The following is a 113136-nucleotide window of genomic DNA, read 5'->3' as shown; positions in this document are numbered from 1 at the left end:
TCGGTTGAATTGATCACCGGGACAAGATCATGCGCGAGGATCTGGGCAAAGGAGTCCTCAAAGACGCCATTGAGCACATGGATTCGCACGTCAGGAAGATGCGGTCGCAGGCTGGCGCCTTCATTGGCGTCGGCGACAAAGAAATCGCGGCAGCCCTCGCGGGCCAGACGGGACGCCGCCTCGATGGCGCCAATGCCGTAGCCGTCGGCCTTGACCGCCGCGCCGCAGCGGGCGCTCCCCGAGAGCTCGCGCAGCGATAGCCAATTGGCCGCCAGCGCAGTCAGGTCAACGCTCATGCGCGTGGTGGCGGCGCCCGGATCGGGCGGGGCTTGTGACGGCGACACTCAGCCAGACCTACTCATCATGGATAAATTGGGCGTAGGACGAATCGGCAAGATCCGCAAAGCGGGTGAATTCCGCCTGGAAGCCCAGCTGCACTGTGCCGGTGGGGCCGTGACGCTGCTTGGCGATGATGACGTCGGCGGTGCCCTTGACCTTGAGCATCTTCTCTTCCCAGGCGAGATATTCCGGCGTCTTGATGTCAGCGGTGATTTCTTCCGCCGTGCGGCGCGGCTCACCGTTCTTGACGTAGTATTCCTCGCGATACACGAACAGCACCACGTCGGCGTCCTGCTCGATCGAGCCCGATTCACGAAGGTCGGAGAGCTGTGGCCGCTTGTCCTCGCGGCTTTCCACCTGACGCGAGAGCTGTGAGAGCGCGATGATGGGAACATTGAGTTCCTTGCCCAGCGCCTTCAGGCCGGTGGTGATCTGGGTGATTTCCTGCACCCGGTTGTCGCTGGATTTGCCCGAGCCGGTCATCAGCTGAATATAGTCGATCACCAGCACATCCAGCCCGCGCTGGCGCTTGAGACGCCGGGCGCGCGCCGAGAGCTGGGCGATCGAAATACCACCGGTCTGGTCGATGAACAGCGGGATCTTCTGCATCATCTGCGAGCAGCCGACCAGCTTTTCGAAATCGGCTTCGTTGATCTCGCCGCGGCGGATCTGGACGAGGAGATCTCGGTCTGCTCGGAGATGGATACGGGTGGCGAGCTGTTCGGACGACATTTCGAGTGAGTAGAAGCCGACAACGCCGCCGTTCTTGGCCTTCATCGAGCCATCTGCCTGGACTTCGCCTTCATAGGCTTGGGCGATGTTGAAGGCGATGTTGGTGGCAAGCGAGGTCTTGCCCATGCCCGGACGTCCGGCAAGCACGATCAAGTCGGAATGCTGCAAGCCGCCCATACGCGCATCGAGCGAGGAAATGCCCGTGGAAATGCCCGACAGGCCGCCATCGCGCTGATAGGCGGCACCGGCCATGTCGATGGCCAGGGAGACCGCATCGTTGAAAGACTGGAAGCCGCCATCGTAGCGGCCGGTCTCGGCCAGTTCGAAGAGCCGCCGCTCGGCATCCTCGATCTGGGTGCTGGGCGGCATGTCGAGCGGCGCGTCAAAAGCGATGTTGACCATGTCCTCGCCAATCGAGATCAGCGCGCGGCGCTGGGCCAGATCATAGATGGCGCGGCCATAGTCCTCTGCATTGATGATGGTCACGGCTTCGGTGGCAAGGCGGGCGAGATATTGCGCCACGGTCATGTCGCCAACCTTGGAATCGGCGGGCAGGAAGGTCTTGATCGTCACCGGGTTGGCGGTCTTGCCCATGCGGATGATGTCGCCGCCAACATCATAGATCTTGCGGTGCAGGGGTTCCTGGAAATGTTCGGGCTTGAGAAAGTCCGAGACGCGATAGAAGGCGTCATTGTTGACCAGTATCGCACCCAGAAGCGCCTGTTCGGCCTCGATGTTGGACGGCGCCTCGCGAAACAGCGGGCTTTTCTCCGCCCGGGCCGGAATCGTCTCTATCTTTCGTGCGGCGTCATTCATTTTCAGTTTCGTCCTTCGCGCAACCGGCCCCGATTGATCCTGCGACCGGTTTAACCGGCGTTGTTCCCTGAGTCCTAGGACACAGGCAAAAAAGTCCGGCTGTGCACGTTGTTCACATTGTCCACAGGACGGCAAATTCAAACCAGCGAAATCGCACCTTGAGACATTGACTCAGCGGGCAGGATCGAATCGGCGATGCAGGAGACTATTGTAGGAGAGTTGCCACGATATCGCGAGTGGGCTCGCCGGACGCCAATGGCGCCGGTATCATATCGAACGGACGGTGATTGTATGGAACGGACGGGGCCGGGCCTTAGTGGTGGGCGTGCGACCCATGAATGCCGGCGGCTTCGGGATCGTCCTCAAAGGCGGCCTCGCGCAACAGATGCTCGCTTTCAAACGCGATGTGGCGGCGCATGGCTTCGAAAAAACCGCGCAGCATATATCCGGTCGCCTCGATATTGATCTCTTCCCTGCCGGTGCCCAGCGCGTGCAGGGCCTCGGTCAGCTCTTCGGCAAAGCACTCATCTTCGCAATGCTCAAACCGGAGCCGGGTCAGTGTTGTCTCGATGTCCTCGAGCCCGCACAGCCGTTTGGATATCATCGGAAAGATGACGCTTTCCTCGAAACGGTGAACACCGCGTATCATCGGGCCAAGTGCGCGCGCGGCATAGATGCATTTTTGCCGGTTGACGCTGTCGGGAAGGGAATCGGCGATCTCTTCAAGCCTGTCGCACAGCAGCAATTGCTCCTTGTGCGCCTTTCGCAGGGCGGCGATCGGGTTTTCCCCATGCGCCAGCCGAATTGTTGCCTCATTGGTCATCAGCCGATCATCCCAGTGGTGAAGCGTACCTTCCGGAAGGCACACTTGTGCTCATTGTTCTTCCCTCTGCATCCAAGACTAAGGTCGGGATCAGACAGCGTCCTTGACTTGGATCAAGGCGGCGGCGGCCAAGCTCTGCGATTTGTGCCGCAGCCTGGTGGATCCGGGCGGCTTGTCTGAAGGGGACAGGTGCGGCGCGGTCCATCCCGGTTTGTCTAATACCCCTGGGGGATACCAACCATGAAATACGCTTTCGAAACAATCGCCGTGGGCATAGGTGCCTTTCTGGCATTGCTCGGCGTGGCTTTCGCCAAGGACGATCTGTTCGCGGCCCATATGTGGGTCTTGTTCTTCGTCCTTCTGGTGAGCACAGTGCTGTTGCTGCGGCGAATCCAATTCTCACCCGCCTCGGGCGAAACGGCCGATGACAAATCCGGCTACTTCGACGAGGTTGTCCGTTACGGCATCATTGCCACCACCTTCTGGGGTATTGTCGGCTTTCTGGTGGGCGTCGTTGTCGCCTTTCAGCTCGCCTATCCGGATCTCAACATCGAACCCTGGTTCAATTTCGGCCGGACCCGTCCACTGCACACATCGGCGGTGATTTTCGCCTTTGGCGGAAACGCGCTGCTGGCCACGTCATTCTATGTTGTCCAGCGCACCTCCCGTGCGCGGCTGTTCGGCGGCGATCTGGCCTGGTTCGTGTTCTGGGGCTATCAGCTGTTCATCGTGATGGCCGCGACCGGCTATCTTCTGGGGATCACCCAGGGCCGCGAATATGCCGAGCCCGAATGGTATGTGGACCTTTGGCTGACCGTCGTATGGGTGGCCTATCTGATCACCTTCCTGGGCACGATCGTGAAGCGCAAGGAGCCGCATATCTATGTGGCGAACTGGTTCTATCTCGCCTTCATCGTCACCATCGCGATGCTGCACATCGTCAACAATCTGGCCATTCCGGTGTCGTTCCTCGGGGTCAAGAGTTATTCGGCCTTTGCGGGCGTGCAGGATGCACTCACACAATGGTGGTACGGCCACAATGCCGTCGGCTTCTTCCTGACTGCGGGCTTCCTGGGCATGATGTACTACTTCATTCCCAAGCAGGCCGGCCGTCCGGTCTATTCCTACCGGCTGTCGATCATCCACTTCTGGGCGCTGATCTTCCTCTATATCTGGGCCGGTCCGCACCATCTGCACTACACGGCTCTGCCGGACTGGGCGCAGACACTTGGTATGGTCTTCTCTATCATGCTGTGGATGCCTTCATGGGGCGGCATGATCAACGGCCTGATGACGCTCTCGGGCGCATGGGACAAGATCCGCACCGATCCGATCATCCGCATGATGGTGATTGCGGTGGCCTTCTACGGCATGTCAACCTTCGAAGGTCCGATGATGTCGATCAAGGCGGTCAATTCACTGAGCCACTACACCGACTGGACCATCGGTCATGTCCACTCCGGCGCTCTGGGCTGGGTCGGCATGATCTCGTTCGGCGCGATCTACTACCTGGTGCCGAAACTGTGGGGTCGCCCGCGGCTCTACTCGCTGCGCCTGGTCAACTGGCACTTCTGGCTGGCCACGCTCGGCATCGTTGTCTACGCGGCGGTTCTGTGGGTCGCCGGCATTCAGCAGGGCCTGATGTGGCGCGAATACAATGATCAGGGCTTCCTGGTCTATTCCTTCGCTGAATCGGTGGCAGCCATGCACCCCTATTACGTGCTGCGCTCGATCGGTGGCCTGATGTATCTCGCCGGTGCACTGATCATGGGCTGGAACGTGCTGATGACCATCCTTGGACATGAGCGCGACGAGGTCCCGATTCCGGGCAGCGAACCCGTCCTGCAGCCGGCTGAGTAAGGAGACAACACCATGTCACTAATGGATAAACACGGCATCATCGAGCGCAATGCGTCGTTGCTTCTGGTTGGCTCCCTTGTGGTCGTCAGCATCGGCGGTATCGTCGAGATCGCACCGCTCTTCTATCTCGAGAACACCATCGAGAAAGTCGAAGGCATGCGGCCCTACGCACCGCTCGAACTCGCCGGTCGCAACATCTACATCCGCGAAGGGTGCTATGTGTGCCACAGCCAGATGATCCGCCCCTTCCGCGACGAGGTCGAGCGCTACGGCCATTACAGCCTGGCTGCGGAATCGATGTATGATCATCCGTTCCAGTGGGGCTCGAAGCGGACGGGGCCTGACCTCGCCCGCGTCGGCGACCGCTACTCCAACGAATGGCATGTCCAGCATCTCATCGAGCCCCGCTCGGTGGTGCCGGAATCGATCATGCCAAGCTATTCGTTCCTGGCGAACACCCCCTTGAAGTTGGCCAATATCACCGTCGACCTCAAGTCGAACGCGCTCGTTGGTGTGCCTTACACCGAGGAGATGATCGAAAACGCCGAGGCCGACCTGCTGGCGCAGGCTGACGCCGATGCGGATTGGTCGGGGATCGAGGAGCGCTACCCCAAGGCCAAGCTTGGTGATTTCGACGGAGATCCGGCGACACTGACCGAGATGGATGCGCTTGTCGCCTATCTTCAGATGCTGGGCACATTGGTCGACTTCTCGACCTATGACGAAGCCGCCGGCTACCGCTAAGGAGAACACGAGATGGAAACCTACACAGCAATGCGCCAATTCGCCGACAGCTGGGGGCTTGTCTTCCTGTTTGTCGTGTTTGTCGGCGTGGTCCTCTTCCTCTTCCGCCCAGGCGCCAAGGCCGCCGCTGAACGGGCGGCGCAAATCCCATTGAAGGAGGACTGAGACATGTCCGGAAAACACATTGACGACGTGTCGGGCGTTGAGACGACTGGCCATGAATGGGATGGGATCCGGGAGTTGAACAATCCCTTGCCGCGCTGGTGGCTCTGGACGTTCTACCTGACCATCATCTGGGCCATCGGCTATATGTTCCTGTATCCGGCCATTCCGTTGATCAACGGAGCGACCAAGGGGTATCTGGGCTATTCGAGCCGGGCCGATGTGGTGGCGGAACTGGCTGATGCCAAGGCCGCACAGGGTGTGCTGCTCGAAAAGATTGCCGCGACTCCGGTCGAGGAAATTGCCAGCGATCAGGAACTGCTGCAGTTCGCCATCGCCGGCGGCTCTTCGGCCTTCAAGGTCAATTGCGCCCAGTGCCACGGTTCGGGAGCTGCGGGCTCTGCCGGCTATCCCAACCTCAATGATGACGACTGGGTCTGGGGCGGCACCATCGACCAGATCTATCTCACCATTGCCCATGGCATCCGGTATGATGAGGACCCCGATACACGGTTTTCGGAAATGCCGGCCTTTGGCGACATTCTCGAAGCCGAGCAGATCAGTGAGGTCACATCCTATGTGGTCAGCCTGAGCGGCACGCCGTCGGATCCCTCCCTGGTTGACGCAGGCCGCGAGGTCTATGTAGAGAACTGTGCCGCCTGTCACGGCGACAATGCCGAGGGCCTGGCTGATTTCGGCGCGCCGCGGCTGTCGGACGGCATCTGGCTCAAAGGCTCGACCGAGGCGCAGATTGCCTCCCAGATCCGCAATCCCAAGCATGGCGTGATGCCATCCTGGGTGGGACGCCTGGGCGAACCGACGATCAAGCAGCTGGCTGTCTACGTGCACACGCTGGGCGGCGGGCAGTAGCCGCCTCTGGCCCGGACCGGGGCCGGACCCGGGGCCTCGCCCCAATGAAACGACAAGACCCCGCCGGATGGCTGTCCGGCGGGGTCTTTTGTTTGCGGCACGGAAGTGCCGTGGATGGATGGTGTCTGGTCAGGGCGATTGGTTCAGTGCGAACACCTCGATTGGTGCATCGACCCCGCGAATGGAATGGTGTCCCTGGCTGGTGAATGCTGTGATGGCATGTTGGGCAACCTGTTTGGTCGCCAGAACCGGCTTCTCCAGTGTCTTGCACAGGTCCTGGACCCTGCTCGCAACGTTCACGGCTGAGCCGAGAACGGTGAAATCGAGCCGGCCCGGACTGCCGATATTGCCGTAGGTGACCGGACCGACATTGATGCCGATGCCCATCGACAAGCTGTCTTCATTTTCCGTTGCCCGCCGTTCATTGAGCTCACGCAGCCCCCTTATTGCCGCGCGCGCCGCCTCTATCGCCATTTTGCATTGATTGTCGGGCGCCGTTGCGTCCTCGACCTTGAAGATTGAAAGAACCCCGTCTCCCATGAATTTCAGGACATCGCCGCCGTTCTCTTCGACGGCCTGAACCACCACATCGAAATAGCCGTTGAGTGCGTTGAGCAGTCTCTGCTCGCTCCACTGTTCCGACTTCGAGGTAAAGCCGCGCAAATCCGTGAACATGACAACCGCCTCAAGCACCTGGTGTCCGCCCCTTCGAATGGTCCCGTTCGACACCGCCGAGGCCGGATCATTGCCGATATAGGTCCGCAACAGGCTTTCGGTGGAGCGCCGCATGGTGACGGGTTCTATCGCGGCTGACAGGCCGAACCTCGTTGCGTGAATGATGTCGATCTGGGCCTGCGTGAAACCTTCCGGCACGTTGGTGACATAGGTACAGCCATGCCGTGACCCGTCGCCATACTTCAGCACGTTGGCAAAGATGTCCGTCCCGCCGCCGTCGGCGAGTTCGAGATAGGAGATATGCTCGCTGTCACGGTCCAGGTTCACGAGGCTCTTGTGCAGTGGCCTGTCGTTGGTAAGGACATATTCGAACGGGCTGCCGATATAGGAGATCGTGTCCAGGGTGGCGTGGGTCACGTCGTATTCGGTTGAGCCTTCCGGTGTCCAGATCACCCCCCAGGCCACCAGCAACGGATTGGCAAAGCGCTGGGCAATATTGGCGCGGGCGATTGGTACGCCTGCTGCCTTCAAGCGGGATACATAGCTCTCGACGATCTGGGCGCCATCTCCAAGCTCGCGGCCTTCGGACATCATCCAGCGGTTGATTTCATCTATGTCGGTCATGCCGATGGACGCTGTCCTTTCATGCGGGAGTGGTATGGCCCGATGCCGATCCGCTGCGCGATGGGAATTCCGTGCATGTTCCCGGCTGAACTGTGCAGCATCGCTACTCCACCCCAAAGGTCAGCGACGCCCAATAACTCTGCCAGTCGGTTTTGCTGTCCGCTGCCGGTTCGATCATGTGGACGGCTGAGACCAGATAGGCTCCCCCGGTGGGAACCGTGAAGCTGGCATAGCCGTCAGCGTCGGTGCGGGTGAGGGTTCGGGCTGCCTCGGCGCCTTCGCTGCCCTTGGCGAACAACGCGACCTGGGTGTCGGGCTGCGGTGCGCCTTGCCAGAGCAGGCGGAAGCGCATGTCTTCGCCCGGGGTGAGCGTGCCGGGGTTCTGTTCGGCCACCAGTTCGAGCGGCAGGCCTGTGGCGCGGTCCTGGCCGGTCACGTCTGGTCCGACATTGACCAGGGTCTTGGCGCAGCGGATGTAGATCTCGCGGATTCTGTCGCGTGGCAGGCCACGGGCATCGTGGCGGGCGGCAACGGCGTTCAGGCCTTCATAGGCGAGATAGCTGGTGAATTTCTCCCAGTCGACAAAAGTTATCCGGTTTTCGTTTGAGTGATAGGTGAACAGCGTCAGCCCTTCAATGCGCGGTGTCTGGGAGAGGGCAGGCAGGTCGCCCGCCGTGCCTTCGACATCGCTGACGCCGAGCTTGTCATGGCGCTGGAAGGCGACGAAGCGGGAGGCGATGTAGGGAAAAATATCGCCCTTGAAATCCTGCCCGACCTTGATGTCGGCGCGGATCCGGTCGCCTTGCGCGATTGAATAGTCTTCCGGTTCGATCCAGAATTCGTGGCTCAGGGCTGGACTCGCCGCCATCATCGCGACAATTAATGCTGAAATTGCTGTGCGCCCCAAGGGTCCTGCCATTTTCCATGTCTCCAATGTGGTCTTGATGATGCATCTGTTCCTTAAAAAGATAAATCAAGTCCTTGCCTTGATTATGATTGCGGTTGCCATGCTTGCCGCGGGCCCCGGCGCAGCGCGTGCGCATGAGATCCGGCCTGCGATTGTCGATCTGGTTTTTGCGGGCGATGGCACCGTGCGGCTCGGTATGTCGCTGATCCTTGAAGCCGCGATTGCGGAAGTCGGCGCCGGGCATGCCGACACGGATGAGAGCCCCAATGCGGCGGTCTATGATGATCTGCGGCTCCTGGATGAGACGGCGCTGGCGGCCGAGTTTGAAAGGTCAAAGGAGCGTTTTCTCGATGGCATCAGGCTGACGACGGGCGAACAGCGGATTGCGCTTGACGTGACGTCCATTGAGCTTGATCCAGTCGGCGACACGGATTTTGCCCGGTTGAGCCGTCTGGTGTTGACCGGCAGCCTGCCGCCGGGTGCGCGCGAGGTTGCCTTCTCCTTCGATCCGGCCTTTGGCCCAAGTGTCATTCGTGTGCCCGATAATCAGGGCGGCCACAGCTATTCGGCCTATCTCGGGGATGGCAGTCCCAGTGCGCCGATCCCGGTGGAGGGTGGCCTGAGCATGAGCGCGGGGCAGGTGTTCCTCGATTACATCGGCATCGGCTTTACCCATATCGTTCCCAAGGGGCTCGATCATATCCTGTTTGTCGTCGGGCTGTTCCTGCTGTCGCCACGGCTCAAGCCGCTCTTGATCCAGATCACCGCCTTTACCGTGGCCCACTCGGTCACGCTGGCGATGGCGATGCTGGGCGTGATCAGTCTGCCTGCCTCGATTGTCGAACCGCTGATTGCCGCCTCGATCCTGTTCATCGCCGTTGAAAATCTCGGCACCGACAGGCTCAGCCGCTGGCGGCCCTACGTGGTGTTTGCCTTCGGTCTGCTGCATGGTCTGGGCTTTGCCGGGGTGCTGACCGAATTCGGGCTGTCGCCGGCGCATTTCGCCAGTGGTCTCATCGGGTTCAATATCGGTGTGGAAGTCGGGCAGCTGGCGGTGGTCGCGGCCTGTTATGCGCTGTTTGGCGCCTGGTTTTCCGACAGGTCTTGGTACCGCACGCGCGTGACCATGCCGATGTCGCTGGCCATCGGTGTGATTGCGCTCTGGTGGGTTGTCGAGCGCACGGGTCTTGTTGCCTGAACGGGTCACATATCTGTGTAATGCCGCTTGATCTTGATCAAGGCGGCGGGCAGGGCGTAGGAGCATGGTGCGCACCAAACCAATGGTGCCCCAATGAACACGCGTACTGCCCCCGACCCGTCGCAAGACCCTGACGACATCGAGAGACTTGAAGCCGAGGCGGTCAATGCCGCCTGGAAGCGCAAGCCGCTTTATGAAGCGCGCAAGAAGATCTTCCCCAAGCGCGCAGAGGGCACCTATCGGCGGTTCAAGTGGCTGGTGATGCTGGTCACGCTTGGCATCTACTACATCACCCCCTGGATCAGGTGGGACCGCGGGCCCTATGCGCCGGATCAGGCGGTGCTGCTCGATATTGCCAACCGGCGGTTCTATTTCTTTTTCATCGAGATCTGGCCGCAGGAATTCTTCTTTGTCGCCGGCCTTCTGGTGATGGCGGGTTTCGGGTTGTTCCTGATCACCTCGGCGGTGGGCCGGGCCTGGTGCGGCTACACCTGTCCGCAAACCGTGTGGGTTGATTTGTTTCTGGTGGTTGAGCGCGCCATCGAGGGAGACCGAAACCAGCGTATGAAGCTCGACATGGCGCCCTGGAGCGCATCCAAGCTGGGCAAGCGGGTGCTCAAGCACGCAATCTGGATCATGATCGGCGTCGCCACCGGTGGTGCATGGATCTTCTATTTTGCCGATGCTCCGACGCTGTTGATGAGTTTCATCGAAGGCAATGCCGCGCCGGTGGCCTACATCACCGTGGCGATCCTGACCGCGACAACCTACACTTTCGGCGGGCTGATGCGCGAGCAGGTCTGCATCTATATGTGCCCCTGGCCGCGGATTCAGGCGGCAATGCTCGACGAGAACTCTTTGGTCGTCACCTACAATGACTGGCGGGGCGAGCCGCGCGGCCGGCATGCCAAGAAGGCCGCCGCGGAGGGGTTGGTGCAGGGCGATTGCGTCGATTGCAATGCCTGTGTGGCCGTCTGTCCCATGGGCATCGACATTCGTGACGGCCAACAGCTCGAGTGCATCACCTGCGCGCTTTGTATCGATGCCTGTGACGCAATCATGGACAAGCTCGACCGGTCGCGTGGCCTGATCTCCTATGCGACCCTGGCCGATTATGCCGACAATATGGCGCTTGCGCAGAGCCCTGAAACCGGCGGGCTCGATCCGTCCCGCGTTCGAACCGCGGATGGCGGTTTCATTGACAAGGTCAAGCATTTCGACTGGCGCATCATCTTCCGCCCGCGCTCGCTGCTCTATATGGGTGTGTGGTCAGCGGTCGGTGTCGGGCTGCTGGTCGCGCTGCTGTCGCGGGATCGTCTCGAGGTCAATGTGCTGCATGACCGCAATCCACAATTCGTGATGGAATCCAATGGCGACATTCGCAACGGTTATTCGATCAAGATTCTCAACATGATTGCCGAACCGCGGGTGATCGAGCTGTCGCTTGACGGCCTTCCAGGCGCTACCATGCATGTTATCGGCATTGATGAAGCGCCCGGTGTCTCGTTCGCGATCCCGGTCGAGCCGGACAGGCTGCGCGAACTCAAGGTGCATGTGCTCCAGCCCAAGGAGTTCATCACATCAACCAATGCCAGCTTCCGTTTTATCGTTGAAGAGACTGCCAGCGACGAACGGGACGTCTATATCGCCAACTTCCATGCACCGGAGATGAACCAATGACCCTGATCCGCTCGATCTTCCAGCCCAAGGAATTCACCGGCAAGCACATGCTGTTTTCCATGGTGGCGTTCTTCGCTGTCATCTTCACGGTCAACATGATCATGGCCCGGTTCGCGGTGACCACCTGGAGCGGGCTGGTGGTTCCCAACACCTATGTTGCAAGCCAGCAATTCAACACCCAGGCGGCGCAATCCCGTGCGATTGCGGCCAAGGGGTTCGATGTTGCATTTGATCCCGGTTCCGATGGTGTTTCGATCCTGCTGACCGACAGCAACGGCTTGCCTGCGGTGGCTGACAGTGTGAGTGCGTCGCTGCGGCGTCCGGTCGGCACGGAGGATGACCGCGAACTGGTGTTTCTGGCCGATGGGCCGGGCAAGTTCACCGCTGAGGGTGCGTTGGCCGAGGGTGAATGGATCGCCCATGTGACCGCGCTCCGCGGTGGCGAGATCATCTACAAGAAGGGACGTCGGTTCCATGTCGGCGCGGATGGGGGCATGCGCCCATGAGCTGCTGCGCGGCGGGAACAGAAAGCGCTGCGGAACTTGAGGCGCTGAAATCCGACGGTCCGTCGGCTGAGGAAATGTGGCTGTCGAGCCGCGCGCTCGGCAACGGAATGCGTCAGGTCGATCTGATCGTGCCCGGGGTTCACTGCGGCGCCTGCATCGCCCTTTTGGAAAAAGAGCTGCCCAAGACCAGCGGTGTCGACCATGCAAGGGTCAACCTTTCGACCCGGCGGGTGTCGGTGGTGTTCGAAGACCCCAAGGGCGGCGGTGAGGCCGAGGCGGTGCTTAGCGCGCTTGGCGAGCGCTTTACGGCGCTGGGGTATCCCGCGCATCTGCCCGGAGGGGCTGACGAGGCCGGGGATCCGGCCTTTCGCGAGTTGCTCAAGGCCTTGGCAGTCGCGGGCTTTGCCTCGATGAACGTGATGCTTTTGTCTGTCTCGGTCTGGTCCGGGGCGGAAGCTGCGACACGGGATCTGTTTCACTGGATCTCGGCGATGATCGCAGCACCTGCGCTGGCCTATTCGGGACGTATCTTCTTCCGCTCTGCCTGGGGCGCGCTCAAGCATGGTCGCGCCAATATGGATGTGCCAATCACTCTGGGAGTCCTGCTTGCCTATGCGATTTCGCTGCATGAGACCATCACCCATGGCGAGCATGCCTATTTCGATGCCTCGGTCACGCTTCTGTTCTTCCTGCTGGCCGGCCGGACCCTCGATCACATGATGCGCGAGCGGGCGCGGTCTGCGGTTCGCAATCTGGTGCGGTTGTCGCCGCGCGGGGCGATGGTGATCAGGCCTGACGGCAGCCGTGAGTATCTTGCGCTGGATGAGATCGAACCGGGCATGCATCTGGCAATCGCACCAGGCGACCGAATCCCGGTGGATGGCCGCGTGATCTCGGGCCGTTCGGACATGGATTTTGCCGTGGTCAACGGCGAAAGCGCGCCGCAGCTTGTCGAGGCCGGATCGCTGACGCCGGCCGGAACCCTCAATCTGACCGGCGGGCTGGTTCTCGAAGCCACCCGCAGCGCCAGCAATTCGTTCCTTGCAGAGATGGTGTCGATGATGGAGGCGGCCGAAAGCGGGCGTGCAGGCTATCGCCGTCTTGCCGACCGGGCCTCGTCGATCTACGCGCCTGTGGTGCATTTGCTGGCGCTTGGAACCTTTGTCGGCTGGATGGTGGTTTCGGGCGACTGGCGTGTTGCGATGATGACTTCGGTGGCCGTATTGATCATCACCTGTCCCTGCGCGCTCGGACTTGCCGTGCCCGTGGTTCAGGTTGTCGCCGCTGGCCGGCTTTTCGAAAACGGCATCATGGTCAAGGACGGTTCCGCCATGGAGCGTCTGGCCGAGACCGACCGTGTGGTGTTCGACAAGACCGGAACCCTGACCCAGGGCCGGCCGCAGCTGATCAATGCCGCCGCTGTCAATGAGAACCATCTGGCACTGGCCGCACGGATCGCATCGGCCTCAAGGCATCCGCTCAGCCAGACGCTGGCTGCACATGACGCGCCTGACACGGAATTGCCGGACTTCAGCATCACCGAAACGCCCGGCGAGGGCATTGCGGCGTCCACACCGGACGGTGATGTCTACCGGCTTGGCCGCGCCGGTTTCGCACTGGATGGCGATGGAGACTTACCGGATCAGGCCGAGGCTGCGAGCCAGGTGATCCTGTCGAAAAATGGCCGGTTCCTCGATGTGTTCCTGTTCTCAGATCAGCTGCGGCGGGGCGCGACCCAGGCCGTGGCGCGGCTTTCGGCTCTTGGAATTGATGCAGAGATTTTGTCAGGCGACCGCGAAGCACCGGTCAGTGCCCTGGCGCGCGATCTCGGGGTTGAGGATTTTGTCGCCGGTGTGAGGCCGCGTGGCAAGGTCGACAGGGTCAAGGCTCTGGCAGCGGCCGGAGGCAAGCCGCTGATGGTCGGGGACGGGCTCAATGACGCCCCGGCGCTTTCGGCCGCACATGTTTCCATGGCGCCGGCAAGTGCCGCCGATGTCGGGCGGATGGCTGCGGATTTCGTGTTCCTGCACGATTCTCTCGAAGCGGTGCCGCTGGCCATTGAAGTGTCGCGCAAGGCTGGGCAGTTGATCAGGCAGAACTTTGCCCTGGCGATTCTCTACAATTGCATTGCCGTGCCGGCAGCGGTTCTTGGCCATGCGACACCGCTGATTGCGGCGCTGGCGATGTCCTCCTCCTCGGTGATTGTGGTGCTCAACTCACTGCGATTGAGACGCAAGGCGCGGGTGGAGGCTTTCGCCCGGCCGGATGAGGGCCGGAGCAGTGCTGACGCCTCCAGGCTCGCCGGCCAGCATTCTGGGCTTGGGGCTTCGGTATGAACAACTTGATCTTCCTCATACCGATCGCGCTCTTTCTCGGCGCTCTGGGTCTGGCTGCCTTTTTGTGGTCGATGAAAAGCGGGCAGTATGAGGACCTGGATGGCGCTGCCTGGCGCGTTCTTGACGATGGCGAAGACAAGCCCAAGACGGATTGATCCAGACAGACTGCCCTTGCATTCCGGTTAAACATGAACAGCGTTTTTGTGCTGCTATGCCCAACTGCGCTTGCTGCATTCCAATGCTTGCGTCAAAACTGTCGCATACGAAGAATCGGGCAGAGCAGGAGCGGGCATGGCGCAGGCAGACATAGGTTTGATCGGATTGGGTGTGATGGGTGCAAATCTTGCACTCAATATCGCGGACAAAGGCTACCACGTTGCTGTCTACAATCGCACGCAGTCCCGCACCGAAGCTTTTGCCGCTGCTGCAGGGCCCTTGTCGGACCGGATCACCGCGACTGCCACGCTTGAAGATTTCGTTGCCGCGATCAAACCGCCCCGGCCGGTCATCATCATGGTTCAGGCCGGTGATCCGGTGGATGAGCAGATCGCAGCCCTCAAGCCGCTGCTGCAGGACTCAGACATCATCATCGATGCCGGAAACGCCAATTTCCGTGACACGATGCGGCGTTTCGAAAACCTCAAGGGCAACGGGCCCGGTTTCGTAGGCATGGGTGTGTCGGGTGGCGCCGAGGGCGCGCGGCATGGGCCGTCGATCATGGTTGGCGGTGCAGAGGCTGACTGGCGGCGGATCGAACCGGTGCTGACGGCGATATCGGCCAAGTACAAGGGCGAGCCGTGTGCAGCCTGGCTCGGTGACAATGGCGCCGGCCATTTCGTCAAGACCATCCATAACGGCATCGAGTATGCCGATATGCAGATGATCGCCGAGGTCTATGGCGTGATGCGTGATCATCTCAACATGGATGCAGTCTCGATCGCCAGCGTGTTTTCGGTCTGGGCCTCGGGGCCGCTTGATTCCTATCTCATCGATATCACTGCCGAAGTGCTCAAGACCCACGATCTGGCATCCGGGAAACCGCTGGTCGACGTGATTGTGGATGCGGCGGGCCAGAAGGGCACTGGCCGCTGGTCGGTGATCGAAAGCCAGATGATGGGCGTGCCGGCGACAGCAATCGAGGCGGCGGTCGCGGCGCGCAGCCTGTCTGCGATGCGTGGCGAGCGGGCGGCAGCAGAGCATCGCTTCGGACTGCCGGCAATCGTCGACCGGCGTGAAGGGCAGGCGGTCATTGATGATCTGGAGCAGGCTTTGCTTGCAGGCAAGATCGCAGCCTATGCGCAAGGGTTCGCGGTGATGGCGGCGGCGTCGAAGGAATTTGATTGGAACTTGCCGATGGCGACGATTGCCAGGATCTGGCGCGCCGGCTGCATCATCCGCTCGCGGTTTCTCGACGAGATTGCCGCCGCCTTCAGCGAGACGCCCGATGTCGACAATCTGGCGATGACACCGGCATTTTCCGCCATGCTTGAAGCCACCGACCGGCCGCTTCGCCGGGTGGTCTCCGATGCCGTGATCAACGGACTTCCGGCGCCGGCGCTGTCAAATGCGGTCAGCTATTTCGACACCTATCGCCGCGCGCGCGGCACGGCCAACCTGATCCAGGCGCAGCGCGACTTTTTCGGCTCGCACGGGTTTGAGAGATTTGATGCGGATGGAGAGCAGCACGGCCCCTGGGGCGGCTGAGCCTTTGTCTGTTACCAGCCGGAAAGCCGGCTTTCGACGGCGGTCAGGCCGTCCTCGAGTTTGCCTGCTCCGGAGCTGCCGAGTGTCTGCAGCAGCTGCACCTCGTAGTCGCGGGCGAGCCGGACCAGATCGCGATAATGGCGGCTGCCTTCGCGGGTGAGGCTGATGTGTTCAATGCGGCGATCCTGGGTGTCAGGCTCCCGGTTGATCCAGTTTCGCTGTTCCAAAGCGCGAATGGCGCGGCTGACCTTGGTCTTGTGCATGGAAGAGTGGGCGCAGATCTCGGTGGCAGTCACCTGTTCATACTGGCCGATGGTTGCGAGCGTGCGCCATTCCGGCCGGCTCAAACCGTATCGCTGACGGTAATTGGCCGCGAATTGGCGGCTGACCATTTCGGCGGCGCGCGCCAGCCGGTAGGGCAGGAAACTCTCAAGGGCCAGTGTGTTCTCATTGGCGTTGTACGCCTGGTTATTGGGTCGTGGCGTCATTGTCTGTCCTGCCTTAACGAACATGCATTCATTCATGATGTTGCTGCGTCTCTTGCGCAACCCATCGGACGCGCGGCGCTGCAAGATCGTTGCGCATGTAACGGTTACTTCTTTCCGCTTAGCGCTAAAGTCAAGACAGCGCAATTGCCATAAGTGGTGCAAGCGGTTACATCCGGCCTTGTCTTGGTCATGGCTGGGAGAGGCTTATGGAACGCACACAGATCAATGAGATTTTGGAAGAGAGCGACCGGTTTATCCGCTCATTTGGCTATGTGCTTCCGCCCTTCGCCTACTGGAGCCCTGAGGAAATGCGAACCCGCACGGCCGGTGATGCCGCGCTTGTCCTGGCCAACCGGCTTGGCTGGGACATCACCGATTATGGTCAGGGCCGGTTTGATGAGCTGGGCCTTTTCCTGTTCACCGTCCGCAACGGATCGGCTGATGATCTGGCCCGGGGCCAGGGCATGCTCTATGCCGAGAAGATCATGATCTCGCGGCAAGACCAGCTCTCGCCGATGCATCGTCACAACATCAAGGCGGAAGACATCATCAATCGCGGCGGCGGGAAACTGGTGCTCGAACTGTTCGCCAGCGCTGTGGACGGATCGGTTGATCCCGATGCCACGGTTTCCGTCCTCACCGATGGCGTTGTCCGGACGTTCGAAGCTGGCGGAAGGCTTGCTCTCGATCCGGGCGAGAGCGTCACGCTGATGCCGGGGGTTTGGCATGCGTTCTGGGGTGAGGGCGGCGATCTGCTTATCGGGGAAGTCTCAACCGTCAATGATGATTTGACCGACAATGTCTTCCGCGAACCGATAGGCCGGTTCTCCAGCATTATCGAGGACACCGCGCCCAGGCACCTGCTGGTGTCGGATTACGACAACTGGCTTTGAGGCCGTTCCTGACGATAGGACCGGAAAGCCAACCGGATTTGCAGATCATAGCCGAGCGCAGCGCGGCCATACCATAACAGGACGGTGGATGGCCCAGCAAAGGCAGCGCGGTTTGTAAGGAAAACAATGTCAGCCAGGGTGCCGCCGCTCACCCTGGCTGACGTGTCGGGAATCCATGCATCCAGTTCGCCCCCGCCCCGAGGTGGATAGCCATGTTTCCCGAAAACTGCTGTTTGTCTTATACAAGCGGTTTGGACTTTGACCCAAGAGTGCCAGGCCTCCCTCTCCTATTTGTGGGTGAGGGTGTCGCCGTTCTGGCCGGCTCGCAGCTCGTCGGTCAAAAGTCCAAGTCTTGAAGCCTTCGCCAATCCAGCGAGCCGGTTTGGCGCGCGCAGTTTCAGCATCACCACCGAGAGAACCGAAGCAACCTCACTTGCTGTCAGCTCAAGATGAAGTCCGATCTTTTGATCGGACCATCCGATGGCGCAGAGGCGCAGACATTTCATTTCTGTTCGGGTCATAGGTATAAGCCCTCGATCATTGCCGAGATCCATCTCGTGGTCCTTTCGAAAATCAACAAAGGTATGCAGGTGCTGACCTGAATGCTTCAGTCCGACTTCGGCTCGTATTGATCCTGATCGCCGGCTGCGTTAACCAAGTTGGAGGGGCTTATGAACCAGTTGGTCAAAATGCGCATTGACCCATTGCGCCAATTTTTGCGCGATAAGTGAAGCATGCCAATTTAATCGTTTGAATTATGTGAAACGGTTGGTTTGCCGGGTTCAATCCGGACTTGAAGGCTGTTTTCGATAGGCGCTCGGCGTCTTGCCGAACCAGCGGATTGCGGACCGGGTGAACGCTGCGGGCGCGGAAAAACCAAGCTGGAAACTGATTTCCGAAAGGCTCAACGTGGTTTCCGTGAGTAGGTTTTGCGCCATTTCCTTGCGGCTGTCGTCTATGATTTCCTGCATGGATGTTCCGGCTTCCGTCAACCTGCGTTGGAGTGTTCGCGCACTCATCCCCAGCCTCTCGGCTTCGTCCTTCAAGGAGGGGATACCTGAGGCGAGCCTTTCGATCACATGCAGCCGGATAGAGGTCACTGTGTCTGTCGTGTCGACCGGGGAGAAGGGAATCGCCTCTATCTGTTGAACGAGGATTTTGTGGAGCCGTATGTCGGCGTTCGGGTTGGTCCTGCTCAGGTAGCTGGCCGGTATGATCAGCCGGTTGATTGTGGCTCCGAACCTCGTCTTGGGGCCAAGTAACTGTTTGTGTAAATTGATGTTTCCTGGTTTCTTGCGTTCCAGTTCGAGTCGGCAGCTTTTTATGTCCTGCCCCAGGAACGGCTCAAAATGGGCAAGGGTTTGGGCCAGTGTCATGTCAACATACTGATCGCGATGAATGATCAGTGGTGAGTAGGTCCATTCAAAAATGGCATCCTTGGCACCGATCTCGAGAGTGCAAATTTTCAGATTGCTGATCTTGCGCATGTTGCGGCCAAGAAACACAAGGACATCGCGGAGAGTTGGGGCATTGAGCAGTGCATAACCGAAGGTGCCTGATGCCCCCTTGGTGAACATGCTGGCCGACTTGAGGCCGAAAAGGTCATCGCCTGAGATGAGCGCAAGCGCTTCCATGTATCGGCAAAGACGGTCGAGCTTGACCCGTTCGCCGATTTGATCAAAACGGTCTGGGTCCAAACCGGAGGCACGCGCTATCGGGTCAGCGTCAATGCCCAGGCTTGCTGCATAAGTGCTGATCGCGGAGGCCAAACCCGCTGCTGCCTCATATCGGTCTGCCAACCGAAGTGTCATGTGGTGGCGCCCTCGGTTAAAAAATAGGCGGGCCAAGTTAAGCCTGTCTGGGCCCGCATGTCGAGTTCAAAGCTATTATTGAAACCCATGGAAAACAAAGCAATCTTGAATGGATCTGAAACCCTGAACAGTGCGGAGCTGTCCGGTTTCGAATTGCCTGACTTTGCGCCGGCGCAGATCCGGACATTTTATGATCTCTGGAAATGTCGGCAGGATGCTGGGCTGGCTGATGCCGCAGCGTTCGATGTTTCTGCCTTGGGCAAGGATTTTCCGCTGCTTGTCCGCGTCGCTCGCAACCAGAAGGATAAATCGCTCTTCTGGCGTGATGTTTCTCCAAACAGGCGCTGGCCATTCAATGCTCCGGTTTTGAACCGACCTGTTTCCGACCTGCAGCCCAAGGCTATCCGGACACGCGTCTTGCTGACATTCAACAAGGTTCTGGAGACCGGCGTGCCTGAGTGCGCTGAGATAACCTCCTGGATGGATTACGGGCAGACGGTTTCTCTGGTTCGCCTTGTGGTGCCCGTGCAGGGAGCATCGGGCAGGGAGCTGCTGGCTCTGTGGGAAGTCGTTCAACCCGATAACCAGTGAGACGATCCGGTTCGCTCGACCGGACGTGGACCTTGTGCTGGAAAACAGGCGTTCTATTATTTTAAGCCTATAGTATCTCTCTTGTTCCATGCTACAAACCGTTCACTGTGATGGTATGGTCATGAAACTGGCCCGTGCGCATCCAGACTGGAACCAACCGGAGTAGCAAGATGTCCGTTTCCCCCGCCGTTTCGATCAAGTCCACCAAATCCGCGTTTCAGTGGGAGGACCCGTTTTTGCTGGCTGACCAGCTCAGCGAAGAAGAGCGGATGATTGCTGACGCGGCGGCTGCTTTCGCGGCCGACAAGCTCGCCCCCCGGGTGACCAATGCCTATTTGAATGAAGAGACCGACCGGGCGATTTTCTCGGAAATGGGGCAGGCGGGTCTGCTGGGCGTCACCATTCCGGAAGCCTATGGCGGATCCGAGGCTGGCTATGTCTCCTACGGTCTTGTTGCACGCGAGGTGGAGCGGATTGATTCAGGCTACCGTTCGATGATGAGCGTTCAGTCCTCGCTGGTGATGTATCCTATCCACGCCTATGGCACCGAAGAGCAGCGGATGAAGTATCTACCGAAACTCGCCAGCGGTGAATGGGTCGGCTGTTTTGGCCTGACCGAACCCGATGCCGGCTCCGATCCCGGTGGCATGAAGACGCGGGCGCGCAAGAGCGATGGCGGTTATGTGCTTCACGGCTCCAAAATGTGGATTTCCAATGCGCCGATCGCGGATGTGTTCGTGGTGTGGGCCAAGTCCGAAGCCCATGGTGGCGAGATCCGGGGCTTTGTTCTTGAAAAGGGCATGAAGGGTCTCTCCGCGCCCAAGATCGGTGGCAAGCTGAGCCTGCGGGCCTCGATCACCGGCGAGATCGTGATGGACAATGTTGAGGTCGGTGAAGACGCGTTGCTGCCCAATGTGTCGGGTCTGAAGGGACCGTTCGGCTGTCTCAACCGGGCACGCTACGGGATTTCCTGGGGCGTCATGGGCGCTGCCGAGGATTGTTGGTACCGCGCCCGCCAATACGGCCTCGATCGCCATCAGTTCGGCAAGCCTTTGGCCGGCACCCAATTGTACCAGAAGAAGCTGGCCGACATGCAGACGGAAATCGCACTGGGCCTGCAAGGCTCGTTGCGGGTTGGCCGGCTGATGGACGAGCACCGCTTCGCGCCTGAAATGATCTCCATCGTCAAACGCAACAATTGCGGCAAGGCGCTCGACATCGCCCGGATGGCGCGCGACATGCATGGCGGCAACGGCATTCAGGCCGAGTACCACGTCATGCGCCATGCACAGAATTTGGAGACGGTGAACACCTATGAGGGAACGCATGATGTGCATGCGTTGATCCTGGGACGTGCCCAGACCGGTCTTCAGGCGTTTTTCTGAGCGGTTCGCTTGGTGTCAACCTGGCAAGGACGTCTCCACCGCGGTTCGGTTTGCAAGGGATTTTCCAGCACAGCAAACCCGGCATGGAATTCGCTGTAACTGCTTGCTCATCATGAGGAATGCGAGGGAACTATTATACAACTCGTTAACTGCTTGTTGCTAGATTTGAGGGATCGCTGTGCCGCTTCTCATCAGGTCTATATATGCTTACGCGAATTCCAAAGACTGAACTTGAAAAAGGCATGTATGTCGAAGCGGTCGAATGTTCCCAGACTGTTTTTGGAAAACGCCGGTTTGTGCTAAAGTCTGACAGCGATTTCAATGCGATTCTGAACAGCCCTGCTGATTTTGTGTTGATCAATACGGCGATTGGCAGCACAGGTGGCGCTGCCGCTGGTGTGACTTCTGGTGCGGGAAAGCCGCTTACGCCCGCTGAGGCGAAATCCGCGTTTGGGCGCAGCACCGGCATTGTCAAGGCCGAACTTGTCACCATGTTGAGCGACGGCGTGCTCGACATGGAAAAATTTTCGCCCGTAATCGAAGAGATCACGGAGGCGGATGATGCGCAGTTTGCGCTGATGCATGAGGTTTCCCGGCTCCGGACCAAGGACGAGAGTACGTTCCAGCATTCGCTGTCGGTCGGTATGCTGATGGGTCGGCTCGGAGATGCTGTAGGGCTGGACAAGGAAACCGTTGAGCTTCTGGTGCTGTCCGGATTGCTGCATGATGTGGGAAAATTGGCGATCCCGAGCAAAATCCTGCTCAAGGACGGCCCCCTTTCGCCCGCGGAACGCAAGGTGATCCGAACTCACCCGAGGCGCGGTCACACCATTCTCAAGACTTACGACAATATACCGGATCTGGCGCTCGAGATTTGCCTGCATCACCATGAACTGCTTGATGGCACCGGGTATCCGATGCAGCTCTCCGGCTCCGAGATCAGCTTGCTGGTTCGGATTTCGACAGTCTGTGACGTGTTCGATGCGCTCACCTCCAGCCGGGTCTACAAACGCGGCTGGGCAACGGTTGACGCTTTGAACTGGTTGTTCGAGCGGGATAGTCAATTCGACCGTAAGCTGGTGTTGCGGCTGGGCGGCCTGGTTGACGCTTGATGAGCGCTGCCATCGGCGCTGACGCGCCTGTCGGGTTAAGGTTAAGCTTGGTTGTTTGTATAAAATTGAGATCCGGACCTGTATAAGCCCTCTAGAAACTGAGTTTCTAAAAGGGGTGAGTTATGGCTTCGAGCGGAGAGCAGGCTCTTGCGGGCGGATATGCCGGTGACTTCTTGCGCGGGTTGCTGGGATTGCGGCAGCAATGGCTTGATGTCGACCAGAACCCGAAGGCCATCGCCACTGTGTCGACCCTCCTGGGGCGTATGGTGCTCAACGTGGTTTTCGTCGGTGCACTGTCTGTAACCGGGTATTTCTCGGCAAGCCTGCTTGTTTTGATTGCGATCACCCTGGTTGGCTGCTCCTTGTTTCCTGAGCGGCGGCTGTTGATCATGTCGCTTGCTGGACTGTTCTACGTGTTGGCGCGCCCGTTCCGTTCCGACCAGCAACGTGACCTTGTGCTTGGTTTGAAGGACAGCACTCCCGCTGTCGCGGAGCTGCCCGCGATCGCGGTCTATGCGCCCGTTGTGGCGTCATTTCTGCTTGTCTGCGGCATCTGTCTGCACCTTCAGAAGCGTTTCTCCCAGTATCTCCTGGCCCAGAGGCCGGTGCTGATGCAGTTCCTGGTGCTGGCTGGCTTGACGATCCTGGCGGTCCAGCTTCCCGACCATTCGCTCGCCAAATTGCTGGTCTGGAGCTTCGTGACGGTCTACAGCGCCTCTTTCTTTTTCCTGGCCTATGCCTTCGCTGATCAGCGCGCCAAGGATCAGACCCCGGTGGGTCTCAGGCTGGGCTTCATGCGTCCCTTCTGGGGCGGCTCCTCGATCCCGTTGAAGGGGCTGCATTTCTTCAAACGGTTCGAGGCGAAGACCCCGGAAGAGCTGTCAAAGGTGCAGTTGCGTGCACTCAAGCTCGCGGTCTGGGCCGTGATCCTGTCGCTGGTCTATCTGGTGTGCGATTTCATTCTTCACGATTGGCTCAAACTGCCAAGAATGCTGGAGGCGATCGGCCTGGTGTCCACCGGGGAGGGCTTGAGCCGTGGTGCAGCCTGGGGCGTTGTCGGAGCCAATTTCATCCTTGATGTCATTGGACTGGCCGCAGGTACCCATGCCCTGGTGGCGATTGTGCGGATGGCGGGGTATGGAATTCCCCGCAATGTGTCGCGGCCGCTCACGTCGCGCAGCGTTGCCGAGTTCTGGAACCGGTACTTCTACTATTTCAAGGAGTTGCTGGTCGACTTCTTCTTCTATCCGGCTTTTGTGCGCTACTTCAAGAAATCTCCGAAACTGCGCATTGCTTTCGCGACATTTTGTGCGGCCTTTGTCGGCAATGTTCTGTTCAGCGTCCTGTCTCAGATGCATCTGTTCAACACCGGCGGCATTGTCGATGTGGCACTTCATTTCGAAAACTACATGTTTTATGCGCTGCTGCTGACGGCCGCACTGATCGTCTCGCAGCTCAATCCCAACAAGCCGAAACCGGAGCACGGCCACTTGCGCTACAATGTGCTGCCGCGCGTTCAGGTGCTGGGCTTTTTCGCCCTGCTACAGGTGTTCTCGGATGAGACGGGTATCTATGGGCTTGCCGAGCGCTTCGACTTCCTTGGGCATCTGTTTCTTCTCTAACAGAGTTCCGGTCTAACAGAGTGCCGGCTGCGCTCGGGGCGCGCAAACCAAAAAAGCGCCGGGCCTCTGGCAGGCCACGGCGCTTGTTTTTGCTATGCCGCAACAACGGCCCAGAGGCTTCAGGCCTGGACTGATGCCCGGCTTGCCAGTGCCTCGATCTGCGCGATCGTATCAAGCTCGGTGATGTCAAAATCCGCGTCTGCGAGATCGATGCCGAAATCGCTCTCGAGCAACATCATGATTTCGGTGGCGGCAAGGGAATCGAGCAATCCGCTGAAAAACAGCGACTGGTCGTCGGCAACCGGCTGGCTGTGGCCACGGTCAGTCAGCTTTACGGTGATCATCTCGCGGATGGCGTTGGGAGAGTGGGTCGTCATGGGTAAAATCCCCTTATGGCTTTTGAATGCGGTTTTGGTGTTTGGGTTTCAGACAGGTGCCGGGCCGAACATGTTCACAGCCGGCTATCCGGCTGCGCGTTTGGCCTGATCGCCGCTTTCTTCCTGATCGAGGCTTTCGAACAGGGCACGGCGGTCGATCTTTCCATTGGCGTTTTGCGGCAGGGTGTCGACCAGGCGGATGGCGCCTGGCACCATATAGCGCGGCAGAGCCTGCAGCATCGCGGAAAGGATCTCGTCGGATGACCGTGACGAGCCTGCAACGAAGCTGACCAGACCTTCGGCAGATCCGAAGGTGACCGGCCAGGCGACGGTTGCCGCCAATTCGGTTCCCGCGGCGGCACGCAAATGCATGTCGACTTCCTCAAGCTCGATCCGGTTGCCCTTGAGCTTGATCTGGTTGTCGACGCGGCCGAGATGGTGGAACACGCCGTTTTCACCCCTGCTGCCAAGATCGCCGGTAAGATACCAGCGCTCGCCCCGGATCATGCGGAACTGCTTGTCCGTGAGGTCGGGCCTGCCGAAATAGCCGATACCCACTTGCGGACCAGCCAGCGCAATTTCGCCAGGGGTGTTGTCCGGCAGCGGGTTCTGGTTTTCGTCGAAGATCTCTACCTTCATTGTTTCGTAGGGCGCGCCGATGGCGAGAATGCCGCGTGAGGGGGTCTCAACCGGTGGCACGGTCAGTGTCTGGCGGGTGCAGATAACGGTGGCTTCAGTCGGCCCGTAGATGTTGTCGACACGGCCATTGGGCGTGGCTTTGGCCCAGGCCTGCGCAGCCTTGACCGGCAGCGGTTCGCCACAAAAAATCGACAGCCGCAGACTTGGAAAAATACCATCCTGAAGCGCACCGGTGGTGCGCATGAGGCCGATGACCGTCGGGACCGACATCCAGACTGTAAGTTCGTGACGGCGGATGAACCGGCTCGGGGCCATAAGCTCGAGCTGGGCCATCACATGCAGGGACGCTGCGGCCCGGGTGCACAAGAACAGATTGTGGACGCTCAGGTCGAAGGTGACATCACAGGCCTCGCCGATGCGGTCTTGTGGTGTGTACCCGGTCCACAATTCGGATTGATCGAGGTAGCTCGCCAGATTGGCGGCCGAGATCATCACGCCCTTGGGCAGACCGGTGGTGCCTGAAGTGAAGATGACATAGGCGAGGTCGTCGGCGGTCATCTCGGCGGGTTCCGGCATCACCGAGGCGGGAAGGTCTTCAAACCTGGTGATCGTCTGGCCACCTGCCGGTTCCGGCGTCTCAGTGCTGTCCGAGATATATATGAGGCGGGGAGCCTTCTCGAGCACCGATGGGGTCAGAAGATTGACGCCATTGCGGTCAACCACCAGCGCGTCGAGTTCCAGTTCGTCCAAAAGTGCAATCAACCGCGCTTCAGGCCATTTGAGATTGAGCGGGACATAGGCGGAACCGGCCCAGCAACTGGCCAGGATGCCGACATAGGCTTCAAGGCTCCGGGTTCCCAGAATTCCGACGCGGCCGGAGTTTCTCCCGGCGCGCAAGTGATGGGCCAGATGGCTGACACGTGCTTCCATATCGGCATAGGTGAAGCTGGATCCACCAACGGACAGGACAACATTGTCAGGCCGCTCTTTTGCCGATTTGTAGAATCCGAGTGCGGGATTAAAGTCTGTCATCATCTGCCATCCCCATGATGTACAAGTGCTCGTCAGTGGGCGATCTCTAGCAACACAGTCATAACATCAGGTTTATTTCTCGAACTCTGTTTGCCTCAAGCTGTCGAAAAAGCGGTTTGGGGCGCTTGGCAGGCGAACTCCAGAGTATCCTTTCCACCGTCGGGTCTTTTCTGGTGTGGATATAACAGAATGCCGCTTTTCGGTCTCATTATCCAAAAAAATCAAAAAGTAAGCTGGTGTATTCTCAGAATCTGTTGAGCCGGTGGAGCAAAAAGTCTCATGGATTGAGACTGCATTTTCCCCGGAACACGTTTTGTTAAGGTAAATCGTGGAAGAAATATGCATAGCTTTTGCATTCGCCAGTGGAGTCTCTCGATGCCATCTTTGAAATTTCTCAACAATATCAAGATCGGTCATAAGATCTATGGTGGTTTCGCAATCGTCATCGCCGTGTTGGTGACGATCGGCGGCGTGTCCGTCTTCATGAACATCGCCAATAAAGGATCGTTCATGGAATACCGAACCGCCGCGCGGCTGACCAGCGAGGCGGCGGGTGTTGAAGACAACATGCTGTCTGCGCGACTGTCCTTCATGAAATACCGGACCAACCAGTCTGCCGAGGTCAAGCAGGAAGTCCATGATCGCCTTGATGCGACGCTTGCCGCCATCAAGACCATGGATGATGTCGCGGTTCAGGAATCGGTGAAAACCGCAATCGCCGGTTTCGCGGGGCAGGTGGAGACCTATCGTGCGGGTTTTGATTCCGTGGCGGTGCTTCAGGATCGGCGCAACGAGCTGGTTCATGGCACATTGGACAAGCTCGGTCCGCAATTGCAGGACGATACGGCAAAAATCACCAAGGAACTGCAGAACATCTTCAAGACCGGTGCCGCATTCGTCGCGGGCCGCGTTCAATATGGTGTGGCCAGCATGCAGCTCTTGGGTAACAAGTACCTTCTGAGCAATGATGCTGACGCCTATGCCCAGTCCAAGCAGTATGCGGAAACCGCAATCACTGATCTGGCGGAAGTTGTCAAACAGGCGGGCTATGAGCCGATGGAAGAGATGTTTGCAAAGGCCAAGGCGGATATAGAGCACTATTCCGCCACCATGACCGAAGTTCACGACATCATCGCTCAGCGCAATGAGATCATTGCAGGAACGCTTGACGTGGTCGGCCCGGCCGTGTCGAACGCGGTTGAAGATCTCAAGCTGGAACTTAAGAAGACTCAGGACACGCTGGGACCATCGATCCAATCTACGATGTCAAATGGCGTGATAGTGTCGGGGATTCTTGCCGCTGGCGGAGCCATGCTGGCGCTGGCTTTTGCCATGCTGATCGCCACCGGTATCACCCGCCCGGTCCAGGCCATCACAAGGGCCATGAGCGCTCTGGCTGACAACAAGCTGGACACAGTGATCCCGGGTCTCGATCACAAGAGCGAGATCGGTGAGATGGCTCAGGCTGTGGACGTGTTCAAGCAGAACGCGATCCGTGTCCGCGATCTGACTGCCCAGGAAGCGGCACTGCAGGCCAAGAACACCGATCTGCAGTCCAACATCTCGACAGTTGTTGCCGCAGCGGTGGCTGGCGACTTCACCAAGCGGATCACCGCTCGCTACGACAATCCGGATCTCGATGCCTTTGCCAGCAACGTCAACACGCTGGTGGAATCGGTCGATACCGGCATCGCCGAGACACAGCGGGTGATTGCCGCGCTTGCCGATGGTGACCTGACCGAGGAAATGACGGGCAGCTACCAGGGTGTATTTGCCGAGCTGCAGTCCAACGTCAATGGGACCATGGGCAGCCTTCGCAAGCTGATGGAGGAGGTCCGCCATTCGGCCGACGTCATCAATGGCGGGGCAGACCAGATCCGCAACGCCTCCAACGACCTCTCACGCCGTACGGAAACCCAGGCCGCCTCGCTCGAGGAGACCTCTTCCGGGCTCGAGGAAATCACGGTCGCGGTCCGCAGCTCGACAGAAAGAGCCCAGGATTCGAGCCGCATGGTCAGCGAGGCGCGCACATTCGCTCAGCAATCCGCTGTGGTGGTGGAAGATGCCAATGCTGCCATGAGCCGCATTGAGCAGGCCTCGGGCGAGATCTCCAACATCATCAATGTGATCGACGAGATCGCCTTCCAGACCAACCTGCTGGCGCTCAATGCTGGTGTTGAAGCCGCACGCGCCGGTGAAGCAGGCAAGGGCTTCGCAGTCGTTGCGCAGGAAGTCCGCGAACTGGCCCAGCGTTCCGCCACGGCAGCCAAGGACATCAAGGATCTGATCACCAAGTCTTCGGGCGAAGTGGAATCCGGTGTCGGACTGGTGACTTCGACCGGAGACGCGCTTCGCGAAATCCAGGAAAAGGTGAACGGCATCGCCGATCAGGTGACAGCAATCGCCACCGCTGCAAATGAGCAGTCGACGGGGCTCCAGGAGATCAACGCATCGATCAACCAGATGGACCAGATGACCCAGCAGAACGCGGCGATGGTGGAAGAAGCAGCTGCCAGCACCAACACGTTGGCCGATGAGACGGCAACGTTGCGCCAGCTGATTTCACGCTTCAAGCTGGCCAAGCCCGGCCATCAGTACAGCAGCGCGGCCTGACCGGGCATCCGATCACTGGGCTCGCCCTGGTTAAGACAAGCAACCCACCGGCAGTTTTGCCGGTGGGTTTTTCGTTGCCCCCGGTATGACCGCGTTTGTTGATGCAGCGCTATCTGCTGGTTGAAACGAGCCCGGCAATCTGACCTATCAGCTATTTGCGGCGCTTGATTGCCCCCAATCTGAGCGTGCCCAGAGCGATCAGCACACCAAAGGCAGCGATCAGGATCATGGCCAGATGATCCGGCCAGCTCGCCAGGTGGGCTCCGGCCTCGGAGATCGCCAGATGGGAATGGTCGCCGGTATGGGCCCGGGCCTGAGCTGTTGTAAGAAGCGAGGCCGCCAGAGCCGCCGTTGCACGTTTAATCATGGGATTGTCCTTTCTTGTCCCGTTTGGATTGGGCTTCGTCGAGAAGCGTGATGATGTCGACATCCACACGTTCGGTGAGTGAGACATAGGTGAAGGTCATGGTCTCGCGCTCCTGGACCATGGCCGCCGGGTAGGGCAGGTGAACCAGTTCCCTTGACGCAAAGGCCGGCGAGGCGGTGCCGAGCTGCCACTTGGTTTCCACTTTGGCGTCGACCAGATGCATGGTCAGCCCGTCGCTGCCCGTGCGCTTGGCCGCAACCTGCGACAATTCGATGAAGGCCGGTTTGTCCTCGGCCTTGCGGAACCCGTCGATGAAGGCCGCGGCCAGGGCCTGGAGCCGGTGCAGGCGCTCCTTGTCGGGATCTGCATGGACATGGGAATGCATGTGATCATGCCCGTGATCATGTGCATGATTGTGCCCCGGACCATGATGGTGGTGACCATCGTGCCCGTGATCATGCCCGTGACCGTGACCGTGACTGTGATCATGATGGCCGTGTGCGTGATGGTGCGGCCTGCTCATGGCTTCATGTCCCAGCCCTGCGAGGTGACTTCGGGACCGGCGGGGATCTGCACCGGCTTGTCGATGATGTGCTTGTGTGCGCCCATTTTGCCGTGGCTCACCAGCGTGCCCAGCACATCCACGATCACCCGCGTGGCGAGCAGTGCTGTGATGTCGGAGGTGTCATAGGGCGGCGAGACCTCGACAACCTCGAGCCCGCAGATGCCTTCCTTGGCAACCAGCGAGACCAGTTCCAGCGCTTCGCGGGGCAGGAAGCCGCCTGGCTCCGGCCAGCCGGTTCCGGGCACGAAGCCGCAATCGACGCTGTCGATGTCAAACGAGATATAGACCGCATCGGCGTCCTTCCAGGCCAGCTCAAGCGCGCGGGCCGCGGTCTCGGCCAGGCCCATCTCCTCGATGTCGCGCATGGTGAATATATTGGTGTTGCGCTTGCGTGCTTCCTCCACGCCTTCGCGCGGCACCTGCCATCCACCAATGCCGACCTGCACCAGATTGACGGCCGGCACATTGGCGAGATCGGTGGCATGAAACCACGGCGTGGTGTGCATGCGCTCGTCGAGATCCTTCTCCTGGATGTCGATGTGGCGGTCGAAATGGACAATGCCGATCCGCTTGGAGGTGCATTGCGCGATGCCGCGCACGCAGGGGAAGCCGATCGAGTGGTCGCCGCCGATGATGATCGGCAGTGCGCCCGACGATGCCACATGGCTGACCGCACGGGTGACCTGATCGAAGGTTTTCTCGATGTTGGCAGGGATGGTGAAGACGTCGCCGACATCACAAAGGGTCATCTGCTCGCGCAGATCGATGCCCATCTCGTAATTGTAGGGCGTGTAGAGCGCGGAGATCTTGCGCACGCCCTGCGGACCAAAGCGTGTGCCCGGCCGATAGGTGGTGCCGCCATCAAAGGGGACGCCGATGATCGCTGCATCGTAGTTGCCGACCAGCGTCGAGTCCTCGATATAGGGCGCCTTCAGAAAGGTGTTGATGCCGGCGTAATGGGGCAGTTCGCCGCGCGCGAAGGTGGGGATGGTCTTGTCTTCGAGGCTGTCCGATCCGGTCAGGCCCATGCGCAGCGCCCAGGCGCGTTCCTGCTGCCAGGCGGCGGAAGGCAGTTTTCCTTCCTTCTCGGCCGCGCGCCAGCCACGCATGTTGAGCTTGTCAAAATCCGGATGGTGATGGCGGCCGGGCAGGGGCTGTGTCGCGACGCCTGCGCGCTTGTGCGCACGTGCCGGGCCGTTGTTGAAAAAATCACGCATCATTGTCTCCAGGTCATGTGTCGTTTGGTGTTGTGATGAGGTCACGCGCATCTGGCACCGGTGATGTCTCGCGGCGGTCCAGTGGCAGATCGTAGGTGATTGTTGCGCCATAGCGTTGCGGCGCGTGCGGATCGTGGCGGCGCTTGTCGAAGACGAGAACGCGCGTGCCGAGCTTGAAGGCCTCGTGAATGTCATGGGTGACCATGAAGACGGTCATGCCGCGCTCGCGCCACAGCTCCAGCAACAAGGCATGCATGTCGACCCGGGTGCCGGGGTCGAGCGCGCCGAAGGGTTCGTCCATCAGAAGCACGTCGGGCTTCTTCAAGAGCGCCTGGGCAATGGCCAGCCGTTGCTGCATGCCGCCCGACAGTTGTGAGGGATAACTCTTGCGCGAACCGGCAAGGCCGATGGCTTCCAGGGTCCGGTCAACCGTGCTGCGCATGGCCCGCCGCTTGGCGCCGAAGACGCGGCCAAGCCTTGGCGAATTGGCGAATTCATCGGCGAGGATAAGATTGTCCTCGACGCTGAGATGCGGAAACACCGAATAGCGCTGGAACACGATGCCGCGGTCTTCCGTCGGCTCGGCAGGGATCGGTTCGCCGTCTAGGAGGATCGCGCCACGGTCGGGTGTTTCCTGCGACAACAACATGCGCAGGAAAGTGGATTTGCCGCAGCCGGACGCCCCTACCACGGTGCAGAAGGAACCGGCCTCGACATCGAGTGACACGCCTTCGAGCACAACCGCGCCATCATAGGACTTGCCCACGCCGTGTACGGCGATTTTGGGTTGGGTGCTCACAGGCTTTCCCCCTGCATGTGGTTCCAGGGGAAGGCGCGGCGCGATAGCGTCAGCAGCAGCCTATCGATCAGATAGGCCAGGAACGTGATCCACAACACGTAAGGCAGGATCACATCCATCGCCAGGAACCGCCGCACCAGAAAGATCCTGTAGCCAAGCCCGGATGTGGACGCGATCGCTTCAGCGGAAATCAGGAAGATCCAGGCGGGAACGAGGCCCAGCCGCATCGCCGTGATCAGATTGGGCAGCACCTGTGGCAGCACCACGCGGGTCATCATCTGCCAGGTGGAGGCGCCGAGGGTCTGTGCCTTGATGATGAGTTCCTTGGGCAGGTCCATCACCGCTTGCGCCACCGAACGCGTCATCACCGGCGCGGTTCCCAGCGCGATCAGCAATATCTTCGAGGTCTCGCCCAGCCCCACCATGATAAACAGGATCGGCAGGATGGTGATCGGCGGGATCAGCGAGATCGAGGCAATGAAGGGCGACAATGTGCTGCGAACATAGGGCAGGAAACCCACCAGCACGCCGACGATCAGCGCAAACAGCGTCGCCGCGCCCATGCCGGCAGCCAGCCGGATCAGGCTGTCGATTGTGTCACCCCACAAAAGCAGGTCTCCGGAGCGGCGGTCCGGTTCAAAAGCCATGCGCCAGAAGGTTGCCGCCATCTGTTCGATCGATGGCAGCAATTTGTCGGCGGGATTTTCCAGCCGGCGAAAATGGCTTGCCACGGCGTAGGCAATGACGACACCCGCAAAGGGGAGTGCCGCCAGGGCCATTGCCGAGGGTTTGCCGGGCTTTCTGTTGATCAGGCGCATGGCTTTTTCGCCCTGGATCAGAGGCCGCCGGCGGCGGCCATTTCCATATAGGTGGTGTCAAAGCGCAGCTTCACATTGTTGGCGTCGCCATAGACGGAGCCATCGGGAAAGCTGACGCCGACGAATTCAGGCGAGGGCGCGCCTTCACCCAGAATGCCCTTGTCGAACAGGAACTCGGCGACGAACTTCATCGTCGCAGGCAATTCCGCCGACTTGGTGAAGCTCACCGCTTCTGCCGGCTCAAAGAACATCTTGGTGGTGTCGAGCTGTGCCTGATAGCCGGCAAGATCGGTTCCCGATGCGGCGGCCATGGATTCGAGCGCCTCGGTGTTTCCGGCCGCCATCAGCCCCATGACCTCGTACCAGGCACCGGTCAAAGCCTTGCCGAAATCGGGATTGTCGGCCAGCGTCTCGGTGTTGACCATCATCACGTCGATGATCTCGCCGGGGATGTTGGCGGAATCGAACACCTTGGTTGAGCCCGGTGTCGCCTCGATCTCCGACAGCAGCGGGTTCCAGGTCACGACCGATGTCACATCATCGGTGGCATAGGCGGCGATCATGTCGGCGTCGGAGGTGTTGACCACCGTGAGATCGCGTTCGCTCATGCCGACGCTGTCAAGGGCGCGGGCGAGCAGGTAGTGCGAGACCGACAGTTCCACAAGATTGACGTTCTGGTCCTTCAGCGCCTCGACGCTGTCACCGTCCTTGAGCACGATGCCGTCATTGCCGTTGGAATAGTCGCCAACGATCAGCGCGGTGGTGTCGACGCCGCCGCCGGCGGGAATGGACAGCGCGTCCATATTGGTCATCGAGCAGCCGTCGAACTCGCCGGCGGTGTACTGGTTGATGGATTCCACATAGTCGTTGATCTGAACGATCTCGACATCAATTCCGTATTTCTCGGCCCATTTGTCCATGATGCCGGAGGTTTCGAGATAGCCCCAGGGCATCCAGCCGACATAGATCGACCAGCACACCTTGAACTCGGATTTTTCCTGTGCGGTTGCATCGGGTGTCATCCCGACAAGGAAGGTGGCCGACAGCGCCGTTGCTGCCGCCAATGCCATTGCTTTGGTCTTGAGTGTCTTGATCATTTGCTCTCGCCTCTCTCATGTGCGCTCTGGTCGCAGTGTTTGAGGGTTTGAGCGCGCGGGCCGGGAGACAGTCTGCGCGCGCAAACCTGTGCAGGTGTCTCCCGGGATTTTGCCCCGCCGTGTTCCCGGACTGTTTTGACCGGGTGGCACCTCTCGGACCTGCGTCTTTCTGGAGGAGTTGAAAGACCGGAACCCTAGATGCCCGCTGCACGGCCTATGCAATGCAGTAACTGTGCCAGTTTTGCTAAGTCATTGAAAATAATGCGCCTGTGACCTGGACGGTTTCAGGCATACGAACCGTCTGGAGTCGGATTGGGCAGCAATTTGAGGGCAACGCCGCGATTTTGGGCACAAATGCGGATGATGAATATCCGGGCAACGCCGACCCCGGTTCTCACAACAGATTAACGATCCGGGCAATCTGTGTCTTGAAAATGTTGCATTGCACAATTAAGTTCGATTCAGGCAATTCGGGAGGACTGACCTTGGAGGTCGACAATGTTTTTCCGGTTTTTGTTCAAACCGCAGGATTTTGAAACCACACTCGATGGCGCGATCCGTCTCAGGCGGCTTGGGCCCGGCGATGCCGCGATCTTCCGCGATCATATCCACGCGTTGCATTTCACCGATTTCCGCGACCGCTTCAACGGTCTCGCCTCCGACTACTGGCTCGACAAGTACATCGCCCGGTCTCTCGACACTGCGATCTGCATCGGGGCCTTTCAGGACGAGCACCTGCTGGCGGTGGCCGAGCTGCACAGTGGCAGCCACCTTCCCGAGGGCGAGGCGGAATCGGCGTTCTCCGTGGCCTCGGACTGGCGCCGCAAGGGGCTTGGCACGCTGTTGGTCAAGGCGCTTCTGAAGGCTGCGACCGAGGCCGGCATATCCACCATCATTATCGAGACCGGGCCGCAGAACCACGCGATGAAGGCTCTGGCGCGCCGGTTCGGCGCGAAGATGCGCTTTGGCGGCGATCAGTCGGTAGGCCGGATCAATGTGGCCGAAGGGCTGCGGATTGCCGGCCGGCGCAAATCCCCGCCACCGCTTGCCATTGCCGTCCCCGGAGTTGGTGGCGGGCTTGCTGACGGTTTGGGCAACCGGCCCGCTGTTCCCCAAACCGCTGTTTGATCCACGCCGCGCGGAGAATGTCACATGCCAGACTGGCCGGTTTCAAAACGTCCCGGATCGATTGATGTGGGGTTGCCCGTCATCCGCCGCGGCATCAGCGGTGCGCACCATGCGTTCGTGTCCCTGACCCAGGAGCCCGGGCCACTTGGTTCCCTTTCCGACCAGATTGCCCATTGGAGCCTGGAGCAGGGGCTGTATAGTCAGGCTCAACGCAAACGGCGGCGCGCAAGGCGGGCTGCAACTGGAGGAACCCTATGACCGGCAAGAAAAGCACAGAAGACCTGGCATCGATGTTCATGAATTTCGGCAAGGATCTGAACCTGCCGGCACCCGATCTCGAAGCCCTCGTCGAGCGTCACCGCAAGAACCTGCAGGCGCTCGAAGAGGCGACCAAGGCCGCGGGCTCGGGCGCGACCACCATTCTGTCGCGCCAGCGCGAAATGGTGCAGGAGGCGATGGCCGAAATCTCGCAGATGGCGGAAAAGATGAAGTCGGGCGGCGATCCCAAGGAGATGATGTCGGCACAGGCCGATTTCGCGCGCAAGTCCTTCGAGGCGGCGCTCAAGAACACATCCCAAATCGCCGGCCTGGCGCAGAAATCCGGCGCCGAGAGCTTCAAGGTGCTGCAGGCCAGCATGCAGGAGACGCTTGAAGAGCTGCGCGATGCGATGACCAAGCCGGGCAAGAAGTAGGCTTTTAAGCCTGGCCGCACCCTTCATGATGCCGGCTGCACAGGCCGGCATCGCGCTTCAGCCCGGAATGAGAGACCAAGCATGCGCATTATCACAGGCGACGACATCCGTTCGGTGTGCTCCTGGCCCTTTGCCGTGGAGGCATTGCGGGCGGGGCATCTGATGCCGCCCGCGGAGCTGAAGGATTCGCTGATCGAGAACGCCGGCCGCAAGATGCTGGTGCGCACCGCCTGGATCCCCGGCCTCGCCTCGGGCGTCAAGGCCGTCACCATCTATCCGGACAACCCCTCGCAAGATCCGCCCCGGCCCTCGGTGCAGGGGCAGGTGCTGCTGTTTGACGAGGCTGAGGGTCATGTGGCCGCGGTGCTTGAGGGCGTCGATCTGACCGCCTGGAAGACGGCGGGCGATTCCGCGCTTGGCGCATCCTGCCTGGCGCGAAAGGATGTGCGAACCATGCTGATGGTCGGCGCCGGCTCGATGGCGCGCCCGCTGATCGAGGCGCATTGCTCGGTGCGGCCGTCGATCGATCACGTGATGATCTGGAACCGCAGCGCGCCACGCGCGCAAGAGCTGGCCGCAGCACTCGGCCGGGGCGGCATCAACGCGGAGGTGGTCAGCGACCTCGACGCGGCCGTCTCCCGCGCCGAGCTGATCTCGACCGCCACCATGTCGACCGAACCGCTGATCAGGGGCGCAGCCCTCAAACCCGGCACCCATGTCGATCTCGTCGGCGCCTACACGCCCACAATGCGCGAGGCCGACGACGCCGCGCTCACCGGCGGGCGGCTGTTCGTCGACAGCTACGCCACCACCATCGGCCATATCGGCGAAATCATGATCCCGATGGAAGCCGGCGTGATCACCCGCGCCGACATTCGCGGCGACATGCACGATCTGGTCCAGGGCAAGGCCGGCCGCACTTCGGATGACGAGATCACCCTCTTCAAAAACGGCGGCGGCGCCCATCTCGACGTGATGATCGCCCACGCGGTTCATGGGGCGGTTGGGTGAGGTGAGGGGAGCGAACTGGCATCTGGCCTGAAACCGCAGGCAAGAAGATGCATCAACCGCTCAACCGGTTTTCCAGTAAGCCCCGCTTCCCGGGATCACCGCTGACGCGCACGTCTTCAACCACATCGGCCCGGGCTAGGAACGAATGTGTTTCGCCGTTGCGATGAAGCCGGGCGAAAAGACCGAGCCCCGCAAGCAGGTGATCAACCGCGATATCCGCGACAACGGCCTCCTCTTCCGCACTGCCGATCCGATGACCGCGCTCAAGCACGTTCTGATGCTGGGCGCAAAGAATGCGGAACTGAGAAAGATCGTCGCGGCGATCGGGTGAACGGCTGAGGCTGATCCCTCCCGCATCATATTCTCGCGGTCACCCGCAAGGATCGTGAGCACAGCGGTTCCGGCCTGAGCGCAGCCGTGGCCCGTCTGCATTCAGCGTGTCTGCTGGCGATCCATTGCGCGTCCAACTGCATGATCAGCTCGCTTTTTATGAATCTGACACATGCTGTTTAAGCAATTCATAGGAAACACCGTTTACCTTGGCGGGTTCATTTGGGTTGCCGCAAAGCCGGGATGGGTAAGAGGTCCTTGAGATCATGCTGAAGAATGTATCGCTGCGTTTCTGGATCACGCTGAGCATGTTGATCACATTGACACCACTGGCCCTGTCTGCGGTCGGCAGCTATGGGCTGCTCAACTATGGCGTGATTGCGCCGTTTCATGAAGTGGTAAAGCGCAAGGACAGCCAGATCGTCCCCGGCCAGCAGCTGCGCATCCTGATCCTGGAATCGATGGCGCCGGTGGATGAATTCGTGGTGGGTGGCAATCCGGACAAGCAGGCCAGGTATCAGGCGCTTCGCGCACGCATCTCGGCCCTTTTCATGGATCTCGACGGAAGCATCACGGATGATGCGTCGGCATCAAAGGCGCTTCTGACCGATGCCAGAGCCACATGGGCTGCGGCCGATGGCTTTGCAAACGAGCTGTTTTCCATGCCGCTGCGGACCGCCGATGCGCGCGCAGTCGCGGCCATGGAGCGGCGGTTTCACGATGAACTGCTCCAGGCGAGCGATGAGCTGGAGATCCTGCTCGACCGGATGATCACTGCAATCGACGCGGAGGGTGCGAGAGCGGCCCTGTTCCTTGAACGGTCGCTGTGGATGGCGGGCATTGCCGGCTTGGTTTCGCTTATGTGCATTGTTCTGGGTGTTGGTGTCATCGGGCGGATCATGTCAACCAGCGTCGACCGGCTCGTGCAGGGCGCCAACCACTTTGCCGAAGGCAACCGCAGCCACCGCATTCACGTCGAACTGCCGCCGGAACTGAACCGGGTGGCGCAGGAATTCAACCACATGATCGGGCGTATTCACGAAGCCGAGGAAGTGCTGAGCGAAATGGCCCGGCGCGACGAACTGACGGGGCTTGCCAACCGCCGCGCCTTTGAGGCAACGCTGCCCGACATGATGGGACGCGCCAAACGCTTCGAAGAGCAGTTCACCTTGCTGGCGATCGACATCGACCATTTCAAGCAGGTCAACGACACCCATGGCCATGCCGCGGGCGACGAGGTGCTCCGCGCCGTGGCCCGCACGATGATGGACACCATGCGCGATGGCGACAGGGTCTTCCGCGTTGGCGGCGAGGAATTTGCGGTGCTGCTGCCCCGAACCGATGGCGCGCCGGCGCGGCTGGCGGCAGAGCGGATCCGCCAGGCCGTCGAGATGGCACCGGTCTCCCTCAAGGCAACCGAAATCGCCGTGACGGTGAGCATCGGCATGGCCTCCACACTGGATTTCCCTGAAAAGAGCGACCTTCTCGAAGCCGCCGACGCGGCCCTCTACCGCGCCAAGCACGAAGGCCGGAACCGGATTATCGTCAACCGTCCGGGGTCCATGGGATCGAAAAAGAGCGGCGTTGCCGCCTGAGGCGGGGAGTTTGGGGGAGGGGAACAGAAAAGGGCGAGGAGTGCGCACGCCAGTGATGTACAGCCTGTTGTGCTTCGCGGTCGGATGACGGTGCTCAGGAACGAGGTGATGCTGGGTGCGCGGAGTGCGGAGCGGCGATTGGGTGAGGGAATCCCTGTTTCCGAATGTCAGTCGGCAATGCGGTAACTGAACCGCTCCGATCGCGGTGGCGCTTTCGGCCCGAAGCTGACGTTAGAGCTGTCGAAAAATGTTGGTTGCGACAGCCAGAAAGTGTCGCAACTGAACTGTTGTGCGGAGCTGGAAACCGGACATTCAAGCGGTCTGCAAAGTATGAATAATGACGTCGAAAAGACTGGTTCTGATGAGCCGACTTGTAGAGCTCCTTATCAGCTTGCAAGCGCTGCTTAGTTGGATTTCTGGGCTTTGAAAATCGCGCAAAGGCCTTTTAAAAGCATGCCTTCTTCAAGATTTTCAAGCGTTGAGGATTTGCCAGTATATGTCGCAATTGTTCTCGTCTCTTTCGAGATAATGAGCTCAAAGCCGAGGGCTTTGGATTCTTCACGAAGAGCCCCAACAATTGACGACGTCCCGCCGTCAAGTGCCAAGTAGGTGCTGTGATGGAACCCATATGGGGGGGCGAAAAGGACGCTCTCCGCTAGCTTGATCTTGTCCCCAATTGAGAAACTCATGAAGGAAGACGCAGTTATTTGGTGGCTAGGATTGCTCAGGTAATCGACACCATTGGAAACGGATAACGGGACACTAATCTCTTCTCCCTCGACGAGGCGTGATGCCACCGTCGCAGTAGCTTGCCAGTCGTCGCCCATAAGACAAGCTAGCGGCCGGACGCTTCCTCCGAATTCTGAAACGCATTGACCAGCATAGTATCGTCGGCCATGATTTTTCTCTTCGGAAGCGATCAAGTGCGCTTGGCTACTTGCCCAAGCAGCAAGAACTTCCGGCTTCAACACCGGCGTGTGTCGATGGCGATCTGGACCTGCTGGCAGCACTGGCAAAACGCCTATGAATTTCTCGGACTGGTTGCCCAGGTGTGAAGAAACAACAAGGCCGCCAGTCGAACGCTGACCAAGTTGGAATTTTGCAGTGGTGATCGCGGCACGGCCTACTGGAACCCCATTGTGTTCTAGAACCTCTAATCGCTCTGCTGCCAAGTCAATCAATTGGAGCCCGAGTGCATTATATTCTGCGTCCGCCCAAGGTCCCAGTTGACGTATCCAGTCGGGGCCATTTGAATTGAACCAATCAGCGGAATGCACCAGTACGCCATCGACATAAACGTCGCAATCCAAATTAGGACAAAGCATCGCAATGCGTTGTTCAAGTGTAAGCTGAATAGTTTTGTTTTTTATGTGGTTGTACATGGTATGCCAAGTGTCATAAGTTTCTTGATCAATACGCAAATGCACTACTGTAGAAGCGGTTCCGAAATCAGCGTGATCTGCATCAAGAAGAATAGGCCGTAGACCGGCCTCAGGTTCAAAACGCAATTTGTGTGCCGCGCCCTTATGGTCAAATCGACGAGATATGACAGTTACGTCGTTGGAAATCATGAAAACGGAGAAGACCCCAATACCGTAGCGACCTGTCTGTGTAAGCTTCTTGGCGAGTAAGCCAGGATATTCGCGTTGAGCGTCCCTAGATGTCCAAAAGCTTTTACCGAACTCAAGGAATGCCCCCGCTAACACATAGCGCCCCATCCCTAAGCCGTTATCGCGCAACGTGAATTGATATGTTTCTCTTTGTCCTTCGATTGACTTCAAAGATAAGTCGATCCGTCCTTTGTAGGTTTCATCTTTCTCCAAAGCGCGGCGGGCGCGAACAGCATCTGAAGCGTTCTGCAAGAGTTCGCGAAGTGGCACCAACGGGTCATTCCCATAAAGTTGCGCCCCGCCGAAAAGCTCGATCATACGCTCGGTGCTTGTCACTTTGACATCCGCCCGTATCGGTTTCCATCCCGTGACCTTTATGTGCTCGGCAAGCTTCTCTGGGTCACCCGCATTGCTGACAAAATGAAGAGCGAGCGGGGCCATCCCAGCCTCTTCCATGAGGAGGCGAGCCGCACGTAGTTCGGTATCTGCTGTCCCGATCAAGTCGTAGGCAATCCACCAGGCAGCAGCGTTTTCTATATCAAACGGACTTGTGGAGTTAAACTTCAGCGCATGCTTCTGTTTTGGATCAGGAGTTGGTTGCGCCAGCTTACGCTGCGCTTCCCAGTGTAGTTTGGACAGGCCAGTCGGCGCGTGGAGTTTCATTGAGAACGTATCTGCACGAGACTGATCAATCTGGATTGCATCCGCACAACGCAGCAAGAACGCCAGGAGACCTGCCCGGATAGTCCAATCGGTCGGCATCGACCCCGGAGCGCCGCTCTCTTCCAACCGGCTTGTTATCTCGGATCCGGGCCAATGGTGACTTTCGGCGATACGTCCCACAAGATCACCTAGTGACTCCACCAATTCGCTGTCTTCAAGGAGAGGGATCCGCTCACCATCCTCCGCGTACAGGCCATTGGTCGCCATGGTTACGGCTTGGACTGGATGGAGTGCACGCATCGCCTCGAATAGTGAGGCGCGGTCCAGAGCATCTGCCTGAGATTTGGAGACTGGCTCATCCTCGTTAGAGAGATTTAGCTCCGCCAATGCCAACGCATCTTTAAATTCGTCTGTTTCCCGAACACCGTCCAGGCCGTTTTCGTAGGCAAGTGCTATGTGGCCGATGTCATGAAGAAGGACTGCGCCCCCAAACGTAAATGCTTCTGCTGGGTTCAAGCAAATATCATCTGGCAACAACTGGTCGGCACGATGCCACAGTGCGTGGAAGTGCGCGCTGTCGTGTTTAGTCAGACCGGGCAGAGTAGCCGCAATACGTTGGCTAGCGGCTTCAGAACGTAGCCAAAACTTATGATATGCTGTCGCTAGCTTGTTACACTGACCATTCGCGCCATCCCATTTTTCCGGAGCGCCAAGTGTCCTTTTCCAGATTCTGCTATCTTTGTAGTCCATGCATTAGCTTCCCGCTTGTAAACTATGAATTCCAATATTCGCATGATTCCATGACTCACAACCCTAGCAAGAAAGGGCCGCCGGTTGAATTGAGCAACGGAGAAAAGCGCATAGAGATCGGTTTGATTAATTGCTGGACCACGGTCCTCCGCTTTGAAGTGAGCTACTCCCCATTCGTTGGACAGTTTCTGGCGTAAATTAAGCTACTCTTTGCACTTGCTGATCGGGTTGGGTTTCGTCTTTTCCCAGCCAATAGACCACGGCAGGTGGTCTTCCACCAAGGGCTGAGTGTGGGCGTTGATGGTTGTAGAACGTCATCCATTTGCGGATGCCCGCCTTCGCTTCTGATCCGGTCTCCCAGGCATGCAGGTAGACACATTCATATTTCAGCGTCCGCCACAGGCGCTCGATGAAGATATTGTCGAGGAAACGGCCCTTTCCATCCATCGAGATGCGCACGCCGGTCCGGCGCAAGCGGTCCGTCCAGGCGAAGGATGTGAACTGGCTGCCCTGGTCCGTATTCATGATCTCCGGCTGGCCGAACTTGTGGATGGCCTCATTCAGCGCCTCGACACAGAAGTCGGCCTCCAGCGTATTCGAGACGCGCCAGGCCAGAACCTTACGGGTGTGCCAGTCCATGATGGCGACGAGGTAGAGAAAGCCACGCCGCATGGGCAGGTAGGTGATGTCCGAGCACCAGACCTGGTTCGGTCGATCCACGCGCAGTCCTTTCAGCAGGTAGGGATAGGTCTTGTGCCCTTTCGCCGGCCTGCTGGTATTGGGTTTCTGATAGATCGGCATCAACCCCATCAGGCGCATCAACCGGCGTATCCGTTTCTCGTTCACCAGATGGCCATCGTTGCGCAGATGCCAGGTCATCTGCCGGACGCCGAAGAACGGCGTTTCAAGGAACTGCTCGTCGATTTGACGCATCAGGTCGAGGTTCTGCTCGGTCTCGCCCTTAGGCGTGTAGTAGAAGGACGAGCGCGCGATCGACAGCAGCTTGCACTGCTGGCCTATCGACAGCTGGGGGTGATCGGGTTCGACCATGCCGCGCCTCACTTCCCGCCCCATGGCTTCAGCTTTCTTTCCAAAAAAGAGTTGGCCACGGCCAGCTCCCCGATCTTGGCGTGGAGTTCCTTCACCTGCTCCTCGTCGATCTCGGGCTTCTTTCGACCGCCGCGTTCGAACACGCCGGACGCGCCCTCAAGGAGCGCACGTTTCCATTGATGGATCATCGTTGGATGCACCCCGAACCGGCTCGCCAACTCAGCGGCGGTTTCCTCGCCCTTCAGGGCTTCCAGCGCGACCTTCGCTTTGAACTCAGGCGCGTGTTGCTTGCGTTTCGACATCTCTGATCTCCTTCTCGTCGAAGATCAGCAGACTGCAAATCGTAGCTTATGTCAGTGTCCAAATTTCGGGGGGTAGCTCAAAGTCTGCCGTTGGGGCGAACTTATTGGGCTCAAATTCCTTAATGTGACGCGATAGTACATTTTGGAATGCTAAGGGCTATGTCAACTTCCCGCCCCAACATGACCTTGTGCAAAGAGGTCGGCGAATGGCCAATTTTGGGCCCAGGCCCCCATGATCGACAACGTCCGGCATGGGGACAAACCCACACCCCCACCCCCCGCAATCCCGCCCTTTGCCCACAAAATCCACCCCATTTCATCCCCACCTTGCAGCCCCATGCCATAATCGCCTCACTCCCGCTGCCGGATGGATCGCGAACGTTTCGATGCAAGTGGGAGGGAATGCCTCCCGGTCTGGCGCGCAAACGTCAGCGTGGCCGGCGGGAGGAGGCGAAGGCCAACGCGGTTCCGCTGGCGGGCGGCCCTTTCAAGGGACGTGCAAAGCCAGCCACCGGGCCGGGGTCCGTTTCCTGCCTCACCGGCGGGGTGGATCACCGGTCACGGGCCTGTGGCGGACATGGCGCGTTTTTCGCGTCAGGTCCGTGCCGGAACACGCGCCCAAAGCATCTCTCGCGGCCCGTCCAGGCCGCGGCCGGGGCAACCCGGGCGGAGGGCCCTGAAGAGGGGCAGGTGGATAAGCCAGCTCCGTGTGTTTGCAAGGCCAGCGCCTGTCGGATGGGGACGCCATCCGGCGACATCCGGGCCGCGCGCTGTCAGCGCCACCCCGGTGCATGTCGCGTTCAAATGGTTTCATTTGAACGATAACGCATATGCACCACTGGAAACACCACTCTACCAGAGGCACTGCCCGCGTGCGGCCCTCCGGATCTTCTTCCATTTACACCCCGGCGGTTTTGCCGCGCGGGCGGGTTTTCCGCTGTCTGAATGCGGGCGATGCTGGGGACAGTTTGCTTTCGGGCTGACGCGCGTCCAAGGGTGAACTGCCCGTTGATCGCCCGAAAGCAAACTGTCCCCGAACTCCGAACTCTGCGACCGCTTCACTGCGCGTCGAAATCCTGCACCGGCTTCTCGTCAAAGGGCCTTGTCATTGTCCGTGCCACATTGCATCAAGGCAGTCGTTCATCAGTGCCGGTCGCCGTGAACGCCAGACCGTGCCAGAAAAACCTTGTCAAACGAGATTATGCTTCTCTAGGGTCGGCTCATGGCTACTTTCCCGATCGCTTGGATGGTCAGCGTCTTTATGATCTTCGCGGGCTATGCGCTGGCCTGGAACAGGCAGATCCCCGGGCGGTCCCGGCTGCTGCTGAGTGGCTTCTTCCTGTGCCTGGCGGTTGTGACGATTTTCTTGGGGATGCGGGTCTCATGGAACTGGCTCTGGCCAGCTCAGGCACAGCCCTTTGTCGCTGTTTTGGCGGCACCGTTGGCCTATCTTGGATTTGCCGCGCTGACACAGGATGATGCAAGACGCTGGAACCAGACATTGTTGCGCAATGGCGGTCTTGTTGGTCTCGCACTGCTGGGTTTGGCCGCGCCGGTTCCGGTTTCGGCCGATGTGTTCATTCTGGCCATCAACTGTTTCTACCTGGTGCGGCTGGCGGGTTTGCTGCGCTTTGGGGCTGATGATTTCTTTTCGGTGCCGCCGCACACTATCGGCCTTTGGCGGGCCGCCATATATGCCACGCTTGCGCTGATCGGCCTGATGGTTGTTGCGGACGGGTTGGTCTTTGCGATCAGTCTTGTGGCGAGCGATCCGCATCTCCTGACGCTTCTGACCGGCGTCTCGGGCGTCTTCGCAGGGTTTGTTCTGGTGGTCGCATTGATCGGCGTACCGCTGATCGTGCGGGTGCCAAATGAAGGCGCATTTGGCGATACGAAACCGTCGGATGCGGACCGTGAATTGATGCAGACGCTTGATGCGGTGATGAGAGACAAGGAATTGTTTCGCGACAGCAACCTGACACTGGCGCGTCTTGCCAAGCGTCTTTCGGTTCCGACGCGTGATTTGTCCGGCGCTATCAACCGTGTCACGGCAGAGAATTTTTCCCGTTTCATCAATGGCCACCGCATCGAATATGCGCAGCGCGCGCTGCTGGAAACGGATCTGCCGGTGACGGAAATCATGCTTGAGGCGGGCTTTGTGTCGAAATCCAGTTTCAACACCGAGTTTCGCCGTGTGACCGGCCTGACACCGTCACAATTCAGGGCAAAGGGCGCAGACAGCTAGTGCCTGCACCCGTGTTTACAACGGTTATGGCAACCTTCGAAATGACGCATGGACGTCATCGCTCAATTGAATCCATTTGAGCGAGACACGCATTAAAGGCGGTGGCAGGGGGTTCGATCTGCCCAGACCCCAAAGATGTCCCCCAGGATGTTGCGGCCCGGGTTGATGACGAAACCAAAGGTTTCCTCCAGTCCCGATTGAAGGACAATATCTGCATCGGAGTGGATCTGATTGCTGACGCTGTAACTGTCGCTGACAACGTCCCGGCCCTTTGCCAATGTTCTGGCCACATCTCTGCTTTTGATGACCATGTGGATCGGTTCTGCCAGGTGACCGGTTATGGAATCTCCGCCGAAATCCCCGGCAACAAATCTGATCGGAAGCGTCAGACACATTCCCTTTTCATCCGTACGCAGCACAACCTGCCCGCTTCCGGCGACACCGCGAAGCTGCAGCAGGGTGACTTCGCGGGGCCGGTTGATCACAACAAACCCGAACGCTCCACTGGGTATGTCGTGCCCTGCGCTGGTTGCAATGTTCATACGCGTTGCGATGGCATCGGTGTTCCATGCGGTATCGGCGTGAGATGCGGTGGCGCCGATTGCCAAGATAAGAAGAGTTGCCAAGCACAGTCTGACGGAAATTGGTATAGGCATTGTTTTGTCCTTTGATGAGTTTGAGTGCGCCGCTATGGAGGCGGTATGTTCATCAAAGCCAAACCCGGCATGGGGTGCGCCCGAATACATGCTCTAGAACGTTCTGGATCACGATCCGGAACCTCACATTGGCCGCCGACCGTTGGTTGTTTCCAAGGCATGTGGCTGCCGGTCTTCCTCATCGGGAATGTCCAGATGGCCGGTGTCCAGACAAGACAGCAAAACTGAAGTCTGTGCAGAGGTAATTTGAGGTGTTCTGTGCGCATAGGAAACGAAACCATGGCGCTTTCACCTATGGGTCCGGCATCCGCTATGAAAAGACAGATGTTGGCTATGGCCCGAGGATAACAGGCCGAGGGCACCCAACCTGGATGGCTGGGGTGGGCCAAGCTGAAGGATATGCTTCGGGCCCAGGCGCCAAATTTATTGGGCGTCGAAATCCAGCACCAGCTTCCCGGTGTCGGGCCGCGCCTGGCAGGAGAGTGTGAAACCAGCCTCGATTTCCCATGGTTCGAGCGAAAAATTCTCATCCATGGTGGCCGCCCCCTCGACGATCCTGCAGCGGCAGGTGCAGCACATGCCTCCGGCGCAGGAAAACGGCAGGTCGAGCCCGGCCTTCTGGGCGGCGGTCAGCACCGTGTCCTGGCCCGCGTCGACCTCAATCGTGCGCCGCGCGCCGTCAAGGATGATCTCCACCGAGGCGCCGTGCCCTGTTGTGCTGGGCGAGCCGCCGTTGACAGCGGTGCCGTTGGTCTTTGCGGGTGCCGGTTTTGCACCGGGAGCCGGGGTGAACAGCTCGAACTTGATCCGGTCCGCGTCAACGCACAGCGTGGCGAGCGCTGTTGAAGCCGAGCGGATCATCGGCTCGGGGCCGCAGATATAGATGGCGTCGGCGGATTTCGGGTCGATCACGCCAAGGCCCGCCAGTGTCTCGAGCTTCTCGGCATCAAGGCGGCCGTTCATGATCTCGACGTCCTGCACCTCCTCGTCCATCACGTGCAGAAGTGTGAAGCGGGTGGTGTAGCGGTCCTTGAGATCATTGAGATCGTCGCGGAACATCACGCTGGATGAATTGCGGTTGGCATAGAGCAGCGTGACGGTGGAGTCCGGTTCGCCTGCCAGCACCGACTTCGCGATCGACAGGCACGGCGTGATGCCGGAACCGGCGGCGAGCAGCAGGTAGTCATGGTCGCCGCCGATCTGAGCCGTAAACCGGCCCTGCGGCGGCATCACCTGGATCCGGTCACCGGCTTTGAGCGTCTGGGCGAAGCTTGAAAAGCGGCCATCCTCGATGCGCTTGACGCCGACGGTGCGGCGGTCTTTCTCGCTGAGCGGCGAGCAGATCGAATAGGAGCGGCGCATGTCCTCGCCGCCGATTTCGGCGCGCAGCGTCAGATACTGGCCTGGTACGAAGGCGAAGGTGCCGGAGAGATCCTCGGGGATCGCGAAGCTGATCGCCACGGCATCCGGGGTCTCGTTGCGGACAGCGGCAATTTCGAGGGTATGAAAGCGGGGGGCGGCCATCGGTCAGGTCCTCAGATGCACTTGAAATAGTCAAACGGTTCGGCGCAATCGTCGCAGCGGTAATGCGCCTTGCAGGCGGTGGAGCCGAATTCGGAGACTTTCGTGGTGTGGCTCGAGCCGCAGCGCGGGCAGGCGATCACGTCTTCCGAAAAGAAGGCCCGCCTGCCGCCTGAGCTGCCCACCGGCGGGGCGATGCCATAGGCGCGCAGCTTCTCGCGGCCTTCGTCGGTGATCCAGTCGGTGGTCCAGGCCGGCGATATCACGCGCTCGATTGCCGAGTCGATTCCGGCGTTGAGCAGCGCGGATTGCACCGCCATCTCAATGGCGATCACCGCCGGGCAGCCGGAATAGGTCGGCGTCAGCCTGACCACAATCTGGCCCGCGTCGTCGCGGCTGACCGAGCGCAGGATGCCGAGATCGGCAACGGTCACGCAAGGCACTTCCGGATCGGGCACGGCGCTCGCCACCTCCAGCGCGCGGGCCAGCTCGAAATCCGTCACAGTTGTGACGGGACCTTCGGTGCTGCCTTTGCCGTCGTCGTTGGCTCCGGTCATGGTGGATGCCTGGCTCACAGCGCTTACCAGGTCTGGCCGGGATAGGCGCGCTGCATGAATTGCAGCTCGGCCAGCAGGTGGCCCATGTCCTCGCCATGAATGCCGTCGCGGCCGCCCTTCTGCATGACGCGGATCTCCGGTAGCTCGAGTTTTGCGGCGCGAAACACGGTGGCGATGGTCTCGTCCCATTCGGCGCGCAAGGTTTCCGGATCGGGCAGCAGGCCCGCGGCGATGGCGGCGGCCCGGGCCGGCGAGGCCATGAACAATTCGCCGGTGTAGCGGTGGAGCTCCTCAACGGCGTCCGCCATGCGCGCCGCGCTCTCCCCGGTGCCGTCGCCCAGGCGGATCACCCATTCGCCGGAATGGCGCAGATGATAGGCCATTTCCTTTTCGGCCTTGGCGGCGATGCCGCGCAGGGTTTCGTCCGACGAGGTCTGAGCAATGGCGCGCCAGAAGGGCTGCATGAAGGCTGCGAAATAGAGCTGGCGCAACATGGTGTGGGCGAAGTCGCGGTTCTCGCGCTCGACCAGCAGGCAGTTCAAATAGTCGCGTTCGCGGCGCAGGAAGGCGAAATCATCCTCGCTCCGGCCCTTGCCCTCGAGCTTGCCCGCATGAGCATAGAGCGCGCTGGCCTGGCCGAGCAGGTCGAGGCCCATATTGGCGAGCGCCAGTTCCTCCTCGAGGATCGGCGCGTGGCCGCACCATTCCGACAGGCGGTGGCCGAGGATCAATCCGTCATCGGCGATCTCGAGGATGGCGGCAACTGCGGTTTGAGCGCTTGCTGTAGAGGGGGCCATCACATGTGCCCCACGTCTTCGGGAATGTCGTAGAAACTCGGGTGGCGATAGATCTTGTCGTCGGCGGGCTCGAAATTGGGTTCGGCAAAGGACGGGTCGGAGGCTGCGATATCGGACGAGCGAACCACCCAGATCGAATTGCCTTCACCGCGCCGTGTGTAAACATCGCGCGCGGCCTGCAGCGCCAGAGCTGAATCAGCTGCATGCAGCGAGCCGACATGGCGGTGATGCAGGCCATTGCGCGGGCGGATGAAGACTTCCCAGAGCGGCGTGAGGTCATGCTTGTCGGTCATTCGGCGGCCTCCTGGGCGGTCGGTTGGCGGTTGGCGCATTTGCCGGCGTGGGCGAGGGCTGCTTCGCGCACCCAGGCGCCATCGTCCCAGGCCTTGTTGCGGGCGCGCAGGCGGTCGCGGTTCATCTGGCCGTTGCCGGAGACCACCGCCTTGAACTCGGCCCAGTCGATCTCGCCATGGTCGTAGAGTTTTGTCTCTTCGTTCCACTTGAGATCCGGATCGGGTATACTGAGCCCGAGATATTCGGCCTGCGGCACGGTGGCGGTGATGAATTTTTGCCTGAGCTCGTCATTGGAAAAACGCTTGATCTTCCACTTCATCGACTGGTCGGAATTGGTGCTGTCGGTGTCCGACGGGCCGAACATCATCAGCGACGGCCACCACCAGCGGTTCAGCGCATCCTGCGCCATCTGCTTTTGCTCGTCCGAGCCGCGCGCCAGCGTCATCATGATCTCGTAGCCCTGGCGCTGGTGGAAGCTTTCCTCCTTGCAGACGCGGATCATGGCGCGGGCATAGGGCCCGAAGGAGCAGCGGCAGAGCGGGATCTGGTTCATGATCGCCGCGCCATCGACCAGCCAGCCGATGGCGCCGATGTCGGCCCAGGTCGGCGTCGGGTAGTTGAAGATCGAGGAGTACTTCGCCTTGCCCGACAGCAGCTCCTCGGTCATCTGCTCGCGGCTGACACCAAGCGTCTCGGCGGCGGAATAGAGGTAGAGGCCGTGGCCGCCCTCGTCCTGCACCTTGGCGAGCAGGGCGATCTTGCGGCGCAGGCTCGGCGCGCGGGTGATCCAGTTGCCCTCGGGCAGCATGCCGACAATTTCCGAGTGCGCATGCTGGCCGATCTGGCGCACCAGCGTGCGGCGGTAGCCCTCGGGCATCGGGTCGTTGGGCTCGATCTTTTCCTCGCGGTCAATCCGCGCCTGGAAGGTTTCGAGAAACTCCTCAGTCTCGGTGGTGCTTGAGTCCGCGCCGATGAGGCCTTGGCTGTACATATGGGGATCCTCCGCTCTGGAGGCGACTATATGTTACTAACAATTCTTAAGTCAATTCATTCCTGTAACATATTGGCCAGAGCCTGTAGCCTTCGCCTCATCTTCCGAAACGGGTTGCAAATCCTTCGTCGGGCGGCGGCAGCGCCCCGGCCGGTGTTGCTGCAGTGTCGTCAAGCCAGGCTTCGGAGGCCGGTAAAAGTTGGGCGTAGATCCGGGCGATCAGCGCGCGGGTCTCAGGCTCCGGATCATCGGCCTGGACCAGACCGGCAGGGACCGCAATGACCCTCAGCGCAATGCGCCGCCATTCGTGAATGAGGAGGCATCTGAGCGCCATGGCGTCCCCGGCGGCGATTTCCGTTTGGCTTTCGAGCATGCCCGGAACCGGCGCATAGGCGGTTCTCAACGCTTCAAGATCCGCCCGCTGACGTGCCGCGGCAATCCGGGCAATGGCGTCGGCGCCTGGGGCAAAGGACGAGACCCCGGCAAGCGTGGTTGCCGGCGGGCGCAGGCTCTCGGGCAGGGTGGCAGCCGCTGTAAAGCAGAGCGAAAGCTGCGGGTTCAGCACCAGTGCGCCAAGGGCTTCGAGTGTGTTGAGCGTGTCCTGATCAAAGGCGTCAGCGCCGATCACCAGCGTTCGGGAGCACTCGGGCGGAAGACAGGACGTGCGGGCATAGATCCGCCGTTCGGCCCGCTGCACGGTTTCGGCCACATCGGGCGAGAGCCGATAGAAGCTGTTGCGGCCCTCGCGGGTGCGTTCGATCCAGCCATCGGCGGAAAGCCTTGAGATTGCGGTGCGCACGGCACCATGGCCGATCCCCAGCCGCGCCATCAGCGCCTGCACTGCGCCCGCCGACACCTCGCCACCGCGCGGGCTGATTGCATCGCCCAGAAAGCTGACGATCAGCGACCAGGCCGACAGGCGGTTGCCCGCATCAAGGGTATCGAGACGGGTTTGAATGACAGTAGCGATCGGATCCGGGGTGGTCATGGGAAACAGGCAATACCCGGTTTGGGGCGAGTGAGGAAGGGGGAGGACGGACGGCGATATGGCAAGACCTGCTTGAAACAGCATGGGAGCGGCAGGTTCGGATCAAAGAAAAACCCCGCCGGATTTCTCCGGCGGGGTTTTTGTATTTCAGACCACGTCTGGTGCGTCTCAGAACTCGACAGCCCGGTCGCCATCCTCGTCCTGGATGCGGGTGGGCAGGCCCATGCCGTTCAGGAGGTTGATGAAGGGCTTGGGGTCGAGTTCCTCGACATTGGCCATCTTCTTCACGTCCCATTCGCCGGTGGCAACCAGCATGGCGGCAGCGACCGGAGGCACGCCTGCGGTGTAGGAAATGCCCTGTGAGCCCACTTCATTGTAGGCGTCCTTGTGGTCGGCCACATTGTAGATGAAGACGGTCTTTTCCTTGCCGTCCTTGAGGCCCTTCACATAGTCGCCGATGCAGGTCTTGCCCTCGTATTCGGGGGCCAGCGAAGCCGGGTCGGGCAGGCAGGCCTTGACCACCTTGAGCGGGACGACTTCGGAGCCGTCGGCGAGCTTGACCGGCTGTTCGGAGAGCAGGCCGATGTTCTTGAGCACGGTGAAGACATTGATGTAGTGATCGCCGAAACCCATCCAGAAACGCACATCGGCGCCGTCCATGTTCTTGGCCAGCGAATGGACCTCGTCATGGCCGCAGAGATAGGCGCGGCGGGTGCCGACCACCGGCAGGTCATAGTCCTTGCCGATTTCGAACATCTTGTTGCTCTGCCATTCGCCGCCCTGCCAGGAATAGACCGTGCCGGTGAATTCGCGGAAGTTGATCTCGGGATCGAAATTGGTGGCGAAGTATTTGCCATGGCTGCCGGCATTGATGTCGACGATGTCGACGTCGGTGACCTTGTCGAGATACTCGTCCTTGGCGAGCTTGGCGTAGGCGTTGACCACGCCGGGATCGAAGCCGGCGCCGAGAATGGCGGTGATGCCTTTTTCCGCGCACTCATCAGCGCGCTTCCATTCGTAATTGCCGTACCATGGCGGGGTTTCGCAGATCTTGTCCGGCTCTTCATGGATCGCGGTGTCGATATAGGCCGCGCCGGTGCCGATGCAGGCGCTCATGACCGACATGTTGAGAAAAGCGGTGCCGACATTGATGACGATCTGGGCCCCGGTCTGACTGATCAGCGCCTTGGTGGCCTCGATGTCCATGGCGTCGAGCGCATGGCCTTCAAGCACGCCATCCTGCTTCATCGCCTTCTTGTCGTGCACGGAGGCGATGATCGCGTCGCATTTCGCGCTTGTGCGCGAGGCGATGTGGATGGCGCCGAGCACGTCGTTGTTCTGGGCGCATTTGTGTGCGACCACTTGGGCGACGCCGCCGGCGCCGATGATGAGTACGTTCTTTTTCATGTGGGGACCAACTCCTATGTCCAATCGTCAGACGCCGTCCTGAATCTGTTCAGGAAAGGCTTTGTTCGTAGTCCGCGTAAGCGAATTCACGGACCGTCCTGAGGCTGCCATCGAGTTCACGAATGGCGATTGCCGGCATTTGCACGCCGTTAAACCAGTTCTTCTTGACCATCGTGTAACCGGCGGTGTCCTGGATCGAGATCCGGTCGCCGATGTTGAGCTCTTCGGGAAAGTCGAACTCGCCGAAGATGTCCCCGGCAAGACAGGACTTGCCGCAGACCATGTAACGATGTGGTCCCTGGTCAGGGTGAACCTTCGCGCTTTCACGGTAGATCAGAAGATCGAGCAGGTGCGCTTCGATGGAGGAATCCACCACGACAAGATCCTTGCCGTTGTAGAGCTTGTCGAGCACGGTAACCTCGAGCGTGGTCGAGTTGGTGATCGCGGCCTCGCCGGGCTCGAGATAGACCTGAACGCCGAAGTCGCCGGAAAAGCGCTTGAGGCGTTCGGCGAATTTTTCCAGAGGATAGTCTTCGCCGGTGAAATGGATGCCGCCACCCAGGCTCACCCATTCGGCCTTTTTCAGCAGCGGCCCGAACTTCTGCTCTATGTCGCCGAGCATCTTGTCAAACAGATCGAAATCGCCGTTTTCGCAATTGTTGTGGATCATGAAGCCGGAGATCAGCTCCATCACCGGCTCGACCTTGGCGAGATCCCATTCGCCGAGCCGCGAGAAGGGGCGCGCCGGGTCGGCCAGATCAAAGGTCGAGGAGGATACGCCGGGATTGAGCCGCAGGCCGCGGATGATGCCCGCGGACTGGCTCCCGAAGCGGGTCAGCTGGCCGATCGAATTGAAGATGATCTTGTCGGCGTGGGAGACCACCTCGTCGATCTCGTGATCGGCATAGGCCACCGAATAGGCGTGGGTCTCCTTGCCGAAACGGGTGTGGCCGAGACGCACCTCGTTGAGCGACGAAGACGTGGTGCCATCCATATAGTCGCGCATGAAATCGAACACGCCCCAGGTGGCAAAGCACTTGAGCGCCAGCAGGGCTTTCGCGCCGGAGAGTTCGCGTAGGGTCGCGATCTTTTCCATGTTGACGAGCAGCTTGGACTTGTCGACGAGATAATAGGGGGTCTGAAGCAACGGGGTGCTCCTTGTGGCACGGGACATGATTGAAGGGGGCTTAGGGATTCAAGCGGCTGATGGCAAGCCCGAGCTTGACCAAACATGGTTTAAGGCGGAATGCCCCAAGACGATGACGGTATCGTGACAAGGCAGGCTGGCGTGCGGGCGGCGGGTGCGGAGCGGCGGGAAGGGTTTTGACTCAGGCGAGGCCCAGGAAAACCGCAAGCGATCGCGTGACCGAAAGCATGGTTTCATCATCAAGCCGGCCAAGGGGTTGGCCGAGCTTGTCGCGCCTCACGGTCATGACCTTGTCGATCATTACCTGTGACTGTTTCTGAAGCCCGTTCTCGGGCGTCGGGTGAAGCGTGGGCCGGATCAGCGGTGCGTCGATCAGGGTTGACGAGACCAGCAGCAGGGTGACCGTGCCGGTCTCCGCAAAGGCATCGGCCTGGACGATCAGCGCGCGGCGCGGCTTGCCGAAGTCTCCCGGCATCGCGACGGTGACGAGATCGCCACGCCTCACCCGCCGGACCCGTCATCGAGATCGGCGAGGGCCGCGTCGAGAAGTCCTTTGAGATCGCGATCCGCGGCATCATTTGCGGCAACCAGGCGGGCCTGGCGGCGACACTCGTCGGCAAAGTCCGGACGGCGGGTATCAGGCACCCAGATCTGCACCGGGCGCAATCCGGCCGCGCGCAACGCATCGCGGCGCTTGCGGACCCGCTGGCTGACAGGCGTGGACATGGCGAAGGCTCCAGTCGTTTGTTACATGTAACAAGATAGGAGTAGGGCGGGGTGGCGTCAAGCAGGGGGGCGGCGTGACGATTGCCGCAGGTGCCTGATTGACCTATATTGTGGTCCTATGTGGTTACAACGGGAGGCTTCGCCGTGTCGAGTGTTGGCGTGAAAGAAGCAAAGGCCGGCCTGTCCGGCCTTGTCGACGAGGCCGCTTCGGGCGGAAAGCGGTGTTTCGCTGCGTCGCCTGACAAGGGCGGCTATGCGGACAAACTGTGACTTCGCTGCGGCTGCGCCAATGGTTGCTTCTGGAAAAGAGCAGGTCAAAAACGGTCCATTTTGATCGTGCCATAAACCTATGAGGTCTGACACCGTTTGGACGTTCGCCGGTTAAAATATCGACTTAAGTGACGCTATGTTGTCGCCCATCCTTTTGGGCGACAATGACCACGATGGCCGCTGCAGCAGTCCACGCGAACAACAAGAACAGATACCAAACATCCCACCCGGTATCATTAACAGCAGCCCAGCCAAGTTCACCCATAGCGCGTGTCGGCATCCATTGTGATATTGCGTTTATAGCGGCAGGCATTGCCACCGGTGGCACCCACAGGCCTCCGAGATAGGCCAGTGGTAGATAGATGAGGTTTGCAATCGGGACAGCTGCCCGCGCGGAGGACACGGACCCCAACGCGATGCCCATAAGCGTCGCCGTCACGGAACACATAAAACAGACCAGCGCCAAACGCAGCCAGACCGCAGTTTCCAAACGGGTATCCGTCATCACAAGGGCCAGAAGCACCACCAGCAGAACGGCAATGGTGATGAAGACCAGTGAGGCAAGAATACGAGAGATCCATTGATACGCGACGTGACCCGGCAGGGTCTTCTGCCATGTTGCGAAAGGGCTTTCACGATCTTGCGCAACACTGACGCCAAACTGGAAGAATCCGACACCAAGAACAGCATAAACCGCGAAGGAGGCCATGGCATTCGCCGCCCAACTGCCGCCACCGCTGTTGGCACCAAAAAATGCATAGAGCATGGCAGGAAAGAGCACGGTTGGTATCCAGAACCCAGGTTGGCGAAACAGGATGCGGAGCGTCAGGACGCATTCAGCGGACAGATGGCGGATCATTAAGAAGTCTCCTCTTGGCGGATACGGTCAATCAGGTCTTTGAGTTTTAAGGGTTCCAATGTGAGCCCTTGGAAAGGCAACGCGTCTTCGACCATGCGGCGTAAAACGGCATCGCTGTCGGCTGTTTCTAAGAACCACAATTGGCCGTCATGGTGGGCTTGCATCCACTCGGGGGGCACCGCCCCGTCTGGCATACCAAAGGTCATCCGGTTGATATTTGCCCGCGCTCGCATCGAATCCATCCGTCCGGTCAAAACCGTCTGGCCATGGTCAATCAGCGCGATGGTGTCACAGACGGCCTCGATTTCGTCCCAGTGATGAGAGGTCAGGATCAATGCGCCGCCCTGAGCCACATATGCGCGGGCAGTTTCCTGAAAACCCTCCTGTGAGGCAGCATCAAGCCCGGTGGTTGGTTCATCCAAGAACACAAGTTTCGGATCGCCTACAAAAGCCAAGGCGAGTGCGACACGGCGCAATTCCCCGCCAGAAAAACCAGCGACACGCCGATCAATGAGTTTCTCCAACCTAAAGCGGCTGACAAGCTGGTCTATCATGAGGGGCGTGCCATAGCGCATGGCTGTGTAGGACAGGATTTCACGCGGAGAAAGCTGATCCGGAAGGTCTGTGGATTGCGGGGTGGCCCCGCAAATGGCACGGGCCGCGACACTTCCAGCCGGATGTCCGAATATTGTCGTTTGCCCCGCATCCGGGCGCTGCAATCCCATCAGCATCGAGAGCGTCGTGGATTTGCCCGCGCCGTTTGGGCCCAGCAGACCAACAGCCTCGCCCGGTGCAACGGTGAGATCGATATTGGATACGGCCTGAACCTTGCCAAACCGCTTGGACAACCCCGTTGCGCAAATTGCGTTGTTGTTTTTTTCTATGGACATAAGCTTCCCTCGGGACTTGTGAAATCGGTTAAGAGCCTTATTCATTGGAGTATGAACGACACCAAGTCTGACTTCGCAAAGCCCCAAGAAAACAACGCGAACGACACGCCGATGTCGTTGGCGCTTCGCCAACTACAGGCGACTTTGACAGGGCCGCTTTACTGGATCATCAACGGCTCAGTCATTTTACTGGCTGCGATGGCGGGTCCGTATTTCACGCTCGAACGCCTGAGCTTTCCTGAGCGGCTGGTCTTCTGGAGCATAGCTTTGCTGGGCTCGGGCCTATTGATGACGTTTCTTTCGATCTATGCCTACAGACTGACGGCACATCGCAATTGGAACTGGGCGCTGATAGCGATACTGGCAGGTGCTGCTGGGATCGTGCCTGTGATGGCTCTACTTTACTTGGCCGAAGGGCTCGTGACAGGTTTCACTGATGGGTGGTATGATTGGGTGCAACCATCTTCCCTGTTCGTCAGCGTCGCACCCCCTCTTATTGCTGTGACACTGATGGTTAATCTTGCCATCAAGCTTTTGGATGCTGATCCACCGGCAACGGAGCCCCCCGAACATACGCAGGCTGAAATTGCATCGCCCGCTCTGTCAGCGCTCCACAAGAAAATTCCACATCACCTTGGCCACAACATCGTCACTGTCAGGGCACAAGATCATTATGTTGAAGTCACAACAACCAAGGGGAATGCCATGATCTTGACGCGTCTCAGCGATGCTGCTGCCCAGCTCGAACACCATGACTGTTTGCGTGTCCATCGATCATGGTTGGTGAACTTGTCGCGTGTCGTGCGGATCGAACAGGGGGCGAATGGGCCAGAGATCACGATGACAAACGATCAGCGGATACCGGTTGGTCGTAGATACCGCGCAGCCTTTGACGAGGCTGTCCAGGCTCGAGTTGACGGCAGCAGCAACAAGATGGATAGGCCTGTTGAAAACGGTTAGCGCGGCCGGATACAAACCCTTGGTAAAACCCGCTTTGGTTTTTGCATATTTTGACCGTACCCTGACTTGCGGACATTCGTGCGTTGCGCAGCATTCGGTAAAGTGGGCTCGGAACCGTCGTTCGCTGCGTCGAACACCGAGGTCCGCAATGGGCCGAAAACAGACATGTGCCAGATAGCAGCGCGAGTTGCGCACCGGGACCGGCGCGATTTCTCGGCCACATCTGCCGAAATCCCTCCCCTTCACCCGTCCGCCCGGTGCTCCCGCCAGATGATGAACACGCCGCTGGCGATGATCACCGCAGCCCCGACAAATGTCAGCATGTCGGGGATCTCGTTCCAGATCATCCAGCCCAGAAGTGTGGCCCAGATGATGGCGGTGTAATCCATCGGCGCGACGACCACGGGAGGCGCGAAGCGGAAGGCCTGGGTCATCATGGTCATGCCGGCGGTGCCGAAGATGGCGACGGCGGCGAACAGGCCCAGATCCTCGGTCCTGACCTGCACCCAGACGAAGGGCACGATGAAGATGCTCAAAAGAGCGCCGGTGGCGGTCATGTAGAGCAGCAGGGTCCAGACGCTTTCACGCTCGTCCACCCAGCGTGCAGACAGCATCAGCAGCGCGTAGACGAAGGCAGTGGCGAGGGGCAGCAGCGAGACAGTCTGAAACGCCGCTGTGCCCGGCCGGATTGCGATGAGCACGCCGATGAAGCCGACAATGACCGCCAGCCAGCGCCGCCAGCCCACATGCTCGCGCAAGATCAGGGCGGAGAGAGCGGTGATGAACAGCGGAGCCACGAAGATCAGCGCGGTGGCTTCTGCCAGGCCGAGGAATTTCAGGCTGGTGAAAAACATCACCGTTGCGCCAATCCAAAGGGTTCCGCGCAGCAGATGCGCAACGGGTTTGTGTGAGCGCAAAGCCTGGGCGCCGCCCATCTTGTAGGCAATCACAATTGCGAAGGGCAGGGCAATGATGTTCCGCATGAACTGGATCTGAAGCGCCGGATAATTCGCAGTCAGGGTTTTTGCCAATGCATCATTGACGCAGAGACAGGCCACGCCCGTGCACATCAGGGCGATGCCCACGGTGGTGCGGCTTCGCAGTTCGGTTGGCGTTGGCAGCAAGGCATTCTCCCGTGATCGGCCTGCAACCTAGCAGCATTGCGGCCAATATCGAGTGGGATAATTGCATTGTCCGGGTCCGCATTCGCCGGGGTGTCTAAGCGTAGGCGTTCATCGTGTGCAGCTCGTATTCGGCCACGTCGTCGCCGTCCTGGTTGAGCACCGCGACGTGCCAGCGGACTTCGCCATACTCGTCCGTGCGGCGGGTCTTGCGCTTGACGGTGAGCTCGACCGAGATGGCGTCACCCGGGGAGACCGGCTTCATGAATTTGAGCCCGTCAAGGCCGGTGTTGGCGAGCACCGGGCCGGGGGCTGGCTCGACAAACAGGCCGGCTGCGAAGGAGAGCAGTAGGTAGCCGTGAGCCACGCGACCCGGGAAGAACGGATTGGCTTTCGCCGCCGCCTCGTCCATGTGGGCGTAGAAGGTGTCGCCGGTAAAATGGGCGAAATGTTCGATGTCTTCGAGTGTGACTGTGCGCGGTCCGGCCTCAATGGTGTCGCCAATCGCGAGTTCTTCGAAGCTGCGGGTGAAGGGGTGGCTCGCGGATTTTGGTTTTGCCGCGCCCTTGATCCAGGTGCCGGTGATGCCGGAAATGATGTCGGGGCTGCCCTGGATTGCGGTGCGCTGCATGTAGTGCATGACGCCGCGGATGCCGCCCAGTTCCTCGCCGCCGCCGGCGCGTCCCGGCCCGCCATGGACCATGTGCGGCAGGGGCGAACCATGGCCGGTGGCTTCCCCGGCGCTGTCGCGGTTGTTGACATAGAGGCGGCCATGGGAGGCGGCCGAGGACAGCGCAATCGTGCGTGCCGCCGCGGGATCATGGGTGATGAGCGAGGCGACAAGGCTGCCGCGTCCGCGATTGAGAAGCTCACCCGCATGGGCGAGATCGCGGTAGGGCATCAGCGTTGCCACCGGGCCGAAGGCCTCGACCGCGTGCACGGCTTGCGCCGCATCGGGATCGTCGCAGGCCAGCAGCATCGGAGCCACGAAAGCGCCTTTGGTCTTGTCGGCGCCATCCACTTCGAAAGTCTCCGGATTGCCCGAGAGGATCCGGCATTCGGCGGAAATCTGGCGGGCCTTGTCGAGAACATCGCTCTTCTGGGCCGAGGAGGCGAGCGCCCCCATGCGGGTGGTCTCCAGTGCCGGGTCGCCGATGCGGATCGTGGCAAGCTTTGCTGCGATGGCATCACCGACCGGGCCGAGCAGTGCTTCAGGCACCATGATGCGGCGGATGGCGGTGCATTTCTGGCCCGCTTTCGCGGTCATTTCGCGCACGGCTTCCTTTACCAGAATGTCGAATTCCGGGCTGTCCGGCGTTGCATCAGGGCCAAGCACGCTGGCGTTGAGGCTGTCCTGCTCGGCGATGAAGCGGACGCTGTTTTCGAGCAGATGCGGGTTGGAGCGCAGCATCAGCGCCGTCTGCGCCGATCCGGTGAAGCTGACCACATCCTGATAGTCGAGCCGGTTGAGCAGGTTGCCCAAACCGCCGGCAACGAGTTGCACGGCTCCCTCCGGCAGGAGGCCCGACTCGATCATGCGGCGGAAGCACTGCTCGGTGACATGGCAGGTGGCCGTCGCCGGTTTGATGATGGCCGGCATTCCGGCCAGCAGCGTCGGCGCCAGCTTCTCGAGCATGCCCCAGACCGGGAAGTTGAAGGCGTTGATGTGGACCGCGACGCCCTGCAGGGGGGTCGCTATGTGCTGGCCGACAAACGTGCCGGCGCGTGAGAGCATCTCGAGGTCGCCGTCGACATAGATGTGGCGGTCGGGCATTTCGCGGCGGCCCTTGGAGGCATAGACCAGCATGGTGCCGATGCCGCCATCGATGTCAATCTTGCCGTCAGCCAAGGTGGCGCCGGTGGTGTGGGAGAGGGCGTAGAGCTCGTCCTTGAACTTGCCGAGTTCCAGCGCCAGCGCCTTGAGCATGCGGGCGCGGTCATGAAAACTCATGGCTCTGAGCGCCGGACCGCCCTTGAGCCGTGCATGGTCGAGCATCGCCTGGGTATCGATTGCGTCCTGGCCGGCAAGTGCGAGCTTGTCTCCGGTCACCGCGCTGAAGATGGCCCGTGCGCCCGCGTCGGCAGGGGTCCAGTGTCCGGCGAGGTAACTGTTGACGTTGATCAGATCCATGTTTTCCTCCCTTTGACCAAGCCGGATTTCAGATCTGAATTCCCGTTGGTCTCATTTCCTTTCCGGACCGGTGGTTGGCCTTCAACGCCTTGCGGGTGCGGAAGGCAACAACGGTGGGCCACGGTGGCGGCGTCAGCGGCATTTCCCAAAAAATGCCGGTTGAAGCCGATGGATTATTAATTGACCAACCGGTCGGCTTATGCAACTTTATTTTTGGGAGGACGTTCGCGATGACTGCACCTGTTTTGCAAAAACTCGATGGTGGCGTGCTGGAAATCACGCTGAACCGGCCGGACCGGCTCAATTCATTCAATGACGAGATGCATGCGGCGATGGCCGCGGCCCTTGATGTGGCGGAATGCGACGATGCCTGCCGGGCGGTGCTTCTGACCGGCGCGGGGCGCGGCTTTTGCGCGGGCCAAGATCTTGATGCCCGCAATCCGGAAAAGATGAGCGGCCCTCCGGATCTCGGAGAGACGCTGACACGGTTCTACAATCCGATGATCCGCCGGATCCGGTCGCTCGGCAAGCCGGTGGTCTGCGCGGTGAATGGGGTGGCTGCGGGCGCAGGGGCCAATCTGGCGCTTGCCTGCGACATCGTGCTGGTGGCGAAGGGTGCGAAATTCATCCAGTCCTTCGTCCGCGTCGGACTGATCCCCGATGCCGGTGGCTCCTGGATGCTGCCGCGCCTGATCGGTGAAGCCCGCGCCAAGGCGATTGCGATGACCGCGGAACCGGTGTCGGCGGAGAAAGCTGAAGCCTGGGGCATGATCTGGCGTGCGGTCGAAGATGCCGATCTGCTCGATGATGCACGAGCCCTGAGCGCCCGGCTTGCCGCGGGTCCGACTGCCGGGTTGGGGCAGATGAAGAACCTGATCCAACATGCTGCAGGGCAGGACCTTGATACCCATCTCGACATGGAAGCGGAGTATCAGCGCGAGGCAGGCCGTTCGGCTGATTATGCCGAGGGCGTGCGCGCGTTTCTTGAAAAACGTGAGCCCAACTTCGGAGGCGGCGCATGAGTGCGATTTCCGATCAGGAGCGCGCCGAGCGGTCTTCCGAAGCCATGCTCAGGGACGATCACACCACCAAGGGCTTCGGCATGAAGATCGAGTCCGTGGGCCCGGGCGTTGCCACGATCTCGATGGTGGTGCGCAAGGATCATCTCAATGGCCACGGCACCTGTCACGGCGGCGCGATCTTCACGCTTGCGGACAGCGCCTTTGCCTTTGCATGCAACAGCCACAACAAAATCTCGGTGGCGCAGCATTGCTCGGTCACGTTCCTGGCACCCGGCCATGAAGGTGACCGGCTGATCGCCAAGGCCAGGGAGGTGACGCTGGCCGGCCGTTCCGGGGTCTATGACGTGACCGTGATGCGGGAAGACGAGGCTGTGATCGCGGAATTCCGGGGGCTGTCGCGCACGATTTCGGGAACGCATTTTGAGGAAGCGGCCGGCTGACCGGTGAAGAGATGACGCAGCCGGTTGGAGGACGGGCGCAATGGGCTCGACAGGCACCGGCGCCAAACTGGAGGATAACATGCTCGATCTTACGCCCGACCGGGCAAGCCTGGACCCGATTGAAACCGCTTCGCGCGACGAGATCGCGGCATTGCAGCTTGAGCGGATGCAATGGTCGCTCGCGCATGCCTATGAGAATGTGCCGCACTACAAGGCGGCCTTCGATGCCAAGGGTGTTCATCCGAGCGATCTGAAGTCGCTGCCCGATCTTTCCAAATTTCCGTTCACGACCAAGCTCGATCTGCGCGACAACTACCCGTTCGGGCTGTTCGCAACGCCGCGCGAGAAGGTGGTGCGGGTGCATGCCTCGTCCGGCACGACCGGCAAACCGACGGTGGTTGGCTACACGGCGCGCGACATCGAGATCTGGTCGGACCTGGTTGCGCGCTCGATCCGCGCCTCGGGTGGCCGTCCGGGCGATATCGTTCATATCTCCTATGGCTATGGTCTGTTTACTGGCGGCCTGGGCGCGCATTACGGCGCCGAAAGGCTCGGATGCACCGTGGTTCCGGTCTCCGGTGGCATGACCGAGCGGCAGGTGTCGCTGATCACCGATTTCAAGCCGCGTGTGATCATGGTGACACCATCCTATATGCTCTCGATCCTCGACGAGTTCCGCCGTCAGGGGCTTGACCCGCGCGAAAGTTCGCTCGCTGTGGGCATCTTCGGCGCGGAGCCCTGGACCAATGCAATGCGCGGCGAGATCGAGCAGGCCTTCGATATGCATGCGGTCGACATTTACGGGCTTTCGGAAGTGATGGGGCCGGGCGTCGCCAATGAGTGCGTCGAGACCAAGGACGGGCTGCACATCTGGGAGGATCACTTCTATCCCGAAATCATCGATCCGGTGACGGAGGAAGTGCTGCCCGATGGCGAGATCGGGGAACTGGTGTTCACGACGCTGTCCAAGGAAGCGCTGCCGATGGTGCGCTACCGCACCCGCGATCTGACCCGGCTGCTGCCCGGCACCGCGCGCTCGATGCGGCGGATGGAAAAGATCACCGGGCGCTCGGACGACATGATGATCCTGCGCGGGGTCAATGTGTTTCCAACCCAGATCGAGGAGCAAATCCTCAAATGCGAAGGGCTTGCGCCGCATTTCCAGATCGAACTGAGCACCAGGGGCCGCATGGATGAAATGACCGTGCATGTGGAAAGCACCGCGCGCGCAGCCACCGAGGAGGCCCGCGCGGTTTCGGCCAGGGACCTTGCGCACCATATCAAGAGTGTGGTTGGCGTGACCGCGCGCATCGATGTGCAGGAGCCCGGCAATGTGGTGCGCTCCGAAGGCAAGGCCAAGCGCGTTGTCGACAACCGGAAAAAGGGGTGAAGGCATGGCCCGGACGATTGCCAAGGACCATGAGGCAAAGCGCGAGGCGATCTTGCAGACCGCTGCACGGTTTTTCGCCGACCATGGCTTTGACCGGGCCTCGATGGGCAAGCTGGCGGAGGCCTGCGGCGTCTCCAAGGCGCTGATCTATCACTATTACCCGTCCAAGGATGCGTTGCTGTTCGATATTCTCGACACGCATCTCACGGCGCTTGCCGAAGTGGTGGAAGCCGCAGCCGCGCAATCCGCCACTCCGCAAGAGCGGTTGCGCGGACTGATCCGCGCTGTGCTGATCGCCTACCGGGATTCCGATGCCGAGCACAAGGTTCAGCTCGATGCGCTGTCATCACTGCCCGAGGACAAGCAGACACATCTGAGGGCGCTGCAGCGCCGTATGGTTGGCGCCATGTCAGAGTGCATTGAGGCGGTTGAACCGGAACGCTTCTCCGCCCGCCCGGAACTGCTCCGGCCGGTGACGATGTCGGTGTTCGGCATGCTCAACTGGTTTTATCTCTGGCACAGGCCGGGCGGGGCCGTGGATCGCGACGCCTATGCGGATATCGTCGCCGATCTCGTGATGGGCGGAGTTCCGGCACTTTGTGTGGGGGAAGCTGGCGGACTTGAATGATTTAGGGGCGCTCGCCCGTGTAGAGCGCTCTTGGGCGGATCAGCTGGTCTGTGGCGCGCTGTTCCAGCCCGTGGGCGATCCAGCCGACCGAGCGGCCAATGGCGAACAAGAGGAAGGCGGCGCCTTCCGGCAGACCGAGATGGCGCCGCAGCGCCACCAGTGCGAAATCGATGGATGGCGCTGCCCCGGTCAGATCCTCGACTGCTGTGGCCAATCGTGTCGCTTCCGGGAAGCCGGGTCCGATCGCCGAGAGCAGCGCCTTGGCGCGGATATCTCCCTTCGGATAGAGCGGATGACCGAAGCCGGGAAGCGTGCCGCCGGCCTGCAGCCGGTCGTGAAGGCTCTTGGCCGGGGCGCCGGGGTCGGTGCTGTTCCAGAGCGATTCAACCTGCGTGGTTGTGGCTCCGTGCTTTGTGCCGCTCAGTGCTGCGAGTGCGCCGACAAGGACCGCCTTGAGCGATGCTCCGGTGGAGGCGATGCAGCGCGCTGTGAAGCTCGAGGCGTTGAGTTCATGATCGGCACAAAGAACAAGGGCGCGGCGGATCAGGTCCGCACCGGAAGCATCAACGCGCCATGCTTCCGCCAGCTGCTGGTGGACCGGTGTCGACAGGGGCGCCTGGCGGAGTGCGCAGGCAGCGAGAAGGCGAACCAGGTCTCCGCTGCCGCGCGCGACCTGCGCCGGATCGGTCCGCCAGGATGATGTCGGTTCGTCCGATGCCGCCACTGCGAAGAGCGGCAACAGGGTTTCGATCGCGGGTGTAGCGGCCGCCTGGCCGGCGAGCTCGAGATAGGCCTTGACGCGGACCGGCGTCCGGCGCGGAAAGGCGCTCTCCGGCCGGACCTGCCAGAGCAGGGCGGCAATGTCTTCAAGCGATGCTGTCGCTGAAAGCTGCACGGTATCCTTGCCGCGGTAAAAACACTGGCCGTTCTCGATCAGGGTCAATCGCGATTCCAGCACCGGCATGCCCCAGTCGAGTGTCGCCTTTGCAATTTCCTTCGGCTTGCGGCCACGCCGCCGGGTTTCGGCGAGTTGTTCGACCGCGGCGGTGAGATAGCGGCTCTGGCGGGGATCGTCGCCGGGAACGGCCTTGATCATGCCACGGCTGACATAGGCGTAAAGGGTCTGGCGCGAGATGCCGAGCCGCTCGGCGGCTTGCTGCGCATTGATGTAATCCGCCATTTTGAGCCTTTATGGTTGATTTATATAATCAATATTGACAATACCTCAGTTGCGCGTTTCTGTGAAGCTCGAAACAGAGCAGGAGCCTTGCCATGACGTCAGTGCAATCAGGGGGCAAATCGCGTGCCTTTCCGATGGTTTCGGAGCTTTGGGCCGGACTTGGCGGCGAGCCGGATATGTGCCGTAACATCCGGGTGACAGGGCAGGGCGCGCTTGCGTCGGTCTTTGCCGTCAGCGACTTTGCCGCGGCGGTGCTGGGCGTTGCGGGACTGGCCCTCGCCGAATGGATCCAGGTGCGGTCCGGTGTGTCTCATGGTGTTGCAGTCGACCGCCGTCTTGCCTCGCTCTGGTTCGGTTTTTCGATCCTGCCCAAGGGGTGGGCACTGCCTCCCGCCTGGGATCCGGTTGCCGGCGACTATGCCTGTGCCGATGGCTGGATTCGTCTGCACACCAATGCCCCGCACCACCGCGCAGCAGCCCTCAGGGTGCTCGGCACTGCCGCAGACCGAAATGCGGTGAGCAGGGCGGTTGCGGGATGGCGTGGTGAGGCGCTTGAAAACGCGATCGTGAGCGAAGGCGGCTGCGCGGCCCTGATGCGCAGCGTGCGCGACTGGGCGGCGCATCCCCAGGGACGCGCGGTGCTGGCGGAACCGGTGATGGGGATGGAAGCGGCAGGCGAGGCGGCGGCCTTTGAAAGCGCATTTGAGCACTCGCGTCCGCTTGCAGGGATCAGGGTGCTGGATCTGACCCGTGTACTGGCGGGGCCCGTAGCAACGCGCTTTCTGGCAGGGTTCGGGGCGGATGTGCTGCGCATCGATCCGCCCACATGGGAGGAGCCAGGGGTGGTGCCGGAAGTCACACCCGGCAAAAGATGTGCGCGGCTGGACCTTAAAACCGGCGCCGGGCGGGCGCGGTTCAAGGCGCTTCTCGCCGAGGCGGACGTTCTGGTTCATGGCTACCGGGCGGATGCATTGGAAGCCCTCGGGCTGGGTGCAGACATCCGCGCAGCACGTCGCCCGGGATTGGTTGAGGTGTCATTGAACGCTTATGGCTGGCGCGGGCCATGGCTCAAACGCCGGGGCTTTGACAGCCTTGTGCAGATGAGCTGCGGCCTTGCCGAGGCGGGAACGCGCGCAAACGGCGCGGACAAGCCGGTGCCGTTGCCGGTGCAGGCGCTGGATCACGGAGCCGGCTATCTGATGGCGGCGGCGGCCTTGCGCGGGTTGAGCCTTCGGCAGACCCAAAGGAGGGGATCGCGGTGGCGGACTTCGCTTGCCCGCGTAGGCGGGTTTCTCTCTGGCTGGCCGCAAGAACCGGACCAGATTGAAATCGGCAAGCCGCAGGATGCGGATTACGCGAGCTTTGTTGAGGTCACTGAATGGGGACCGGCAGCAAGATTGCACCCGCCGCTGGAGCTTGGGCAAACCGGGATGTTTTGGGATCGCCCCGCAGTCGATCTGGGAACCTCGCTGCCTGCCTGGTGAGCTCGACTGGCCCGGGGTGGATGGGTGCAACTTGAACTGGGTACGGTCTGGTTGCGCCTCAATCGAATGAGCGCGCGTAGATCGCCTGCGACACTTCGTCGGCGGTCTTCAAGGTGCGTATGATCAGGGGGACCAGCAAGGCGAGCGGGTTTCGGTCGAGGCCGCGGGCGCGCTGGGCCTGGCGGACTTCTTCAAGCACGGTCTTGAGCAGCGGGATGAAGCGGAGGCAGAGCGATATCGCAAGTGCGATGCGGGCCTTGGGAACCCACTCGGGTGCGTATTTGAGGCTCGAATGAATGCCGTCGACAAATTCACTGGCCGTGGTGGTCAAGGTTACCAGGCTTGCGGCCAGGATGAGCACGGCAAAGCGGCCTATGACAAAGCCGGCGAGGGCCAGATCGTTGAGATAGAGCTGAACGGCAAAGATTGCGGCCAGGATCCAGAGCGCGGGTTTGAGTGACGTCAGCGCCTGACGGGCGGTCAAGCTTGCGGTCACGAAACCGGCGGCGACGAGGACGGCACCAAGGATCAGTGACGGCCAGCCTTCAAAGACAAACAGCGCAGTGCAGATGACGATCAGCGCCACGATCTTTGCCGCGGGCCGGGCGCGGTGCAACGGGCTGTCGCCGGGGACGTGGAGCCCGGTCAGCATTGCGATTTCTCGATATACAAGGGGATCACCTGCGCGGGAGGTCCGTCGCCGGCAATTGCGCCATTTTCGAAATGCAGCACGCGGTCAAAGTGTTGCAGCAGGTCGAGATCGTGGGAAACGACCACAATGGATTGCTCGAGCTCGTTGAGTGCCTTCATCAGCATGCGCTTGTTCCACAGATCAAGCAGGGTTGTGGGCTCGTCAAAGACGATCATGCGGGGCTGCATCACCAAGACACCGGCGAGCGCGATCATCTGCTTTTCACCGCCGCTCAATTGATGGGTGAGGCGGTCGCGCAGGTGCGTCAGACCGAAGCGTTCCAAAACCTCATCAATCCGCCGTCGGGCCTCGTCTTTGGGCAGTTTGAGGTTCTTCAACCCGAATTCGAGATCCTCTGACACAAGCGGATAGACGATCTGGTTGTCCGGGTTCTGGAAGACGAAGCCGACATGACGTCTGAGCTCTTTCAGGGTCCCGGCGCCCTCGAATTCCACCTTGCCGCGGCTCGGGGTCTCTATGCCGTTGAACAGGCGTGCGAATGTGCTCTTGCCGGAGCCATTGCGGCCGATCACACCCACCCGGCGTTCGGTGATGCGAAGATCGATGTCACGCAGGATCCCGACCCCGTTCTTCTCAACCGCCACTCCGGAAAAGCTGATCATGCCGGTCACCGCAAAGTCTGATCTGGTCCGCCGGCCACCATCAGGCTTTTGACGTGATGATCGGATAGGACCGCTTGACCACGACGATCACGGCTGCGGCGATCAGGCATTTGACAATGTCGCCGGGGATGAAGGGCGCGGATCCCGCAAGAGCGGTGCTCACCGGGATCTTGGCGACATAGGCGCTCCAGGGAACGCCGATGGCGTAGAGCACCACCACGGCGCCGGCGAAGCAGATGGCAAAGGCCAGCACAAAATTGAGCCGGGTCCAAAGCCGCTCGGTGAGGTAGCCGATGATGAATGCGGCAATCGCCCATCCAACGAGATAACCTCCAGTCGGCCCAATGAAGACGCCAAAGCCGCCACGTCCGCCCGACAACAGCGGCAGGCCGATCGCGACCAGTGCGAGAAACAGAACAAGCGCGAGACCGCCGCGTTTTGCGCCCAGAATGCCGCCGGCGAGCATCACGCCAAGGGACTGGGCGGTGATCGGAACGGCAACAACCGGCATCGTGATCGGCGGGAAGACTCCAAGCGCGGCAACAATGGCTGCGAAAAGGGCAATGAAAACGACGTCACGGGTTTGCATGAAAAAATCCTATCTTGAAAACGATCCTGGAGTCCTGCGTGGTGCGGGAGCAATCTGTCTGGCCACTTCTCTGGCCACTTCTCTGGCGGCCGCCCGACTGTCTTTCTGCTATTGGCCGTTGAATGGAGGCCTTATAGCCGCAAGTGCAGATGATTTGACGAGGTTTTTTGCAAGAACCCACAAAAATGCGCGATTGTTTGATCGGTGGTGTGAGGGATCTGCGCGTGAGAAAAAGCGTATTTTCTTAGAACGTCTTTCGGCCTTGGTGCCGATCTCCGCCTTGTCACAAAGCACGGTTGCTATCGGGAAGCGGCCTGCGGGCGGAAAAAACCCGAAGCCGAAAGTTGCCGAAATGCTCTGCGGCGAGGCATATAGGCTCAGCAGCAATTGAGCAGGAACTTATGCACAGAACCGCCGAACAGGACATCTATCCGTTTAAGGGAGCGGCCCGGCGCAGCGTGGCGGTTGTTCTGGTTTCCATCACGGCATTGGCAATAGGGCTGCTGTTTGCCGTCTCGCTTGCCTATTTCAAATCGCTCGATCGTGAAGCCGCTGAAACGCGGCTTCTGCTCTACAAGAGATCGCTGAACGACACACTCAAGCGCTATCAGTATTTTCCCTTTGTGCTGGCGCAGGACCCGCTCACCAAGGAAACCCTGAGCGGCTCTTCAAATCAAAGACTGAACCTGCGTTTCGAGCGGTTTGCCGAGGAATCCGAGCTGGAGGCCATCTACCTCATGGATGTTAACGGCCTGGTTCTGGCGTCTTCCAATTTCAACCAGTCGCCGTCCTTCCTGGGCCAGAACTACGCCTTCCGGCCCTATTTCACCGAGGCCATCGAAGGCCGGCGCGGCAATTATTTCGGCATTGGCGCGACCACCGGGCGCCCAGGATATTTCGTCTCCGAGCCGGTGATGGACACGGATGGACATGTTGCCGGTGTGATGGCGATCAAGCTGGACATCAGCGAATTGCAGCAAACCTGGGAGGACGGTGATGAGACCGTGCTTGCCTCCAATGCCAACGGCATTGTCGTGCTGGCGTCGAACCGGGATTGGCTCTTCGGTGGATTGAGGGATCTCACACCCGATGCGTTTGCTTCGATCAGGGCCACGAAACAATTCGGAGACAGGACCATTGAGCGATTGCCGTGGGAGAAAACCGGTCCTGCCTCGGTGCGGTTTGGCGACAACAGCTACATCTATTCGGAAGCTGAGGCGGACTATCTGAATTGGAACATCCATTACCTGTTGAGCGAGGGGCGGGCATATGAGCGCGCCCTGCTGACAACGATCGTGTTCGGATCGGCGATCTCGCTGCTGGTCGGGTTTGCGACCTATCTGAGATCGAAACGCATTCAGGCGGCGCTGGCCATCTCGCAATCGGACCGGGATCAGCTCAGAAACGCCAACAGGCAGCTGGAGCAGGCGCACAGCGAACTGGCGCGGTCCAGCAAGCTTGCGGCCCTGGGGCAGCTGGCGGCATCGGTGGTCCATGAGCTGGGGCAACCCATATCGGCGCTGCGCAACTATCTGACCGCAGAGGAAATCGCCAATGACGGGGCTCATCATCCGCTCCAGCAGAAACTGAATGGTGTTGTCGACCGGATGGAGAGCATCACCAAACAGTTGCGTTTCTTTACAAAACCTGGCGAAGAGAAAATGGAGCGCGTCCTGCTCAAAGATGTTGTCGGAAGCGCTTTGGAACTGATGCAGCATGATCTCGATATGGCGGAAATCAAGGTCAGCTGCGAGCTCGACAATTCCGTCACTGTGATGGGAAACAGGTTGCGGCTCGAGCAGGTTCTGATCAACCTGCTCAACAATGCCCTCTATTCGCTGAAAGAGGGCGCCGGGGCAAAATTGGGTATCGTGGTTTCGCAATCGAAGGGCCTGGCCACGCTTTCGGTGAGCGATGATGGTGTCGGGCTGGGCGACAGAGGGTTGTCCCAGTTGCAGGAGCCGTTCTTCACCACGCGCGCGTCGGGTGACGGAATGGGGCTGGGGCTCTCGATCGCCTCCTCCATTGTCAAGGAACACAATGGCGAGCTGTCTGCCGAAAACCGGGCTGGAGGCGGCGCGGTTTTCTCGATCACAATACCGGTTGTGGCAATCAAGCAGGAGATTATGGCGTGAACCATGGCTACCGCATCACCGTCGTGGACGACGACAAGGCCATGCGGGATTCGCTTGCCCACTTGCTTGAGAAGGCCGGTTTTGAGGTCACGTGTCTGTCGAGGGCGGAGAATGTGCTTTCGACCATCCAGAGCGAGGATGCCGATGTTTTGCTTTGTGATGTCAGGATGCCGGGCATGAGCGGCACGGAGTTGCAGATGCAGCTCAAGGGGCAGAGCGATGTGCCGATCGTCTTGATGTCAGCCCATGGCGACATCCCGATGGCGGTTTCGGCGATTCAGAACGGCGCCTACAGTTTTCTTGAAAAACCCTTTGATCCAAGGCGTTTGATCAAGATCCTCGAGAATGCATCCCAGCTGCGCCGGCTGGCGCGCAATGCGGACAGGCTGAAGGTGCGGCTGGCGGAATTGTCGGCGCTTGACCGGGTGATGATCGGCAATGCGCCATCGATCAAGGCGTTGCGTGCCGAGATCGTCGATCTGAGCACGACGGATGTCAATGTGATGCTGCTGGGGGAAACCGGAACCGGCAAGGAGCTGGTGGCGAAGGCGCTGCACGATCTCGGCCACAGATCGGCTGAGCCATTCGTCCCGATCAATTGTGCGGCGGTGCCGGTCGCCCGGTTTGAGGAGGTGTTGTTCGGCACTGCCGACAACGGCCCCGGATTGCTGGCGCAAGCGGAGGGGGGCACGCTGTTCCTTGATGAGCTTGGCGCCATTCCGCTCGAAATTCAGGCCAAGCTGCTTCGCGTCATCGAAACCAAGCAATACACGCCGATCAACACGTCCAAGATGGTCAATGCCAACATTCGGATCGTGTCCGCCGCCCACGAGCGCCTGGAAGAAATGATGGGCGAGGGCAAGTTTCGCGAGGACCTCTATTTCAGACTGAACACCATCATGCTGACGATGCCGCCCCTGCGCGCGCGGCGTGACGACATCACCACTCTCTACATGCATTATCTGGATATCTTCGCCTCGACCTATGAGACCGAGGTGCCGGTTCTGACGTCGGGCGATGTGGCAACCCTGCTGGCCTATGATTGGCCGGGAAATGTAAGGGAGCTGCGCAATGTCTGTGAGCGTCACGTCCTGGCGGCCCGGCGCGGTGCAGGATCCGTTGACAGTGCGCTGAACGACAATCGTGAGAATTCCGCGACACCTGAAACGCTGCGGGAGGCCGTGGCGGCCTTTGAACGTCAGTTGATTGGCAAAGCGCTGGCGCGGCATCATGGTCGCATGGATGATGTTGCTGCGGCCCTTGGTATTGGCCGGCGCACACTCAATGAAAAGATTGTAAAGCTTGGTCTGGACAAGGAAACAATCCTGAACAGCTGAGGTCTGCGGATTTCCGCAGGGCGTTTTTGCGGTGCTGGCGGAATTTTTCATGGCAACGCATTTCGTTTTTCCTTTAAGAGTCGGTCAGGCGCCGTGGAGGCGACGCTTCAAGGAGGAACACTTATGAAAAAGCTCACACTTTTGGCTGCAGGCGCATTTCTGGCGCTTTCGGCAACTTCGACCCTGGCCCAGGATGCCAAGGACTACGTTCTCAATACCGCTTCAACCGGTGGAACCTACCACCCGGTCGGCACTGCCATTTCCACGCTGACCAAGGTCAAGCTGCTTCCCAAGGAAAAGTTCAGCCTGACAGCGGTCAACTCCGCCGGTTCGGGCGCCAATGTTCAGGCCATGGGTGCGGGCACAGCCGATTTTGCAATTCTGCAGGGTCTGTTCGGCTCCTATGCGGCAACCGGCACAGGCCCGATCACCGAGCCTCAGGAAAATCTGCGTTCGGTGACCATGCTTTGGCAGAATGTGGAGCAGTTCGTGGTCGCTGCCGAAAACGTCGAGACCGGCACCGTCAGCGATCTGGTTGCGCTCAAGGGCATGGCCGCCGGCATGGGCAGCCAGAATTCGGGCACCATCGGCTCCAACGGAGTTCTGCTTTCGGGCCTTGGCATCGATATTGAGGCGGATTTTGAGCTGGTTTATGCCGGATACGGCCCGACCACGGACGCAATGGCAAATGGCCAAGTTGTGGCTGCTGGCATTCCCGCCGGACCGCCAACCGGTGCAATCACCAAGCTGATGGCGTCCAATGAAGGCAAGTTCACTGTTCTCGACGTAACAGAAGACGAACTGGCGAAAATGGATGGTGGCCGTAATCTGTGGGTTCCCTACACCATCGCAGCCGGCACCTATCCGGGTCAGGACAAGGACATCAACACCATTGCCCAGCCGAACTTCCTGGCGGTCAATGCGAGTGTCGATGAAAACCACGTCTATCTGCTGACCAAGACCATGTATGAGAACCTTGGCTTCCTGACCGCGATCCATCCTGCCACCAAGGCGATGGCTGTTGAGAAGGCCATGGCCGGGTTGCCAGTGAAGCTGCATCCGGGCGCAGCGCGTTACTATCAGGAAGCCGGCCTGGAAATTCCAGCACACCTGATGCCGTAACAAGGCGGACCAAGCAATCGAAGGCGGGGGGTGACCTCCGCCTTCCTTATATTGGCCGCCTCAATCATATCGCCCGAAACAGACAAGATTGGCATCAGGATGAACAACTCCGAGCCGACACAGCCCACCGCACCCATTGATGAACGCGCTTTCTGGCTTTCCGAAATGCCAACGCGCGGCAGCCCGATCCGGCTGGCCGTTGTCGGCTTCGCCATCTGTTTCGCGCTGTGGCACATCGCGACCAACATCTGGCTCAACGAGCCGGGCAAGTGGCAAAACGCGATCCATTTCGCCGGGTTTGCCTTTCTTGCGGCGGTGACAATGAGCCCGTTTGGGCGAAACAGCTCCAGGGGCTGGGCGGTTGCGCTCGATTTTCTCTATGGCGGGGCGATTGCAGCCGCCGCATTGTGGGTGGCCTACGCCGAAAACGGTGTCTATGAACGCACGCTTGCGGTCACTGGGCAGTCCTGGCAATTCACCTGGGTTGACTGGCTTGCGGGCTGCCTTCTGATCTTTGCGGCACTGGATCTGTCGCGCCGTGTCTCGGGTTGGGTGATCCCGATCCTGGTCCTCACGTCGCTGGCTTACATCCTGTTTCTGGGCAGCTATCTGCCTGGCGTGTTCCGCGCCGCCAGCCTGCCGCTCAATGATGTGCTGTTCAGAACGCTCTACAATGACGAGGGCATGTTCGGCATTCTTGCCAGCATTTCGGTCACCAACATCACGCTGTTCATGATTTTCGGTGGCTTTCTCGTGGCCTCCGGTGCCAGCGATTTTGTCATCGAACTGTCCAAGGTGGTGGCAGGACGTACGCGGGGTGGAGCGGCCTTTGTGGCCGTGCTGTCCTCGGCTCTGACAGGAACCATCAGTGGTTCGGCGATTGCCAACACAGCCTCGACAGGCGTGATCACCATTCCGCTGATGAAATCAAACGGCTTCCGGCCGAAATTTGCTGCCGGTGTGGAGGCCGCCGCCTCAACCGGTGGTCAGCTGATGCCGCCGATCATGGGCGCGGGCGCCTTCGTGATGGCGAGCTACACCGCAATTCCGTATTCGACCATTGTTACGCTCTCGATCGTTCCCGCCATTTTGTACTTCCTCTCGGTCGCCTTCATCGTGCGCATCGAAGCGGTGAAGTATCAGGTTGGTGAGGGCATTGATCTGGTGATCAACAAGGGCAAGCTGGTTTCCGGTGGCCTGGTTTTCGTGCTGCCGCTCGCAGTCATGATCTATCTGCTGATGAGTGGCGTCACGCCGAGCTATGCGGCCTCCTGGGCGATCGCGGCGCTGGTGGTGGTCTCATGGTTGACCTCTGTCCTTGCAAAGGTGGTTGGCTCGGATGCCTTCGAGCCGGTGCAAATGGGGCCGTCGAAAATCAGCGAAGCATTGCTGATCGGCATCAAGTCCTCGGTGATGACCGGCATTCTGCTGGTGACCATCGGCATCATGAACAACGCGATTGTCACAAGCGGGATTGGCAACGGCTTCTCGCTGATGATCGCGCAATGGTCGGGTGGATCGCTGGTCATTGCGATCCTGCTCATCGGCCTGGCTTCGCTGGTGCTTGGCATGGGGCTTCCGGTAACGGCGGCCTACATCATCCTGGCCATCCTCACCGCACCAGCGCTGGCGGGCATTCTGGCTGACAGCATCATCATTGATCAGCTGGTGGCCGGCATTACGGATCCGAGCAAGTCGGCTTTCTTCATGTTGGTTGACAGTCCGCATGTTGCCAAGGTTGCCACCGGAATGCTGCGTGAGGAGGCGGTCGCGCTGATGGCGGCGATGCCGTTCGAGATGGCGATCACGGTGCGTCCGTTGCTGGTCGATCCCGCGATCCAGACCTCATTTCTGCTGACCGCGCATCTGATCATCTTCTGGCTGAGCCAGGACAGCAATGTGACGCCGCCGGTCTGTCTTGCAGCCTTCACGGCCGCGGGCATAGCCGGCTCCAAGCCGATGGCGACGGGGTTCGAGAGCTGGAAGATCGCCAAGGGTCTCTACATCGTGCCGCTTATGTTCGCCTATACCCCGCTTCTGACGGGAAGCTTCAACGAGATCCTGCAAATCGGCTTCTTCGCGCTTTTCGGCATTTATGCGACCAACGCGTTGATCCAGCGTTATGCGGAAGGGCCACTCAATCCCTTGCTCTATGTGCTGATCATCGCAGGTGCGGTGGGCGCTTACTGGCCGCTCAACTGGACTGCCAATCTGATCGGAGCCGGGCTTGTGCTCTCTGTGATTGTTCTCTCGGGCCGCCGGGGCCGGGAACGGGAGAGGGCCCTGGCCGGCTGACCTCGTCCTGCCGGTGCTGCCTTGTGTCGCAAGACTGATCCCGTCACGCCTGCGTTGCGTATGTTATCAACATATAGACTTTACGTAATTGATCTGCTGGCCCTAAATGCTCACCATTCGGGGCTGGCAGTGATCCGGCGTTCTGATTGTACTGGTGATGACGGGGAACAACAGCATGGGCAGGTTTTCTTTTCCGATGGCGCAGGGACGCTCGGAGGCACTTGGTGAAATACATGCCCGTCCGTTTGCACTGGTGGGGCAATCACGGGTTATCTTTCATCTGGCGTTTCTGACCGAAGGCGGTGCAGTCGTTGACCACGCGGTGCTGGCTGAACTGGCGCGTGCCCGCGGTGTGGCAGCACCTGGCCGGGATGCCGCGCATTTCTCCATGAGTTGGGGGCAGGGGACTCTCCGCTGGGAACGGCACACGGAATTTTCGACCTACTTCTGGGATGCGCCGGTTCCGGCCAAATTCGGTGACGGGCTCGACACCCACCCCTTCGGAGATCAGTTCTCGCCACCCGGCAATCTGATCGCCGGCATTCGGCTCGAGGTGCGTCCGGATTCCGCTGAAACTGAGGCGGCGCTGGCAAGTTTTGATCCGACCAGCTTGTGCCTGAGCGACGTCAAGGACGGGCAGGCGTTGATCGCAACTGATTTCCGCCAGGACGGCGACGGGCTTACCCGTTTTCTGGTGATCGACAAGGGCATGACGGATGCGGGCCGCGGAGCGGTGGTGCAGCGTTTGCTCGACATCGAGACCTACCGCACGTTGGCAGCGCTTGGTCTGGCTCTGGCGCGTTCACTCTCACCTGAGATGCGGCGTATCGAGGACGGGTTGACCAAGATCACCCAGGGAATGAAGTCGGGTGCGCGCGAAAATGCCGACAGCCTGCTTTCCGACATCACGGTTCTGGCCGCTGAACTTGAAGCCAATGCGGCGCTCAGCCTCTATCGGTTCGGTGCGAGCCGCGCCTACTACAACATCGTGCGTGAGCGTATCGCCTCGCTCAACGAGACCGCTCAGCCCGGTTTTGAGACCATCGGCGCGTTTCTCGAAAAGCGCCTGGCGCCAGCCATGCGCACGTGCCAGTCGATTGAAGAGCGCCAGGCGAACCTGTCGCGCAAGCTGTCTCGGGCGACCGCGCTTTTGCGAAGCTGGATCGATGTGGAATTGGAACAGCAAAACAGCGCGCTATTGAGCTCGATGAACCGGCGGGTCAAGCTGCAGCTGCGGATGCAACAGACCGTTGAAGGGCTCTCGGTGGCGGCCATATCCTACTATATTGTCGGCCTGTTCGGTTATCTCGCCAAGCCATTGGAAGGGCTCGATCTGCCGATTCAACCGGGTCTGCTGTCAGCTGCCTTTGTGCCCATCGCCATTGGCTTTACATGGATGGTGGTGCGCTCCATCCGCAAGGGGCACATCGGCGAAGACAAGGCCGAAGAGGCAAGCAGCAAGTGAAATGCCCGTTTGAGGCATGACCATCCGCTTGCGTCCCGGTATCGATCGGGACGCAATTACCACGCTTGCCCGGTTACAAGAACGTTTTCCCCGAAAGCTGTCCGCAACGGCTGATCAGCTTTGTGGAGTGCGGGATGTGGCCGTCTCATCCTTTGCCGCGTTGTTAATCTGAAATGGCCGGGGCGGTAGGTCTAACCCGGCGGGGTCGGCCGGGGTCTGAGTGGCACCGTGATCCGGGCTTCCGCGCCGCCCAATGCCGAACGGTCCATTTCAAGCCGGCCGCCGACGCTGTCGCTGATGTCTCCGGCGATCGCCAGGCCAAGGCCTGCGCCCATTCCGCTTTCGTCGAGCCGTTTGAATTTTGTGTCGGCTTGGTGAGTTTGCGGAGCCTCGATACCGGGACCATCATCGCTTATCCGGATGGTGATGGCGTCTGCTGTGGCTTCGGCCTCGATGACAACCGTGGTGCGGGCATAACGCACCGCGTTTTCGGCAAGATTGCCGATCAGTTCATTGAGATCCTCTACATCGATTGCAATGGTGAGGGCCGGTTCGATCCGGCATTGCAGATCGAGCGCTTCGCCTGCTGGCGTGCGCTTGAGCGTGCGCAGTATGGCTTGCGCATGCGGCAGCAGCGGTATCTGTCCGGTGCTGCGGCCGTGGCGCAGTCTGGCGCGCGCCAGTTCGCGCTCGGTGTGGCGGCGCATCCGCAGGGCGAGTTCTTCAATCTCATCGGCAATTTCAGTTTCGCCCTTTTGACGCAGCCGTTCGATGTCGCCCTCGAGGGCCGTGAGCGGTGTCTTCAGCCCATGGGCAAGATTGGCGGCGCGATCCCGCGCCCGGCTGATCGTTGCGTCCTGGGCGTCAAGCAGGGCGTTGACCTCCTCAAGCAGCGGGGCGATCTCCTCGGGCACGCCGTCGCGGGACAAGCGATTGGCGCCGCCCGAGCGGATGGCGTTGACCCCTGCCAGAACACGATGGACAGGCTTGAGGCCTGCGCGGATCTGTAGCATGAATCCGATCATCAGGACCGCGCCCAGAATGGCGAGAACGGGTGCCAGGTCGCGCGAAAAGCCGCTGGCCAGCGCGTTGATATCGGCCCGGTCGATGGCAGCCGAGACCCGCAACTGGTGTTCCCCGCCCGGGGCTGTGAGCACGATCATGGTCTCGTGGGTCAACAGGGTGGTCGCTTGCGGACCTTCGATGTCATGGACATGGGTCTGGCCGGGCACAAGCCCATCGCCGGGCACCTCAAGATAGGTGTCCCAAAGCGACCTTGACCTGAGAACCGTGCCGGCGGTGATGTCGTTGACCTGCCAGTACAGCCCGCCAAAGACCGCCTGAAAGCGCGGGTCGACCGGTTCGCGCAAAAGCGACAGGCCCTGTGCATCGATCCGAAGCCCCCCGATCAACTGGTTGAGATGGGTGTCGAGTTCCTGGCCGACGCGGCGCTCGACATGACCGGCAAACAGCGCCGAGAGGCTGAACCCGGTCACCAGCAATGCGGCTGCAACCACGATTGCGGCGAAGGCAAACAGTCTGAAGCGCAGGGACCGGATCGGTTTCACGTCGCGGTTTCCTGCTCTTCAACGATGTAGCCGAAGCCTCGGCGGGTGGTGATCAGGTTTGCAGGCAGCTTGCGCCGGACACGGCCAACCAGCACTTCGACCGCGTTGGATTCGCGTTCGAAATGCACCGATTGCAAATGTTCGGAAAGTTCCTGCTGGGGCACCACGCGGCCCTTGTTGAGCATCAGATAGGCGACAAGGCGGTATTCCTGCGGCGAAAGACTGACGGGCACTCCGGCCACGCTCAGGCGCATCTGCCTGGTGTCGAGTTCGATGTCGCCAACCGAGACAACCGGATTGGCGAGCCCGCCCGAACGGCGGATGATGGCGCGCAGCCGGGCCAGCATTTCCTCCATCCGGAACGGTTTTGGCAAATAGTCGTCGGCACCTGAATCGATGCCTTCAACCCGTTCGCTCCAGGTCCCGCGCGCGGTCAGCACCAGGACCGGAAAGTCCCGGCCCGCCGCGCGCCAGCGCTTGAGCACGGCAAGCCCGTCCATTCCGGGCAGGCCGAGATCGAGAATGGCTGCGGCATAGGTTTCGGTGTCGCCCAGAAACCAGGCTTCCTCGCCATTGGCCTCGCTGTCGACCACATACCCGGCCGCCTCGAGCGCGCGGCTGACATCCTGGCGGATGCGGTCATCGTCTTCTGCGAGCAGGATGCGCATCGTGATCAATCTTCATCTTTGAGGTCGAGAATCCGCGCGGTCTGCGCGTCGATTTCGAATTCAAGCCGGCGGCCGTCCTTGCGCAGAACATAGATCTCGTAGATTGGCCGGCCATCTTCATACTCGAACTCGATTTCGACGATGCGCCCTTCCAGCTTTGGGGTCACCCGCTTCAGGATTTCGGACAGTGAGAGGATCTCGCCGCGCTCAATGGCTGCGTTCAACCCGGCGCGGTCCTTGCGGTCGTCATCGTGATCGTCGTCGCTGGCATGCGCTGGCGCCGCTGCAAACAGGCAGAGAACTGCAAAAACAAACCGGATCATGCGCGCATCATCGCTTTCCCAAGATGACAATTCGCTGACAGCGGCGATCAGCGGACTGTCATGCTGGCTTTGCGAGAAAGGCGTTGTCAACGGGCATTAGCCCATACACTTCCAAAGGAGACACGCCATGAAGACCCCTCTTATCATTGCTACCCTGATTGCCACCTTTGCACCAGCCGCAGCTTTTGCCACGGATGACTGTCCGAGTGTGCCGCGCGACCAGTGGCTCAGCGTTGCCGCCATTACCGCCAAGGCCGAGAAGCTTGGTTACAAGGTCCGCAAGGTCGAGGTCGATGACGGGTGCCTGGAAGCCTATGCAACCGACAAGGCCGGCAAGCGCGTCGAGATCTATTTTCATCCCGGCACCGGCAATGTCGTGAAGGTGAAGGCAGACGACTGATGGCAGCGGCCAAGGCTGCAATGGAAGCTGGCGATAATGCATCGCCGGCGACCATCCTGGTGTGGGACCCGCTGGTCCGAATTTTTCACTGGTCGCTGGTGGGCCTGTTCGCCTTCGCTTTTCTCACAGGCGATGAGCTCAAGACCCCGCATGAAACGGCAGGATATGTGATCACCGGTTTGATTGCGGTCCGCGTGGTTTGGGGGCTGATCGGATCGCGATACGCCCGGTTTTCGTCCTTCCTGAACCGGCCCTCCACGGTCGCTGGTTTTATCGGCGACACGATGCGGATGAAAGCCCGGCGTTACCTCGGCCACAATCCGGCCGGTGGACTTATGGTGATCGCATTGATCGCCGTCATCGCGGTGATCTCGCTGACCGGGTACATGATGACAACTGATGCCTGGTGGGGTGTCGGATGGGTTGAAGACCTGCATGAGGCGAGCGCCTTTGCCGCCCTTGGTCTGGTGGCCCTGCATCTGTGCGGGGTGATCGTTGCCAGCTTCGAGCATGGTGAAAACCTGGTCCGGGCCATGGTGACGGGGCGTAAGCGCGCTCCCGGACCAGAGGATGTGGCCTGAGCCGGGTGGACGAAAGCCGATTGCCGAATTGGCGTGCACCTGCCCCTTTGCGCGCCGGGCGGCCTGCCGGTTCTGTTGATCAGAGCGGCGGGCCGCTTTTTTGTCCTTTGTCTTGTCTCGGACACGGGGCTCGTGCAAGCTGGACCGTGCGTCAGACAGGATCCGGGGCAGACAGGATCCGGACATGGGGGCAGGGCAGTGGATTTGATCGGGAACCGCAGCAGAGACCGGATTGCAACAGGCGATCGGGTGCAGAGCGCCCTGGTGGAACGGGCGCGCGCGCTCGATCCGCTGCTGACGGTGGTTGTTCACCCCTGTGATGCGCTGAGCCTCGGTGGCGCGCTTGCGGCGCGCGACGAGGGTATGATCACGCCGGTGCTGGTCGGCCCGAGGGCCAAGATCCAGGCTGCGAGCGAGACAGCCGGGCTTGATCTCACCGGGCTGGAGATCGTGGATGCGCCGCACAGCCACGCAGCAGCCGAAGTGGCCGTGGCGCTGGTGCACGAAGGGCGCGCCGGTGCGCTGATGAAGGGCAAGCTGCACACCGACGAGCTGCTCTCGGCGGTGCTCGACAAGGCCAAGGGGCTGAGGACCGAGCGGCGGCTTTCCCATGTCTTCGCGCTCGATGTGCCGGGGCAGGACCGGACGCTGTTTGTCACCGATGCGGCGATCAACATTTCGCCCGATCTCGAGGCGCTCAAGGACATCGTGCAGAACGCCATCGACCTGGCCATCGCGCTGGGGGTGGAGGTGCCGCTGGTGGCGCTGCTCTCCGCGGTGGAAACGGTAACCAGCAAGCTGCCCTCGACGCTGCTCGCCGCGGCGATCTGCAAGATGCATGACCGTGGCCAGATCGTTGGCGGCAAGGTCGACGGGCCGCTCGCCTTCGACAACGCGATCTCGCCTGCCGCCGCGGCCGCAAAGGGCATTGTCTCGGACGTGGCGGGCCATGCCGACATTCTGGTGGCCCCCGATCTTGAAAGCGGCAACATGATGGCGAAGCAGCTGATCTACCTCGCCGGCGCGTCGTCAGCGGGCATTGCGCTCGGCGCCCGCGTCCCGATCATGCTGACCAGCCGGTCGGACACCGTGGATGCCCGCATCGTCTCGGCCGCGCTGGCCAAGGTGTTTTACCACTGGCGGCGCGAGCGGCCGCTGGAGGTGCCGGGTTAGGGGTACTGGGTGCTTCCGCCGGTAATGGGCGAGATGGAGCATCGGGTTTGCGGGTGATGACGGGCCGGTATCGGCGCCGGAATGGAGCTTCGATCGGGAGTCAACCAATGCCAGCTGTCCGTCTTTGTCTGCAGGCGCTTCGTAGCGGGGGAGATTTCTGTTTATCGGGGCTTTCTGGCTCGAACTGCGTCTTCGCGAACACTAAATTAAATACTTCAAATTAGATATATGTTGGGAACCGTCTGTTTGCAGTTCGGCATATGGTTTCGAGGGGAGAATGCAAGCTCATGGTCGTTGCCGATACGCTCAAACGAAACAATGTCAATGTCATTGGGGATGGTGACAGGACGCTGGTCATGGCGCATGGATTTGGTTGCGACCAGAATATGTGGCGCTTTCTGACACCGCATTTTCAGGACCAGTTTCGGATCGTCCTGTTTGATTATGTCGGGAGCGGAAAATCCGATCCCAAGGCCTTCAGCCTCAAGAAATATTCCGTTTTGGATGGATACGCACAGGACATCATCGATGTCTGTGAAGCTTTGGAACTGACGGGCGTTACTTTCCTTGGTCATTCGGTCAGCTCGATGACCGGAATGATCGCCGCGCTGAAGGCTCCCAGCCTGATCGCCAAGCTTGCCATGATCTGTCCCTCGCCATCCTTCTTGAACGATCCGCCGCACTATTATGGCGGATTTGAACGCGACGACCTCGAAGGTCTGATCGACCTGATGGACAGGAACCACATTGGGTGGGCCAATCACCTTGCGCCCCTCGTCATGGGAACCAGTGGCGAGAACATGGTGGCGGAATTGACCGACAGTTTCTGCTCCACGGATCCGGTTTTTGCCAAGACGTTTGCAAAGGCAACATTCTTCTCCGATTGCCGCCACCTTCTTTCGCGCGCACAGCAACCCACGCTGATCCTTCAAAGCGCCGAAGACGCGCTGGCCTCTGTCTCGGTCGGCGAGTTCCTGCAGGCGCAGATGCCCAATGCAAAAATGGAAATCATCGAGGCAAATGGTCATTGCCTGCATATGACCCATCCCGATCAGATTGCGCCTTTGCTGCTGGAGTTTGCGCGTGGATAGGCTCGAGCGTAGCGATCTGGTTGATGTGGATCATTTTCCCTGCGGCTGCCTGGTCACCACCATGGATCGCAAGGTGTTGTTTGCAAACCAGTATTTCCGCGATTATCTTGGTTGGGACCCGGCTTCGCTGATCGATAAGCCCATCAAAACGGTGTTTAGCCGCGCATCACAATTGTTTTGCGAGAGCTTCGTCATCCCGACCACAATGCACCAGGGACGATGTTCCGAAATACTGCTCTATCTGTTGAACTCGCGTGGCGAGCAGGTGCCCATGCTGGCCAATGTGCGTTGCGTGCCCAATGATACCTTGACCTGGGTGTTCGTGGAAGCCGACAACAGAAACAAGCTGTTGCAGAAACTGGAGGCCACAAGGTACGCCCTGGAGGAGCAGCGTGATCAACTCGATCAATTATCGCGGACGGATTCACTGACCGGCGTTTCCAATCGTCGTGAACTGGAGGCGGTCCTGGAGCGTCTGTTCAAGGAAGCTGACAGGTCTGACCAACCCTTGTCGCTGCTGATGATGGATATCGACAATTTCAAATTGATCAATGATTCCTACGGGCACGACGCAGGCGACCAGGTCCTCTGCGCGCTGGCAAAGGTTCTTCAAAGTGTCTGTCGGGAAACGGACGTCGTTGCCAGGTTGGGCGGCGACGAATTCGTCTGCGTCCTTCACGATACGGATTTGAGCGGTGCGCAGGTGCTCGCCGATCGGATAATGGCAGCGGTATCGAAATCTGCGGACGCGCCTTGCGCCTACACTGTCAGCATAGGTATTTCCGGTCGAACAAGACTGTTTTCCGCAAGTTCTGGCGATGTTCTGAAATTCGCCGACAAAGCGCTGTACGACGCCAAGGCCGGTGGCCGGGACAGAACCGCTGTGCAGTTGCCAGCCTACATGCAACGACCCGGCCGGAATGCTGTGCGTCACGCCTCATAAGGCCCCAAGGCGCGAACTTGTGCGACCGACCGGTTCCCATCATTGCTGAACATTTGCGCCTGCCGCCGCCACTGGCGGCTTTCTCCTACAAACCATCAGGTTGGAGATGACCGGCTTGGGGGCACGCATCTGTCGGCCCTTTGTTCTTTGCGGTCAGGAGAAAGTTCCGTTTGGCCGGTGGAAGAGCCGTGCGCCGCTTGATGCAGCTGGTCCGGCGGACAGCGTGGGCGAGCTATCGGCGTACCATTGTGCTTGTCGTGATCATGTTGGTCGGTCCCGGTATTTCATTGTCTTTACCGAAACCAGCAATCCACACAGACTCAGCATGGCCGACCCTTCCGTGTGGCGACTGAAAGGCGAACGTTCCGGGGACAGCGACTCCGATTTGGCCAATGGCAACTCGCTTCCCCCTGCTTGCCGTCTCCGGCATTTCCCAGCCAGCGGCATCCGCGCCATCCCCCAGCTCACCGCATCAACAGCACAGGCGCCTTGCAGGATCTGAGCATCTCACTCGTCGTCGAGCCGATGACGAAGCTGCGGATTCTTGAGTGGCCGTAGGCGCCCATGACCACGATGGATGCGCCTGCTTCCTCGACGCGGGCGCCCAGGACCTCGTCGGGCTGGCCGGCGAGGATCTTGGTTTCCACTTCGAGGCCTGCGCCGTTGAGGATTGCGCTTGCGTTCTCAAGGCCCTTTTCCGTCTCGCGGTTCTTCTGTCCGACGGTGATGACCTCGATGGCGAGGTTGGCAAACAGCGGATTGCGGGCGACATGATCGACCACGCGCTGGCTCGAGGCGCCGCCATCATAGGCGATGATGGCGCGGTCGATTGGCTTGAAGGCGCGCGAGGCGACGAACACCGGGCGGTGGCTGGCGCGAACCAGGCTTTCGAGATGCGAGCCCAGCCGGAGGCTGGCGAAATCGGCTTCCTCGCCGCGCTTGCCGATCATGATCATGGCCGCGCGGTTTTCCTGGGCCTGAACGGTTTCGATCAGTTCCCCCTGGCGCAGATGGGCGGCGGTGACGCTCTGACCTGCGGTCTCGATGATCTCGCGGGCGTCATCGAGGATCGCGCGGCCCTTCTGGCTCAGCAGTTTCGAGCGCTGTTCATCGAGTGCAGAGAGCTTGTCGAGCAGCGCCGAGCGTGCGCCTAGCGCGATGGAGCCTGAAAGGTCCGAGTTTTCCGCACCGCCCAGGCGGTCGAGCACATGCATCAGTTCGACGCCGGCGCCCATGCGCTCGGCAGCCCAGGCGGCGTGATCGCAGACGCTTTTCGAGTAGATGGACCCGTCAACAAGAGCGAGAATGGTGTTGGTCATGGCGGGGTCCTTCATCAGTGCGACATCAGCTTGTCCATCGCGCCCGGCTTGTCGTGTATGGCCAGCCGGTCGACGATGGTTTCGGACGCTTCGTTCATGCCGATGATCTCCACCTCGGCACCATCACGGCGGAATTTGAGCACCGCCATATCGAGGGCTGCGACGCTGGAGATATCCCAGATATGGGCGCGGGACACATCGATGACGACCTTTTCGAGCACTTCGCGGAAGTCGAAGGCCTGCATGAAATCATCGGCGGAGGCGAAAAACAACTGACCTTCAACGATGTAGGTGCGGGTGCGGCCATCTTCCGACAGCGTCGAGCGGACGCCAAACAGCTGGGAGATCTTCCAGGCGAAGAAAATGCCCGAGAGCAGCACGCCGACCAGAACGCCGATGGCGAGATTGTGGGTGAAGACCACAAACAGCACGGTCGCCAGCATCACCACCGAGGACGAGCGCGGATGGGTGCGCAGGCTTTTCAGCGAGGACCAGGAGAAGGTGCCGATCGAGACCATGATCATGATGGCGACGAGGGCCGCCATCGGGATCTGCGCGACGGAATCGCCCAGAACGACGATGAAGAACAGCAGCATGGCGCCGGCGACAAATGTCGAGAGGCGTCCGCGGCCGCCGGATTTCACATTGATGATCGACTGGCCGATCATGGCGCAACCGGCCATGCCGCCGATGAAGCCGGTGGCGGTGTTGGCGATGCCCTGGCCGACGCATTCCATGTTGCGGTTCGAGCTTGTGTCGGTGAGATCGTCGACGATCGACTGGGTCATCAGCGATTCAAGCAGGCCCACAGCCGCCACGGCGACCGAATAGGGCAGGATGATCCAGAGTGTTTCGAGGTTGAGCGGAATGTCGGGGATCAGGAACACCGGCAACGTGTCGGGCAGGGCGCCCATGTCGCCGACGGTGCGCAGGTTGTCGAAACCGAAGAACCACGTGATGGCGGTCAGCACCACGATGGTGACCAGCGGCGAGGGGATGGCGGTGGTGATCAGCGGGAACAGGTAGATGATGCCAAGGCCTGCCGCCACCATGACATAGGTGAGCCAGGGCACGCCGATCAGTTCGGGCAATTGCGCCATGAAGATCAGGATCGCAAGCGCATTGACGAAGCCGGTCATCACCGATTTCGACACAAACCGCATGACATAGCCGAGCCGGGCGATGCCGGCGGCGATCTGGATCAGGCCGGCGAGCACGGTGGCTGCGAGCAGATATTCAAGCCCGTGCTCCTTGACCAGCGTTACCATCAGCACCGCAGTTGCCGCGGTGGCGGCCGAGATCATGCCCGGACGGCCACCGACGATGGCGGTGATCACGGCGATCGAAAACGAGGCATAGAGGCCGACCTTGGGGTCGACGCCGGCGATGATGGAAAAGGCGATGGCTTCGGGGATCAGGGCAAGGGCGACGACAAGTCCTGAAAGGACGTCGCCGCGGACATTGCCGGTCCATTGCGCGAGATAGCTGTTGAACGAGATCATGGGAAATTGTCGTCCTGTCCGTTGGGAGGCGGGAGGGTCGGTAAAGAACCGGAAAACCGGAATTCTGCTGAACAGGTTGCCGGCGCGGCGCCGGAACTGCCAATGGGTCTTGAACCCGGTGGGGTCTGTAAGTTGCCGTCTCGTTACAGGTATAAGCCCGCAATGCCAAGCGACGCGCGGGCAAAAAGGCGGGTAAAATTGACTGGCTGTTCTGGCCCTGTTGTGAAATCGGCGGTGACGAGGTGCTTAGGCCGTCAGGTCATGGATGTGCACCTGGGGGCAGACCGTGCGGGCGATGTCACAGAGATGGCGGTGATGGGTGAGGTAGATCACCTGGCCGACACCGGCCATTTGCGCAAACAGGCGAAAGGTCTCTTCGGCGCGGAAATCATCAAAGGTTTCCATGATGTCGTCGGCAATGAAGGGCACGGTGGGGCGCGACTGGGCAAATTCGTGATAGCCGGCAACGCGCAACGCCAGGTAAAGCTGGAACCGCGCGCCCTTGGACATTTCGCTTGCCTGTTTCGAGCCGCCATCCGCCGTGAGAGCGATCAGCAATTCGCGGTCCTTGTCCGGCTGGGCGGCGAGACCGGTGTAGGCACCGCGGCTGATGGTCTTGATGGCGTCGGAGGCGCGCGCCATCATGGTCGAGCGGTGATGCTCGCGGTAGAGCGTGAGCGCCTGCTCCATGGCGAGAACGCCGCCTGACAGCCTGAGGTAGTTTCCAGCCCCCTCGGCAATGGCCTCAAGCGTGGTGCGGCGGCGCTGCTCGATGCGGGCCACGGCATCATCGCCGCCAATGGCATCGAGCGCTTCCCGGGCGCGCGAGCGGGCGGCGTGGAGTTCCTGCACATCGGTGTCGAGGGTCTCGAGGTCCGCCTCGATATCGCGTTTTTCCTGATCAAGGGCCGCGCTGTCGGCGTCCTCCAACGCGGCAAGGGCCTCATCGATCGAGGCCGCGTTGAGGGTCTCGCAGAGTTGCCGGTCGAGCGCTTCAAGCCGGTCGCGAAGTGCGCGGCGTTCGCCTGACTGGCGGACTTTTTGAGCGGCATCAGCCAGGTCTTCCGCCTCGAGAGCCGCAAGCAATTCAGCTTTAAGTGTCTGGTGCGCGGCCATGGTCTCGGCATGGGCGCGTTGCTGCTCAAGGGTTTCCTCGCGCCGGGTTGTCAATGCCTGGTGCTGCTTTTGAGCCGCATCGGCTGCCGCATATCTTTCCGCGAGGCGATGGGCGAGATGGGTGGCGGACATCCCGTTGGCGTCGATGCCTGCCTCGGTGGCGAGTGCGGTGACTGCGTTCTCATAGTCGGCCTGATCGCGCTCCATCTTGGTGATGCGGTCGCCCAGGCCCGCACGCTGCTTGAGCGCCGGGCCGAGTTCGGTGAGCAGGGCGAGGATCTCGCGCACCTCGTCGGGTACCGGCATCTGGTCGCGTTCGCCGAGCCAGGATTTTGCGCAGATCTCCTTCCAGGCGATGACCCAGGCTTGTGCCTGTTCCTCGGCGTCACGCAACTCGGTTTGCCGGCGCTCGAGGTCAAGGCGCGCTGCGGTTTCCGCCTGGAACAGGCCCGTGAGCCGCGCTTCGCGGCTGATCAGCGTTTCGGCACGGTCGACCAGTGAGTCAAACCCATCGTCGCTGGTTGCCCTTTCCCCCAGGGCAGAGAGTGCTTTGGAAAGCCTCTCATATGAGGCTTCGTGGTCTTGCTGCGCGGCTTCGACCTGCCGCTCGCATTGCTGGAGCTGCTGTTGAGCCTCGAGGGTTTCGCTGCGGCGGCGGAGCCAGTCCTCAAGCATTCCGGGCGACAGCTCCATTGCGTTGTCATCGAGAGCCGGAGCCATGGCCGTGATGCGGGCAGCCCATTGCGTGGCCAAGGCGCCGGATTGGTCGGCGAGCTTTTGCCGGGCTGTGAAGGCGCCGTCGAGATCGGCACGGGCCGTTGCGGTCTGCAAGGCGATTTCGCGCAGCTTGGCCGCATCGGCGTGGAAGGCCAGGTGCCGTTCAATCGCGGCGTCATAGTCTGCCATTGCAGTTTCAAAAGCCTCGGCGGTGGCTTTGGACAGACCGGACTTGTGCTGCTCCCAGGCCTCGTCGCGCCGGGTGCGCAAATTTGCGAGCGCATCGGCTGCGGGCAGATCAGTCGTCTGGGAGATGGTGTCGCGCTCGGCCTCCAGTCTGCGCAGGAGGCTCTCGATCCGCGCAATCTCGTCATCCAGCCGCAACTTGTTGCGGGCCTGATCCTCAAGTTCAGCTTTCCATGCAGCGATCTGGTCCGCATGCGGAGGGATCATCGCCTGCAACCCGGACATCCCGCCGGTCCAGGGCGCGAGAGATGCCAAAAGCGCATCGCGCCGGTCGCGCACCATCTCCAGTTCGCGTTGGGCCGCCTTCAAGCGGTGGCCACGATCCTCGTTGCGCGCCTTGGCCAGCGCCCGGGTGAGGTCCGCAAGCTGGCTTTGCCATGTTTCGGGCGTCGCGCTGTCCGCAGGATTTGCCCCCTCGGGCAGGGATGCGAGCGTTTCCTCGTGCCGTGCCTCGGCATCCCTTGCTTCTTTCTTCGCCGCCAACAGCCGGGCATCGATCGCGCTGCGCTCATTGATGCGTTCGTTCAGTGCCGCTGTTGTTGCCGCGTCGAACAGCAGATCCTCCGCGTCAGGCTGATCACGGCGTCCGAGACGGATCAACAACTGGCCGATTTCCGCGTTGCTGTCGCCGAGCGTCAGTCTGAGCTTGGGCACATCCTCAAGCGCCGTGGCGTGGCGGGCCTGCAATGTCTCAAGCTCGGTCAAACGATCGCGCATGGAAAGAATAGTGTCATCGATCCCGATCCCGCCCAGTTCCTGATCCAGCCGGACAAGCTGTTGTTCGAGCGCATCCGCACTTGCCTCAAGCCGTGCCTCCTGCTCACGCAGCCTTACGATCTCGTCGGCGCGTTCGGGCGGGGCATCGGGGGTGCCGTCATACTGCTCCAACCGGGTTTCAAGATCTTTGCGCTCGGCGACACGCGGAAGGGCGCGGAGAACTGCGTCCACAGATTGCAGCCGGGTGCGGAGCTGGCGGCGTTCGCCGTTTGCTTCGGCATGGCGGGCGGTGGCTTCGGAATGAGCGGTGGTGAGGCGGGCGTGATCGCTGGCCTGGGTGTCGAGGGTGTCGCGTTCAGCCTTCAGCACCGCAAGCTGGGCTTTGAGATCGGCCAGTTCACCCGAGCGGGCGCGGTACTTGTAGAACCCTTCGGCTTCCGCGCGGATTCTGACCAGTTGCTGCGAGAGATCGCCAAGGCCGGCGCTTGCCGAGAACAACAATTCGCCCAGATCGCCGCGGCTGGCGAGAATGCTCTCGCCGCCCTGTTCGAGCGTCTCGTCATCGAGCGAGAACATGGTCCGGTAGCTCTCGCGGTCGAGCCCGCTGAGTGCGGCTGTCAGAGTCGTTTCCGGTATCGGCTGGCCGCTGGTGTCTAGCAGGCTGTTTTGCGGACGCTTGATCCGGACGAACTCGCGCGCCTCCTCCCCAAGCTCCACCGCTGCGCCGATCTGCATGGTCGGGTAGGGGTGGAGGAAATTGTAGCTGCTTTGCGCGCCGATCCCGAACAGGAGGTCGAGCCAGGCATTGAACAGGGTCGATTTTCCGGCCTCGTTGGGGCCGTAAATCAGATGCAGATCAGGGGAACCGGCGCTTGGCCGGCCGAAGTCGATCACATGGTCGGTGAATTTGCCGTAACGGGTGAGATCGAGCCGGTTGAGCCGCATCAGGAGGCTCCGTCCGAGGAACCGGTGCGCAGCCGGGCAAGCACGTCGGCCGCGCCGTCTTTGCTGAGGTCCTGGAGTGTTTGAGCGGATTGATCCTCGGTGCTGCCGAACAAATCGCGCAAGTCCGTGGGCAATTGCGCCTGGAGCTGTTCGGCGAGCGCCTTGTAGGCCAGATTGAACCCTTGGGATTCGAGCACGCGGTCTGCGATCAGCGTTTGCAACTCGACCAGCGGATCAGCGCCTGGGGATGCCGTCGCACCGGGGGGCTGGCAATCGAGCTCAAGTTTCTCGGCCCAGACGGATCCGATGCGGCTCGCGCGCTCCTGGGTTTCGGCGAGCAGCAGATCGGCGTCGCGGCGCATGCGCCAGGCAAGCGGGGTTGTTCCGGTCAGTTCCAGCCGAACCACCAGTTCCGGGGCACTTGCGTCTTTGCGGGCCTGTTCGAGGCCGGCGCTGATTGACCGCACAAGCTCTTCCCACTCTGTGCTTTGGCTGGCGTCGATCCGGACCCGCTGGAACTCGGCCAGCGCCAGCCGCTTTTCCTCAAGCGTTACCGTTTCATCGTCATCGATCGAAACCAGCGTCACCGATTTCGGCCCGTCCTCATTGATGTCGCGGCCCTGTGGAATGCCCGGCATGACGATGGTGCTTGCGCCCTCGATCACGGCGCGCTTGTGGATGTGACCAAGTGCCCAGTAATCATAGCCGGTGGCATGAAGTTCGGCGGGGCTGCAGGGCGCGTAGGGGTCGTGGCCCGGCGCGCCGCCAAGGCTGGTGTGCAGGATGCCGATGTTGATGGCGTCTGCGACGGCTGGCTTGAAACGCGGCAGCAGGCTTTCGGGTGCGGTCGGGTCGGAAAAGCTCAGTCCATGGATGGCAACCGGCTTTTCGCCGGGGCCCCGGTCGATGGTCACGCATTCCGCGCGTCCGCCAAAAAGCTTGACGGTGTCAGGCAACATCAGCTCCCGGGTGATCCTGGAGAGGGAGTCATGGTTGCCGCGAATGATGTAGGTGGCAATGCCCGCATCTGCCAACCGGCCCAATTCACCGGCGAGAAAGCGGGCGGTTTTCATAGAGGTTTGCTCGCCGTCATAGAGATCGCCCGCAATGACAAGTGCATCGACCTTTTCATCCAGGCACAGATCAATGATCCGGCTGAAGGTGGTCCGGGTGGCGGTTCCGATCAGATCAGCCAGATCCGGATCGCGCAGCGCCAGTGACCTGAGCGGTGAGTCCAGATGAATGTCGGCGGTGTGGACGAAGCGGAAAGCAGTGATCGAAAAGTCCTCCGGGTTGGCCCGGAGCAGTCAAGGGCATACGGGACTCGAAGGATGCATCCATAGCATAGACGTGCGGGTCATCTACAGCCCATTCTATCTTGCGTTCCGGCACGAAGATTGCAATCGGGTGCAGCAGGTGCAACGGGATTTCTGTGGTTCAGGGCTGCCGGCTGGTCTTTCCCGTCACGCGAAGCCAGCGGCCGGCATGGTCAGGCGACTGGATTTTCTTGAAGCGGATCCCGGCTGTTTTTACCGTCTTCACATCATCGGACAGATTGTCGAGGACGAAGTCGCCGTCGCGGGTCCGCACCACCAGCACGGTATGTGGTTCCACACCATTGTGACCCATGGTGAGCAGCAATTGGGAGGACTTGTAGCCCTGCCTGAGCAGTTTGGCGCGTTTTGCCAGTGCGTAGTCCTCACAATCGCCTTTGCGGGTGCGCGCCGTCCAGTATTCCTTGCGGCCAAAAGCCTGCTGATCCGCCTGCGGCTTGATGGCCTTGTTGACCGAAAGATTGACCCGCTTGAGCAGGCTGAGGCTCGCGGCCGGCAGTTTCGAGGAAACCGTTCGGCTGCGGCAATCAGAAACATTGCGGGCGCAGTAGTCCACGTGACCATAGGGTCTGGAGGTCTCCTTGCCGGTTTTCAACCAGACCGAAGCCATTGATGGAGGTGTAAAGCCGAACAGACCAACAATCGCGACCAGGAGTATGGCGGGGATGCTCATGGATACAGCGAGGCTCCGTTGTTGTGTTCGGATCGTCAGACGGACGGGCAACAAGGCAATTTGCCTGGTCATGAGACTTCAAAACACGGACTATGGCAAGTGCCGGACTGTTTGGATTTGTCTGATCTGAAGTCTTTCTGTCAGGGCTGAACGTAAAAGCACACAGTCTTGTGGTTGGCGATCCAGGCAGGTCCGTTAGGTGCACAAAAAATCCTCAGCGCCTAATTTTTCAGCAACATGGGGTTTGTGACGCTCTGAGTTGACGGCAAAATCGTTTTGAACCCGTTGGAATCAGTGGATTTCACCAGATCTTTACGAATTGGCAAGCGGCTTGCTTTGCTTCCCTTCGTGAACAGCAACAGCTCGGAGGCTGATATGAAAATAACGACAAAATTGCGCAATGCGGGGGCAGCGGCGCTTCTTTCCACGGCACTTCTTTCGAATGTGGCTCAGGCCCAGGAAGAAACCATCAAGGTTGGCGTGTTGCACTCGCTTTCCGGCACGATGGCGATCTCGGAAACAACCCTTAAAGACACTATGCTCATGCTTATTGACGAGCAGAACGCCAAGGGCGGTCTTCTGGGCAAGCAGCTTGAAGCGGTCGTGGTCGACCCGGCTTCGGACTGGCCGCTTTTTGCGGAAAAAGCACGCGAACTTCTGACCGTTCAGAATGTCGACGTGATGTTCGGCTGCTGGACTTCGGTGAGCCGCAAGTCGGTTCTGCCGGTGATCGAGGAGCTCAACGGCCTGTTGTTCTACCCGGTCCAGTATGAGGGCGAAGAATCCTCCAAGAATGTCTTCTACACCGGTGCTGCGCCGAACCAGCAGGCAATTCCGGCAACTGACTACTTCCTGGAAGAGCTTGGCGTCGAAAAGTTTGCGCTGCTTGGCACCGACTACGTCTATCCGCGCACCACCAACAACATTCTTGAGGCCTATCTCAAGGACAAGGGCATTGCTGCCGAAGACATCTTCGTCAACTACACCCCGTTCGGGCATTCTGACTGGTCCAAGATCGTTGCTGACGTGGTGGCGCTTGGCGCCGACGGCAAGAAGGTCGGTGTGATCTCGACCATCAATGGTGACGCCAATATCGGCTTCTACAAGGAACTTGCTGCTGCCGGCGTTTCGGCCGACGATATTCCGGTTGTCGCTTTCTCCGTGGGTGAGGAAGAGCTCGCCGGTCTGGACACTTCCAACCTGGTAGGCCATCTGGCAGCCTGGAACTACTTCCAGTCCGCTGACAGCGACATCAATGCTGAGTTTGTGGCCAAGTGGAAAGCCTTCGCAGGCGAAGAGCGCGTCACCAATGACCCGATGGAAGCACACGTGATCGGCTTTGCAATGTGGGTCAAGGCTGTTGAGGCCGCAGGCACCACCGATGTCGATGCTGTTCGTGAAGCCATGTATGGCCTCGAAGTGCCGAACCTGACCGGCGGCACCGCCGTGATGCTTCCGAACCACCATCTGGCAAAGCCGGTGCTGATCGGCGAAATCCAGGCTGACGGCCAGTTCGACATCATCAGCCAGACAGCAGAAGTCCCCGGTGATGCCTGGACCGACTTCCTGCCTGAATCGGCTGTTCTGAAGTCGGATTGGAAAGAGCTCGGTTGCGGAATGTACAACACCGAGACTTCGACCTGCGTGCAGATCCAGTCGAACTACTAAGCTTTAAAAGGCGAGGGGGCCTTCGGGCCCCCTCAGTCATTTTGCTTTAATCCCTGAGAGTTTTTATGCTCCGCATACTCCTTCCCCTGATCTTGATTGCACTGTTTTGTGGCGTTGCTCCCGTCAAGGCGCAGGAAGCCAGCCTCAACGCTGTTCTTGAAACCCATCGAGAGATGATCGAACGTCCTTCACGCCGGACGATCGGCCCGGTGCTTGACGATCTGATCGCCAGCAAGGCGCCCGGCCTGGCCGTGTTTTTCGAAAGTTGGCGGGAAAAGCTGGTGTGGCAACGCCAGTCCGATGGCCGGTTCTTCTATGTCCGGGAGCTGGATGATGGCGATCTCATGCTGATCGATCTCGACAGCGGTGCAGAGGTCGAGGCGGTTGCCCAACGCGACATGAAGAATTTGAAGCCCAACAGCGGTGTGCGGGCGGTGATCGCCTCCGCACTGGTGCAGTTTCAGCTTTCCGACCCGGATCCGGAGCGCCGTCTCGAGGCTTTGACAGCGCTTGAGCGGAATGCCGATGCCTCTCATCTGAGTGTGTTGCGGGCTGCCATCGAATCCGAGACAGATCCGGTGATCAAGGCACGTAAAGTGCGGCTTGAATTGTTGTTGACCATCCAGTTCGGGACCGACCAGGCAGCAAGAATAGCCGCCATCGAGAGTTTTTCCGGCGATGCCGATGTGGATGTGCGCGCCGCGCTCAATCCCCTGGTTACCACTCGCCTGGAGGCTCACAAAGAACTGCCGGACGGAATCAATATCGCCAGAACGCTGGTTCCGGGAACCGGTATCGAATTGGACGCCGCCTATCAGATGTTGGTCGACGCAGGCGAGGCCCGACCCATCGTGCCGCTCGATGCGCGCAAGCAGGCACTGGTTGCCAACATCAAAGATGGCGTGGTCGGGGGTGTTCCGGTAGCCGAGCTTTCGACGCAGGACGCGAGAGACTGGGCCTACCGCCAGCTTGCCCAATCCGGCCTGGTGCCTGACCTGGTGACAGAGGCGGAGCAAGCAGCTGCACTCGAGGGGCATGTCTTTGTGGAGGTTTATGATGAGCCGGATCCGGCCATCACCGCTGCGGCTCAATCAGCGCTTTCCCAGATCAGCACCACCGTGGGTCTTTACCAGGTGGCCGATCTGGCGCTGGACGGTTTGTCGCTTGCGTCGATCTACTTTCTGGCGGCCATTGGTCTTGCCATCACCTTTGGGGTGATGGGGGTGATCAACATGGCCCATGGCGAGTTCATCATGATCGGCGCCTACACCGGTTATGTGGTGCAGCAGATCATTCCCGACTATACGGTCTCCATCATCGTTGCTTTGCCGCTGGCCTTTGCCGTGGCTTTCATGGCGGGTGTTGCCCTGGAACGTCTCGTCATCCGCCATCTGGCGCACCGGCCACTTGAAACGCTGCTTGCCACGTTCGGGATTTCGATTGCGCTGCAGCAGATCGCCAAGAACATCTTCGGCACCCAGGCACGCCCGCTGACGGCGCCGTCCTGGCTCGATGGCGCTTGGGTGCTCAATGATGTGGTTTCGATCAGCTATATCCGCATCGCGATCTTCGTGCTTGCACTGATCTTTCTGGGGCTGTTGCTGTTCATTCTCAACCGCACGCGGCTCGGCCTCGAGGTGAGGGCGGTGACGCAAAACCCGCGCATGGCCTCTTCCATGGGCATCAACCCCGACCGGATCAACATGCTGACCTTTGGCCTGGGCTCCGGGATTGCGGGCATTGCCGGCGTTGCAATCGGCTTGTTCGCGCAAGTCACCTCGGAACTGGGCTCAAGCTACATCGTGCAGAGCTTCATGACCGTGGTCGTGGGCGGTGTCGGCAATATCTGGGGAACGCTGGCGGGCGCCGGGATGATCGGCTCGCTGCAGAAGCTCATCGAGTTCTTCAATCCGTCGAACACGCTTGCCGCGCAGACCTACATGATCATCTTCATCATCATTTTCATTCAGTTCCGGCCCAAGGGCATCATTGCCCTCAAGGGCCGCGCGGCGGGGGATTGAACCATGGTGAGTAAGTCGTTGCTTGTGCGCCAACCTTCGGTGCTGATCTTCATCCTGCTGCTGGCGGCCTTCACGCTTGCGGTCACGGTGCTGTCCGAAGGTTTCGGGATCGGACTGGTGTCGACCAGTTTCGTCAAGGTGCTTGGCAAGACCCTGTGCCTGTGCCTGATCGCCATCGCGATGGATCTGGTCTGGGGCTATTGCGGGATCCTGTCACTGGGGCATTTCGCCTTCTTCGGGCTTGGCGGCTACATGATCGGCATGTGGCTGATGTATGAGCGGACCAAGGACATCGTTCTCAATTCGCTCTCCAGTGCGGAACTGCCGCCAACGCCGGACGAAGTGCGCGACGCGATCGGAACGCAGATCTTCGGTGTGGTCGGTGGTTCAGAGATTCCGATTGTCTGGTACTTCGCCGACAGTCTGGCGGCACAGCTGGCGCTGGTGGTTCTGGTGCCCGGGCTTCTGGCGCTGGTGTTCGGCTGGCTGGCCTTCCGCTCGCGGGTGACGGGGGTTTACCTCTCGATCCTGACCCAGGCGATGACGCTGGCGCTGTCGCTTTACCTGTTCCAGAACGATTCCGGTTTGCGCGGCAACAACGGGCTTTCGGGCCTGCAGAACCTGCCGGGTCTCACGGAGGTTCCGCAATCGGTGGTTTCGGTGTGGTTTTTCCTGGCCTCCGCGCTGGCGCTGGGGCTCGGTTATGTGCTTGCCGCCTATGTGGTCTCGGGCAAGTTCGGCAATGTGATCACGGCGATCCGTGATGACGAGACAAGAATCCGGTTCATGGGCTATCCGGTCGAAGCCTACAAGCTGGTGGTTTTCACGCTGACTGCTGTGATCGCGGCGATCGCGGGTGCGCTCTATTACCCGCAGGCAGGCATCATCAATCCTGCGGAAATTGCGCCTATTGCGTCGATCTATCTGGCTGTCTGGGTCGCGATCGGTGGCCGCGGCCGTATCTATGGCGCCGTTATCGGCGCAGCCCTGGTTTCGCTGCTGTCGTCCTGGTTCACCGGCGGGCAGGTGCCGAGCATCCCGCTGGGCTTCTACACCGTCGACTGGGTGGACTGGTGGCAGGTGCTGCTGGGCTTCGGCTTCGTGCTGGTGACGCTTTACGCACCGAACGGGATCGGCGGGCTGTTTGACCGGCTGATCAGAAAGGACGCCCCATGAGCGCGCTTCTTGAGGTGATCTCTGTTTCGGTTTCGTTTGACGGGTTCAAGGCGATCAATGGTCTGTCCTTCGAAATCGGCAGCCAGGAGCTTCGCGCGGTGATCGGGCCCAATGGTGCCGGCAAGACGACGTTTATGGACATCGTTACGGGCAAGACCCGGCCGGATGAAGGCAAGGTGCGTTTTGGTGATCCGATGATGGATCTGCTGCGGATGTCGGAGAGTCAGATCGCGCGCGCCGGTGTCGGACGGAAATTCCAGCGGCCCACCGTGTTCGAGAGCCAAAGCGTGCGCGACAATCTGATGATGGCTTTGAGCGGAGACCGCTCTCCGTTTCAGGTGATGGTCTACCGGCCTACAAGCGAGGATACGGACCGGATCGAGGCCCTTGCGGCCGAAATCGGTCTGTCTGACGAACTGGACCGCATCTCCGGGGAGCTGTCGCACGGGCAGAAGCAATGGCTGGAAATCGGCATGTTGCTGGCTCAGGATCCGAAGCTGCTGCTGGTCGACGAGCCTGCGGCGGGGATGACGCTGGGTGAGCGCGAGCATACCACCGATCTGTTGCGGCGGGCGGCAGAGACGCGGGCGGTCGTGGTTGTCGAACACGATATGGAGTTCGTTCGCCGGTTGGGTTGTAAGGTGACGGTGCTGCATGAGGGATCGGTTCTGGCCGAAGGCTCGCTTGACCATGTGACCGCCAATTCCGACGTCATTGACGTGTATCTGGGGCGCTGAGAGATGCTTGAGATCGAAAACCTCACCCTGCATTACGGGCAGTCGCCAATCCTGAAAGGTGTGTCGCTGCGCGCCGAGACGGGGAAGGTGACCTGTGTGATGGGGACCAACGGCGTGGGCAAGACCAGCCTTTTGAAAGCCATCTCTGGTGTGCATCACCGCTCTGGAGGCGAATACCGGCTTGATGGCGAAGTGCTGGCCAAACCCCCGGCCTATGACCTCGCTGCCAAAGGTGTCGGCTATGTGCCACAGGGACGCGATATCTTCCCGCTGCTGACGGTGACGGAAAATCTTGAGACCGGTTTTGCCTGTCTGCCGCGATCCGAACGTGGGATCCCGGATCATATCTACGATCTGTTTCCCGTGCTCAAGGATATGCGAAACCGGCGCGGCGGCGACCTGTCTGGGGGACAGCAGCAGCAATTGAGCATTGCGCGGGCGTTGATCACCAAGCCGAAACTGTTGCTGCTTGATGAGCCGACCGAAGGCATCCAGCCCAACATCATCCAGCAGATCGGCCGGGTGATCGCGTTGCTGCGGGATCAGGGCGAGATGGCGATTGTGCTTGTGGAGCAGTATTTCGAATTCGCCTACGGCCTTGCAGACCGGTTCTGTGTGCTTGAACGCGGCGAGGTCAAGATTGAAGGCGACCGTGAGAGCGTCAGCAAGGAAAGCCTGCGCCAAGCTGTGTCGGTGTAAGGGCCGCGACTTTGATGGGAGCGCTGTGTTGATTGCAAGTTAGGCGATTGGCGCAGGGTTTGGCACCAACTGCCGAAATGCTGTGCATCGGATGCCTTCCAAAGGCGAAAAAATCCATTGTTTCCGGGTGTTTGGAAACTGGCACGGCACGTGCTTTCTAAAGTGCAGATCCAGAGGGGATCGAAAACGACGCCGAAACCGGCGCGACCAAGAAGACGCCTGAAAAGGGTGCACAAAGAGCCGCTGGGCGGGTTTCCTTCCGCAGGGTTTTGACCGAGACCCATTCCGCCTGGCGGCTCTTTTTCCCTAAACCTCCTGTAAGGCAAGCCGGTGGAAACCTGGCCCTCCCGTAAGATTTCGCGGGATTGCTACGGGCTGGCGTCCAGCTGTATTTCGGCGGACAGGCCGCTCTTGAGCGACCGTCGTTCGGGCCACTTGCGGTCGACCACCCAGTCCGTGGCGGCGGCGGCGATCCAAATGGCAAACAGCGTCACCCAGGCGGTCAGCGCAAAGATGCTGGCGCCGGTGACGCCCGCGCCGACCGCACAGCCGCCGGCGAGCATGCCGCCAAACCCCATCAGTGCGGCACCGGTCAGATACCGGCGCATCGACGCACCATCTTCGAACCCCTGCAACTGAAGCTGTCCGCTTAGCCAGGCCGCGATGAAGGCGCCCAGGAAGACGCCCGGAACCAGGCCGACATCGAAATCGATCATCGAGCCGGGTTGCGACAAGAACAGCATCAGCGTGTCGGCGGACGGGCCGGTGAAGCTCAAGGCCTCCAGTTGGACCGGCTCGAAGGCCACGGACGCCATGGCATTGGTAAACCACCAGGCCAGCGGGATGCAGGCGCCGACGCCGAGTGCGGCGAGCGCTGTCCAGAGACCGATCCTGCGCCATACCGCCAGGCCGATGCTTGCAACAAACCCCAGAGCGACGATCACGCCTGCAGCCGTTCCGGACACGCCGGAAAGCGTAAGCAGATCATTCGAGCCGATGGTGATCGTGGTTAGTGGCGCGGCCAGGGTCTCGCGCAGAGGCGAGAGAAATCCGTGCAGGCTCGCCTGCGCCACGACGGCAAACACCAGACCTGAGAGCAGCGCGCGCAGATTGCCTGTTGCCGAAAGCACCAGCAGGCGCGACGAGCAGCCGCGTGCGAGCACCATGCCCGCACCAAACAGCAATCCACCGATGGCGGCGCCCGAGAGGCTTTGCGGAGAGGCCAGCTGACGGGCCTCGCGGGCCAGGAACAGGCCTTGGTTGGACAGTATCATCGTGCCGGTTATGGCTGTCGAAAACACGATCAGCCAGATCGCAAGCTTGCTGCCGATCTGGCCGCGGGAGAACTCGATGGCTGCCGCGCGCAGACAAAAACGGCTCTGCTGGGCGAACGCGCCAAACAGCGCGCCGATCACGGCACCGCCGATCAAAAGTGTCCAATTGTCGCCGAACCGGTCGGCCAGTTGCGCAAGGTCCATTTTGTGTCCCCCTGACGCTCACAATCGGCTATTTTCGCCAAAGCACATTGACCTGGGTCAAGACAAAAGCAAATATTCAAATAAATATATGTGGGAGGTATTTTTATGGATTCGCTTGATCTGACGAGACGCAATCTTCTCAAGGGCGGGGTGGCTGCGGGCGCCGCCATGGTTCTGCCGGCGGGATCCGGGCTTATGGGCGCAAGCCCGGCGCAGGCTTTTGAAATCGGGGATGGGGTGTTGTCGGTCATCAGTGACGGCAATCTGGTGTTGCCGTTGAGCTTTTCCTATCCCGACGCGCCGCAGGATGAACTTGTTGCACTGCTTGAAGCCAATGGTCTGCCGACAGACACGCTGGTTCCCGATTGCAACATCCCGGTGCTTAAAACAGGCGATCGGGTGATCCTGTTTGATCTCGGTGCCGGCCCCAATTTCATGCCGTCGGCGGGGCAACTCGGTGACAATATGGCCGACGCCGGGCTTGATCCTGCAGATGTGACGGATGTGATCTTCACCCATGCCCATCCGGACCATCTGTGGGGACTGGTCGATGATTTCGACGAGTTGGTTTTTGCCAATGCCGCCTACCATATGGGCCGGGCGGAATGGGACTATTGGCGCGACCCGGGCACCGTTGATGCGATGCCGGAGGCGCGCAAGAGCTTCGCCGTAGGTGCTCAGAACCGGATGGCTTTTCTTAAGGACAGCATCAACCTGTTCGAACCCGGCACTGAAGTGTTGCCGGGCGTCGAGGCCGTTGACACATCCGGCCATACGCCGGGCCATATGTCCTTCATGCTGCATGGTGGTGACGATCCGGTGCTGATCGCCGGTGACGCGATCCTGCATCACATCGTGTCGTTCGAGCATCCCAACTGGCCGAGTGGTTCGGATCAGGATCCGGACAAGGGAATTGCCACCCGGGCATCGTTGCTGGACCGTCTGGTGACTGACAAGGCACGACTGGCTGCCTACCATCTGCCTGATCCTGGAAAGGGCAGGGTGGAGCGCAACGGCATCGTCTTCCGATTTATGGCTGAGGGATAAGCGTTACGGATTTTCCGATTTGGGGGCACGCCAGTCGGCGATGAAGCCGAAGGGGGTGCCCTCGACGAGCATGCCAAGCCCCATCCGTGCGCCCAGGGCAATCGAGATCATCACCAAGGGAACCGATATCGCCATCAGTGAGAACGCGCTCACGCCCTGGCCGATGGTGCAGCCGAGTGCAAAGACGCCGCCGGTTCCCATCAGGAATGCGCCCAACAGATGGCGACCGAGTTCGCGTGCATCGTCACAGGCTTCCCAGCGCATGTCATCGGAACGGAAGGCGGACAGGGCTGCGCCCAGAAACACGCCCACGACCAGACCCACGCCATAATCGGGAAATTCTCCGGTAAAGGCGATGATCTGCAGGATGGTATCGCCGACCGGCATGACGAAGGAGCCTGCCTCGACCTGGACCGGCCGCAGCGCATGGGCGGCGTAGCTGCTGGTGATGACCCAGCCCGCGGCAATGCACAAGCCGATGATGATTCCCGCAGAAACCCGGCTCCGCTCGGCGCGGAAGACTGATGATTTGAACACCCACCACAAACCGCCTGCACCAATGAGCAGCGCCAATGGCAGCGCCACATTGAACCCGAGCATCCCGGAGGCAAGCGCGCCGAGGGACTGGCCGCCATAGGCATTCAGGTCAATGGACATCGGCTCGAGCAGATTGATCCGTATATGTGCGGTGATACCCCGTTGAGCTGCGAGTGCCGCAAGCCCGAGGCCGGTTAGTACCACCAGTGCGCGCAGATTGCCTCCGCCCAGCCGCACGATCGCTCCAAAGCCGCAGGTGCCGACCAGGGCCATGCCGAAACCGAACATAAGGCCGCCAAGGATGGCGCCGGCGAGCGGCATTGGTTCGGTAAGGTAGAAGGATCTGCTGACATCAACCAAACCGGTTGCGGCGAGCACCTGGGTGGCAATCAGCGCGGTGATGGCTGCGAGCACCCAGGACCGCAGCGGGCGGTCATCGCCAGCATACCAATGACGTTCCAACGCTGCCATGGTGCAGAAATGGCTTCGCCTCGCGGTAAAGCCGATGACCCCGCCGACCGCGCAACCGGACACTGCAAGCACCCACCCTGAATCGAGCATGATGACGTTCCCTCCCTGTGACCGGCGTTTTGGCACCGGCTATCCGGACACTGGTTTGGCGCCTTGTGGGGCCGCCGCCGTGTCCGTCCTCAATTTTGACCGTCCCTCCTCAAGGCCGATCTTCCGTCTGACCGGGCTCCGCCCCGGACATCTGGTCTGCGAAGACTATTGAGCTGGCACCAGCTTCGCAACCTCAACAATTTCGGGATCATTTCCGCGCCTTGATGGAATCGTATCAGCTGTCATCTTTCACCGGTTGGCAAAGCAGGTCGTACATGCTGGCGACCAGAGCCGATATCTCGACGCTGGAGATCGAGTAGTGGATCATCCTGCCTTCGCGCCGCGCCTGGACCAGACGGTCGAAGCGCAAACGGGCAAGTTGCTGTGAGACGGCGGCCTGGGGCAGGCAGAGAAGATCTTCCAGCTCGGAAACCGTTCTCTCCTCTTTCGACAAAAGCCAGAGGATCATCAGCCGGGTTTCATGGGACAGCGCCTTGAGCACATCGCTGGCCTTTCGGGCCTGAACAGCCAGATCCGTCAGTTCCTGTGCGGCCAGATCCGAATGGCCCGGTCCTGATCCCTGCGGCATTGATTGCCCCTTACAGTCCGGCTCGGTGTCGGAGACTGCCCGCATCTTTTCCGAGGGCTGTTCCACCATGGTCATTGGTCGAGCTTGGCCAGCATGTCGTCGATGAGGTGCCAGAAAAACTCGTCACCGGGATAACCGCGCAGCCGCGCGATTTCCTTACCCTCCTCAACAAGGACGAAAGTGGGCGTGAAACGCTCGATCGCGATATTGGCCAGATCCTCCGGTACAGGTTCATGGATATCGACACGGCGCAGCGGAGCGCGCTTGCCCTGCTCGGTCTTGGGCCATGCTGGAGCGATTTCAGCGTTGAAACGCTTGCACCAGGCGCAGCCCGCCTGTTCATACATTATCAGTTCAGCAGCCTTGGCAGATCCCGCAAATGCGAGCAGGAGGAAAAGGGTTGCTGTGAATCGCGACATCATGGCGATGCTCCCGCGGCCCCTTCTGGTGGCCGAAAATAGTGATTGCAATATATATTGTATTTTGCATATCTAGCAAACGCATTCTTGCATGACTTGGTGCGGTTGGATACGCAGGATTGCAATCACGGGAGGATGACACAGGTGATCGATGTCGGATACGGAGCCGCTTTTCTGGCGGGCTTGATGTCGTTTTTTTCACCCTGCGTCCTGCCGATCGTGCCGCCATATCTCGCCTATCTTGCCGGTATGACATTCAATGAAGTCCAGAACGCGGACGCCGACCGCGCTGCGTCGCGCCGTATCGCTGTTGCCTCGATTGCCTTCGTGCTCGGCTTCACCACGGTGTTCGTGGCACTTGGTGCGACAGCCAGTGTTATCGGCCAATCCCTGGCGCGCTATTTCGATACTCTGGCGATCATTGCCGGTATCCTCATCTTGCTGATGGGCCTGCATTTCCTGGGCGTTTTCCGGTTCGCGCTGCTTTACCGCGAGGCGCGGGTTCAGGTTGAGCGCAAGCCGGCCGGTGTTGTTGGTGCGTATGTGATGGGCCTTGCTTTTGCATTTGGCTGGACGCCGTGCGTGGGGCCGATCCTGGCGGCGATCCTGTTTATAGCGGCGGCCAAGGAAACCGCCGCGCAGGGCGCCATGCTGCTGGGTCTTTATGCGCTTGGCATTGGGATTCCCTTTGTCATTGCCGGCTTTTTCGCAAGCCGCTTCATTGCGGTGTCAAACCGGTTCAAGAAACACATGGCCTTGATTGAGAAGGCCATGGGTGTGCTGTTGGTGATCACTGGCGTATTGTTCATGACCGGGCAGATGTCCCGAATCGCGCAATGGCTGCTTGAGATGTTCCCTGCATTTGCCACCATCGGATAGGAGAATGATCATGATCAGACGTGTGTTTCTCGTTTTGGCCGCCTTCGCGACACTTACCTTCCAGGCCTGGTCGGCGGAGGTTGGCGAAGACGGCCTGCACAAGCAGGACTGGTTTGCCTTGACCTTCCGTGATGTCGCAGAGGACATCGAGACCGCGCGCGAAGAGGGCAAGCGACTGGTGATGATCTTCGAGCAGCGTGGCTGCATCTACTGCGCCCAGATGCATGAAAAGCTGCTTGCAGACCCCGAAGTGGCCGATTTCATCAAGTCGCGGTTCAAGGTGGTCCAATACAACATGTTCGGCGACGAGGAAGTCACTGATCTGGATGGCGAAGTGCTGACCGAGAAAACCGCAGCGCGGAAATGGGGCTATGTGTTCACGCCCACGCTGATGTTTTTGCCTGAAGAGGCGCCGGAAGGCATGACCGCGGCCGAAGCGGCGGTTGCGACCATGCCGGGCGCCTTCGGCAAATGGACATTTCTGAATATGTTCAAATGGGTTGACGAGAAAGGCTATGAGGGCGAAGAGCACTTCCAGAAGTACCATGCACGCATCATCAACGAATTGCGCGCCGCGGGACGGCTGGAGTCAGAATGAGCTTAGACTAATTACACATTCAAAAAATCATATTATTGCATTGAATGTCAGGCGACAAACGATTATCGTCTGAATCGGAGAGGGAACCGGACCGTTCGTGTCCGGGCAATCGGAGGAGGGTACGCCCTATGCCAAGGCGGAATAAATTTCTGGTGGTTCTGGCGGCAGCGGCAACGCTGTCAGGAAGCGCTTTTGCGAGTGAGGTCGCGCCTGACGCTGTCGAGTTCACGGATGATGGTGTGATCGCGTCACTGACCGGTGTCGCGGGGGATCCTGCTGCGGGTGCAGAGGTCTTCATGAATCGCAGGCTTGGCAATTGTCTTGCCTGCCATGCCAATGCCGACATGGCTGACCAGCTTTTTCATGGCAATGTCGGGCCTGAGATGGATGGTGTTGCGTCGCGATGGGAAGAGCCCATGCTGCGGGCTATTCTGGTGAATTCCAAGGAAATTTTCACCGAAGAAACCGTCATGCCGGGCTTTTATTCGCTGGAAGTCGGCAAGGATGTGCGGGAAGAATCCATCGGCAAGACGATCCTGACTGCACAGCAGGTCGAGGATGTCTTGGCCTATCTTGGCACACTCAAAGAGTAGGCCGCTGAAAGTCAATGTGGAGCAGAGGAGCTCGAAAATCATGCAACTGACAAGACGAAACGTCTTAGGCCTGTCTGTGGGTGCTGCGGCATTCACACTGGCAGGCGGCCGTATCGGCCCTGCGAACGCCGCAACCGATGCGACTCAAAAAGCCATCATGGATTTCACGGGCGGCACGGCGCCGGGTGAAGGAAAAGTCACGCTGACCGCACCGGAAATTGCTGAAAACGGCAACACCGTTCCGGTGAGCGTCAGCGTCGACAGCGCCATGGCGGGTGACGATCTGGTGGAATCGATCATCGTGTTTGCCGATGGCAACCCGAATCCGGCAGTGGCCACGTTCCATTTCACTGAAATGAGCGGCGCCGCTCTCGCGACAACGCGTATCCGCCTGGCAAAGACCCAGGACGTGATCGCTGTTGCGAAGATGAAGGACGGCTCGGTGTTCATGGACACCAAGCAGGTCAAGGTAACCATCGGCGGCTGCGGCGGCTGAACCAGGACAGGATTGAGAACAATGGCTTCAAAACCACGCATCAAGGTTCCCAAGTCGGCTTCTGCCGGCGAGGTGATTACCATCAAGACCCTGATCAGCCACGAGATGGAATCGGGTCAGCGCAAGGACAAGGACGGCAATCCGATTCCGCGTCAGATCATCAACAAGTTTACCTGCAGCTTTGAAGGGCAGACGGTGTTCGAATGTGATCTGGATCCGGCGATTTCTTCCAATCCCTATTTCGAGTTCAACGCCAAGGTGGCCCAGAGCGGTACGTTCAAGTTTACCTGGGTTGATGATGACGGTTCGGTCTATGAGGCCGAGGCGCCGATCGAAGTCAACTAACAACGAATGAGAAACGGCGCGGGCGGGAGACCGGTGCCGGGCATTCTCGGGAGGGTGGAGACTGTTATGAAGAGACTTTTGATAGCCGGGGTCGCCTTGGCGGTGGCGACGACGTTCGGCGCAGTGCATGGCGCCATGGCTGATCCGGTTGACGACACGCTGGTCATCGACGAAACGCCGATTGTCACGCGCACCGCAGCGCCTGAAGGGCATCCGTTTGACGAGGTGATGTCGGGCTGGCTTTTCCGTGAAAGCGAAACGCGCGATCTGTCCCGCGATACTTTCGAAAATCCGGGTATGATCGCCGTCGAAGATGGCGAAGTCCTGTGGAACACGGTGATGGGCACTGAAGGCAAGTCCTGCGCGACCTGTCATGAAGATGTTGCTGTGAGCATGAAGGGTGTTGGCGCGAATTACCCCAAATGGGACGCTGATTCCGGCAAGCCGATCAATGTCGAGCTTCAGATCAACAAGTGCCTGACCGACCAGATGGGCGCTGAAGCCCTCCCATTCAACAAGGGCGGCCAGCAGGAGCTCACATCCTATATCAAGCATCAATCGCTTGGGATGCCGGTTGAGATTGATCTTTCCCAAGGTGAGATGCAGTCTTGGTGGGAAAAGGGCAAAGAGGTTTACTACACCCGTACGGGCCAGTTGAACCTCGCTTGCGCGAGCTGCCACGAAACTGCGATGGGCAAGATGATCCGCGCCGACCATTTGAGCCAGGGGCAGGTCAACGGATTTCCGACCTATCGTCTCAAGAGTGGCCTGACGTCACTGCATCAGCGGTTCCGCGGTTGCATTCGTGACACCCGCGCCGAGCAGCCCAAGGCTTTCTCGGATGAGCTTATGGCGCTTGAAACCTATGTGACATGGCGCGGTACCGGTCTTTCGGTCGAAACCCCCGCTGTCCGCCAGTAGGCACCAAAATGGCGGGAGGCGTTTTGGCGCCTCCTAGCCGCTACCGCGACCGGCGCTTGAGGGCAGCTGTAGTGCGGGCCAAGTTCAGGCCGGTCAGCGAGAAACAGGGAATTCGCAGCGTCCGTTCCCGCGTCTCAATCGACGCCCGGCGCAGTGATGAATGAAAAAGCAATGGCAAAAACAATCTGGTGTAAACCGGAACGGCTTTGCTCGTCGTTTTTTCTGAATGGAGACTGGGATGTATACCCGACGCGATTTTATGCAATTTGCGCTCAATGCCGGCTTTGCGCTCGGTGCGGCTGGCCTTGGCTCCAATGTGAGCCGCGCATTGGCGCAGCAGAAGCTGACCCAGGACGATCTGCTCAAATTCGATTCCAAGGGGCAGGTTACACTTCTCCATTTCACCGATGCCCATGCCCAGCTCAAGCCGGTCTTCTTCCGTCCGCCGGACACCAATATCGGTGTCGGTGACTTTGCCGGCATCCCGCCGCATCTCGTCGCCGAAGAGTTTCTCGAGTATTTCGGAATCGAGAAGGGCAGCGCCATGGCCTACGCCCATACCATGGTCGATTATGTTGACCTCGCCCGCACCTATGGCCGGCTTGGCGGCCTCGACAGGACGGCGACGCTGGTCAAGGCGATCCGCGCCGAACGCGGTGACGACAAGGTGCTGTTTCTCGATGGTGGCGACACTTGGCAGGGCTCCTACAGCTCACTGAAAACCAACGGCATGGACATGGTCGAGTGCATGAAGCTGCTCAAGCCTGATGCCATGACCGGCCATTGGGAGTTTACCTTGGGTGAAGATCGCTTCCTCGAGCTGGTGGAAGCCATGGGCTATCCGTTCCTGGCGTCGAACATTTTCGATGCGGAATGGGATGAGCCAGCTTTCGAACACACTGCCTTTTTCGAACGCGGCGGTGTCAATGTCGCCGTCATAGGCCAGGCCATGCCCTACACGCCGATCGCCAATCCTCGCTGGATGTTCCCGCAATGGTCCTTCGGAATCCGCCCGGAAGTGCTGCAGGCCAATGTGGATGCGGCGCGTGCGGAAGGGGCCGAGATCGTTGTGCTTCTGTCTCACAACGGGTTCGATGTCGACCGCAAACTCGCCGGTGTGGTCAATGGCCTTGATGTGATTGTCACCGGTCACACCCATGATGCCACGCCGCGGGCGCTGGAGGTGGGCGGAACGCTTCTGATGTCGGCGGGGTCGCACGGCAAATATCTCGGCCGGATCGATCTTGAGGTGAAGGATGGCAAGGTTGCAGGCTTCAGCTCGAACCTGATCCCGGTGTTTTCCGATGTGATCACGCCTGATCCCGAGATGGCCGCGAAGATCGATGAAGTGCGTGCGCCCTATGAGGACGAGTGCAACAGGGTGATCGGACGCACCGACAGCCTGCTTTACCGCCGGGGCAATTTCAACGGCACCTGGGATGACCTGATCTGCCAGGGCATCATGGAAGAGCGCGACACGCAGATTGCGCTGTCGCCCGGGTTCCGCTGGGGGACGACGCTGCTGCCCGGTTCGGACATCACCATCGACGATCTCTATTCCGAGACCTCGATGAGCTACCCGTCGGTTTACCGGCTCGAGTTCACCGGTGCGCAGCTCAAAGAGATCATGGAGGATGTCTGCGACAACCTCTTCAACAAGGATCCGTTCCTGCAACAGGGTGGCGACATGGTTCGGGTCGGCGGCTTCACCTATGCCTGCGCACCCGATGCCGCGATGGGCAGCCGCATCTCGGAGATGCGCCTGACCTCCAATGGTGAGCCGATCGAAGCGGACAAGAGCTACACTGTGGGCGGCTGGGCCTCGGTCAACGAGGGTGTTGAAGGTCCCGCAATCTACGATCTGATGGAAGATTACATCACCAAGAAGCAAGTCGTTTCGCTGGATCCAGATGCGGCTGCGGTCAAGGTGATCCAATAAGGCGGACGGGATGCGAACACGCTCTTGTTGGGCCGGGAACATGACGGAGTTGAAGATGCAAATGCTGGACATGCTCCACAGGAGGAGGACCTCATGGTAAGCGAAACTGAGCCTAAAGGGCCCAAGACCGCCGCGTCACGGCGCAATTTTCTCAAGACCGGTCTGATGGCGGGTGCGGCTGTTGCCACAGGAACGGGCGTGGCGAAAGCCGCGGGCGATCCGCTGATTACGGAAATCCAGGACTGGAACCGCTATCTGGGCGAGGGTGTTGATGCCGCCCCCTATGGCAGCCCTTCGGAGTTTGAGGCCCATGTGGTTCGCCGCAATGTGCCCTGGCTGACGGCTGATCCGGTGTCGTCGATCAATTTCACACCGCTGCATGAGCTTGACGGCATCATTACACCCAATGGCCTCTGCTTCGAGCGCCACCATGGCGGAACGGCAGTGATCAATCCCGCCGAACACCGGCTGATGATCAACGGTCTGGTCGACACGCCACTGGTGTTCACCATGGAAGACCTGAAACGGTTCCCGCGTGAAAACCGGGTCTATTTCCTTGAATGCGCGGCCAATGGCGGCATGGAGTGGAGGGGCGCCCAGCTCAATGGCTGTCAGTTCACCCACGGCATGATCCATTGCGTGGTCTATACCGGCGTGCCGCTGCGCTATCTGCTGGAAGAGGCCGGGGTCAAGACAAACGGCAAATGGCTTCTCGCCGAGGGCGCCGACGCATCTGCCATGACCCGCTCGATCCCGATGGAGAAGGCGCTTGATGATTGTCTCGTCGCCTTCAAGATGAATGGCGAGGCATTGCGGGCCGAGCAGGGCTATCCGCTGCGGCTGTGCGTGCCCGGCTGGGAAGGCAATATGTGGGTCAAGTGGCTGCGCCGGCTTGAGGTCGGCGATGAGCCCTGGCATCAGCGCGAGGAAACCTCGAAATACACCGACCTACTGGCCAGCGGTAAGGCCCGGCGGCACACATGGGTGATGGATGTGAAATCCGTGATCACCAGCCCGAGTCCCCAGGCGCCGGTAACCCACGGCAAGGGGCCGCTGGTCATCTCCGGTCTTGCCTGGTCGGGCGACGGCACGATCAAGCGCGTTGATGTGTCGATCGACGGCGGCCGCAACTGGCAGCAGGCTCGCATTGACGGGCCGAGCTTGCCCAAGGCGCTGCACCGGTTCTATCTCGACATCAATTGGGATGGCTCCGATCTGCTTCTGCAATCGCGCGCCATTGATGATCAGGGGTTTGTGCAGCCGACGAAGAACGAGCTTCGCTCAGCGCGTGGCGAGAATTCGATCTATCATAACAATGGCATCCAGACATGGCACGTCAACACTGACGGGGTGGTTGAAAATGTTGAAGTTTCCTAAGACGGCGGCGGTTGCCGCACTGACGTTGGCTGTCTTTGCCAGCCCATCACTGGCCGATGGTGATGTCGGGGCGGGCGAGAAAGTCTTCAAGAAGTGTGGCGCCTGCCACATGGTCGGCGAGGGTGCAAAGCACCGGGTCGGCCCGCATCTCAATGATATGTTCGGCCGGACGGCGGGTACGGTTGACGGGTACAAGTATTCAAAGGCGATGATCGAAGCCGGTGAGGGTGGACTGGTCTGGAGTGCCGAGACGCTGGCACAGTTCATGATCAAGCCGAAAGACATGGTCAAGGGCACCAAGATGTCCTTTGCCGGCCTCAAAAAAGACGAGGACATCGTCAATCTCACGGCCTATCTGAAAACCTTCTCTGCCGACGAGGCCGCAGCTGCACCAGCCGCAGAGGCTGAGGAACCGGCTGTCGAGACAGCTGCGGCAACTGCTGAACCCGCGCCTGAACCTGCCGCTGCCTCTCTGGACTTCGAACCCAGCAAGGGTGCTTTTGGTCTCGGACGGGTGGCCATGCCGGCTGAGGTTGCTGCCTGGGACATCGATATCAGACCCGACGGCATGGGGCTTCCTGCCGGCAAGGGCACTGTTGCGGATGGCGAGCCGATATACACCGAGGCCTGCGCCGTTTGCCATGGTGATTTCGGCGAGGGCGCGGGGCGTTGGCCGGTGCTTGCAGGCGGCCAGGATTCACTCACACGCGAGCGGCCGGAAAAGACCATCGGATCCTACTGGCCCTATCTGTCGACGGTGTTCGACTATGTCCGCCGGGCGATGCCGTTCGGTGATGCCAGGTCGCTGTCGGATGATGATGTCTACGCGCTCACGGCGTATCTTCTGTATCTCAACGATGTTGTCGATGATGAGGAATTCGAGCTCTCGAACGAAAACTTTGCCTCGGTGCGATTGCCCAATGAAACGAATTTCTTTGACGACAACCGGATGGATGAACCACACTATGCCAAGGGAGTTGAACCTTGCATGAGCGATTGCAAGCCGGGACCGGTTGAAATCACAGCGCGTGCCCAGGTGCTCGATGTGACGCCGGAGGGCGAGGGTGACGAGAACACCGGCGGTGGTATCGACTGAGGCGATTGCTTGCTGAGACGCGGGAGGGCGTCCGGGAGGAACGGGATGGGTTTACTACACGGCCATGACGATGAAAGTGCAGGTGCTCGCCGGCTTGCGCCTGCGCTATTCATGGCCGTTCAGATGGTCGCGCTTTGGGCCGTTGGTGCGGCGGCCGAGGAGGGCGCACGGCTGTTCAAGAACTGCGCCACCTGCCATGAGATCGGCGAGGGGGCCAAGCACAAGGTCGGACCACACCTGGATGGGCTTTTTGGCAGGCCCGCCGGGGGGCTTGCGGATTTCAAATATTCCGACGGAATGCGCAGGGCTGGCGAAGACGGGCTTGTCTGGGATGCCGAAGCGCTCGCGCAATTTCTTGAGAAGCCGCGTGGGTTCATCAAGGGCAATCGCATGTCCTATCGCGGCATGCCGGATGCGGATGACCGCGCCACCCTTATTGGCTGGCTTGAAACCGCAACACAAAGCGCCCCCGCCGAAAACCCTGCCCGTGTTGCAGGCTCCGAACTGGATGGCGAAGTGCACAGTTTCACGGACATCGTGCTGCAGATCGACGGTGACCCTGACTACGGGGAGTATCTCGCCGGCGATTGTCTGACCTGCCATCAGGCCACCGGTCATGCTGACGGCATTCCATCGATTGTCGGTCTGCCGAAGGATTATTTCATCCGCGCATTGTTTGAGTACCGGACCAATGTGCGTTCCAACGAAGTTATGAAACTACGGGTGGCCAATCTCGCCAATGACGAGATCGCGGCTCTGGCTGCCTATTTCAGTTCGCTTGAGCCGCAATAGAAACAGAATATGTCACTTGGGAGGAAACCATGACACGCTTGACCAGACGACAATTCGGACTTTTCGCCAGTGCCGGCGCGGCCACACTTGCGCTGCCAACCTATCTGCGCGCACAGGGGAAACCACGTGTTGTGGTGATCGGCGGTGGCGCCGGTGGGGCCACGGCTGCCCGCTACATCGCCAAGGACTCGGAAGGCGCAATCGATGTGACCCTGATTGAGAGTTCGGAGACTTTCACCACCTGCTTCTTCTCCAATCTCTATGTCGGCGGTTACCGGACCTTTGAATCCATCACCCACAGCTATGACGGCCTGCAGTCGAATTACGGCATCACCAAAGTGACCGGTATGGCCATGGGCGTGGACCGAGCCAACAAGGTGGTTACCATGGCCGATGGTGCGTCGGTCCCCTATGACCGGTTGGTGGTTTCGCCTGGTATCGACCTGATCTGGGATTCGATCGAGGGCTATTCTGAAGAAGCGGCAGAAACCGCGCCTCATGCCTGGAAGGCCGGACCGCAGACGCAATTGCTCAAGGCAAAGCTCGATGCCATCGAGAATGGCCAGCAGATCGTCATGGTCGCCCCGCCCAACCCCTATCGCTGCCCGCCCGGCCCCTATGAGCGGGCCTCGATGATGGCACATGTGCTCAAGGAAAAGGGATTGATGGATTCGAAGGTGATCATCATCGATCCGAAGGAAAAGTTCTCCAAGCAGGGCGTGTTCCAGGAAGGCTGGGAGAAGCATTATCCGGGCATGATCGAATGGTATGGCCCCGATATTCATGGCGGGATTGTCAATGTTGATGTGAATGCGGGGACCGTGGAGACCGATCTTGATACATTCTCGGGCGCCTTGCTCAACGTGATCCCGGCCCAGAAGGCAGGCGCCATTGCGGCGGCAGCAGGGCTCACCAACGACAGCGGTTTCTGCCCGATCGAGCCGGACAGCATGCGGTCGACCATGGATGAATCCGTCTATGTCATCGGTGACGCGTGCATTGCCGGCGACATGCCCAAATCGGGCTTTTCCGCCAACAGCCAGGCAAAGGTCGCGGCAATGAATGTGCGCGGCGATCTGATTGGTTCGAAGGTGTTCCCGGCCAAGTTCGCCAACACCTGTTGGAGCCTGATTGAGACCGACGACAACATCAAGGTTGGCGCGCAATATGCGCCCGGCGACGGCAAAATCGCCTCGACCGGCGGCTTCGTCAGCCAGACCGGCGAAGATGCCGCCATTCGCAAGACCAACTATGAAGAGGCGGTGGGTTGGTATGCCGGCATCACCACCGACATGTTCGGCGCATAAAGACACGCCTTCCGGCGGATAGTGTTCCCAGGGGCGGACCAGGAAGGGCCG

Annotated in this window: 106 protein-coding genes and 1 riboswitch (1 of these 107 only partly in view); of the genes, 57 read left to right on the top strand and 49 right to left on the bottom strand. The window is 60.1% G+C overall.

From position 1 onward, the window contains the following. The 3 genes from alr to HPDFL43_RS14385 form a co-directional block, all read right to left on the bottom strand. Positions 1-296: the start of an alanine racemase gene (gene alr, locus HPDFL43_RS14395; protein ID WP_052093335.1), read on the bottom strand. The gene continues 781 nt to the left of window position 1, outside the view; the window shows 296 of its 1077 coding nt (coding positions 1-296); it begins with the start codon at positions 294-296; the stop codon falls past the left edge of the window. Positions 297-354: 58 nt separating this feature from the next. Next, entirely contained in the window at positions 355-1887 is a 1533-nt protein-coding gene (locus tag HPDFL43_RS14390; protein ID WP_040449253.1) for a replicative DNA helicase, read from the bottom strand. Between the two features lie 313 nt (positions 1888-2200). Next, positions 2201-2710 (bottom strand): hemerythrin domain-containing protein, encoded by a 510-nt coding sequence (locus tag HPDFL43_RS14385; protein ID WP_007198097.1) that lies wholly within the window; start codon positions 2708-2710, stop codon positions 2201-2203. Between the two features lie 240 nt (positions 2711-2950). Between HPDFL43_RS14385 and ccoN the strand changes: the two genes are divergently transcribed. Genes ccoN through ccoP form a run of 4 tightly spaced genes read left to right on the top strand, consistent with a single transcriptional unit; the run spans position 2951 to position 6346 of the window. Beyond that, the gene (gene ccoN / locus HPDFL43_RS14380; protein ID WP_007198096.1) at positions 2951-4570 is read left to right on the top strand and encodes a cytochrome-c oxidase, cbb3-type subunit I; all 1620 of its coding nucleotides are present in this window, start codon (positions 2951-2953) and stop codon (positions 4568-4570) included. 12 nt (positions 4571-4582) lie between these two features. After that, positions 4583-5314 (top strand): cytochrome-c oxidase, cbb3-type subunit II, encoded by a 732-nt coding sequence (ccoO, locus tag HPDFL43_RS14375; protein WP_007198095.1) that lies wholly within the window; start codon positions 4583-4585, stop codon positions 5312-5314. Between the two features lie 12 nt (positions 5315-5326). Next, positions 5327-5479: a CcoQ/FixQ family Cbb3-type cytochrome c oxidase assembly chaperone gene (locus tag HPDFL43_RS14370; protein WP_007198094.1), complete on the top strand. Its 153-nt coding sequence runs from the start codon at positions 5327-5329 to the stop codon at positions 5477-5479. 3 nt (positions 5480-5482) lie between these two features. Continuing rightward, the gene (ccoP, locus tag HPDFL43_RS14365; RefSeq protein ID WP_007198093.1) at positions 5483-6346 is read left to right on the top strand and encodes a cytochrome-c oxidase, cbb3-type subunit III; all 864 of its coding nucleotides are present in this window, start codon (positions 5483-5485) and stop codon (positions 6344-6346) included. Between the two features lie 129 nt (positions 6347-6475). Here the strand turns inward: ccoP and HPDFL43_RS14360 are convergent, their stop codons facing one another. Both HPDFL43_RS14360 and HPDFL43_RS14355 read right to left on the bottom strand, forming a co-directional pair. Beyond that, positions 6476-7645 (bottom strand): adenylate/guanylate cyclase domain-containing protein, encoded by a 1170-nt coding sequence (locus HPDFL43_RS14360; protein ID WP_007198092.1) that lies wholly within the window; start codon positions 7643-7645, stop codon positions 6476-6478. A gap of 103 nt (positions 7646-7748) precedes the next feature. Next, on the bottom strand, positions 7749-8564 hold the full coding sequence (locus tag HPDFL43_RS14355; protein WP_040449252.1) for a DUF4198 domain-containing protein: 816 nt from the start codon (positions 8562-8564) through the stop codon (positions 7749-7751). 88 nt (positions 8565-8652) lie between these two features. Between HPDFL43_RS14355 and HPDFL43_RS14350 the strand changes: the two genes are divergently transcribed. From HPDFL43_RS14350 to gndA, 6 genes are all read left to right on the top strand, one after another. Then, positions 8653-9750, top strand: coding sequence for a HupE/UreJ family protein (locus HPDFL43_RS14350; RefSeq protein ID WP_040450268.1), 1098 nt, complete (start codon positions 8653-8655; stop codon positions 9748-9750). Between the two features lie 93 nt (positions 9751-9843). Continuing rightward, positions 9844-11430 (top strand): cytochrome c oxidase accessory protein CcoG, encoded by a 1587-nt coding sequence (ccoG, locus tag HPDFL43_RS14345; protein WP_007198089.1) that lies wholly within the window; start codon positions 9844-9846, stop codon positions 11428-11430. Beyond that, positions 11427-11936, top strand: a complete 510-nt coding sequence (locus HPDFL43_RS14340) for a FixH family protein (protein WP_007198088.1) — start codon at positions 11427-11429, stop codon at positions 11934-11936. Before ccoG ends, HPDFL43_RS14340 begins: the two co-directional genes overlap by 4 nt. Further along, positions 11933-14272 (top strand): cation-translocating P-type ATPase, encoded by a 2340-nt coding sequence (locus HPDFL43_RS14335; protein WP_007198087.1) that lies wholly within the window; start codon positions 11933-11935, stop codon positions 14270-14272. Before HPDFL43_RS14340 ends, HPDFL43_RS14335 begins: the two co-directional genes overlap by 4 nt. After that, positions 14269-14427, top strand: coding sequence for a cbb3-type cytochrome oxidase assembly protein CcoS (gene ccoS, locus HPDFL43_RS14330; RefSeq protein WP_007198086.1), 159 nt, complete (start codon positions 14269-14271; stop codon positions 14425-14427). The genes HPDFL43_RS14335 and ccoS overlap by 4 nt, the downstream gene beginning before the upstream one ends. Positions 14428-14563: 136 nt before the next feature. Beyond that, the gene (gene gndA / locus HPDFL43_RS14325) at positions 14564-15976 is read left to right on the top strand and encodes an NADP-dependent phosphogluconate dehydrogenase (protein ID WP_040450264.1); all 1413 of its coding nucleotides are present in this window, start codon (positions 14564-14566) and stop codon (positions 15974-15976) included. A gap of 11 nt (positions 15977-15987) precedes the next feature. Here gndA and HPDFL43_RS14320 read toward each other — a convergent pair whose 3' ends face one another. Beyond that, entirely contained in the window at positions 15988-16464 is a 477-nt protein-coding gene (locus HPDFL43_RS14320) for a MarR family winged helix-turn-helix transcriptional regulator (RefSeq protein ID WP_052093333.1), read from the bottom strand. Between the two features lie 206 nt (positions 16465-16670). Here HPDFL43_RS14320 and HPDFL43_RS14315 point away from each other — a divergent pair, with 206 nt between their 5' ends. Continuing rightward, positions 16671-17357, top strand: a complete 687-nt coding sequence (locus HPDFL43_RS14315; protein ID WP_007198083.1) for a D-lyxose/D-mannose family sugar isomerase — start codon at positions 16671-16673, stop codon at positions 17355-17357. A 287-nt stretch (positions 17358-17644) separates the two neighbouring features. Here the strand turns inward: HPDFL43_RS14315 and HPDFL43_RS14310 are convergent, their stop codons facing one another. Further along, positions 17645-17911, bottom strand: coding sequence for a LuxR C-terminal-related transcriptional regulator (locus tag HPDFL43_RS14310; protein WP_156970284.1), 267 nt, complete (start codon positions 17909-17911; stop codon positions 17645-17647). Positions 17912-18139: 228 nt separating this feature from the next. Further along, on the bottom strand, positions 18140-19168 hold the full coding sequence (locus HPDFL43_RS14305) for an AraC family transcriptional regulator (protein WP_007198081.1): 1029 nt from the start codon (positions 19166-19168) through the stop codon (positions 18140-18142). A 57-nt stretch (positions 19169-19225) separates the two neighbouring features. Here HPDFL43_RS14305 and HPDFL43_RS14300 point away from each other — a divergent pair, with 57 nt between their 5' ends. The 4 genes from HPDFL43_RS14300 to HPDFL43_RS14285 all read left to right on the top strand — a co-directional run bounded on the left by HPDFL43_RS14300 (position 19226) and on the right by HPDFL43_RS14285 (position 23878). Further along, entirely contained in the window at positions 19226-19759 is a 534-nt protein-coding gene (locus HPDFL43_RS14300) for a hypothetical protein (RefSeq protein ID WP_156970283.1), read from the top strand. 170 nt (positions 19760-19929) lie between these two features. Beyond that, the gene (locus tag HPDFL43_RS14295; RefSeq protein WP_007198079.1) at positions 19930-21144 is read left to right on the top strand and encodes an acyl-CoA dehydrogenase; all 1215 of its coding nucleotides are present in this window, start codon (positions 19930-19932) and stop codon (positions 21142-21144) included. Positions 21145-21347: 203 nt separating this feature from the next. Then, entirely contained in the window at positions 21348-22256 is a 909-nt protein-coding gene (locus tag HPDFL43_RS14290; protein WP_007198078.1) for a cyclic di-GMP phosphodiesterase, read from the top strand. Positions 22257-22378: 122 nt separating this feature from the next. Next, positions 22379-23878, top strand: a complete 1500-nt coding sequence (locus tag HPDFL43_RS14285; protein ID WP_007198077.1) for a hypothetical protein — start codon at positions 22379-22381, stop codon at positions 23876-23878. A 119-nt stretch (positions 23879-23997) separates the two neighbouring features. Here HPDFL43_RS14285 and HPDFL43_RS14280 read toward each other — a convergent pair whose 3' ends face one another. Together HPDFL43_RS14280 and HPDFL43_RS14275 are read right to left on the bottom strand one after the other, a co-directional pair. After that, positions 23998-24255 (bottom strand): phosphopantetheine-binding protein, encoded by a 258-nt coding sequence (locus HPDFL43_RS14280; RefSeq protein WP_007198076.1) that lies wholly within the window; start codon positions 24253-24255, stop codon positions 23998-24000. A gap of 84 nt (positions 24256-24339) precedes the next feature. Next, complete coding sequence (locus HPDFL43_RS14275) at positions 24340-25929, bottom strand: AMP-binding protein (RefSeq protein WP_007198075.1); 1590 nt, start codon at positions 25927-25929, stop codon at positions 24340-24342. A 372-nt stretch (positions 25930-26301) separates the two neighbouring features. Between HPDFL43_RS14275 and HPDFL43_RS14270 the strand changes: the two genes are divergently transcribed. Continuing rightward, entirely contained in the window at positions 26302-28539 is a 2238-nt protein-coding gene (locus tag HPDFL43_RS14270) for a methyl-accepting chemotaxis protein (protein ID WP_007198074.1), read from the top strand. Positions 28540-28690: 151 nt separating this feature from the next. On the opposite strand, the gene HPDFL43_RS14265 is transcribed toward HPDFL43_RS14270, so the two are convergent. The 6 genes from HPDFL43_RS14265 to HPDFL43_RS14240 form a co-directional block, all read right to left on the bottom strand. Continuing rightward, positions 28691-28906 (bottom strand): hypothetical protein, encoded by a 216-nt coding sequence (locus HPDFL43_RS14265; protein WP_007198073.1) that lies wholly within the window; start codon positions 28904-28906, stop codon positions 28691-28693. Continuing rightward, a complete protein-coding gene (locus HPDFL43_RS14260) occupies positions 28899-29291 on the bottom strand; it encodes a hypothetical protein (RefSeq protein ID WP_007198072.1) in 393 nt (130 codons plus the stop codon). The genes HPDFL43_RS14265 and HPDFL43_RS14260 overlap by 8 nt, the downstream gene beginning before the upstream one ends. A gap of 134 nt (positions 29292-29425) precedes the next feature. Continuing rightward, complete coding sequence (locus HPDFL43_RS14255) at positions 29426-30691, bottom strand: agmatinase family protein (protein WP_007198071.1); 1266 nt, start codon at positions 30689-30691, stop codon at positions 29426-29428. 10 nt (positions 30692-30701) lie between these two features. Then, the gene (locus HPDFL43_RS14250; RefSeq protein WP_040449249.1) at positions 30702-31487 is read right to left on the bottom strand and encodes an ABC transporter ATP-binding protein; all 786 of its coding nucleotides are present in this window, start codon (positions 31485-31487) and stop codon (positions 30702-30704) included. Continuing rightward, positions 31484-32305 (bottom strand): ABC transporter permease, encoded by an 822-nt coding sequence (locus HPDFL43_RS14245; RefSeq protein WP_007198069.1) that lies wholly within the window; start codon positions 32303-32305, stop codon positions 31484-31486. Before HPDFL43_RS14245 ends, HPDFL43_RS14250 begins: the two co-directional genes overlap by 4 nt. Positions 32306-32322: 17 nt before the next feature. Continuing rightward, the gene (locus HPDFL43_RS14240) at positions 32323-33402 is read right to left on the bottom strand and encodes a putative urea ABC transporter substrate-binding protein (protein WP_007198068.1); all 1080 of its coding nucleotides are present in this window, start codon (positions 33400-33402) and stop codon (positions 32323-32325) included. 96 nt (positions 33403-33498) lie between these two features. After that, positions 33499-33611, bottom strand: a riboswitch (guanidine-I (ykkC/yxkD leader). Positions 33612-33900: 289 nt separating this feature from the next. On the opposite strand from HPDFL43_RS14240, the gene HPDFL43_RS14235 reads away from it, so the two are divergent. The 5 genes from HPDFL43_RS14235 (at position 33901) to HPDFL43_RS14215 (ending at position 38158) form a co-directional block, all read left to right on the top strand. Next, the gene (locus HPDFL43_RS14235; protein WP_007198067.1) at positions 33901-34530 is read left to right on the top strand and encodes a GNAT family N-acetyltransferase; all 630 of its coding nucleotides are present in this window, start codon (positions 33901-33903) and stop codon (positions 34528-34530) included. A 254-nt stretch (positions 34531-34784) separates the two neighbouring features. Further along, positions 34785-35222, top strand: a complete 438-nt coding sequence (locus tag HPDFL43_RS14230; RefSeq protein ID WP_007198065.1) for a phasin family protein — start codon at positions 34785-34787, stop codon at positions 35220-35222. Positions 35223-35303: 81 nt separating this feature from the next. Next, positions 35304-36233 carry an ornithine cyclodeaminase family protein gene (locus tag HPDFL43_RS14225; protein WP_007198064.1) on the top strand — a complete coding sequence of 310 codons (930 nt, stop codon included), beginning with the start codon at positions 35304-35306 and terminating at the stop codon, positions 36231-36233. 145 nt (positions 36234-36378) lie between these two features. Next, a complete protein-coding gene (locus tag HPDFL43_RS14220; protein ID WP_007198063.1) occupies positions 36379-36564 on the top strand; it encodes a DUF6656 family protein in 186 nt (61 codons plus the stop codon). A 265-nt stretch (positions 36565-36829) separates the two neighbouring features. Continuing rightward, the gene (locus HPDFL43_RS14215; RefSeq protein WP_007198062.1) at positions 36830-38158 is read left to right on the top strand and encodes a GGDEF domain-containing protein; all 1329 of its coding nucleotides are present in this window, start codon (positions 36830-36832) and stop codon (positions 38156-38158) included. A gap of 404 nt (positions 38159-38562) precedes the next feature. Here HPDFL43_RS14215 and HPDFL43_RS14210 read toward each other — a convergent pair whose 3' ends face one another. After that, positions 38563-41181 (bottom strand): HD domain-containing protein, encoded by a 2619-nt coding sequence (locus HPDFL43_RS14210; protein WP_007198061.1) that lies wholly within the window; start codon positions 41179-41181, stop codon positions 38563-38565. Between the two features lie 198 nt (positions 41182-41379). Then, a protein-coding gene (locus HPDFL43_RS14205; protein ID WP_245271052.1) for an IS3 family transposase occupies positions 41380-42533 on the bottom strand; the annotation gives its coding sequence in 2 pieces (ribosomal slippage) (positions 41380-42281 and positions 42281-42533; 1155 coding nt in all). A 1222-nt stretch (positions 42534-43755) separates the two neighbouring features. On the opposite strand from HPDFL43_RS14205, the gene HPDFL43_RS14195 reads away from it, so the two are divergent. After that, the gene (locus tag HPDFL43_RS14195) at positions 43756-44778 is read left to right on the top strand and encodes a helix-turn-helix domain-containing protein (RefSeq protein ID WP_210165595.1); all 1023 of its coding nucleotides are present in this window, start codon (positions 43756-43758) and stop codon (positions 44776-44778) included. 92 nt (positions 44779-44870) lie between these two features. Here HPDFL43_RS14195 and HPDFL43_RS14190 read toward each other — a convergent pair whose 3' ends face one another. The 11 genes from HPDFL43_RS14190 to HPDFL43_RS14140 all read right to left on the bottom strand — a co-directional run bounded on the left by HPDFL43_RS14190 (position 44871) and on the right by HPDFL43_RS14140 (position 53862). Continuing rightward, complete coding sequence (locus tag HPDFL43_RS14190) at positions 44871-45524, bottom strand: hypothetical protein (protein WP_156970282.1); 654 nt, start codon at positions 45522-45524, stop codon at positions 44871-44873. Between the two features lie 333 nt (positions 45525-45857). Continuing rightward, entirely contained in the window at positions 45858-46958 is a 1101-nt protein-coding gene (locus HPDFL43_RS14185; RefSeq protein ID WP_007198058.1) for a 2Fe-2S iron-sulfur cluster-binding protein, read from the bottom strand. A gap of 11 nt (positions 46959-46969) precedes the next feature. After that, entirely contained in the window at positions 46970-47512 is a 543-nt protein-coding gene (paaD, locus tag HPDFL43_RS14180) for a 1,2-phenylacetyl-CoA epoxidase subunit PaaD (protein WP_084594788.1), read from the bottom strand. 23 nt (positions 47513-47535) lie between these two features. Further along, positions 47536-48309, bottom strand: coding sequence for a 1,2-phenylacetyl-CoA epoxidase subunit PaaC (gene paaC, locus HPDFL43_RS14175; RefSeq protein WP_007198056.1), 774 nt, complete (start codon positions 48307-48309; stop codon positions 47536-47538). Then, positions 48309-48602, bottom strand: coding sequence for a 1,2-phenylacetyl-CoA epoxidase subunit PaaB (gene paaB / locus HPDFL43_RS14170; protein WP_007198055.1), 294 nt, complete (start codon positions 48600-48602; stop codon positions 48309-48311). Before paaB ends, paaC begins: the two co-directional genes overlap by 1 nt. Next, on the bottom strand, positions 48599-49594 hold the full coding sequence (paaA, locus tag HPDFL43_RS14165; protein ID WP_007198054.1) for a 1,2-phenylacetyl-CoA epoxidase subunit PaaA: 996 nt from the start codon (positions 49592-49594) through the stop codon (positions 48599-48601). Before paaA ends, paaB begins: the two co-directional genes overlap by 4 nt. A 97-nt stretch (positions 49595-49691) precedes the next feature. Continuing rightward, a complete protein-coding gene (locus tag HPDFL43_RS14160; RefSeq protein ID WP_007198053.1) occupies positions 49692-50582 on the bottom strand; it encodes a PaaX family transcriptional regulator C-terminal domain-containing protein in 891 nt (296 codons plus the stop codon). A 168-nt stretch (positions 50583-50750) separates the two neighbouring features. Next, complete coding sequence (locus HPDFL43_RS14155) at positions 50751-51989, bottom strand: saccharopine dehydrogenase family protein (protein ID WP_007198052.1); 1239 nt, start codon at positions 51987-51989, stop codon at positions 50751-50753. Positions 51990-52038: 49 nt separating this feature from the next. After that, positions 52039-53136 carry a carboxynorspermidine decarboxylase gene (locus tag HPDFL43_RS14150; protein WP_007198051.1) on the bottom strand — a complete coding sequence of 366 codons (1098 nt, stop codon included), beginning with the start codon at positions 53134-53136 and terminating at the stop codon, positions 52039-52041. 181 nt (positions 53137-53317) lie between these two features. Continuing rightward, complete coding sequence (locus tag HPDFL43_RS14145; RefSeq protein ID WP_007198050.1) at positions 53318-53641, bottom strand: type II toxin-antitoxin system PemK/MazF family toxin; 324 nt, start codon at positions 53639-53641, stop codon at positions 53318-53320. Next, positions 53638-53862: an antitoxin MazE family protein gene (locus tag HPDFL43_RS14140; protein WP_007198049.1), complete on the bottom strand. Its 225-nt coding sequence runs from the start codon at positions 53860-53862 to the stop codon at positions 53638-53640. The genes HPDFL43_RS14145 and HPDFL43_RS14140 overlap by 4 nt, the downstream gene beginning before the upstream one ends. 144 nt (positions 53863-54006) lie before the next feature. On the opposite strand from HPDFL43_RS14140, the gene HPDFL43_RS22350 reads away from it, so the two are divergent. Further along, positions 54007-54132: a hypothetical protein gene (locus HPDFL43_RS22350; RefSeq protein WP_280949338.1), complete on the top strand. Its 126-nt coding sequence runs from the start codon at positions 54007-54009 to the stop codon at positions 54130-54132. A gap of 124 nt (positions 54133-54256) precedes the next feature. On the opposite strand, the gene HPDFL43_RS14135 is transcribed toward HPDFL43_RS22350, so the two are convergent. Both HPDFL43_RS14135 and HPDFL43_RS14130 read right to left on the bottom strand, forming a co-directional pair. After that, positions 54257-54991, bottom strand: a complete 735-nt coding sequence (locus tag HPDFL43_RS14135; protein WP_007198047.1) for an ABC transporter permease — start codon at positions 54989-54991, stop codon at positions 54257-54259. Beyond that, entirely contained in the window at positions 54991-55926 is a 936-nt protein-coding gene (locus HPDFL43_RS14130; RefSeq protein ID WP_210165594.1) for an ABC transporter ATP-binding protein, read from the bottom strand. The genes HPDFL43_RS14135 and HPDFL43_RS14130 overlap by 1 nt, the downstream gene beginning before the upstream one ends. A 6-nt stretch (positions 55927-55932) precedes the next feature. Here HPDFL43_RS14130 and HPDFL43_RS14125 point away from each other — a divergent pair, with 6 nt between their 5' ends. After that, positions 55933-56841: a LytTR family DNA-binding domain-containing protein gene (locus HPDFL43_RS14125; RefSeq protein WP_007198045.1), complete on the top strand. Its 909-nt coding sequence runs from the start codon at positions 55933-55935 to the stop codon at positions 56839-56841. A 242-nt stretch (positions 56842-57083) separates the two neighbouring features. Here HPDFL43_RS14125 and HPDFL43_RS14120 read toward each other — a convergent pair whose 3' ends face one another. Together HPDFL43_RS14120 and paaZ are read right to left on the bottom strand one after the other, a co-directional pair. Continuing rightward, on the bottom strand, positions 57084-57965 hold the full coding sequence (locus tag HPDFL43_RS14120; RefSeq protein ID WP_007198044.1) for a DMT family transporter: 882 nt from the start codon (positions 57963-57965) through the stop codon (positions 57084-57086). Between the two features lie 94 nt (positions 57966-58059). After that, positions 58060-60093: a phenylacetic acid degradation bifunctional protein PaaZ gene (gene paaZ / locus HPDFL43_RS14115; RefSeq protein WP_007198043.1), complete on the bottom strand. Its 2034-nt coding sequence runs from the start codon at positions 60091-60093 to the stop codon at positions 58060-58062. Positions 60094-60323: 230 nt separating this feature from the next. Between paaZ and paaG the strand changes: the two genes are divergently transcribed. From paaG to HPDFL43_RS14095, 4 genes are all read left to right on the top strand, one after another. Further along, complete coding sequence (gene paaG, locus HPDFL43_RS14110; protein ID WP_007198041.1) at positions 60324-61115, top strand: 2-(1,2-epoxy-1,2-dihydrophenyl)acetyl-CoA isomerase PaaG; 792 nt, start codon at positions 60324-60326, stop codon at positions 61113-61115. Continuing rightward, complete coding sequence (gene paaI / locus HPDFL43_RS14105; RefSeq protein WP_007198040.1) at positions 61112-61555, top strand: hydroxyphenylacetyl-CoA thioesterase PaaI; 444 nt, start codon at positions 61112-61114, stop codon at positions 61553-61555. The genes paaG and paaI overlap by 4 nt, the downstream gene beginning before the upstream one ends. A gap of 79 nt (positions 61556-61634) precedes the next feature. Beyond that, complete coding sequence (paaK, locus tag HPDFL43_RS14100) at positions 61635-62945, top strand: phenylacetate--CoA ligase PaaK (protein ID WP_040450247.1); 1311 nt, start codon at positions 61635-61637, stop codon at positions 62943-62945. A gap of 4 nt (positions 62946-62949) precedes the next feature. Then, entirely contained in the window at positions 62950-63573 is a 624-nt protein-coding gene (locus tag HPDFL43_RS14095; protein ID WP_007198038.1) for a TetR/AcrR family transcriptional regulator, read from the top strand. 1 nt (position 63574) lies between these two features. Here HPDFL43_RS14095 and HPDFL43_RS14090 read toward each other — a convergent pair whose 3' ends face one another. Beyond that, complete coding sequence (locus HPDFL43_RS14090) at positions 63575-64753, bottom strand: citrate synthase family protein (RefSeq protein WP_007198037.1); 1179 nt, start codon at positions 64751-64753, stop codon at positions 63575-63577. A gap of 92 nt (positions 64754-64845) precedes the next feature. Between HPDFL43_RS14090 and HPDFL43_RS14085 the strand changes: the two genes are divergently transcribed. Then, a complete protein-coding gene (locus HPDFL43_RS14085; RefSeq protein WP_007198036.1) occupies positions 64846-66237 on the top strand; it encodes a CoA transferase in 1392 nt (463 codons plus the stop codon). Between the two features lie 58 nt (positions 66238-66295). On the opposite strand, the gene HPDFL43_RS14080 is transcribed toward HPDFL43_RS14085, so the two are convergent. Genes HPDFL43_RS14080 through HPDFL43_RS14070 form a run of 3 tightly spaced genes read right to left on the bottom strand, consistent with a single transcriptional unit; the run spans position 66296 to position 68140 of the window. Next, a complete protein-coding gene (locus HPDFL43_RS14080; protein WP_007198035.1) occupies positions 66296-66889 on the bottom strand; it encodes an energy-coupling factor transporter transmembrane component T family protein in 594 nt (197 codons plus the stop codon). Continuing rightward, the gene (locus tag HPDFL43_RS14075; RefSeq protein WP_052093205.1) at positions 66883-67551 is read right to left on the bottom strand and encodes an energy-coupling factor ABC transporter ATP-binding protein; all 669 of its coding nucleotides are present in this window, start codon (positions 67549-67551) and stop codon (positions 66883-66885) included. Before HPDFL43_RS14075 ends, HPDFL43_RS14080 begins: the two co-directional genes overlap by 7 nt. A 40-nt stretch (positions 67552-67591) precedes the next feature. Continuing rightward, positions 67592-68140 carry a biotin transporter BioY gene (locus tag HPDFL43_RS14070; RefSeq protein WP_007198033.1) on the bottom strand — a complete coding sequence of 183 codons (549 nt, stop codon included), beginning with the start codon at positions 68138-68140 and terminating at the stop codon, positions 67592-67594. Here HPDFL43_RS14070 and HPDFL43_RS21995 point away from each other — a divergent pair. The 6 genes from HPDFL43_RS21995 to HPDFL43_RS14045 all read left to right on the top strand — a co-directional run bounded on the left by HPDFL43_RS21995 (position 68139) and on the right by HPDFL43_RS14045 (position 76494). Beyond that, positions 68139-68531: a hypothetical protein gene (locus HPDFL43_RS21995; RefSeq protein WP_156970281.1), complete on the top strand. Its 393-nt coding sequence runs from the start codon at positions 68139-68141 to the stop codon at positions 68529-68531. The genes HPDFL43_RS14070 and HPDFL43_RS21995 overlap by 2 nt on opposite strands. Positions 68532-68541: 10 nt before the next feature. Continuing rightward, positions 68542-70275, top strand: coding sequence for a sensor histidine kinase (locus HPDFL43_RS14065; protein ID WP_007198032.1), 1734 nt, complete (start codon positions 68542-68544; stop codon positions 70273-70275). Continuing rightward, positions 70272-71612, top strand: a complete 1341-nt coding sequence (locus HPDFL43_RS14060; RefSeq protein ID WP_007198031.1) for a sigma-54-dependent transcriptional regulator — start codon at positions 70272-70274, stop codon at positions 71610-71612. Before HPDFL43_RS14065 ends, HPDFL43_RS14060 begins: the two co-directional genes overlap by 4 nt. Before the next feature lie 123 nt (positions 71613-71735). Then, positions 71736-72734 carry a TAXI family TRAP transporter solute-binding subunit gene (locus HPDFL43_RS14055; protein ID WP_007198030.1) on the top strand — a complete coding sequence of 333 codons (999 nt, stop codon included), beginning with the start codon at positions 71736-71738 and terminating at the stop codon, positions 72732-72734. Positions 72735-72833: 99 nt separating this feature from the next. Next, on the top strand, positions 72834-75029 hold the full coding sequence (locus HPDFL43_RS14050) for a TRAP transporter permease (protein WP_052093323.1): 2196 nt from the start codon (positions 72834-72836) through the stop codon (positions 75027-75029). Between the two features lie 175 nt (positions 75030-75204). Further along, the gene (locus HPDFL43_RS14045; RefSeq protein ID WP_040449247.1) at positions 75205-76494 is read left to right on the top strand and encodes a DUF3422 family protein; all 1290 of its coding nucleotides are present in this window, start codon (positions 75205-75207) and stop codon (positions 76492-76494) included. Between the two features lie 191 nt (positions 76495-76685). On the opposite strand, the gene HPDFL43_RS14040 is transcribed toward HPDFL43_RS14045, so the two are convergent. The 3 genes from HPDFL43_RS14040 to HPDFL43_RS14030 are packed head-to-tail and all read right to left on the bottom strand — an operon-like array spanning position 76686 to position 79143. Further along, on the bottom strand, positions 76686-78062 hold the full coding sequence (locus tag HPDFL43_RS14040) for a sensor histidine kinase (protein ID WP_007198027.1): 1377 nt from the start codon (positions 78060-78062) through the stop codon (positions 76686-76688). Continuing rightward, positions 78059-78730: a response regulator transcription factor gene (locus HPDFL43_RS14035; RefSeq protein WP_040449246.1), complete on the bottom strand. Its 672-nt coding sequence runs from the start codon at positions 78728-78730 to the stop codon at positions 78059-78061. The genes HPDFL43_RS14040 and HPDFL43_RS14035 overlap by 4 nt, the downstream gene beginning before the upstream one ends. Before the next feature lie 5 nt (positions 78731-78735). Next, positions 78736-79143, bottom strand: a complete 408-nt coding sequence (locus tag HPDFL43_RS14030) for a PepSY domain-containing protein (RefSeq protein WP_007198025.1) — start codon at positions 79141-79143, stop codon at positions 78736-78738. A 37-nt stretch (positions 79144-79180) separates the two neighbouring features. On the opposite strand from HPDFL43_RS14030, the gene HPDFL43_RS14025 reads away from it, so the two are divergent. The 5 genes from HPDFL43_RS14025 to HPDFL43_RS14005 all read left to right on the top strand — a co-directional run bounded on the left by HPDFL43_RS14025 (position 79181) and on the right by HPDFL43_RS14005 (position 83241). Then, the gene (locus HPDFL43_RS14025; RefSeq protein WP_007198024.1) at positions 79181-79453 is read left to right on the top strand and encodes a PepSY domain-containing protein; all 273 of its coding nucleotides are present in this window, start codon (positions 79181-79183) and stop codon (positions 79451-79453) included. After that, positions 79453-80034 carry a cytochrome b/b6 domain-containing protein gene (locus HPDFL43_RS14020; protein ID WP_007198023.1) on the top strand — a complete coding sequence of 194 codons (582 nt, stop codon included), beginning with the start codon at positions 79453-79455 and terminating at the stop codon, positions 80032-80034. The genes HPDFL43_RS14025 and HPDFL43_RS14020 overlap by 1 nt, the downstream gene beginning before the upstream one ends. 249 nt (positions 80035-80283) lie before the next feature. After that, complete coding sequence (locus tag HPDFL43_RS14015; protein ID WP_007198022.1) at positions 80284-81207, top strand: bifunctional enoyl-CoA hydratase/phosphate acetyltransferase; 924 nt, start codon at positions 80284-80286, stop codon at positions 81205-81207. A 287-nt stretch (positions 81208-81494) separates the two neighbouring features. After that, complete coding sequence (locus HPDFL43_RS14010; RefSeq protein WP_007198021.1) at positions 81495-82298, top strand: alpha/beta fold hydrolase; 804 nt, start codon at positions 81495-81497, stop codon at positions 82296-82298. Positions 82299-82359: 61 nt separating this feature from the next. Beyond that, positions 82360-83241 carry a sensor domain-containing diguanylate cyclase gene (locus tag HPDFL43_RS14005; RefSeq protein WP_156970279.1) on the top strand — a complete coding sequence of 294 codons (882 nt, stop codon included), beginning with the start codon at positions 82360-82362 and terminating at the stop codon, positions 83239-83241. A gap of 464 nt (positions 83242-83705) precedes the next feature. Here HPDFL43_RS14005 and HPDFL43_RS14000 read toward each other — a convergent pair whose 3' ends face one another. The 5 genes from HPDFL43_RS14000 to HPDFL43_RS13980 all read right to left on the bottom strand — a co-directional run bounded on the left by HPDFL43_RS14000 (position 83706) and on the right by HPDFL43_RS13980 (position 91810). Beyond that, positions 83706-84560: a universal stress protein gene (locus HPDFL43_RS14000; RefSeq protein ID WP_040450234.1), complete on the bottom strand. Its 855-nt coding sequence runs from the start codon at positions 84558-84560 to the stop codon at positions 83706-83708. A 14-nt stretch (positions 84561-84574) separates the two neighbouring features. Next, positions 84575-86062, bottom strand: coding sequence for a SulP family inorganic anion transporter (locus tag HPDFL43_RS13995; protein WP_007198018.1), 1488 nt, complete (start codon positions 86060-86062; stop codon positions 84575-84577). 246 nt (positions 86063-86308) lie between these two features. Next, positions 86309-89803 carry an ATP-binding protein gene (locus HPDFL43_RS13990; protein ID WP_007198017.1) on the bottom strand — a complete coding sequence of 1165 codons (3495 nt, stop codon included), beginning with the start codon at positions 89801-89803 and terminating at the stop codon, positions 86309-86311. Continuing rightward, the gene (locus tag HPDFL43_RS13985; RefSeq protein WP_342586395.1) at positions 89803-91014 is read right to left on the bottom strand and encodes a metallophosphoesterase family protein; all 1212 of its coding nucleotides are present in this window, start codon (positions 91012-91014) and stop codon (positions 89803-89805) included. Before HPDFL43_RS13985 ends, HPDFL43_RS13990 begins: the two co-directional genes overlap by 1 nt. A gap of 226 nt (positions 91015-91240) precedes the next feature. Beyond that, positions 91241-91810: a transglutaminase-like cysteine peptidase gene (locus tag HPDFL43_RS13980; RefSeq protein ID WP_007198014.1), complete on the bottom strand. Its 570-nt coding sequence runs from the start codon at positions 91808-91810 to the stop codon at positions 91241-91243. 375 nt (positions 91811-92185) lie between these two features. On the opposite strand from HPDFL43_RS13980, the gene urtA reads away from it, so the two are divergent. The 5 genes from urtA to urtE all read left to right on the top strand — a co-directional run bounded on the left by urtA (position 92186) and on the right by urtE (position 98111). Then, a complete protein-coding gene (gene urtA / locus HPDFL43_RS13975; RefSeq protein WP_040450233.1) occupies positions 92186-93478 on the top strand; it encodes an urea ABC transporter substrate-binding protein in 1293 nt (430 codons plus the stop codon). Between the two features lie 65 nt (positions 93479-93543). After that, a complete protein-coding gene (gene urtB, locus HPDFL43_RS13970) occupies positions 93544-95499 on the top strand; it encodes an urea ABC transporter permease subunit UrtB (protein WP_007198012.1) in 1956 nt (651 codons plus the stop codon). Positions 95500-95502: 3 nt separating this feature from the next. Continuing rightward, positions 95503-96675, top strand: coding sequence for an urea ABC transporter permease subunit UrtC (gene urtC, locus HPDFL43_RS13965; protein WP_040449244.1), 1173 nt, complete (start codon positions 95503-95505; stop codon positions 96673-96675). Further along, positions 96672-97412: an urea ABC transporter ATP-binding protein UrtD gene (urtD, locus tag HPDFL43_RS13960; protein WP_007198010.1), complete on the top strand. Its 741-nt coding sequence runs from the start codon at positions 96672-96674 to the stop codon at positions 97410-97412. The genes urtC and urtD overlap by 4 nt, the downstream gene beginning before the upstream one ends. A gap of 3 nt (positions 97413-97415) precedes the next feature. Beyond that, positions 97416-98111, top strand: coding sequence for an urea ABC transporter ATP-binding subunit UrtE (gene urtE / locus HPDFL43_RS13955; RefSeq protein WP_007198009.1), 696 nt, complete (start codon positions 97416-97418; stop codon positions 98109-98111). A gap of 368 nt (positions 98112-98479) precedes the next feature. Here urtE and HPDFL43_RS13950 read toward each other — a convergent pair whose 3' ends face one another. After that, positions 98480-99589: a YeeE/YedE family protein gene (locus HPDFL43_RS13950; RefSeq protein ID WP_007198008.1), complete on the bottom strand. Its 1110-nt coding sequence runs from the start codon at positions 99587-99589 to the stop codon at positions 98480-98482. A 105-nt stretch (positions 99590-99694) separates the two neighbouring features. Here HPDFL43_RS13950 and HPDFL43_RS13945 point away from each other — a divergent pair, with 105 nt between their 5' ends. Beyond that, the gene (locus HPDFL43_RS13945; RefSeq protein WP_007198007.1) at positions 99695-100636 is read left to right on the top strand and encodes an MBL fold metallo-hydrolase; all 942 of its coding nucleotides are present in this window, start codon (positions 99695-99697) and stop codon (positions 100634-100636) included. Positions 100637-100639: 3 nt separating this feature from the next. On the opposite strand, the gene HPDFL43_RS13940 is transcribed toward HPDFL43_RS13945, so the two are convergent. The 3 genes from HPDFL43_RS13940 to HPDFL43_RS13930 form a co-directional block, all read right to left on the bottom strand. Continuing rightward, positions 100640-101734 carry a YeeE/YedE family protein gene (locus tag HPDFL43_RS13940; RefSeq protein ID WP_040449243.1) on the bottom strand — a complete coding sequence of 365 codons (1095 nt, stop codon included), beginning with the start codon at positions 101732-101734 and terminating at the stop codon, positions 100640-100642. 235 nt (positions 101735-101969) lie between these two features. After that, on the bottom strand, positions 101970-102323 hold the full coding sequence (locus HPDFL43_RS13935; protein ID WP_040450231.1) for an ArsR/SmtB family transcription factor: 354 nt from the start codon (positions 102321-102323) through the stop codon (positions 101970-101972). A gap of 71 nt (positions 102324-102394) precedes the next feature. Next, on the bottom strand, positions 102395-102745 hold the full coding sequence (locus HPDFL43_RS13930; protein ID WP_007198003.1) for a thioredoxin domain-containing protein: 351 nt from the start codon (positions 102743-102745) through the stop codon (positions 102395-102397). A 132-nt stretch (positions 102746-102877) separates the two neighbouring features. Here HPDFL43_RS13930 and HPDFL43_RS13925 point away from each other — a divergent pair, with 132 nt between their 5' ends. From HPDFL43_RS13925 to HPDFL43_RS13875, 11 genes are all read left to right on the top strand, one after another. Beyond that, on the top strand, positions 102878-103621 hold the full coding sequence (locus HPDFL43_RS13925; RefSeq protein ID WP_007198002.1) for a cytochrome c biogenesis CcdA family protein: 744 nt from the start codon (positions 102878-102880) through the stop codon (positions 103619-103621). A 4-nt stretch (positions 103622-103625) separates the two neighbouring features. Then, the gene (locus HPDFL43_RS13920; protein ID WP_007198001.1) at positions 103626-104219 is read left to right on the top strand and encodes a thioredoxin family protein; all 594 of its coding nucleotides are present in this window, start codon (positions 103626-103628) and stop codon (positions 104217-104219) included. 128 nt (positions 104220-104347) lie between these two features. After that, entirely contained in the window at positions 104348-104812 is a 465-nt protein-coding gene (gene soxX, locus HPDFL43_RS13915; protein ID WP_052093204.1) for a sulfur oxidation c-type cytochrome SoxX, read from the top strand. Between the two features lie 40 nt (positions 104813-104852). Continuing rightward, entirely contained in the window at positions 104853-105308 is a 456-nt protein-coding gene (soxY, locus tag HPDFL43_RS13910; RefSeq protein ID WP_040449242.1) for a thiosulfate oxidation carrier protein SoxY, read from the top strand. 21 nt (positions 105309-105329) lie between these two features. Continuing rightward, a complete protein-coding gene (soxZ, locus tag HPDFL43_RS13905) occupies positions 105330-105653 on the top strand; it encodes a thiosulfate oxidation carrier complex protein SoxZ (RefSeq protein ID WP_007197998.1) in 324 nt (107 codons plus the stop codon). A 66-nt stretch (positions 105654-105719) separates the two neighbouring features. Next, positions 105720-106574 (top strand): sulfur oxidation c-type cytochrome SoxA, encoded by an 855-nt coding sequence (soxA, locus tag HPDFL43_RS13900; RefSeq protein ID WP_084594661.1) that lies wholly within the window; start codon positions 105720-105722, stop codon positions 106572-106574. A gap of 238 nt (positions 106575-106812) precedes the next feature. After that, positions 106813-108513 (top strand): thiosulfohydrolase SoxB, encoded by a 1701-nt coding sequence (gene soxB / locus HPDFL43_RS13895; protein WP_040449241.1) that lies wholly within the window; start codon positions 106813-106815, stop codon positions 108511-108513. A 93-nt stretch (positions 108514-108606) separates the two neighbouring features. Continuing rightward, on the top strand, positions 108607-109890 hold the full coding sequence (soxC, locus tag HPDFL43_RS13890) for a sulfite dehydrogenase (protein ID WP_007197995.1): 1284 nt from the start codon (positions 108607-108609) through the stop codon (positions 109888-109890). Continuing rightward, positions 109874-110986 (top strand): c-type cytochrome, encoded by a 1113-nt coding sequence (locus HPDFL43_RS13885; RefSeq protein ID WP_007197994.1) that lies wholly within the window; start codon positions 109874-109876, stop codon positions 110984-110986. Before soxC ends, HPDFL43_RS13885 begins: the two co-directional genes overlap by 17 nt. 45 nt (positions 110987-111031) lie before the next feature. Continuing rightward, the gene (locus HPDFL43_RS13880) at positions 111032-111778 is read left to right on the top strand and encodes a c-type cytochrome (protein WP_156970278.1); all 747 of its coding nucleotides are present in this window, start codon (positions 111032-111034) and stop codon (positions 111776-111778) included. A 29-nt stretch (positions 111779-111807) separates the two neighbouring features. After that, positions 111808-113085, top strand: a complete 1278-nt coding sequence (locus HPDFL43_RS13875) for an NAD(P)/FAD-dependent oxidoreductase (protein WP_007197992.1) — start codon at positions 111808-111810, stop codon at positions 113083-113085. Positions 113086-113136: the final 51 nt, after the last annotated feature.

It is taken from the genome of Hoeflea phototrophica DFL-43 (assembly GCF_000154705.2).
Classification (GTDB): domain Bacteria; phylum Pseudomonadota; class Alphaproteobacteria; order Rhizobiales; family Rhizobiaceae; genus Hoeflea; species Hoeflea phototrophica.
Note: the sequence above shows the minus strand (reverse complement) of the source record. Positions and strands in the feature narration are given on the sequence as shown.

Bases quoted from the DNA above. Each gene is read 5' to 3' on its own strand.
- HPDFL43_RS13920 (WP_007198001.1), top strand. From the start codon at position 103,626: ATGATCATGATCAGACGTGTGTTTCTCGTTTTGGCCGCCTTCGCGACA.
- HPDFL43_RS14335 (WP_007198087.1), top strand. From the start codon at position 11,933: ATGAGCTGCTGCGCGGCGGGAACAGAAAGCGCTGCGGAACTTGAGGCG.
- HPDFL43_RS14075 (WP_052093205.1), bottom strand. From the start codon at position 67,551: ATGATCAGCTTTTCCGGAGTGGCGGTTGAGAAGAACGGGGTCGGGATC.
- ccoP (WP_007198093.1), top strand. From the start codon at position 5,483: ATGTCCGGAAAACACATTGACGACGTGTCGGGCGTTGAGACGACTGGC.
- paaC (WP_007198056.1), bottom strand. From the start codon at position 48,309: ATGGCCCCCTCTACAGCAAGCGCTCAAACCGCAGTTGCCGCCATCCTC.
- paaA (WP_007198054.1), bottom strand. From the start codon at position 49,594: ATGTACAGCCAAGGCCTCATCGGCGCGGACTCAAGCACCACCGAGACT.
- HPDFL43_RS13875 (WP_007197992.1), top strand. From the start codon at position 111,808: ATGACACGCTTGACCAGACGACAATTCGGACTTTTCGCCAGTGCCGGC.
- HPDFL43_RS14070 (WP_007198033.1), bottom strand. From the start codon at position 68,140: ATGCAAACCCGTGACGTCGTTTTCATTGCCCTTTTCGCAGCCATTGTT.
- HPDFL43_RS14310 (WP_156970284.1), bottom strand. From the start codon at position 17,911: ATGGATCTCGGCAATGATCGAGGGCTTATACCTATGACCCGAACAGAA.
- HPDFL43_RS14265 (WP_007198073.1), bottom strand. From the start codon at position 28,906: ATGATTAAACGTGCAACGGCGGCTCTGGCGGCCTCGCTTCTTACAACA.
- urtD (WP_007198010.1), top strand. From the start codon at position 96,672: ATGAGCGCGCTTCTTGAGGTGATCTCTGTTTCGGTTTCGTTTGACGGG.
- paaB (WP_007198055.1), bottom strand. From the start codon at position 48,602: ATGACCGACAAGCATGACCTCACGCCGCTCTGGGAAGTCTTCATCCGC.
- ccoO (WP_007198095.1), top strand. From the start codon at position 4,583: ATGTCACTAATGGATAAACACGGCATCATCGAGCGCAATGCGTCGTTG.
- HPDFL43_RS14270 (WP_007198074.1), top strand. From the start codon at position 26,302: ATGCCATCTTTGAAATTTCTCAACAATATCAAGATCGGTCATAAGATC.
- HPDFL43_RS14355 (WP_040449252.1), bottom strand. From the start codon at position 8,564: ATGGCAGGACCCTTGGGGCGCACAGCAATTTCAGCATTAATTGTCGCG.
- ccoG (WP_007198089.1), top strand. From the start codon at position 9,844: ATGAACACGCGTACTGCCCCCGACCCGTCGCAAGACCCTGACGACATC.
- HPDFL43_RS14275 (WP_007198075.1), bottom strand. From the start codon at position 25,929: ATGATGACAGACTTTAATCCCGCACTCGGATTCTACAAATCGGCAAAA.
- HPDFL43_RS14385 (WP_007198097.1), bottom strand. From the start codon at position 2,710: ATGACCAATGAGGCAACAATTCGGCTGGCGCATGGGGAAAACCCGATC.
- HPDFL43_RS14190 (WP_156970282.1), bottom strand. From the start codon at position 45,524: ATGTATTCGGGCGCACCCCATGCCGGGTTTGGCTTTGATGAACATACC.
- HPDFL43_RS13950 (WP_007198008.1), bottom strand. From the start codon at position 99,589: ATGGACCTTGCGCAACTGGCCGACCGGTTCGGCGACAATTGGACACTT.
- HPDFL43_RS14155 (WP_007198052.1), bottom strand. From the start codon at position 51,989: ATGAAAAAGAACGTACTCATCATCGGCGCCGGCGGCGTCGCCCAAGTG.
- paaD (WP_084594788.1), bottom strand. From the start codon at position 47,512: ATGACCGGAGCCAACGACGACGGCAAAGGCAGCACCGAAGGTCCCGTC.
- HPDFL43_RS14010 (WP_007198021.1), top strand. From the start codon at position 81,495: ATGGTCGTTGCCGATACGCTCAAACGAAACAATGTCAATGTCATTGGG.
- HPDFL43_RS14020 (WP_007198023.1), top strand. From the start codon at position 79,453: ATGGCAGCGGCCAAGGCTGCAATGGAAGCTGGCGATAATGCATCGCCG.
- urtE (WP_007198009.1), top strand. From the start codon at position 97,416: ATGCTTGAGATCGAAAACCTCACCCTGCATTACGGGCAGTCGCCAATC.
- HPDFL43_RS14235 (WP_007198067.1), top strand. From the start codon at position 33,901: ATGTTTTTCCGGTTTTTGTTCAAACCGCAGGATTTTGAAACCACACTC.
- HPDFL43_RS13980 (WP_007198014.1), bottom strand. From the start codon at position 91,810: ATGAGCATCCCCGCCATACTCCTGGTCGCGATTGTTGGTCTGTTCGGC.
- HPDFL43_RS21995 (WP_156970281.1), top strand. From the start codon at position 68,139: ATGAAAAAATCCTATCTTGAAAACGATCCTGGAGTCCTGCGTGGTGCG.
- ccoN (WP_007198096.1), top strand. From the start codon at position 2,951: ATGAAATACGCTTTCGAAACAATCGCCGTGGGCATAGGTGCCTTTCTG.
- HPDFL43_RS14125 (WP_007198045.1), top strand. From the start codon at position 55,933: ATGAACGACACCAAGTCTGACTTCGCAAAGCCCCAAGAAAACAACGCG.
- soxX (WP_052093204.1), top strand. From the start codon at position 104,348: ATGCCAAGGCGGAATAAATTTCTGGTGGTTCTGGCGGCAGCGGCAACG.
- HPDFL43_RS14045 (WP_040449247.1), top strand. From the start codon at position 75,205: ATGGGCAGGTTTTCTTTTCCGATGGCGCAGGGACGCTCGGAGGCACTT.
- paaK (WP_040450247.1), top strand. From the start codon at position 61,635: ATGCTCGATCTTACGCCCGACCGGGCAAGCCTGGACCCGATTGAAACC.
- HPDFL43_RS14225 (WP_007198064.1), top strand. From the start codon at position 35,304: ATGCGCATTATCACAGGCGACGACATCCGTTCGGTGTGCTCCTGGCCC.
- urtC (WP_040449244.1), top strand. From the start codon at position 95,503: ATGGTGAGTAAGTCGTTGCTTGTGCGCCAACCTTCGGTGCTGATCTTC.
- HPDFL43_RS14025 (WP_007198024.1), top strand. From the start codon at position 79,181: ATGAAGACCCCTCTTATCATTGCTACCCTGATTGCCACCTTTGCACCA.
- HPDFL43_RS14160 (WP_007198053.1), bottom strand. From the start codon at position 50,582: ATGACCACCCCGGATCCGATCGCTACTGTCATTCAAACCCGTCTCGAT.
- HPDFL43_RS14035 (WP_040449246.1), bottom strand. From the start codon at position 78,730: ATGCGCATCCTGCTCGCAGAAGACGATGACCGCATCCGCCAGGATGTC.
- HPDFL43_RS14050 (WP_052093323.1), top strand. From the start codon at position 72,834: ATGAACAACTCCGAGCCGACACAGCCCACCGCACCCATTGATGAACGC.
- HPDFL43_RS13925 (WP_007198002.1), top strand. From the start codon at position 102,878: ATGACACAGGTGATCGATGTCGGATACGGAGCCGCTTTTCTGGCGGGC.
- HPDFL43_RS13930 (WP_007198003.1), bottom strand. From the start codon at position 102,745: ATGATGTCGCGATTCACAGCAACCCTTTTCCTCCTGCTCGCATTTGCG.
- HPDFL43_RS14315 (WP_007198083.1), top strand. From the start codon at position 16,671: ATGGAACGCACACAGATCAATGAGATTTTGGAAGAGAGCGACCGGTTT.
- HPDFL43_RS14195 (WP_210165595.1), top strand. From the start codon at position 43,756: ATGGCTACTTTCCCGATCGCTTGGATGGTCAGCGTCTTTATGATCTTC.
- HPDFL43_RS13945 (WP_007198007.1), top strand. From the start codon at position 99,695: ATGGATTCGCTTGATCTGACGAGACGCAATCTTCTCAAGGGCGGGGTG.
- HPDFL43_RS14370 (WP_007198094.1), top strand. From the start codon at position 5,327: ATGGAAACCTACACAGCAATGCGCCAATTCGCCGACAGCTGGGGGCTT.
- HPDFL43_RS14285 (WP_007198077.1), top strand. From the start codon at position 22,379: ATGGCTTCGAGCGGAGAGCAGGCTCTTGCGGGCGGATATGCCGGTGAC.
- paaZ (WP_007198043.1), bottom strand. From the start codon at position 60,093: ATGGATCTGATCAACGTCAACAGTTACCTCGCCGGACACTGGACCCCT.
- HPDFL43_RS14240 (WP_007198068.1), bottom strand. From the start codon at position 33,402: ATGATCAAGACACTCAAGACCAAAGCAATGGCATTGGCGGCAGCAACG.
- HPDFL43_RS14295 (WP_007198079.1), top strand. From the start codon at position 19,930: ATGTCCGTTTCCCCCGCCGTTTCGATCAAGTCCACCAAATCCGCGTTT.
- HPDFL43_RS14230 (WP_007198065.1), top strand. From the start codon at position 34,785: ATGACCGGCAAGAAAAGCACAGAAGACCTGGCATCGATGTTCATGAAT.
- HPDFL43_RS14080 (WP_007198035.1), bottom strand. From the start codon at position 66,889: ATGCTGACCGGGCTCCACGTCCCCGGCGACAGCCCGTTGCACCGCGCC.
- HPDFL43_RS14085 (WP_007198036.1), top strand. From the start codon at position 64,846: ATGACGTCAGTGCAATCAGGGGGCAAATCGCGTGCCTTTCCGATGGTT.
- HPDFL43_RS14215 (WP_007198062.1), top strand. From the start codon at position 36,830: ATGCTGAAGAATGTATCGCTGCGTTTCTGGATCACGCTGAGCATGTTG.
- urtA (WP_040450233.1), top strand. From the start codon at position 92,186: ATGAAAATAACGACAAAATTGCGCAATGCGGGGGCAGCGGCGCTTCTT.
- HPDFL43_RS14130 (WP_210165594.1), bottom strand. From the start codon at position 55,926: ATGAATAAGGCTCTTAACCGATTTCACAAGTCCCGAGGGAAGCTTATG.
- HPDFL43_RS14140 (WP_007198049.1), bottom strand. From the start codon at position 53,862: ATGTCCACGCCTGTCAGCCAGCGGGTCCGCAAGCGCCGCGATGCGTTG.
- soxY (WP_040449242.1), top strand. From the start codon at position 104,853: ATGCAACTGACAAGACGAAACGTCTTAGGCCTGTCTGTGGGTGCTGCG.
- HPDFL43_RS14185 (WP_007198058.1), bottom strand. From the start codon at position 46,958: ATGGCCGCCCCCCGCTTTCATACCCTCGAAATTGCCGCTGTCCGCAAC.
- gndA (WP_040450264.1), top strand. From the start codon at position 14,564: ATGGCGCAGGCAGACATAGGTTTGATCGGATTGGGTGTGATGGGTGCA.
- HPDFL43_RS14390 (WP_040449253.1), bottom strand. From the start codon at position 1,887: ATGAATGACGCCGCACGAAAGATAGAGACGATTCCGGCCCGGGCGGAG.
- HPDFL43_RS14260 (WP_007198072.1), bottom strand. From the start codon at position 29,291: ATGCATTCCCATGTCCATGCAGATCCCGACAAGGAGCGCCTGCACCGG.
- paaG (WP_007198041.1), top strand. From the start codon at position 60,324: ATGACTGCACCTGTTTTGCAAAAACTCGATGGTGGCGTGCTGGAAATC.
- HPDFL43_RS14255 (WP_007198071.1), bottom strand. From the start codon at position 30,691: ATGATGCGTGATTTTTTCAACAACGGCCCGGCACGTGCGCACAAGCGC.
- HPDFL43_RS14065 (WP_007198032.1), top strand. From the start codon at position 68,542: ATGCACAGAACCGCCGAACAGGACATCTATCCGTTTAAGGGAGCGGCC.
- HPDFL43_RS14300 (WP_156970283.1), top strand. From the start codon at position 19,226: ATGTCGAGTTCAAAGCTATTATTGAAACCCATGGAAAACAAAGCAATC.
- urtB (WP_007198012.1), top strand. From the start codon at position 93,544: ATGCTCCGCATACTCCTTCCCCTGATCTTGATTGCACTGTTTTGTGGC.
- HPDFL43_RS14290 (WP_007198078.1), top strand. From the start codon at position 21,348: ATGCTTACGCGAATTCCAAAGACTGAACTTGAAAAAGGCATGTATGTC.
- HPDFL43_RS14350 (WP_040450268.1), top strand. From the start codon at position 8,653: ATGCTTGCCGCGGGCCCCGGCGCAGCGCGTGCGCATGAGATCCGGCCT.
- HPDFL43_RS14245 (WP_007198069.1), bottom strand. From the start codon at position 32,305: ATGCGCCTGATCAACAGAAAGCCCGGCAAACCCTCGGCAATGGCCCTG.
- soxB (WP_040449241.1), top strand. From the start codon at position 106,813: ATGTATACCCGACGCGATTTTATGCAATTTGCGCTCAATGCCGGCTTT.
- HPDFL43_RS14305 (WP_007198081.1), bottom strand. From the start codon at position 19,168: ATGACACTTCGGTTGGCAGACCGATATGAGGCAGCAGCGGGTTTGGCC.
- soxC (WP_007197995.1), top strand. From the start codon at position 108,607: ATGGTAAGCGAAACTGAGCCTAAAGGGCCCAAGACCGCCGCGTCACGG.
- HPDFL43_RS14320 (WP_052093333.1), bottom strand. From the start codon at position 16,464: ATGACGCCACGACCCAATAACCAGGCGTACAACGCCAATGAGAACACA.
- HPDFL43_RS14360 (WP_007198092.1), bottom strand. From the start codon at position 7,645: ATGACCGACATAGATGAAATCAACCGCTGGATGATGTCCGAAGGCCGC.
- HPDFL43_RS13995 (WP_007198018.1), bottom strand. From the start codon at position 86,062: ATGATCTCGTTCAACAGCTATCTCGCGCAATGGACCGGCAATGTCCGC.
- paaI (WP_007198040.1), top strand. From the start codon at position 61,112: ATGAGTGCGATTTCCGATCAGGAGCGCGCCGAGCGGTCTTCCGAAGCC.
- HPDFL43_RS14340 (WP_007198088.1), top strand. From the start codon at position 11,427: ATGACCCTGATCCGCTCGATCTTCCAGCCCAAGGAATTCACCGGCAAG.
- ccoS (WP_007198086.1), top strand. From the start codon at position 14,269: ATGAACAACTTGATCTTCCTCATACCGATCGCGCTCTTTCTCGGCGCT.
- HPDFL43_RS14210 (WP_007198061.1), bottom strand. From the start codon at position 41,181: ATGGACTACAAAGATAGCAGAATCTGGAAAAGGACACTTGGCGCTCCG.
- soxZ (WP_007197998.1), top strand. From the start codon at position 105,330: ATGGCTTCAAAACCACGCATCAAGGTTCCCAAGTCGGCTTCTGCCGGC.
- HPDFL43_RS14055 (WP_007198030.1), top strand. From the start codon at position 71,736: ATGAAAAAGCTCACACTTTTGGCTGCAGGCGCATTTCTGGCGCTTTCG.
- HPDFL43_RS14135 (WP_007198047.1), bottom strand. From the start codon at position 54,991: ATGATCCGCCATCTGTCCGCTGAATGCGTCCTGACGCTCCGCATCCTG.
- HPDFL43_RS13880 (WP_156970278.1), top strand. From the start codon at position 111,032: ATGGGTTTACTACACGGCCATGACGATGAAAGTGCAGGTGCTCGCCGG.
- HPDFL43_RS14005 (WP_156970279.1), top strand. From the start codon at position 82,360: ATGGATCGCAAGGTGTTGTTTGCAAACCAGTATTTCCGCGATTATCTT.
- HPDFL43_RS14000 (WP_040450234.1), bottom strand. From the start codon at position 84,560: ATGACCAACACCATTCTCGCTCTTGTTGACGGGTCCATCTACTCGAAA.
- HPDFL43_RS13990 (WP_007198017.1), bottom strand. From the start codon at position 89,803: ATGCGGCTCAACCGGCTCGATCTCACCCGTTACGGCAAATTCACCGAC.
- HPDFL43_RS14280 (WP_007198076.1), bottom strand. From the start codon at position 24,255: ATGACGACCCACTCTCCCAACGCCATCCGCGAGATGATCACCGTAAAG.
- HPDFL43_RS14220 (WP_007198063.1), top strand. From the start codon at position 36,379: ATGTGTTTCGCCGTTGCGATGAAGCCGGGCGAAAAGACCGAGCCCCGC.
- HPDFL43_RS13940 (WP_040449243.1), bottom strand. From the start codon at position 101,734: ATGCTCGATTCAGGGTGGGTGCTTGCAGTGTCCGGTTGCGCGGTCGGC.
- HPDFL43_RS14090 (WP_007198037.1), bottom strand. From the start codon at position 64,753: ATGGCGGATTACATCAATGCGCAGCAAGCCGCCGAGCGGCTCGGCATC.
- HPDFL43_RS13885 (WP_007197994.1), top strand. From the start codon at position 109,874: ATGTTGAAGTTTCCTAAGACGGCGGCGGTTGCCGCACTGACGTTGGCT.
- HPDFL43_RS14095 (WP_007198038.1), top strand. From the start codon at position 62,950: ATGGCCCGGACGATTGCCAAGGACCATGAGGCAAAGCGCGAGGCGATC.
- HPDFL43_RS13935 (WP_040450231.1), bottom strand. From the start codon at position 102,323: ATGCCGCAGGGATCAGGACCGGGCCATTCGGATCTGGCCGCACAGGAA.
- soxA (WP_084594661.1), top strand. From the start codon at position 105,720: ATGAAGAGACTTTTGATAGCCGGGGTCGCCTTGGCGGTGGCGACGACG.